General features: G+C 61.6%; 99 protein-coding genes (1 of these 99 cut by a window edge). 58 read left to right on the forward strand and 41 right to left on the reverse strand.

Annotated features, from left to right (window positions below; genetic code table 11):
- From ACWNZ3_RS21760 to ACWNZ3_RS21800, 9 genes are all read left to right on the forward strand, one after another.
- A protein-coding gene (locus ACWNZ3_RS21760) for an IclR family transcriptional regulator (protein WP_496902338.1) crosses the window boundary here: on the forward strand, positions 1-397 show its 3' portion. 383 nt of this gene lie to the left of the window's left edge; 397 of the gene's 780 nt are visible here — the last part of the coding sequence; its start codon lies beyond the left edge, outside the window; its stop codon occupies positions 395-397.
- Entirely contained in the window at positions 394-1,389 is a 996-nt protein-coding gene (locus ACWNZ3_RS21765; RefSeq protein ID WP_496902339.1) for a thiamine pyrophosphate-dependent dehydrogenase E1 component subunit alpha, read from the forward strand. Before ACWNZ3_RS21760 ends, ACWNZ3_RS21765 begins: the two co-directional genes overlap by 4 nt.
- A complete protein-coding gene (locus ACWNZ3_RS21770) occupies positions 1,389-2,363 on the forward strand; it encodes an alpha-ketoacid dehydrogenase subunit beta (RefSeq protein ID WP_496902340.1) in 975 nt (324 codons plus the stop codon). The genes ACWNZ3_RS21765 and ACWNZ3_RS21770 overlap by 1 nt, the downstream gene beginning before the upstream one ends.
- Positions 2,360-4,096: a thiamine pyrophosphate-binding protein gene (locus ACWNZ3_RS21775; RefSeq protein ID WP_496902341.1), complete on the forward strand. Its 1,737-nt coding sequence runs from the start codon at positions 2,360-2,362 to the stop codon at positions 4,094-4,096. The genes ACWNZ3_RS21770 and ACWNZ3_RS21775 overlap by 4 nt, the downstream gene beginning before the upstream one ends.
- A gap of 41 nt (positions 4,097-4,137) precedes the next feature.
- Entirely contained in the window at positions 4,138-5,184 is a 1,047-nt protein-coding gene (locus ACWNZ3_RS21780) for a TRAP transporter substrate-binding protein (protein ID WP_496902342.1), read from the forward strand.
- Between the two features lie 72 nt (positions 5,185-5,256).
- Positions 5,257-5,808: a TRAP transporter small permease subunit gene (locus ACWNZ3_RS21785; protein WP_114272962.1), complete on the forward strand. Its 552-nt coding sequence runs from the start codon at positions 5,257-5,259 to the stop codon at positions 5,806-5,808.
- Positions 5,796-7,163, forward strand: coding sequence for a TRAP transporter large permease (locus ACWNZ3_RS21790; RefSeq protein WP_496902343.1), 1,368 nt, complete (start codon positions 5,796-5,798; stop codon positions 7,161-7,163). The genes ACWNZ3_RS21785 and ACWNZ3_RS21790 overlap by 13 nt, the downstream gene beginning before the upstream one ends.
- Entirely contained in the window at positions 7,160-7,939 is a 780-nt protein-coding gene (locus ACWNZ3_RS21795) for an SDR family NAD(P)-dependent oxidoreductase (RefSeq protein WP_496902344.1), read from the forward strand. The genes ACWNZ3_RS21790 and ACWNZ3_RS21795 overlap by 4 nt, the downstream gene beginning before the upstream one ends.
- 245 nt (positions 7,940-8,184) lie before the next feature.
- Complete coding sequence (locus tag ACWNZ3_RS21800) at positions 8,185-8,571, forward strand: hypothetical protein (RefSeq protein WP_496902345.1); 387 nt, start codon at positions 8,185-8,187, stop codon at positions 8,569-8,571.
- A 56-nt stretch (positions 8,572-8,627) separates the two neighbouring features.
- Here the strand turns inward: ACWNZ3_RS21800 and ACWNZ3_RS21805 are convergent, their stop codons facing one another.
- A complete protein-coding gene (locus ACWNZ3_RS21805; RefSeq protein WP_496902346.1) occupies positions 8,628-9,584 on the reverse strand; it encodes a GlxA family transcriptional regulator in 957 nt (318 codons plus the stop codon).
- 83 nt (positions 9,585-9,667) lie between these two features.
- Here ACWNZ3_RS21805 and ACWNZ3_RS21810 point away from each other — a divergent pair, with 83 nt between their 5' ends.
- Both ACWNZ3_RS21810 and ACWNZ3_RS21815 read left to right on the forward strand, forming a co-directional pair.
- The gene (locus ACWNZ3_RS21810) at positions 9,668-10,858 is read left to right on the forward strand and encodes an MFS transporter (RefSeq protein WP_496902347.1); all 1,191 of its coding nucleotides are present in this window, start codon (positions 9,668-9,670) and stop codon (positions 10,856-10,858) included.
- An 81-nt stretch (positions 10,859-10,939) separates the two neighbouring features.
- Positions 10,940-11,554 (forward strand): pyridoxamine 5'-phosphate oxidase family protein, encoded by a 615-nt coding sequence (locus ACWNZ3_RS21815; RefSeq protein WP_269367209.1) that lies wholly within the window; start codon positions 10,940-10,942, stop codon positions 11,552-11,554.
- An 87-nt stretch (positions 11,555-11,641) separates the two neighbouring features.
- Here the strand turns inward: ACWNZ3_RS21815 and ACWNZ3_RS21820 are convergent, their stop codons facing one another.
- The 3 genes from ACWNZ3_RS21820 to ACWNZ3_RS21830 form a co-directional block, all read right to left on the reverse strand.
- Positions 11,642-12,637 carry an NAD(P)H-quinone oxidoreductase gene (locus tag ACWNZ3_RS21820; protein WP_496902348.1) on the reverse strand — a complete coding sequence of 332 codons (996 nt, stop codon included), beginning with the start codon at positions 12,635-12,637 and terminating at the stop codon, positions 11,642-11,644.
- Complete coding sequence (locus ACWNZ3_RS21825) at positions 12,637-14,358, reverse strand: FAD-dependent monooxygenase (protein WP_496902349.1); 1,722 nt, start codon at positions 14,356-14,358, stop codon at positions 12,637-12,639. Before ACWNZ3_RS21825 ends, ACWNZ3_RS21820 begins: the two co-directional genes overlap by 1 nt.
- Positions 14,359-14,509: 151 nt before the next feature.
- Positions 14,510-15,490, reverse strand: a complete 981-nt coding sequence (locus ACWNZ3_RS21830; protein WP_496902350.1) for a VOC family protein — start codon at positions 15,488-15,490, stop codon at positions 14,510-14,512.
- A 399-nt stretch (positions 15,491-15,889) separates the two neighbouring features.
- On the opposite strand from ACWNZ3_RS21830, the gene ACWNZ3_RS21835 reads away from it, so the two are divergent.
- From ACWNZ3_RS21835 to ACWNZ3_RS21885, 11 genes are all read left to right on the forward strand, one after another.
- Positions 15,890-16,630, forward strand: coding sequence for an IclR family transcriptional regulator domain-containing protein (locus tag ACWNZ3_RS21835; RefSeq protein WP_496902351.1), 741 nt, complete (start codon positions 15,890-15,892; stop codon positions 16,628-16,630).
- A 109-nt stretch (positions 16,631-16,739) separates the two neighbouring features.
- A complete protein-coding gene (locus ACWNZ3_RS21840; RefSeq protein ID WP_496902352.1) occupies positions 16,740-17,288 on the forward strand; it encodes a TRAP transporter small permease in 549 nt (182 codons plus the stop codon).
- Positions 17,289-17,299: 11 nt separating this feature from the next.
- Entirely contained in the window at positions 17,300-18,586 is a 1,287-nt protein-coding gene (locus ACWNZ3_RS21845) for a TRAP transporter large permease (RefSeq protein WP_496902353.1), read from the forward strand.
- Between the two features lie 258 nt (positions 18,587-18,844).
- Positions 18,845-19,873, forward strand: a complete 1,029-nt coding sequence (locus ACWNZ3_RS21850; protein WP_496902354.1) for a TRAP transporter substrate-binding protein — start codon at positions 18,845-18,847, stop codon at positions 19,871-19,873.
- Between the two features lie 281 nt (positions 19,874-20,154).
- The gene (locus ACWNZ3_RS21855; protein WP_496902355.1) at positions 20,155-21,033 is read left to right on the forward strand and encodes a beta-keto acid cleavage family enzyme; all 879 of its coding nucleotides are present in this window, start codon (positions 20,155-20,157) and stop codon (positions 21,031-21,033) included.
- A 9-nt stretch (positions 21,034-21,042) separates the two neighbouring features.
- On the forward strand, positions 21,043-21,669 hold the full coding sequence (locus ACWNZ3_RS21860; RefSeq protein WP_496902356.1) for a glutathione S-transferase family protein: 627 nt from the start codon (positions 21,043-21,045) through the stop codon (positions 21,667-21,669).
- 202 nt (positions 21,670-21,871) lie between these two features.
- Positions 21,872-23,485 (forward strand): bifunctional 3-(3-hydroxy-phenyl)propionate/3-hydroxycinnamic acid hydroxylase, encoded by a 1,614-nt coding sequence (locus ACWNZ3_RS21865; protein WP_496902357.1) that lies wholly within the window; start codon positions 21,872-21,874, stop codon positions 23,483-23,485.
- A 51-nt stretch (positions 23,486-23,536) separates the two neighbouring features.
- Entirely contained in the window at positions 23,537-24,070 is a 534-nt protein-coding gene (locus ACWNZ3_RS21870; protein WP_496902358.1) for a TRAP transporter small permease, read from the forward strand.
- A 27-nt stretch (positions 24,071-24,097) separates the two neighbouring features.
- Entirely contained in the window at positions 24,098-25,399 is a 1,302-nt protein-coding gene (locus tag ACWNZ3_RS21875; protein WP_496902359.1) for a TRAP transporter large permease, read from the forward strand.
- 90 nt (positions 25,400-25,489) lie between these two features.
- Positions 25,490-26,497: a TRAP transporter substrate-binding protein gene (locus tag ACWNZ3_RS21880; protein WP_496902360.1), complete on the forward strand. Its 1,008-nt coding sequence runs from the start codon at positions 25,490-25,492 to the stop codon at positions 26,495-26,497.
- A 65-nt stretch (positions 26,498-26,562) separates the two neighbouring features.
- A complete protein-coding gene (locus ACWNZ3_RS21885; protein WP_496902361.1) occupies positions 26,563-27,174 on the forward strand; it encodes a nuclear transport factor 2 family protein in 612 nt (203 codons plus the stop codon).
- On the opposite strand, the gene ACWNZ3_RS21890 is transcribed toward ACWNZ3_RS21885, so the two are convergent.
- Complete coding sequence (locus ACWNZ3_RS21890) at positions 27,171-27,911, reverse strand: helix-turn-helix domain-containing protein (RefSeq protein WP_496902362.1); 741 nt, start codon at positions 27,909-27,911, stop codon at positions 27,171-27,173. The two genes, ACWNZ3_RS21885 and ACWNZ3_RS21890, sit on opposite strands and share 4 nt — an antisense overlap.
- Before the next feature lie 239 nt (positions 27,912-28,150).
- Between ACWNZ3_RS21890 and ACWNZ3_RS21895 the strand changes: the two genes are divergently transcribed.
- The 4 genes from ACWNZ3_RS21895 to ACWNZ3_RS21910 all read left to right on the forward strand — a co-directional run bounded on the left by ACWNZ3_RS21895 (position 28,151) and on the right by ACWNZ3_RS21910 (position 31,877).
- Positions 28,151-29,131, forward strand: a complete 981-nt coding sequence (locus ACWNZ3_RS21895; protein ID WP_496902363.1) for a VOC family protein — start codon at positions 28,151-28,153, stop codon at positions 29,129-29,131.
- A 195-nt stretch (positions 29,132-29,326) separates the two neighbouring features.
- Positions 29,327-30,181 carry a fumarylacetoacetate hydrolase family protein gene (locus ACWNZ3_RS21900; RefSeq protein ID WP_496902364.1) on the forward strand — a complete coding sequence of 285 codons (855 nt, stop codon included), beginning with the start codon at positions 29,327-29,329 and terminating at the stop codon, positions 30,179-30,181.
- A gap of 82 nt (positions 30,182-30,263) precedes the next feature.
- A complete protein-coding gene (locus ACWNZ3_RS21905; protein WP_274574914.1) occupies positions 30,264-30,584 on the forward strand; it encodes a 2Fe-2S iron-sulfur cluster-binding protein in 321 nt (106 codons plus the stop codon).
- Between the two features lie 102 nt (positions 30,585-30,686).
- Positions 30,687-31,877, forward strand: coding sequence for a cytochrome P450 (locus ACWNZ3_RS21910; protein ID WP_496902365.1), 1,191 nt, complete (start codon positions 30,687-30,689; stop codon positions 31,875-31,877).
- A gap of 111 nt (positions 31,878-31,988) precedes the next feature.
- Here the strand turns inward: ACWNZ3_RS21910 and ACWNZ3_RS21915 are convergent, their stop codons facing one another.
- On the reverse strand, positions 31,989-32,849 hold the full coding sequence (locus ACWNZ3_RS21915) for a LysR substrate-binding domain-containing protein (RefSeq protein WP_269367190.1): 861 nt from the start codon (positions 32,847-32,849) through the stop codon (positions 31,989-31,991).
- A gap of 431 nt (positions 32,850-33,280) precedes the next feature.
- Here ACWNZ3_RS21915 and ACWNZ3_RS21920 point away from each other — a divergent pair, with 431 nt between their 5' ends.
- From ACWNZ3_RS21920 to ACWNZ3_RS21930, 3 genes are read left to right on the forward strand one after another with little or no spacing between them, the layout of a single operon-like run.
- Positions 33,281-34,405 carry a C4-dicarboxylate TRAP transporter substrate-binding protein gene (locus ACWNZ3_RS21920; RefSeq protein ID WP_496902366.1) on the forward strand — a complete coding sequence of 375 codons (1,125 nt, stop codon included), beginning with the start codon at positions 33,281-33,283 and terminating at the stop codon, positions 34,403-34,405.
- Between the two features lie 37 nt (positions 34,406-34,442).
- Positions 34,443-34,964: a TRAP transporter small permease subunit gene (locus tag ACWNZ3_RS21925; protein ID WP_269367188.1), complete on the forward strand. Its 522-nt coding sequence runs from the start codon at positions 34,443-34,445 to the stop codon at positions 34,962-34,964.
- 12 nt (positions 34,965-34,976) lie between these two features.
- Positions 34,977-36,284, forward strand: a complete 1,308-nt coding sequence (locus ACWNZ3_RS21930) for a TRAP transporter large permease (protein WP_496902367.1) — start codon at positions 34,977-34,979, stop codon at positions 36,282-36,284.
- Between the two features lie 25 nt (positions 36,285-36,309).
- Here ACWNZ3_RS21930 and ACWNZ3_RS21935 read toward each other — a convergent pair whose 3' ends face one another.
- The 3 genes from ACWNZ3_RS21935 to ACWNZ3_RS21945 are packed head-to-tail and all read right to left on the reverse strand — an operon-like array spanning position 36,310 to position 39,578.
- Positions 36,310-36,675: a cupin domain-containing protein gene (locus ACWNZ3_RS21935; protein WP_496902368.1), complete on the reverse strand. Its 366-nt coding sequence runs from the start codon at positions 36,673-36,675 to the stop codon at positions 36,310-36,312.
- A gap of 11 nt (positions 36,676-36,686) precedes the next feature.
- Positions 36,687-38,078 carry an NAD(P)/FAD-dependent oxidoreductase gene (locus tag ACWNZ3_RS21940; RefSeq protein WP_496902369.1) on the reverse strand — a complete coding sequence of 464 codons (1,392 nt, stop codon included), beginning with the start codon at positions 38,076-38,078 and terminating at the stop codon, positions 36,687-36,689.
- A 12-nt stretch (positions 38,079-38,090) separates the two neighbouring features.
- Complete coding sequence (locus ACWNZ3_RS21945) at positions 38,091-39,578, reverse strand: aldehyde dehydrogenase family protein (protein ID WP_496902370.1); 1,488 nt, start codon at positions 39,576-39,578, stop codon at positions 38,091-38,093.
- 509 nt (positions 39,579-40,087) lie between these two features.
- Here ACWNZ3_RS21945 and ACWNZ3_RS21950 point away from each other — a divergent pair.
- The 7 genes from ACWNZ3_RS21950 (at position 40,088) to ACWNZ3_RS21980 (ending at position 49,326) form a co-directional block, all read left to right on the forward strand.
- Positions 40,088-42,124, forward strand: a complete 2,037-nt coding sequence (locus ACWNZ3_RS21950) for a hydantoinase/oxoprolinase family protein (protein ID WP_496902371.1) — start codon at positions 40,088-40,090, stop codon at positions 42,122-42,124.
- A gap of 4 nt (positions 42,125-42,128) precedes the next feature.
- A complete protein-coding gene (locus ACWNZ3_RS21955) occupies positions 42,129-43,796 on the forward strand; it encodes a hydantoinase B/oxoprolinase family protein (RefSeq protein WP_496902372.1) in 1,668 nt (555 codons plus the stop codon).
- A gap of 71 nt (positions 43,797-43,867) precedes the next feature.
- A complete protein-coding gene (locus ACWNZ3_RS21960) occupies positions 43,868-44,971 on the forward strand; it encodes an ABC transporter ATP-binding protein (RefSeq protein WP_496902373.1) in 1,104 nt (367 codons plus the stop codon).
- A gap of 6 nt (positions 44,972-44,977) precedes the next feature.
- Positions 44,978-45,901, forward strand: coding sequence for an ABC transporter permease (locus tag ACWNZ3_RS21965; protein ID WP_496902374.1), 924 nt, complete (start codon positions 44,978-44,980; stop codon positions 45,899-45,901).
- Entirely contained in the window at positions 45,894-46,700 is an 807-nt protein-coding gene (locus ACWNZ3_RS21970) for an ABC transporter permease (RefSeq protein WP_269367175.1), read from the forward strand. The genes ACWNZ3_RS21965 and ACWNZ3_RS21970 overlap by 8 nt, the downstream gene beginning before the upstream one ends.
- Before the next feature lie 28 nt (positions 46,701-46,728).
- A complete protein-coding gene (locus ACWNZ3_RS21975) occupies positions 46,729-47,763 on the forward strand; it encodes an extracellular solute-binding protein (protein ID WP_496902375.1) in 1,035 nt (344 codons plus the stop codon).
- A gap of 207 nt (positions 47,764-47,970) precedes the next feature.
- A complete protein-coding gene (locus ACWNZ3_RS21980) occupies positions 47,971-49,326 on the forward strand; it encodes an aminotransferase class III-fold pyridoxal phosphate-dependent enzyme (protein WP_496902376.1) in 1,356 nt (451 codons plus the stop codon).
- 80 nt (positions 49,327-49,406) lie between these two features.
- Here the strand turns inward: ACWNZ3_RS21980 and ACWNZ3_RS21985 are convergent, their stop codons facing one another.
- The 6 genes from ACWNZ3_RS21985 to ACWNZ3_RS22010 all read right to left on the reverse strand — a co-directional run bounded on the left by ACWNZ3_RS21985 (position 49,407) and on the right by ACWNZ3_RS22010 (position 55,967).
- Entirely contained in the window at positions 49,407-50,807 is a 1,401-nt protein-coding gene (locus ACWNZ3_RS21985) for a tetratricopeptide repeat protein (RefSeq protein WP_496902377.1), read from the reverse strand.
- Between the two features lie 18 nt (positions 50,808-50,825).
- A complete protein-coding gene (gene acdA, locus ACWNZ3_RS21990; protein WP_496902378.1) occupies positions 50,826-52,058 on the reverse strand; it encodes a 3-sulfinopropanoyl-CoA desulfinase in 1,233 nt (410 codons plus the stop codon).
- Positions 52,059-52,065: 7 nt separating this feature from the next.
- Complete coding sequence (locus ACWNZ3_RS21995; protein WP_496902379.1) at positions 52,066-53,250, reverse strand: CaiB/BaiF CoA transferase family protein; 1,185 nt, start codon at positions 53,248-53,250, stop codon at positions 52,066-52,068.
- Between the two features lie 158 nt (positions 53,251-53,408).
- On the reverse strand, positions 53,409-54,323 hold the full coding sequence (locus ACWNZ3_RS22000) for a LysR family transcriptional regulator (protein WP_496902380.1): 915 nt from the start codon (positions 54,321-54,323) through the stop codon (positions 53,409-53,411).
- Between the two features lie 82 nt (positions 54,324-54,405).
- Positions 54,406-55,203 (reverse strand): IclR family transcriptional regulator, encoded by a 798-nt coding sequence (locus ACWNZ3_RS22005; RefSeq protein WP_496902381.1) that lies wholly within the window; start codon positions 55,201-55,203, stop codon positions 54,406-54,408.
- Positions 55,200-55,967: an IclR family transcriptional regulator gene (locus tag ACWNZ3_RS22010; RefSeq protein WP_496902382.1), complete on the reverse strand. Its 768-nt coding sequence runs from the start codon at positions 55,965-55,967 to the stop codon at positions 55,200-55,202. The genes ACWNZ3_RS22005 and ACWNZ3_RS22010 overlap by 4 nt, the downstream gene beginning before the upstream one ends.
- A gap of 377 nt (positions 55,968-56,344) precedes the next feature.
- Here ACWNZ3_RS22010 and ACWNZ3_RS22015 point away from each other — a divergent pair, with 377 nt between their 5' ends.
- The 3 genes from ACWNZ3_RS22015 (at position 56,345) to ACWNZ3_RS22025 (ending at position 60,559) form a co-directional block, all read left to right on the forward strand.
- The gene (locus tag ACWNZ3_RS22015) at positions 56,345-57,550 is read left to right on the forward strand and encodes a mandelate racemase/muconate lactonizing enzyme family protein (protein WP_496902383.1); all 1,206 of its coding nucleotides are present in this window, start codon (positions 56,345-56,347) and stop codon (positions 57,548-57,550) included.
- A 59-nt stretch (positions 57,551-57,609) separates the two neighbouring features.
- Entirely contained in the window at positions 57,610-59,925 is a 2,316-nt protein-coding gene (locus ACWNZ3_RS22020; RefSeq protein WP_496902384.1) for a molybdopterin-dependent oxidoreductase, read from the forward strand.
- A 64-nt stretch (positions 59,926-59,989) separates the two neighbouring features.
- The gene (locus ACWNZ3_RS22025) at positions 59,990-60,559 is read left to right on the forward strand and encodes a peroxidase-related enzyme (protein WP_274574937.1); all 570 of its coding nucleotides are present in this window, start codon (positions 59,990-59,992) and stop codon (positions 60,557-60,559) included.
- Positions 60,560-60,589: 30 nt separating this feature from the next.
- Here ACWNZ3_RS22025 and ACWNZ3_RS22030 read toward each other — a convergent pair whose 3' ends face one another.
- The 8 genes from ACWNZ3_RS22030 to ACWNZ3_RS22065 form a co-directional block, all read right to left on the reverse strand.
- Complete coding sequence (locus ACWNZ3_RS22030; RefSeq protein ID WP_496902385.1) at positions 60,590-62,299, reverse strand: hydantoinase B/oxoprolinase family protein; 1,710 nt, start codon at positions 62,297-62,299, stop codon at positions 60,590-60,592.
- A 3-nt stretch (positions 62,300-62,302) separates the two neighbouring features.
- Complete coding sequence (locus ACWNZ3_RS22035) at positions 62,303-64,384, reverse strand: hydantoinase/oxoprolinase family protein (RefSeq protein ID WP_496902386.1); 2,082 nt, start codon at positions 64,382-64,384, stop codon at positions 62,303-62,305.
- Between the two features lie 160 nt (positions 64,385-64,544).
- Positions 64,545-65,450 (reverse strand): LysR family transcriptional regulator, encoded by a 906-nt coding sequence (locus ACWNZ3_RS22040; protein ID WP_496902387.1) that lies wholly within the window; start codon positions 65,448-65,450, stop codon positions 64,545-64,547.
- 226 nt (positions 65,451-65,676) lie between these two features.
- Positions 65,677-68,778, reverse strand: coding sequence for an efflux RND transporter permease subunit (locus ACWNZ3_RS22045; RefSeq protein WP_496902388.1), 3,102 nt, complete (start codon positions 68,776-68,778; stop codon positions 65,677-65,679).
- A gap of 18 nt (positions 68,779-68,796) precedes the next feature.
- Positions 68,797-69,933, reverse strand: a complete 1,137-nt coding sequence (locus ACWNZ3_RS22050) for an efflux RND transporter periplasmic adaptor subunit (protein ID WP_496902607.1) — start codon at positions 69,931-69,933, stop codon at positions 68,797-68,799.
- Between the two features lie 134 nt (positions 69,934-70,067).
- Entirely contained in the window at positions 70,068-71,318 is a 1,251-nt protein-coding gene (locus ACWNZ3_RS22055; protein ID WP_496902389.1) for a multidrug effflux MFS transporter, read from the reverse strand.
- Positions 71,319-71,332: 14 nt separating this feature from the next.
- A complete protein-coding gene (locus ACWNZ3_RS22060) occupies positions 71,333-71,806 on the reverse strand; it encodes a MarR family winged helix-turn-helix transcriptional regulator (protein ID WP_496902390.1) in 474 nt (157 codons plus the stop codon).
- A gap of 107 nt (positions 71,807-71,913) precedes the next feature.
- Positions 71,914-73,005, reverse strand: a complete 1,092-nt coding sequence (locus ACWNZ3_RS22065) for a cupin domain-containing protein (RefSeq protein ID WP_496902391.1) — start codon at positions 73,003-73,005, stop codon at positions 71,914-71,916.
- A 166-nt stretch (positions 73,006-73,171) separates the two neighbouring features.
- Between ACWNZ3_RS22065 and ACWNZ3_RS22070 the strand changes: the two genes are divergently transcribed.
- Positions 73,172-73,837, forward strand: coding sequence for a GntR family transcriptional regulator (locus ACWNZ3_RS22070; protein ID WP_496902392.1), 666 nt, complete (start codon positions 73,172-73,174; stop codon positions 73,835-73,837).
- Positions 73,838-73,883: 46 nt separating this feature from the next.
- Here ACWNZ3_RS22070 and ACWNZ3_RS22075 read toward each other — a convergent pair whose 3' ends face one another.
- From ACWNZ3_RS22075 to ACWNZ3_RS22085, 3 genes are all read right to left on the reverse strand, one after another.
- Positions 73,884-74,537 (reverse strand): response regulator transcription factor, encoded by a 654-nt coding sequence (locus ACWNZ3_RS22075; protein WP_269365381.1) that lies wholly within the window; start codon positions 74,535-74,537, stop codon positions 73,884-73,886.
- A complete protein-coding gene (locus ACWNZ3_RS22080) occupies positions 74,534-76,654 on the reverse strand; it encodes a sensor histidine kinase (protein WP_496902393.1) in 2,121 nt (706 codons plus the stop codon). Before ACWNZ3_RS22080 ends, ACWNZ3_RS22075 begins: the two co-directional genes overlap by 4 nt.
- Positions 76,655-76,787: 133 nt before the next feature.
- Entirely contained in the window at positions 76,788-78,020 is a 1,233-nt protein-coding gene (locus ACWNZ3_RS22085; RefSeq protein ID WP_496902394.1) for a surface lipoprotein assembly modifier, read from the reverse strand.
- A 332-nt stretch (positions 78,021-78,352) separates the two neighbouring features.
- Here ACWNZ3_RS22085 and hemF point away from each other — a divergent pair, with 332 nt between their 5' ends.
- The gene (hemF, locus tag ACWNZ3_RS22090) at positions 78,353-79,234 is read left to right on the forward strand and encodes an oxygen-dependent coproporphyrinogen oxidase (protein WP_496902395.1); all 882 of its coding nucleotides are present in this window, start codon (positions 78,353-78,355) and stop codon (positions 79,232-79,234) included.
- Between the two features lie 18 nt (positions 79,235-79,252).
- Here hemF and ACWNZ3_RS22095 read toward each other — a convergent pair whose 3' ends face one another.
- The 7 genes from ACWNZ3_RS22095 to ACWNZ3_RS22125 all read right to left on the reverse strand — a co-directional run bounded on the left by ACWNZ3_RS22095 (position 79,253) and on the right by ACWNZ3_RS22125 (position 87,630).
- Entirely contained in the window at positions 79,253-80,215 is a 963-nt protein-coding gene (locus ACWNZ3_RS22095; protein WP_496902396.1) for an ABC transporter ATP-binding protein, read from the reverse strand.
- Positions 80,215-81,195, reverse strand: coding sequence for an ABC transporter ATP-binding protein (locus tag ACWNZ3_RS22100; RefSeq protein WP_496902397.1), 981 nt, complete (start codon positions 81,193-81,195; stop codon positions 80,215-80,217). The genes ACWNZ3_RS22095 and ACWNZ3_RS22100 overlap by 1 nt, the downstream gene beginning before the upstream one ends.
- The gene (locus ACWNZ3_RS22105; RefSeq protein ID WP_496902398.1) at positions 81,195-82,157 is read right to left on the reverse strand and encodes an ABC transporter permease; all 963 of its coding nucleotides are present in this window, start codon (positions 82,155-82,157) and stop codon (positions 81,195-81,197) included. Before ACWNZ3_RS22105 ends, ACWNZ3_RS22100 begins: the two co-directional genes overlap by 1 nt.
- A gap of 1 nt (position 82,158) precedes the next feature.
- Complete coding sequence (locus tag ACWNZ3_RS22110) at positions 82,159-83,139, reverse strand: ABC transporter permease (RefSeq protein WP_496902399.1); 981 nt, start codon at positions 83,137-83,139, stop codon at positions 82,159-82,161.
- Positions 83,140-83,256: 117 nt separating this feature from the next.
- On the reverse strand, positions 83,257-84,822 hold the full coding sequence (locus ACWNZ3_RS22115) for an ABC transporter substrate-binding protein (RefSeq protein WP_496902400.1): 1,566 nt from the start codon (positions 84,820-84,822) through the stop codon (positions 83,257-83,259).
- 208 nt (positions 84,823-85,030) lie between these two features.
- Positions 85,031-86,611: an ABC transporter substrate-binding protein gene (locus ACWNZ3_RS22120; protein ID WP_496902401.1), complete on the reverse strand. Its 1,581-nt coding sequence runs from the start codon at positions 86,609-86,611 to the stop codon at positions 85,031-85,033.
- A 131-nt stretch (positions 86,612-86,742) separates the two neighbouring features.
- Complete coding sequence (locus ACWNZ3_RS22125; RefSeq protein ID WP_496902402.1) at positions 86,743-87,630, reverse strand: helix-turn-helix domain-containing protein; 888 nt, start codon at positions 87,628-87,630, stop codon at positions 86,743-86,745.
- 166 nt (positions 87,631-87,796) lie between these two features.
- Between ACWNZ3_RS22125 and pobA the strand changes: the two genes are divergently transcribed.
- Positions 87,797-88,981, forward strand: a complete 1,185-nt coding sequence (gene pobA / locus ACWNZ3_RS22130) for a 4-hydroxybenzoate 3-monooxygenase (protein ID WP_496902404.1) — start codon at positions 87,797-87,799, stop codon at positions 88,979-88,981.
- Between the two features lie 205 nt (positions 88,982-89,186).
- Complete coding sequence (locus tag ACWNZ3_RS22135) at positions 89,187-90,284, forward strand: M24 family metallopeptidase (RefSeq protein WP_496902405.1); 1,098 nt, start codon at positions 89,187-89,189, stop codon at positions 90,282-90,284.
- Positions 90,285-90,287: 3 nt separating this feature from the next.
- Here the strand turns inward: ACWNZ3_RS22135 and ACWNZ3_RS22140 are convergent, their stop codons facing one another.
- Entirely contained in the window at positions 90,288-91,214 is a 927-nt protein-coding gene (locus ACWNZ3_RS22140) for a 3-hydroxyacyl-CoA dehydrogenase NAD-binding domain-containing protein (protein WP_496902406.1), read from the reverse strand.
- 200 nt (positions 91,215-91,414) lie between these two features.
- Between ACWNZ3_RS22140 and ACWNZ3_RS22145 the strand changes: the two genes are divergently transcribed.
- Positions 91,415-92,947, forward strand: a complete 1,533-nt coding sequence (locus ACWNZ3_RS22145; RefSeq protein ID WP_496902407.1) for a malonate--CoA ligase — start codon at positions 91,415-91,417, stop codon at positions 92,945-92,947.
- A 29-nt stretch (positions 92,948-92,976) separates the two neighbouring features.
- Here the strand turns inward: ACWNZ3_RS22145 and scpB are convergent, their stop codons facing one another.
- Together scpB and ACWNZ3_RS22155 are read right to left on the reverse strand one after the other, a co-directional pair.
- On the reverse strand, positions 92,977-93,570 hold the full coding sequence (gene scpB, locus ACWNZ3_RS22150) for an SMC-Scp complex subunit ScpB (RefSeq protein ID WP_269365360.1): 594 nt from the start codon (positions 93,568-93,570) through the stop codon (positions 92,977-92,979).
- A 2-nt stretch (positions 93,571-93,572) separates the two neighbouring features.
- Positions 93,573-94,475, reverse strand: coding sequence for a DUF1403 family protein (locus ACWNZ3_RS22155; protein ID WP_496902408.1), 903 nt, complete (start codon positions 94,473-94,475; stop codon positions 93,573-93,575).
- A gap of 348 nt (positions 94,476-94,823) precedes the next feature.
- Between ACWNZ3_RS22155 and ACWNZ3_RS22160 the strand changes: the two genes are divergently transcribed.
- The 8 genes from ACWNZ3_RS22160 to ACWNZ3_RS22195 are packed head-to-tail and all read left to right on the forward strand — an operon-like array spanning position 94,824 to position 103,132.
- Positions 94,824-95,768: a PDR/VanB family oxidoreductase gene (locus tag ACWNZ3_RS22160; RefSeq protein WP_496902409.1), complete on the forward strand. Its 945-nt coding sequence runs from the start codon at positions 94,824-94,826 to the stop codon at positions 95,766-95,768.
- An 18-nt stretch (positions 95,769-95,786) separates the two neighbouring features.
- Positions 95,787-97,127 carry an aromatic ring-hydroxylating dioxygenase subunit alpha gene (locus ACWNZ3_RS22165; protein ID WP_496902410.1) on the forward strand — a complete coding sequence of 447 codons (1,341 nt, stop codon included), beginning with the start codon at positions 95,787-95,789 and terminating at the stop codon, positions 97,125-97,127.
- Entirely contained in the window at positions 97,124-97,597 is a 474-nt protein-coding gene (locus tag ACWNZ3_RS22170; protein WP_496902411.1) for an aromatic-ring-hydroxylating dioxygenase subunit beta, read from the forward strand. Before ACWNZ3_RS22165 ends, ACWNZ3_RS22170 begins: the two co-directional genes overlap by 4 nt.
- Before the next feature lie 7 nt (positions 97,598-97,604).
- On the forward strand, positions 97,605-99,218 hold the full coding sequence (locus ACWNZ3_RS22175) for an AMP-binding protein (RefSeq protein ID WP_496902412.1): 1,614 nt from the start codon (positions 97,605-97,607) through the stop codon (positions 99,216-99,218).
- Complete coding sequence (locus tag ACWNZ3_RS22180; RefSeq protein WP_496902413.1) at positions 99,218-100,393, forward strand: thiolase family protein; 1,176 nt, start codon at positions 99,218-99,220, stop codon at positions 100,391-100,393. The genes ACWNZ3_RS22175 and ACWNZ3_RS22180 overlap by 1 nt, the downstream gene beginning before the upstream one ends.
- Complete coding sequence (locus ACWNZ3_RS22185; protein WP_496902414.1) at positions 100,390-101,628, forward strand: SDR family NAD(P)-dependent oxidoreductase; 1,239 nt, start codon at positions 100,390-100,392, stop codon at positions 101,626-101,628. Before ACWNZ3_RS22180 ends, ACWNZ3_RS22185 begins: the two co-directional genes overlap by 4 nt.
- Entirely contained in the window at positions 101,625-102,416 is a 792-nt protein-coding gene (locus ACWNZ3_RS22190) for a cyclase family protein (protein ID WP_496902415.1), read from the forward strand. The genes ACWNZ3_RS22185 and ACWNZ3_RS22190 overlap by 4 nt, the downstream gene beginning before the upstream one ends.
- Positions 102,413-103,132 carry an SDR family NAD(P)-dependent oxidoreductase gene (locus tag ACWNZ3_RS22195; RefSeq protein WP_496902416.1) on the forward strand — a complete coding sequence of 240 codons (720 nt, stop codon included), beginning with the start codon at positions 102,413-102,415 and terminating at the stop codon, positions 103,130-103,132. Before ACWNZ3_RS22190 ends, ACWNZ3_RS22195 begins: the two co-directional genes overlap by 4 nt.
- A gap of 69 nt (positions 103,133-103,201) precedes the next feature.
- On the opposite strand, the gene ACWNZ3_RS22200 is transcribed toward ACWNZ3_RS22195, so the two are convergent.
- Entirely contained in the window at positions 103,202-103,900 is a 699-nt protein-coding gene (locus ACWNZ3_RS22200; protein WP_496902417.1) for a YybH family protein, read from the reverse strand.
- Positions 103,901-104,034: 134 nt separating this feature from the next.
- Here ACWNZ3_RS22200 and ACWNZ3_RS22205 point away from each other — a divergent pair, with 134 nt between their 5' ends.
- The 6 genes from ACWNZ3_RS22205 to ACWNZ3_RS22230 all read left to right on the forward strand — a co-directional run bounded on the left by ACWNZ3_RS22205 (position 104,035) and on the right by ACWNZ3_RS22230 (position 110,589).
- A complete protein-coding gene (locus tag ACWNZ3_RS22205; protein ID WP_496902418.1) occupies positions 104,035-105,231 on the forward strand; it encodes a thiolase family protein in 1,197 nt (398 codons plus the stop codon).
- Positions 105,228-105,629: a Zn-ribbon domain-containing OB-fold protein gene (locus tag ACWNZ3_RS22210; RefSeq protein WP_496902419.1), complete on the forward strand. Its 402-nt coding sequence runs from the start codon at positions 105,228-105,230 to the stop codon at positions 105,627-105,629. The genes ACWNZ3_RS22205 and ACWNZ3_RS22210 overlap by 4 nt, the downstream gene beginning before the upstream one ends.
- A gap of 252 nt (positions 105,630-105,881) precedes the next feature.
- Positions 105,882-106,880, forward strand: a complete 999-nt coding sequence (dctP, locus tag ACWNZ3_RS22215; protein WP_269365338.1) for a TRAP transporter substrate-binding protein DctP — start codon at positions 105,882-105,884, stop codon at positions 106,878-106,880.
- An 81-nt stretch (positions 106,881-106,961) separates the two neighbouring features.
- Entirely contained in the window at positions 106,962-107,483 is a 522-nt protein-coding gene (locus tag ACWNZ3_RS22220; RefSeq protein ID WP_496902420.1) for a TRAP transporter small permease, read from the forward strand.
- A gap of 2 nt (positions 107,484-107,485) precedes the next feature.
- Complete coding sequence (locus ACWNZ3_RS22225; RefSeq protein ID WP_496902421.1) at positions 107,486-108,961, forward strand: TRAP transporter large permease; 1,476 nt, start codon at positions 107,486-107,488, stop codon at positions 108,959-108,961.
- Between the two features lie 11 nt (positions 108,962-108,972).
- On the forward strand, positions 108,973-110,589 hold the full coding sequence (locus tag ACWNZ3_RS22230) for an ATP-dependent acyl-CoA ligase (protein WP_496902422.1): 1,617 nt from the start codon (positions 108,973-108,975) through the stop codon (positions 110,587-110,589).
- Positions 110,590-110,683: 94 nt separating this feature from the next.
- On the opposite strand, the gene ACWNZ3_RS22235 is transcribed toward ACWNZ3_RS22230, so the two are convergent.
- The 4 genes from ACWNZ3_RS22235 to ACWNZ3_RS22250 are packed head-to-tail and all read right to left on the reverse strand — an operon-like array spanning position 110,684 to position 114,556.
- A complete protein-coding gene (locus ACWNZ3_RS22235; protein WP_274575016.1) occupies positions 110,684-111,439 on the reverse strand; it encodes a maleate cis-trans isomerase family protein in 756 nt (251 codons plus the stop codon).
- A 10-nt stretch (positions 111,440-111,449) separates the two neighbouring features.
- The gene (locus ACWNZ3_RS22240; protein ID WP_269365332.1) at positions 111,450-112,367 is read right to left on the reverse strand and encodes a fumarylacetoacetate hydrolase family protein; all 918 of its coding nucleotides are present in this window, start codon (positions 112,365-112,367) and stop codon (positions 111,450-111,452) included.
- A 15-nt stretch (positions 112,368-112,382) separates the two neighbouring features.
- Positions 112,383-113,501: a cupin domain-containing protein gene (locus ACWNZ3_RS22245; protein ID WP_496902423.1), complete on the reverse strand. Its 1,119-nt coding sequence runs from the start codon at positions 113,499-113,501 to the stop codon at positions 112,383-112,385.
- 23 nt (positions 113,502-113,524) lie between these two features.
- The gene (locus ACWNZ3_RS22250) at positions 113,525-114,556 is read right to left on the reverse strand and encodes a carbon-nitrogen hydrolase family protein (RefSeq protein WP_496902608.1); all 1,032 of its coding nucleotides are present in this window, start codon (positions 114,554-114,556) and stop codon (positions 113,525-113,527) included.
- Between the last annotated feature and the right edge of the window lie 280 nt (positions 114,557-114,836).

Genomic DNA, 114,836 nt, shown 5'->3' on the forward strand with positions numbered 1-114,836 from the left:
CCTTGATGCGGGCGACCGGCTGCCGCTGGGTGTCGGGGCCACCGGGCAGGCGATCTATGCGGTCACGGAGAAGTCCAAGCGCATGGCCGCGGCGCGCAGCAATCAGGCCTGGATGGCAGATTACAATTACACCCCCGAAAAGGCAGAGGAACTGGCAGCTGATTTCCTGCAACGGGGCTTTGCTTTCAACCCCTCCATTCCTGTCCCGGGGATGAGCGCCGTGGCCCTGCCGATCCAGACCGGCACCGGACGGATCGTTGCGGCAATCGGGATCGGGGCGATCAACGAACGGATGAAGATGGACCGGATCGAGGGCGAACTGCTGCCATTGCTCAGGGAGGAAGTGGCCACCTTGTCGGCAAAATTCAGCGAGCTTGAGCGGGAGAATTTGCTGTGACCCTGACCAACTTTGATCGTGAAAAGGGACTTGCGCGCCTTGCCACCATGGAACGCATCCGAGCCTTCGAGGAAGTCGCCCGGCGGGCAGCGGTGGATGAGGCGCTGGTGCTGGGTGCGATCCATCTGTCCATCGGACAGGAGGCGGTGGCGACTGCGGTGATCGAGCCGCTGAGGCGCGATGATTACATTCTCTCCACCCACCGGGGCCATGGTCACACGCTGGCAAAGGGGGCCGATGCCCAGGCGATGATGAAAGAGCTGCTGGGCCGGGAGGGCGGTTGTTGCGGTGGCAAGGGCGGGTCGATGCATATCGCCGATTTCGGGGTGCGCATGCTGGGGGCCAATGGTGTGGTGGGGGCCAATATCACCATCGCCGCCGGGGCCGCGCATGGGATCAAGCTGCTGGGCGGCGACCAGATTGTTGTCTGTTTCTTTGGTGACGGCGCGGCAAACCGTGGCCCCTTCCTGGAAGGGTTGAACTGGGCAGGGGTGTTTGATCTGCCGATCCTCTTTGTCTGCGAGGACAACCGCTATTCCGCCACTACGTTGACGTCTGACATGACCTCGGGGAACGTGGCCGACCGTGCCCGCGCACTGGGTCTGCCCACGACGGAAGCGGATGGAAATGATGTGACCTCGCTGGCTGCGACCGCGGCCGAGATCACGGCGCGGATCCGTCAGACCGGCAAGCCGGAATTCCTGCATGCCAGGACCTATCGCCTGTCGGGCCACACCTATTTCGATCCCGCAACCTATCGGCCCGAAGGGGAGGCGGATGAAATGCGCGCAACCCGCTGCCCGATCGCGAAACTGCGCGGTGAACTGGTTCAGGCGGGGGTGGCAAAGGGTGATCTGGACCAGGTGCGGCAAGCGGCGGAAGAAGAGATGGATGCCGCGCTGGACGCCGCGCGAGATGCGCCCTGGCCGGCTGCCGCGAGCGTTTTTGCCGATGTGCAGGACATCGGTTCCCCCACCGAGGAGGCGTTCTGATGGCGCGCATGACCTACGCCGATGCCGCGAAACTGGCCGTGGCCGAAGCCATGCGGGCAGATCCGACGGTCTGGTGTGTGGGCGAGGACCTGGGCCGGGGCGGGGTGTTCAAGCAATATACCGGGTTGGTGGAGGAATTCGGCCCCAGGCGGATCAGTGATGCGCCGATTTCCGAAGCTGCGATCATGGGTGCGGCCTTTGGTGCCGCGATGGCGGGCACAAGGCCCATTGTCGAGATGCGGTTTGCGGATTTTGCGCTTTGCGCCACGGACGAGCTGGTGAACCAGATTGCCAAGGCGCGGTTCATGTTCGGCGGACAAAGCCGCGCGCCCATGGTCATTCGCAAACCCATGGGCATGTGGCGGTCCTCGGCGGCGCAACACAGCCAGTCGCTGGAATCCTGGTATGTGCATATTCCCGGTCTGGTGGTCTGCTGCCCGGCCACACCTCAAGACAATTACGCGATGATGAAAGCGGCAATCGCCTGCGACGATCCGGTTGTCTATCTGGAGCACAAGGACATCTGGGCCACCGAAGGCGAGGTGGATACAAGCCTGCCGGGCCGGTTCGGCAAGGCCGGCATCCGGCGCGCGGGCACGGATGTGACTCTGGTCTCCTGGTCGAACACAGCCAACCTTTGTGTCCAGGCCGCAGACAGTCTGGCGGAGGACGGGATCAATGCGGAGGTCATCGATCTTGTCAGCCTCTGGCCCTGGGACAAGCAGGCGGTGCTGGCCAGCGTGAAAAAAACCGGCCGTCTGGTGGTGGCGCATGAGGCGGTCTGCGTTGCGGGGTTCGGGGCCGAGGTTGTGGCAACCGTGGCGCAGACCATGGTGCTGAAAGCACCACCCGTGCGGCTGGGCAGTCCACGGGGGCTGATCGCCTATGCCCCCAATCTTGAAGATCAGATGCGGGTGACGGCGGACATGATTGCCGCCGCCGCGAAAAAGACGATGGAGTTCGAAAAGGCATGACCCAATCCAACGAAATGACCGGCGGCGAGGCGCTGGTGCGGATGCTCTTGTCGCATGGGGCCGGGCCGATGTTCGGCATGGGTGGTTTCCAACTGCTGCCGTTTTATGATGCGGCGCGGCGGTTGGGGCTGAACCACAACCTGATCAATGACGAACGCTGTGCTGTTTTCGCAGCCGATGCCTATGCCAAGGTGTCGGGCCGGGTCGGGCTGGTCGATGCGACGCTGGGGCCGGGGGCCACCAACCTGGTGACCGGGCTGGTCGAGGCGCTGAATGCCGGCTCGCCGATGGTGGCGATCATCGGCGATGCGCAGCGCGATCACGCAGGCAAGAACATGACGCAGGAAACCGATCAGGTGTCGATCCTGCGGCCCGCCTGCAAGGCGCTGCTGCGGATCGAAACGATACAGCGTATCCCCGAGATCATGCGCCGGGCCTTTGCACTGGCCACTTCCGGGCGACCCGGCCCTGTCGTTGTCGATGTGCCCGAGGATATCGCCCATGGCCTGTGGGGGTTCGACGAGGGTGACTTCGATGTCGACGCGGCCCATGAGGCAGCACCCGCCATCCGTTGCCGTCCTGAGCGCGAGAGCCTGGAAAAGGCCGCCAACATGATCGCGGCGGCGGCGCGCCCGATCCTGCTCTGCGGTGGGGGCATTCACATCAGCCGGGCGACCGCCGCAGTGACACGATTTGCCGAGGCAAATGGCATACCCGTTGCCCACACCATGAGCGGCAAGGGGGCCATTGCCTGCACCTCGCCGCTGTCGGCGGGGCTGTTCGGGCGCTATGACCGGATCGCCAATGCGCTGATCGAGCAAAGCGATTGCATCATCGTCGCGGGCTGCAAGCTGGGTGAAATCGCGACCAAGCGTTTCACGATTCCCGCAAAGGGGCAGATTGTGATCCATCTCGACAACGTCGCCGAAGAGATGGGCCGCACCTATGACCCGACGATGAAACTTTGGGGTGACGCGCGCGAGGGGCTGGACGATCTGACGGCGGCACTTGCAACACGGGCGCAAAGCCAGCGCGAGATGCGCGCGGCCTATCTGGCAGAGATCCCCGCAAAGATGCAGACCTGGCATGACGAGGTCGCCGCCGACCGGCTTTATTCCGATGAAAGCCCGGTTCACATGGCGCGGCTTGTGACCGAATTGAACAACCACCTGCCTGCGGATGGCTACCTGATCGCCGATGGCGGCTTTGCCGCACATTGGGGCGGGCTGCTGTTCAACTCGAAAAAGGCGCGGCGCAGCTTTGTGCCGGACCGTGGCTTTGCCTCTATCGGCTATGGTCTGCCGGGTGCCATGGGCGCACAGCTGGCCGACCCGGAGGCGGTGGTTGTCGGTCTGACCGGCGATGGCGGTTTCAACATGGTTTTGGGAGAGCTTGAGACCGCTCGCCGGATGGGTCTTGGCGTCAATATCATTGTCGTGAACAACGCAGCCTCGGGATATGTGAAGGCGTTGCAGCACCTGATGTACGGCGAGGGGAATTATCAGAGTTCCGACCTGGCCGAGACCAATTATGCCGAGGTGGCCCGCGCGATGGGCTGCCACGGGGTCCGGGTGGAGGAGCCGGGCCAGTTGGAAGGCGCGCTGAAGGCGGCATTTGCCGAAAAGGACCGGCCCAGCGTGATCGACGTGATGGTGACACGCGATCCGTCGCGCATGTTGCCCGCCGTCGATAACCGTACCGTACAAGTCAAGAAAGGCGACCGCGTGGCCTGACCTCACGCGGGACATAACTGGAAGAAATTGGGAGGAGAACCATGAAGACCAGGACAGTTATAGGCACCTGCACGGCCGCGTTGATGGCCGGAAGCCTGATGTCGGGGGCGGCCATCGCCCGTGACATCGAAATGCAGGCGATTTTCCCGCAAACCCTGCCGCTGCTGGGCAAGCCGGGTTGGGACATCGCGGAAAAGGTCGACCTGTTGACCGCGGGCGGGATTCACTTCGATGTGAAAAACCCCGGTGAGATCGTTTCCACCGGTGAAGTCTGGGATGCGGTTTCGACCGGTGCGGTCGAAAGCGCGTGGTACTCCATCGGCTTTGCCGAGGGCGTGGTGCCCTCCGCGCCGCTGTTCACGACCTTTCCCTTTGGCCCGGATGTAAAGGAATACGCGGCCTGGTGGTATTACGGCGGCGGCAAGGAAATGTGGTCGGAGATCACCGAGGACACCTATAACATCAAGACGATCCACTGCGGCACGCTGGTGCCCGAAGCCTCCGGCTGGTTCCGCGAGGAGATCAACAGCGTCGAAGACCTGAAGGGCAAGAAGATGCGTTTCTTTGGGCTGGGCGCCAGTGTCATGGGTAAACTGGGTGTCGAAGCGCAATCGCTGGGGCTGGCTGACACGATGTCGGCGCTGAACACAGGCGCCATCGATTCCGCCGAACTGGGCTTCCCCTTCCTCGACAACATGATCGGCATGTACGAACACGCGGACCATTACTATCTGCCGGGTTGGCACCAGCAGACCAGCTTTCTCAGCGTGATCATGAACCTGGACACATGGAACGACCTGACCGACCAGGAACGTGCTGTCATCAACACCGCCTGCGAGGCACAGGTGCTGAGCACCATGGCCGAGGGTGAGGCGGTACAGCTTGAGGCGCTGCGCGAGTTGGAGGAAGAGCATGGCGTGAACATCCATCAATGGTCCGATGAGATGCTTGGCGCCTTCGAGAGCGCATGGAACGAGGTCGCGGCGGAGAAATCGGCCCAGGACGCGGATTTCAAACGCGCGTGGGAGAGCATTTCCCAGTTCCGGGACAGTTATTCCCAGTGGAAGGAAATCGGCTATCTGAAGTGATGGTCCAACCATCGCTGCCGGGGGCGCGGCGGGCGTGCCCCCGGTTTTCCTGAATTTTCGAGCGAGGGACAGATGCAGGCTGCATTGAAACTGGCCGACGGGCTGACGCGGGTCTGCGAATGGGCGGCGCGTCTGGCAGGTGTGGTGATGATCGCGCTGGTCTTTGTCATCATGTACGATGTGATCGGCCGCAAGCTCTTTGCCACAGGTTCCGTCATTTTGCAGGAACTGGAGTGGCATATGCATGGGCTGGTGGCCACATTTGCCTTTGGCTACGCCTATACCCGCAATGCCATCGTGCGGATCGACGTTCTGGCCGACAAGATGGGCGAGAGGTTCCGCCTCTGGATGGAATTCTGGGTCGTGGTGCTGCTGGTGATCCCGTTCTTCGCCTTCATCGTCTGGTATGGCTACGAATTCGCCGAACGCGCGTTTGAACGCGGGGAAGGGGCCAATGGCGGGCGCGGCTTGCCGCATCGCTGGATCGTGAAATCGCTGGTGCCAGTCTCTGCCCTGCTGACCATTGCGGGCTGTACCGCCGTGGCGCTGCGCATCCTTGCCGTGCTCAGGCGGCCCGATCTGATCTCTGATCCTTTTACCGGACGTGATCTATGGAAACGCTGACCGAATTCCTGCCTGCGATCATGTTCCTGAGCCTGATTGTCGGGCTCTTTTCCGCCTTGCCGGTGCCGATCGTGCTGTCCGGCATCACGCTGATCTTCGCCTTTATCGCGCTGGCCCTGGGCGAAATGCGGTTTGTACATATCTCACTTATCCCCACGCGGATCTACGGGGGCGTGATCGACAATGCGGTGCTGGTGGCAGCACCGATGTTCATCTTCATGGGCGTCATGATGGAGAAGACCCGGATCGCCGAGGACCTGCTGCTGACGCTGCAAAAGCTGCTGGCGCGGGTGCCGGGCGGGCTGTCGCTGGCGGTGGTGCTGATGGGCACGATCCTGGCCGCCGCAACCGGAATCATCGGGGCCTCGGTCGTGATGCTGACGGTGATGGCGCTGCCGACGATGATGCGCGCGGGATATGCCGCACCACTGGCGACGGGGACCATTGCCAGCGCGGGCACGCTGGGCATCCTGATCCCGCCATCGGTCATGCTGGTTTTCATGTCCGATCTTTTGTCTCTCAACCTGGCCAAGGTATTTGTCGCGGCCTTCCTGCCGGGGCTGTTCCTGGCCGCTGTCTATCTGGTCTATATCGTTGCACGATCTTTCCTGCGGCCAGGGGAAACACCCCCCGCCGCGAAGCTCAGCGCGGCAGACAGCAAGGGGTTGTGGCGCGAGGCGCTGGTGTCGGTTTCCTTTCCGCTTTTACTGATCATTGCGGTTCTGGGGTCGATCATCGGCGGCTTCGCCAGCCCGACCGAAGCCTCTGGCGTGGGCGCCTTTGCGGCGCTGGTGCTGGGTCTGGTCCGGGGCCGGCTGAACATGAAGGTGCTGGGCGAGGCGGTGGACGGGTCGCTGCGGACCATCGCACTGCTGTTCTTCATCTTTGCCGCCGCAACGGCCTTTGCCTATGTCTTTCGCAAGATCGGCGGGGATGATTTCATCATCGAACTGGCACGGTCGCTCAACCTCGGGGACTGGACGCTACTGTTCATGATGATGGCGATCGTCTTTGTCATGGGGTTCTTCTTTGACTGGATCGAGATCACGCTGATCCTGCTGCCGATCTTTGCGCCCATCGTCGACCTGATGGATCTTGGTGATCATGTCGCCAAGGCGGATCTGGTCTATTGGTTCACCATCCTGGTTGCGGTCAATCTGCAGACCTCATTCCTGACGCCGCCCTTTGGCTTTGCCCTGTTCTACATGAAGGGGGCGGCGGGTGATCTGGTGTCGATGGGCGATATCTATCGCGGCATCATTCCCTTTGTGCTGCTGCAGATCGCGGTGCTGTTCATCCTGATCTGGCAGCCCGAGATTGCGCTGTGGCTGCCCGCGCAGGTTCTGACGAAATGAACCGGCTTGAAGGAAAACGCGCCGCCATCATCGGGGCCGGTTCGGTCGGGGAAGGCTGGGGCAACGGCAAGGCCACCGCAGCGCTCTTTGCGCGCGAGGGGGCCAGCCTGCTGTGCGTGGACCGCAACCAAGATGCCGCCGAGGCTACCGCCGCACTGATCCGGTCAGATGGCGGCACGGCCGAAGTGCTGGCCGCCGATGTGACGGACCCTGAAGCCGGGGCGCAGGTGATGGCGCGGATGCAGGCGCTGTGGGGCGGTATCGACATTCTGGACTACAACGTCGGGATCAGCCAGGCGGGTGGCGTTCTGGACACCGATGATGAAGCCTGGGCGCGCGTGTTCGACATCAACCTGACCGGCGCGATGCGGATGGTGCGCGCGGTCCTGCCCGCGATGCGGGCGCAGAAAAGCGGGGCCATCGTGTTTGTCTCGTCACTGGCGGCGGTCTATTCCGCGCCCTATTCCTATGTCTCTTACGAAGTGTCCAAGATGGGGCTGGTGCGCTTGGCACGGTCCGTCGCGCGGGAGAATGCGCCCTATCAGATAAGGTCCAATGTTCTGTTGCCGGGCGTCATCGACACGCCGCATGTCACGGCCTTTGTCGATGGAGAGACAGACCCGGCCACGCTGGCGGCAAACCGGGCTGCGATGGTGCCGATGGGCCGACAGGGGACCGCCTGGGATGTCGCGCGGGCGGCATTGTTTCTGGCATCGGAAGAAGCCGCCTATATCACGGGGGTGGAACTGCGTGTGGACGGCGGACTGACGGCATAACAGAAGCGCGCCGAGCCATGGCTATTCGCTTTCCGTTGGTACTTGCATGGCCGCCCGGGCCAGCCTGCTGAACGGGTTCTCGAAATATGTGACCCTGTATTGGTAGGCAAAACGTCCGGCTTTGCAAAAGCAATGGCGCAGGGCGACCTCGGTGCGGGTTGGTTGACGAAACCGGCGGCTGCGCCATAGCCTTTGCATTGTTCGTGGCCCATGCCGTCGGGCCCGCGATGGAAGGAGAGCACCCGATGACAGAACTTATCGCAAGAATAGCCGGGCCATATCTGCTGCTGACCGGTCTGGGTTTTGCGGTCTCCCGCGACTTCTATCAGCGCATGGTCATAGGGAACGCACAGGCCGACCCGATCCTGCTGAATCTGTCCGGGGCCGTGCATTTCATTGTCGGGCTGATCGTGCTGAACAACCATTTCCGATGGTCGGGGTTTGCCGAGATTGTCGTCAGCTTGATCGGCATGGCTGCCGCTGCAAAAGGAGCGGCGCTGATCGCCGTGCCGGAGATGACACTACAGACCCCCAAGACAACCGGCTGGGTCCTAACCGCAAGTACGGTCGGCTTTATCCTGGCCGGGGTATATCTGTGTTGCGTCGGGTATCTGGCCCTTTTGGCGAGGTAACGCAGCCCTGCGCCTACTGCCTTGAGATCAGGAACAATTCTGACATCAGCGCAGGGTCAGGTGAACATATTGCGGTAGTCGCTCAACTGAACACCAAACTGCCGCTGAAACGCCCGTCTCAGGCGTTGCAGATCACCAAAACCGCAGTCGACCGCCACTTGCTTGAGCGGCAGCTTTCCCGAGAGCAGGCCGCGGGCGTGATCGACGCGCACCTTCTCCACAAATTGCGCCGGTGTTTCGCCGGTGTCGCGCTTGAAGCGGCGGGTCAACGTGCGCGCGTTCATGCCCGCAGCATCGGCCAGGGCATCAAGCGACCAGTCCAGATGCGGGGCCGCAACAACCTTTTCAATGAGTTCGGTCAGGGTTTCGCCCTTTGCGAACTGTCCGGCGAGATGAAAGGCATATTGGCTTTGCCCGCCGGTGCGGCGCAACTGGACAACAAGTTCGCGCGCGACCGAAAGCGCGACCTTTGGCCCGCAATCGGCCTGAATGATCGACAGCGCAAGGTCAATGCCGGTGGTCACGCCGGCAGAGGTAAAGACCTTGCCCTGGGTGATGTTGATGCGGTCCAGGTCCCAGAAAACTCCGGGGTAGTTCCGGGTGTCTTCCTCACGCGACCAATGGGTCGTTGCCTTCAGCCCGTCCAACACGCCCGCTGCGGCCAGGACCAATGCCCCGGAGCAGACAGAAATCAGGCGGCCTTCTGTCCCGGCCCGTTTTCGGATGATTTCAAGCAGGCCGGTGTTGGTGATCAGTGCATCCACCCCGGCACCGCCGGGGATCAGCAGGTCCGCGCCCCCGGCTGCGGCGGAAAGCCGGGCATCGGCAACGAGCCGCAACCCGCAGCCTGCGCGCACCGGTGCCCCGTCCAGCGAGACATAGCGGGTCTGGTAACTGATGCGATTATCCGTATTCGCGGCCTCGAACGCCTGCACCGGCCCTGCCGCGTCCAGCAGGTTTATGCCGTCAAACAGCAGGACATCAATGTTCCGGGCGTTGCGATGTTTGTCCATTTTCGACACCTGATTGTCATTTAAGACATATGTGATCTCTCCTATAGCTGACTGAGTCAAGCCAGCCGAACAGGAATATGCAGATGCCCGTTGCACGATTTGCCCGAAACGGAAACTTTATCGGCCTTCTGATGGCCAATACGATTCTGGGATTTGCAATGCCGATGCTGCTTATTCTGGGCGGCCTGACGGGATTGCACCTGTCCCCCAATGCGGCGCTTGTCACACTGCCCGCATCTGTCCAGACCCTGGCCGGGATGCTGGCGGCAGTACCCTTTTCACTGCTGATGGGGCGGTTTGGCCGAAGGATCGGCTTTGCGGCGGGCGGGGTCCTGGCCCTTGCCGGCACGGCACTTGGCGCGTCGGCGCTGGTCAGCGGCAACTTCGTTCTGTTGTGCCTGGCCCATTTCATTCTTGGCGCGGCGCTGTCTTCGTTTCAGTATTTTCGCTTTGCCGCCGCCGAGGTGGTCAGCCCCGAATGGCAACCCGTTGCGATATCGCTGATGCTGACCTCTGGGCTGGTGGCCGCGATAGGCGGACCGCAGGTCTTCATCATGGCCAAAGACGCCCTGGCACCCATTCCCCTGGCAGGTGCCTATGTGGCGCTGGCCGTTGTCATTCTGGTCGGCATGGTCCCGCTTGCCCTTGTCCGGGTACCAAGGACGCCAGCTGCAGGCCGCGTCGCGGGGGCCAAGCGCTTTGCCTCTCTCGCCGTGCTGCGGCGCGGGCCGGTGCGGCGGGCAATCGGCATCGCGGCCATTTCACAGGGCGTGATGATTTTCATGATGATCCCGACACCGTTGGCGATGCTGGGATGCGGATTTACCGAAGCGGTCGCAGGCGATGTTATTCGCTGGCACGTCGTTGCGATGTTCGCACCAAGCTTTGTGACCGGGTTTCTGATCAAGTGGTTCGGCAAGGAGCGTATTGCGGTGGCCGGTCTGGTGATCCTGGCAATCGCCGCGGTCGGTGCTGCAGCGGGCCTGTCCTCTGCCCATTTCTACGGCTCTTTGATCCTGCTTGGTGTCGGCTGGAACTTTGGCTTCATCGGGGCAACCAGCATGTTGGCGACCGCCGTGACAGACGGAGAGAAAGCCGCCGTGCAGGGGTTGAACGACACGCTGATCGCGCTTGTTTCGACAATCTGCGCATTCGCCGCCGGATTGGTCGTAACCGGGTTTGGCTGGGCCGTGGTCGCCATTGTCTCCATGCTGATCGTGCTGCCCGCGATTGCGGTGCTGATGCTGGGCAAGGCGGAACCCGCGACAGTTTAGGGCAGGTTGACCGGATTGACAGATAGGTGCGAGGTTTCATTTGCCCGGCTCGGGCGGCCTCAACGCCAAGGGAAGAGAACAATGGATTACATCACCTCCAAAGACCAGCTCAGAGCGGCGTTCGATGACGTTCACGACGTTGCCGTTCGAAAAGAGCTGCGTCTGATCGACGAACATGCCCGGCGGTTTATTGCACGCTCCCCCTTTGTCTTTGTCGGATCGCAAGATGGTAAAGGGGCTGCGGATGTGTCCCCCAAAGGCGATATGCCAGGGTTTGTCAAAGTGCTGGATGACACAACCCTGGCCCTGCCGGACCGGCCCGGCAACAACCGGCTCGATACCTGGGAAAACATCATCGAGAACCCTGCCGTCGGGTTGATCTTTGTGATCCCCGGCATGAACGAGACTCTGCGCATCAACGGGGAGGCGCGGCTGACCCTCGATCCTGAGCTTTGCGCCAAGCTACATGTCAACAACCGGCCCGCCCTGGCTGTGATGGTGGTCAAGGTCCGGCAGGTCTATATGCATTGCGCCAAGGCCTTTATCCGGTCCAGGCTCTGGGCACCGGACAGTTGGCCCGCACGGTCGGACATGCCGACGCTGGGCGAAATACTGAAGGACCATGCGGAACTATCTGCAACTGCGGAGGAATTCGACACGGTGCTTGACGCGGCTTACAAAAAGTCACTTTGGTAGATGCGGGTATGAAGCATCCGCAGCATCCATCGGGCGCTACGGTGGCTGTGTCAGCTGACGATCACCCGCCACCAGACCTGGGGAATCTCAGTCAGGCGTGAGACGCAGCATGATCTTACCGATGTGACTGCCGGTTTCCATCATCGCATGTGCGGCGGCGGCATCGGTCAGGGGGAAGGCCTGCGCAATCGACGGACGGACGCGGGTGCCAAGCAGCGGCCAGACGTCACGGCGGATCGCATCGGCCACCTGTGACTTGCGGTCAAGCGGCAGTGGCCGCAACAGCGAGCCGGTAATGCGGATGCGCTTTGCCATCAGATCGCGCACCGGCAGATCAAGTGTGCTGCCCCCGCCACCCGACAGATGGGCAATCATGCCGTCAGGGGCCATCATCGCCAGATCCTGCGCAAGATGCGCCCCGGCGGACACGTCAAGCAGGGTCGATATGCCGGCACCGCCGGTGGCCTCCATCACCTTGGTGGCAAGCTCCGGGTCATCATAGGAAAACGCAGCCATGGCACCGAAATCGCCGCAGGCGGCGACCTTTTGCGCGCTGCCGGCCGTCGCGATGACATTGTACCCCAACGCCGACATGGCTTGCAGGGCGATGTGGCCGACGCCGCTGGTGCCGCCGTGAAACAAGGCGAATTGATCCTTTTGCAGCGACATCAGGTGAAAGAAATTCCACCAGGTGGTGAAGACTGCTTCGGGGATTGCGGCCGCTTCGATATCTGAAAACCCGTCGGGAGCGGGCATGACAAGCGGGGCAGGCGCAATGACATATTGGCCGTAGCCGCCTCCCGGCACCAGCGCCATGACCCTGTCCCCCTGCGTCATGCCGGTGACCCCGGAGCCCAGGGCCGCGACCGTGCCGCAGACCTCCAGCCCGGGCACTGCACGCCCGTCGCTGTGCTTGCCGCTGGCGCGCTGGTGAATGTCGTGGCGGTTGATGCCCGCGGCGGCCACGCGGATCAGGATCTCTCCGGCACCGGGCGTTTCAACAGGTAGCTCCCTGGGAACCAGAACATCAGGTCCGCCGGGACCAGAGATGACGATGGCTGTCTGTGTCTTCGGTATGTGCATCATGTCGACCCTTTGAGATTTGTCGTTGGTGAAATGGCCTTGGCCGTGGTGCCGGCGGCCGTCAGGCAAGCTGCAATCAGCTCTGCCGGGTCACCGGCCCTGGCAGAGCGCCAAGCCACATGACCGTCCGGGCGGATCAGAACGGCCCCGGTTCTGGTCAGGCCATAGAGTTCGAGCCAGGCCGCTGTATCGGTCTGGACATCCCCTCCATCCCCGATACCAAAGCTGCGCAGCGGCACGGGCAGGTCCGCCGCAGTGACGGCATCGGCCCAGAATTGCCCGTCGCTGGCGTGCAACAGGGTGAAACGGTCCAGGGAAAAGAGATCAAGCAGCGAGGCGGCCTTGCCATCCAGCGTGACAGGCAGATGTGGCGCGCGGTTTCCGGGGCGCGCGGCGGGCGTGTAACTCCTGACCGAAAACGGCGGAGACGGTGTGCCATCCGATGTGATCAGATTGGACTCGTAAGAAAAACCAAAGGTCTGACCGGGATAATCGAAGTGTTCGCGCTGTTCCGGGATACCCTCCGCCAGTTTGGCGCGGTTGGCGGCGCCTTGCGCACCTTCGAGGCTGGACAGAAGTTCGCTGTCGTTCGCCAACATCCCCGACAGGCCGCGCTTTGCCATGGCCATGGCATTGCGTTCGCTCTGCGCGACGTTGAAGCTGGCTATGGGGCGGCGTTCTTCGGTGTAGGTCGCCAGCAGAGATGCGGTGGCAGCGCCATCCAGCACGAGGTTCAGTTTCCAGATCAGGTTGTGAATGTCTGCAATGCCGGTGTTCATGCCCTGGCCGCCGGTAGGGGGCAGCGGATGGGCGGCATCGCCCGCAATGAACACCCGCCCGGCGGAAAATGTGTCCGCGATGCGCGCCTGCATGCGCCAGGGCATGATGCTCTTGATGTCGATCTCGACGTCAGAGGCACCGATCACGGCGCGCAAAATGTTCAGGCACCTTTCTTTTGTGAAATCATCGCGTGATTCATGGGTGTGATAGCCGAAATTATAGGTCCAACGGTAGCGCCCATCGAGAGAGATCAGCACACCCGATGTCTGCGCGTTGAATATCCAGTACAGCAGGTAAGGCCGGTCAACGACATATTTCCAAAGGTCGGCATGGAAATAGAGGCCAATTTGCTGGCCGATGGATTTGCCGTCCATGCCGATGCCAACCGCCTCACGCGTTGGGCTGCGTGGCCCGTCGGCGGCGATCACATAGGCCGCCCGTGTCGCGCCGGTTGCGCCCTCGCCGTTTTCCCATGTCAGGGTCACGCCAGTGGCGTCCTGTGTGACGCCCGTTACCTTGTGGCTGAAATGCAGTGCAACGCTGTCGCGGCGCTGCGCATGTTCGCGCAGAACCGGTTCCAGTTTGTCCTGCGGGCAGGAGCGTTTGAAGACCGGGCTTTGGCTGGCCTCGATCCTTGCCCATTCGGGATCGCCACGGGTTTCGATGACGCCGATCGTGTCACCCGCAAGGCTGGTAACGAAGCCGATACCGGCGTGTCGTTCCAGTGGCAGGGCGACCGCATCGACGTCTTCGGCCAGCCCGCAGCTGCGAAAGATCTCCATGGTCCGCGTGTTCACGACGTGGCCACGCGGGTGGAAGGATGTTGTCGCGTTCTGTTCGAACAGGACCGTCCTGATGCCAAGCTGGCCCAGCAGGTTTGCCGCACACAGCCCTACAGGACCGCCGCCGATGATCGCGATATCGGTGTGTGACTTGCTCATCTGGTATTCCTTGTCGCGAACTGTCGTTTAGGTTTCGTCGGCCACCGGGCTTGAAAGCCTGCCGGTGGCGATGGTGCCACCCGGAGGAACCAAGGGGGAAATCTTCAAGGGTCAGGTTTCTTCGACCAAAGCTATGCCGCGCGGCGGCGCATTATTCATTGTGAACGATGCTGTCGAGCCAGGCGCAATTCGGTTTCGGGTCGGCGGCGCGAAAACCGTTTTGCGCGGTTGCGTGGCGCATCTCGCGCATCTTGATGCGCACCGGATCGTCTTCGGGCAGGTGCAGGCGTTCGTGGCCCCAGGTGGAGGGGCCTTCGTGCGTCTCGAACGGCTCCCAGGTCTGCGGATCTATGACCTGCGCACCCCAGCCGTATTCGACAAAGAACTGCGACGGCGTTTTGGTGTAAAAGCTCAACATGTGATCGTTGGAATGTCGGCCCAGCGAATAGGCAACGCCTTCGTCGCGGCCCTGAGCGATGTCATACCCCTGACCGACATCATCGAGCGACAGCAGCTCGACCATGAAGTGATGGATGCCCTTACGGCCCGATCCGACCATGGCAAAGCTGTGGTGCCGCCCGTTCACGTGAAAGAAGTAAAGCGGATAGGGGGTCTGTCCGTAATCCGTGACATTGAAGCCCAGTATGTCACGGTAAAAGTGCAGGATGCCCTGCACGTTGGCGACATGCAGCACCACATGACCCATGCCCAGCGAGCCTGTCTTGAAGCCAGAGATCGGACGCCCGGACAGAAACCCGTCGCTGGCGATTTCGGGGCCGCAGAAGGCTTCCAGCCGGTTGCCGTCAGGGTCGTGAAAAGAGATCAGCCGCGCGACGTGGCGCGCATCGGCAAGGCTGGAGCCGTGCCAGGTCACTGCGACGCCCGCGTTTTCCAGCCGTGAGGCAAGCGCATCCAGATCGGCAGGTGAATTGGTTTCCCACCCCATGAAAGCAAGGTTTTCTTCACCCTCACCGGTCACGATGAGTCGCTGCTTGCGGTCGTCCATGCGAAACAGGCGCATGCCACCGCCCTGGTCAACCTTCTGCATCCCAAGCAACTGGGTGGCAAAGCCATCCCAGTCGTCCAATTTGCTTGAGTTGACACCAATATAACCAAGCGATGCGATGGACATGTGCAATCCTTTTTCAGTCACGACACCCTGGCCGAAAGGTTCGGGCAGGTCTTTGCGGGTTGGTTGCAACCTGTCTAGCCAGGCCGCTTCAGGGGGTCGCCCGCAAATTGGAGAGTGTTCGGCTGCTGAACAACATCAACGAACCGGCTTTGAATACGGAGCAGTTCGAAGTTTTGTGTTCAAAAATATCAATGCTAGATCTGGATGGGTCACGATTCTCACGCCGGGGCCGCAGCCTTGCAATGCGACAGTTGCATTGACCCTTTGGGTACTCTCGATGCTGCGACAGGTGCGCAACCTGGCCATTTGCGAAGGTCGGAAAAGAGGAGAGAGCCGATTTCGGAATCGTCCATCAGGGCACTACAGCGGGGCATCTCCGTCCTGCAGGCGCTCAACCAGTTGAATGGTGCGCGACCGGCGGACATCGCTACGGTCACGGAGATTCCGCGTCCTTCGGTCTATCGGCTGCTCAAGACCCTGGAAGAGATGGGGCTGGTCTCGAAGGACCATTTCTCGAACCGGTGGCGGCCTACGCTTCATGTCAAATCGCTGTCGTCCGGTTACCGGGACGAAGACTGGGTCTGCCAGATCGCCGTGCCGCATATGGTCGAACTGGGGCGCGATGTCTTGTGGCCTGTCGATCTGGCAGCCTTTCGCAATCACCAGATGGAGGTTCGGGAATCCACGCATCAGATCAGCCCCTATTCCGTCAACCACGGCATGGTCGGACGGCAGATGCCTCTGCTGGAGACCGCAAGCGGGCGTGCGATGCTTGCCTTCATGCCCGAAGACCAGCGACGCGCCCTGCTGAGCCATGTGACAGAGGTGACCGGCATGCAGGAACCTTTCGTCATGAAGGATGGTGCCTTGCCGGTGATCCTGGCGCGTACACGCGAATTGGGGGTCGGCTATCGCAAGGGTGATTTCACCCCCGAGACCGCCAGCATCTCTGCCCCGATCTGGTATGAGGACCGGATCCTGGCATGTCTGACCCTGATCTGGTCCACCAGATCCATGTCCTTCGAGCGGAGCCTGGAACTGTATCGCGGCAAGTTGCTGCGCACGGCGGACGCGATCTCGCGCGATCTGGTCGATAAACTGTCATCGGAAGAAATAGCCGAGCTACACGCGTCCGGCTGAAGATCCGGCCACAACGTTCACCAGGCGAACACCCGGCAAATCAACCTCATGTCTGCCTGCAGTTCCCCGTAAGGTTCGCGGACGAGACAATGCCTTGGGGTGGGGTTCTTTGCACAGATTTGATGAATTGATGCGCCGGGGGGCCAGCTGGCTTGCCCTGATCGGATTTGCCGGGCTGGTCGTGCTGGCCAGCATGACGACATTGGATGCGCTGTTGCGATCCTTCTTTTCGGCGCCGATCCAGGGCGTCAACGATGTCTCTGCCGTGGTCATGGCGGTGGTGATCGCCAGCTGCATTCCCGCCAACCTCGCCGAGCGCAAGAACATCTCGGTCGAGGTTCTGGGTGGCGTCCTGGGAGTCCGGCCGAACCGCTGGCTGCGGCTGCTGTCCAGCCTGGTCGTGCTGATCTTCATCGCGGCGATGGCATGGCAATTTGTACCCTTCACCCAAGGCCTGCATGACAGCAATCGCAGGACATGGGTGTTGGCCTGGACGGTCTGGCCATGGTGGGGGGCCGCGACGATGTTCCTTGTCTATGCCACCGTCATCCAGTTTTCCAACGTCGTGCATGACGTGCTGGATCTGATCCGGGGCACTGACGCGGGCCTGCGCCCGTCGCCCAAGGTCTCGACATTGCCCGGCGAGGAACACCGTTGATGGATCCGACAATGATCGCCCTTTTCGGTGTCCTCGGCATGTTTGCCCTGATTGCGCTGCATGTGCCCATCGGCGTGTCGATGGCGCTTGTCGGGGTGGCCGGTTTTGCGTCAATCGCGGGATGGGGACCCGCGATCCAGTTGCTGGCATCGGAACCGGCCGCGACCATGGCGAACCTCGATCTTGCGGTCGTCCCTCTGTTCATGCTGATGGGCAGTCTTGCGGCGATTGGCGGGCTGGCGAAGGACATCTTCGCCACGGCAGAGGCGCTGGTCGGGCACCGACCGGGCGGATTGGCGGCGACCACCATCGTCGCGAGCGCAGGCTTCGGGGCGGTCTGCGGATCATCTGTCGCCACCACCGCCACTTTTGGCCGGGTCGCCTTGCCTGAGATGATCGACCGCGGTTATGGCAAGGGCATCTCGGCGGGAACCGTGGCGGCGGGCGGCACGCTTGGCATCATCGTGCCGCCGTCCAGCATCATGATCCTCTACGGCGTGCTGACCGAGGAATCGGTGCTTAAACTGTTCACCGCGGCGATCATTCCCGCGATCCTCTCGGTCTCGCTTTATCTGGTCGCCATTGCAATCGTGGCGCGGCGCAATCCCGACGCCATGCCGGGGTCGGCCCGCCTGCCATTGCGCGACAGGCTGCGCGCCATCGGGCGGTCCTGGGGCGCGATCACCCTGGCGGTGATCGTTCTGGGCGGCATCTATTCCGGTGTCTTCACGGTGAACGAAGCGGCGGCAGTCGGCGTGGTCTTTGCCCTGATGTTCGCATTGGGCCGCGGCACCCTGAACCGTGACAGCTTTGTCGCCGTGCTGTCAGAGGCAAGCGTGGCGACCGTGATGATCTATGTGATCGTCTTCGGCGCGATGATCTTTTCCTACTTTGTCAGCCTGAGCGGGGTCAGCGCGGAAATCATGGGCATCATCAACGGGCTTGGCCTGCCACCGTTGGGGGTGATTTTTCTGCTGGTGTTGATGTATCTGGTGCTGGGGGCATTCTTTGACGAAGTGGCGGCGGTGGTGGTTACCCTGCCATTCGTGCTGCCGATCATACTGTCGCTGGGTTACGATCCGATCTGGTGGGGCATCCTGAACGTGGCGCTGATCGGCGTGGGCATGCTGACACCGCCCATCGGGATCAACGTGATGTTGTTGAATTCCATGCGCGCTGACATCCCGCTGGCTGCGATCTATCGCGGTATCTTCGCCTTCTTTCTTGCCGATTGTCTGCGGATCGCGGTTCTGGTGCTGTTTCCGCAGGTTACATTGTGGTTGCCCAGCGTGATGTGACCGGAGCGGCAGGCCAGTGGCCCGCTGTTCGTCAAAACTGAACTGCTGCCGCGCCTTGGTGGCGGACGCAAGTTCACCTGCCCGGCAACACCCCATTATCAGCAGGCGAACAGTTTGGCTTTTGACATTGTTTGGACCCGTTCGGCCCATAGCCTGAAACCTGGAAATGGGGCCGGATCAGATTTGATGTCGGCCTTCCGCAGGGCGGTTCCTCTGATGGGGCCGCGACGGAGTTGTTTCCGGCATAGGGAGGACAATATGCTCAAGAAACTGAAGATGACAAAGACGCTGCTTGGATGCGGCGCGGCCTTTTTGATATCTCTTGCGGGGCAGGGGGCATCGGCGCAGGAAAATCTGCGGTTCACCACCAGCGTACCCGCGCAATCATTCATCTATGCCGATATTCTGTCGGTCTGGGCCGACCGGGTTGTTGCGGATTCCGAAGGAACGCTGACGATCCAGATGTTCCCGGCCGGGACGCTTGGCCGTGACCCTGCAACGCATCTGGACATGGTGCGTGGTGGCACTGCGGATATCGCCTATGTCGTACCAGGCTATACACCGGGTGCGATGAACGAAGCGACACTACTGGAGCTGCCAAACCTGGTGCCGGACGCGCTGCATGGCTCCCTCGCCGCGACGAAGATGGTCGAAGACGGTTTGTGGCAGGGCGAAGGGATGGAGCCGGTAAAGATTCTGGGCATGTTCTCGACCGCGCCGGGCCTGTTGTCCACGACCCGGAAAATCGAAACCCTGGAAGAGGTCAGGGATTTGAAACTGCGCGGTGCGGGTCCGACCTTGCTGGCCAGCATTACGGCGCTTGGTGCGACACCGATTGGCGGGATCACTGCGCCGCAGATCGCCGAAGGTCTTTCGCGGGGGCTGATTGACGGTTCGATCAATGAATGGGTCGCACTGACGATTTTCGGCATCGCGGAGGCCGCAAAGTTTCACCTGGATGTAAACCTTGGGTCCTCGCCGATCATGGTCGTGATCAATCGCGAAAAATATGACAGTCTGCCCGAAGCGGCGCGCGCCGCCATCGACAAGAACTCGGGCCCCGCCTTTGCAAAGCTGTTTGGCGAAGCATTCGATGCGTGGATCGAAAAGTTCCGGACAGCCGCGATGCAGGACGACAGCCGCGTGTTCACGCAACTGTCGGATGCGGAGCAGGCCAAGTGGGACGCGCAGCTTCAGACGGTGACTGATGGCTGGATTGCCGATCATCCGAATGGTCAGGCACTCTACGATGCCTATGTCGCGGCATTGAAAGACGTTCAGAACTGAAACCATTGGTCTGACAAAAGGGGCGGCGGTCGAAACTGCCGCCCCTTACAGGCGTGCTGCTGGTCGGCCCGGTTGCCAGCGCGAAGATGACCGCCAGAAATGGGCTGTTCCAGCAAGCGGAAGTTTCAACGCCAGGGCGCAACAACAGTTGAGCAGGGCTCTCGAAGGATAGCGCCTTCGCGCCATCCGCCGTCCGCCAGACGAACAGTCTCGGGCTTTTGCTGTCCTTGACCCATTTGTTGCCAGACAATCGCGATACCTGTTTTTCCGGAGGCACGCGATTGGCATCTCTCTTCCTGACATCAGCTTTGCTGGGTAACTTTTCATCGCGAGCGCAGAACGCAAATCTGCCCATCACGCCCGCTGAAATTGCACGAGATGCGCTGGCATCCGCAGAGGCGGGGGCCGCCATCGTGCATATTCACGTGCGCGACCCAGAGACTGAACTGCCCTCCATGGAAACGGCTCTTTACCGGGAAGTCGTTGACCGCATTCGTGACAAGAATGACGAATTGATCATTAACCTGACCACCGGCAATGGCGGGCGCTACGATCCGTCGGCCGAAAACCCCGCCATCGCCGGGCCCAAGACCAATCTGCTTTTGCCCGATGACAGGGTGCAGCATGTTCTGGCCATCAAGCCCGACATCGCCACACTGGACCTGAACACCATGGTTTTCGGCGAGGAGGTGGTGATCAACACCCTGTCGTCGATCCGGCGCATGGGCACACTGATTCAGCAGGCCGGCGTGCGGCCCGAGATCGAGCTGTTCGACAGCGGTGATGTGGCGATCCTGAACACGCTGATGGCCGAGCAGTTCTTCGAGAAACCGCCGCTGTGTTCCATCGTGATGGGGGTCAAGTTCGGCTTCGTGCCGCTGCCGGAAACGCTTTTGTACGCGCGCGGTCTTTTGCCGGGCAATGCGATCTGGACGGGGTTTGGCACCGGCGCGATGGCCTTTCCCATGGTGGCGCAGTCGGCCCTGATGGGTGGAAACATACGTATCGGAATGGAGGATGCCGTCTGGCTGGAGAAAGGTGTGAAGGCACCATCCAACCGCGCGATGGTAGAGAAAGCAGCAAGGATCGTGCGCGAACTGGGCTTTGAACTGGAAACACCAAAACAGGTCCGGGCGCGCCTGGGTCTATTGGGTCTATAGGGGCTGTTTATGCTGACATTCTATCATTCACCGCAAAGCTGCTCCAACGGTATCCTGCTCTTGCTGCACGAGGTCGGCGCCGCATTCGAGACCAGGATCATCGACCTGCGTGCCGGCGATCAGCGGCGTGCGGAATATCTGGCCCAGAACACCAAGGGCAAGGTTCCAGCCCTTGGGCTTCCGGACGGATCGGTTCTGACGGAATTTCCTGCAATCGCCATGTGGCTTGCCGACAGCTTTCCCGAAGCGGGCCTGGCCCCTGAGAGCGCGATCAAACGCGCGAGGATATCGGAGTTGCTGGATTACATCGTCGGAACTGTCCACATGCGCGGTTTCACCTTTGACAAGATGCCGCAGAAATTTCTCTCCGATCCGGCAGGGCAGGCGACGCTAAGGGCGCATGGCCGTGCGGAAGTTGCCAGGGGTCTTGGGTTTCTGTCCAACGCGCTTGGAAATTCGGCCTTTCTGCTTGGTGACTTCAGCGCAGCGGATGCGGCCCTTTTCTACGTGCTCGACTGGGCGGAGCAGGACGGTGGATATGACCTGCCTGCCAATCTTGAAAGGTGTCTGGCCCGGATCAGGGCACGCCCCGCCTGTCTTGCGGCGGCGCCTCTTTTGAGACGCCCGCAAGGTTGAAATGCCGATGAACATGATCAGGACCACTCAGCCGCCTCAGGGCGGCTTTTTGCGTGGCAGGGTAAAACTGGCGCGCAAATCCTGCGCGGACCCGGGGCTGTCCGCCCTGTGAACAGCCTGGGGCAAGTCATGGACGCCGCACGCACCCGCACGTCACAACAAGACAGATTGTGAAGCAAGTAAGACACCGAAAGGCCCGCCGATGCCCGCCTACCCCAAAGATATTCCGGTCGTCATTGTTGGCGCGGGCCCGACGGGCCTGACAGCGGCCAACCTGCTTTCCGTCTATGGGGTCGACTGTGTTGTTCTCGAAAAAACCGCAGGCCCGATGAACCTGCCGCGCGCTATCGTCATTGATGATGAGGGCGCGCGCACCATGCAGGTTTTCGGGCTGGACAAGACCTATCTCAAGGACACGATGGAAGGCGACGGCTCGCGGTACTATGACGATCTGGGCAATTGCTTTGCCGAGACAGGCAAAGGGCCGCGCAACCTCGGTTTTGCCAAGCGACAGTTCTTTTTCCAGCCCGAGCTTGAAGCGGCACTGCGCGATGTATCGGCGCAAACGGCCCCTGGCACGCTGCATTTCGGCGCCGAGGTGACAGATGTGCACACCGCCGCTGACCACGCGGTAGTGACCCTGCGCGACGCCAAGGGGAACAGCCATCAGATCCGCACCCAATGGGTGCTGGCCTGTGACGGCGGGCGCAGCCCGATCCGCGAGCGGTTGGGCATCGCGATGTCCGGCAACACCTATGAGGAAGACTGGATCGTCGTGGATACGGTGAACGATCCCGACACCACCTTGTACTCAAAGTTCTTTTGCAGCGGTTCGCGCCCGACGGTCAGTGTCCCTGCACCCCATGGCGGGCGGCGCTACGAATTCATGCTGCAACCCGGCGAGACCCGCGAGCAAGTGTTGCAGGACGGGTTCCTTGAAGGGCTGATGGCCCCCTACCGGCCTTTCAGGACCGAAGATATTCTGCGCAAGACCGTTTACACTTTCCATGCCCGCATGGCCGAGCAGTTCCAAGCGGGGCGCATTCTGTTGATGGGGGATGCGGCGCATCTGACACCGCCCTTTGCCGGTCAGGGCATGAACGCAGGCCTGCGTGACGCGCACAATGTGGCCTGGAAACTGGCCGCGATCCTGCGCGGCGGTGCCAGCGTAAAAATCTTGCAAAGCTACGAGGCCGAGCGGCGCAAGCCCGCCTGGGACATGATTCAGCTGGCCGTGGCGATGGGCAGCATCGTGATGCCGGCCGGGCGCGACCAGATCATGTTCCGCGACCTGATGATGCAGGCGCTTGAACCCTTTCCGGCTGTGAAAGACTGGCTGGTGCACATGCGGTTCAAACCCAAACCAAGGTATCTTGAAGGTTTGTTTCTGGATCTGGATGCCCCCCTGTTCGAGGGTTCGCTGGTGGGCGAGATGATCCCCCAGCCCGAGGTGCGGCAAGGCAATAAGGTTCAGTTGCTGGACGATGTCACCGGGCCGGGCTTTTGCCTGATCGCGCAATGCGCGGCTGGCACAAGGGCGCTGGCAGCGCTGAAGCAGGACAGGCTGCTGGGACTGCCGTTGACCAAGATCACACTGGACACATTGGGTGGCGGAGATCCGGCGGCTCTGTGCCCTGTCGATCCTCAGGCCATCCGCCCGTTTCTGACCCACCGCGACCAGATCATGCTGGTCCGGCCCGACCGGTATTGCGCCGCGGCATTCTTTCCCGAGGCGCTCAAGGGTGCGCTGGAACGCTACACCGCGCAGCTGACACGCACAGAGACGACAGTGCAGGCCGCCGACATGACGGCCTGAAGAACAGCGGCCATGTGCCGACACAGACATTGCGAGGGAGGAGGAGACCCAATGCAGATCATCTGGAAAAGGTCAAAGGCGCTGGCCCGCGTGCTGGCCCTGGTCGGTTTCACCGGCCTGCTGGTGCTGGCGTTGATGACAACCTCGGATGTGCTGATGCGCTGGTTGTTCAAGGCCCCGCTTCAGGGCGTGAACGATGTCAGTTCGGTTGTCATGGCGGTGGTCATCTCGGCCTGTATCCCCGCCAACCTGGCGATGAAACAGAACATCCGTGTCGAAGTTTTCGGCGCGGTGGCGGGGCGTCGCACGAAGGCTTTGCTCGAAGTGTTTTCAAGTGCACTGACCCTTGTTCTGATCGCCCTGATGGCCTGGCAATTCCTCGATTATGTCGGCTCGCTCAAGGTGAACGGCGACCGCACATGGGTGCTGGGCTGGCAGGTTTGGCCATGGTGGGCCGTCGCGACGGTGATGCTTTGGCTGGCGGCCTTCGTGCAGGCGATGGTTCTGATCATCGACCTTGCATCCCTGTTTGACGGCACCGACAGCGGCGCGGCTTTGCGCAACGACCCTTCTTCCCAGCTCTGACCGGACAAAGACCTAAAGGAAACGAATATGGATCCTCTTGTTATTGCCGTGATTGGCTGCGCCGCGATGATGGGGCTGATACTGCTCCATGTGCCGATTGGCATCTCCATGGCACTTGTCGGCGTTGTGGGCTTTGCCCAGGTCGCGGGCTGGGGGCCTGCGATTTCGCTGCTGGCCAGCGAACCGGCGTCGGCCATGGGCTCGCTGGATCTGGCGGTGATCCCGCTGTTCATGCTGATGGGCAGCCTTGCGGCGGCGGGCGGGCTGGCCTCTGATGTCTATGACATGGCCAATGCGCTGTTCGGCCACCGCCGGGGCGGGTTGGCAACAACCACCGTGGTGGCCAGCGCAGGCTTTGGCGCGATCTGCGGGTCGGGGGTGGCGACAACAGCCACCTTCGGGCGGGTTGCCATGCCCGAGATGCTGACACGCGGCTATGATCCGTCGCTGGCCTCGGGGGCCGTCGCTGCGGGGGGCACACTGGGTATTATCGTACCGCCCTCTGCGATGATGATCCTCTATTCGGTGCTGACCGAGCAATCGGTGCTGCAATTGTTCACCGCCGCGATCATCCCTGCGCTGCTGGCGGTTCTGTTTTATGCCGTTGCCGTTCAGGTGACCGTGATGCGCAGGTCCGAAAGCGCACCGCGATCGGACAAGCTGCCGTTCAAGGATCGTTTGGCTGCGATCGGGCGCGCCTGGGGTGTGATCCTGCTGGCAGTTGTTGTGCTGGGAGGCATCTATTCCGGCATCTTTACCGTGAACGAAGCCGCGGCCATCGGTGTTGTCATCGCTTTCCTCTTTGCGCTGCTGCGTCGCAGGCTGGACCGTGCCACATTCCTGCGCGTGATGGCCGAGGCCAGCGGGTCCACCGCGATGATCTACATCATGGTTTTCGGGGCAACGATCTTTTCCTATTTCATCTCGGTCACCGGGGGCGCGTCGTTTCTTGTCGGGGTAATCTCGGAGGCTTCGGTCCAGCCTTTGATGGTGATCTTCGGCATATTGCTGCTCTACATTTTCCTGGGTGCGTTCTTTGACGAGGTCGCAGCGATGGTCATCACGCTGCCTTTCGTTATCCCCGTGATCCAGGGGCTGGGCTACGATCTGGTCTGGTGGGGCATCATCAACGTGGTGGTGATCGGTATCGGCATGATCACCCCGCCCATCGGTATCAACGTAATGCTGCTGAACGTGATGTACCGCGATGTCAGAATAACCACGATCTACCGCGGCATCGTGCCGTTTCTTGTCGCTGATCTGTTGCGCCTGACCATTCTGGTGCTGTTTCCCGCGCTCACGCTCTGGCTGCCCGGCATCATGGGGTAATCATCCTGTCCGCCAAGCGGACAGCTTTGGCTGGACAGTCGAGCAAATGATCCTTCAGCGCCACAGTGAGTTCATAAAAGGGAGGATACCATGAAACTAAGAGATTTCCTGATCGCGACTGTTACAACCTTCGCATTCGGCACAACCGCCACCGCCGAGATCCTGCGGTTTTCCAGCTTTGAGCCGCCGGTCGCGCATGTCACCAAGAACATCCTGACGCCATGGGCGGAAAAGGTGAATGCCGCTTCGGAAGGCACGCTGGATATCCAGATGTTTCCAGGCGGCACATTGGGGCGCAACCCCGCGCAGCAGCTCAAGCTGGTGGAAGACGGCGTGGCAGACATCGCCTGGGTGATCCCCGGCTATACGCCCGGACGCTTTGACCAGGGCACCATCGGCGAGCTGCCGTTTCTGGTGCCAAATGGCACTGTCGGTTCTGAAGCGATGTGGTCGGTGTACGAACAGGGGCTGCTTACCGGCGACTATGAAAAGTTCAAGCTGATCGGGGTCATGACCTCCTTTCCCAATGCCGTGGCCAGCACGGTTGAAGTGCGCACGCCTGCCGACATGAAGGGCCTGAACTTTCGCGCGCCCGGGCCGACCATGCTGGGCGCAATCAACGCATTGGGCGCGGTGCCCGTGGGCGGGATCACCGGACCGGGTCTGGCAGAGGCGATCAGCCGTGGCCTGATCGCGGGGACATTCACCCAATATGGCGCGATCGAGACGTTCCGCGTGGGTGAGACGGTAAGCTATTATCTGGACATGCCCCTGGGGGCGACGCCAATGCTGATCGTGATGAACCAGGCCAAGTTCGACAGCCTTCCGGACAAGGCCAAGGCCGCCATCGACCAGTATTCGGGCAAGGTGTTCTCGGAAGAATTTGGCAAATCCTTCGACCAATACGTCGGCGAAGCCCGCGAACGGGTCCTGGCCGCAAACGACATCACGGAGATCGAACCGGATGAAGCCCTGACGCAGCAATGGAAAGACGCGCTGTCAGTTTCCACAACCGAATGGATTGCTGGCCACGAGAATGGTCAGGTCCTCTATGACGCGTTCGTTGCAGCCATCGACAAGGCCTCTGCCGCCAATTGATACCCTGTTCCGGCGCCGACAATGCCGTTGGCGCCGGATTGTTCTCTTAAACATGGCGTCGTGCAATGGATGAGACAAAGGACATCACCGAGATTGCCCAGCTGATCCAGAAGTGGGGTCTCTGCCGCGATCAGGGGCGCTGGGACGATCTGAAAGCAACCTTCACCCCGGGCGGCACGATCTTTGTCACATGGTTTCGGGGCTGGTTCGCGGATTTTGTCGAAGCCTCGCAAAAAATGCATGTGCCTGCCGCGCCACGGGTCAAACACCTGATCGCGCTGCCCGTCGTTCAGGTCCAGGGGAACCGGGCGGTGGCTGAAACCAATGTCCAGATCCTCGGGCGGTTCGCCGTTGCGCAGACCCAAGTGGACTATACCAGCCATGCGCGGTTTGTGGATCGGCTGGTGCGCACGGCCGATGGATGGCGCATTCACGCACGCGTCGCGATCTATGAGAAAGACCGGTTTGATCCGGTCGTCCCCGGTGCCGCATTCAACGATTTCATGAAGCGGACCGATTTTTCCAAAGTACCCGAACCCTATCGCTATCTGGGTTACCGTCTGCTGTCAGCGGGCCGGCCATTGCAGGACGGCATCATCTGCGACGGCACACCCGAAGCGGCGGCGTTGATCCGGAATGCGCAGCACTGGGTATTGAAAGGCGGCTGTGCGGATTAGTCCGGCACATCAAGCTGTTCAAGCGCATCGGTGATCCCCCTGGCGGTCGCCAAAAGCTTGTCGCGGTACTGATCCAGCGCCTTTTCAAAACTCAGCGCGCTGCTGGTCCAGATCACGGTCAGACAGGCCAGAACCCGCGGTCCGCTATAGATCGGGGCGGAGATGCTTTGGGTGCTCAGCCTGTAGCCTTCCTTGCGATAACCCACACCCAATGTACGGCACCTGTCCAGCACATGCATCAATGGCCCGTCTTGCAACATCACCGGATTTTGCAGGCCCAGCTTGGCCCGAAGACCCGCCAGGGTTTGCGCGCGTTCCTCTTCGCGCGAAAAGGCCAGATAGGCCCGTCCGCCCGCGGTATCCAGCACCGGCAATTGCACCCCGACCATGCCGTGATCAATGGAATAGGGGCTGATGTTATGTGTCGATTCCCGGATTTCCATCTGGTGATCGTTAAAGGTCACCAGATCGAGCGGCCAGAGGATCTCCCGCCCCAGCCGCACCATCTCGGGCACGGCGGCTTGCGTGACCCAATCCTCATGGCGGAACCCCGAACTCAGCGATTTTGCCTGCAGGGTCGGGCGCCATTTCTCTGACGAATGATCGCGGCTGACAAAACCCAGGCCCTCCAGGGTTTCCAGCAGCCTGTACACCGTGGGGCGCGGAATGGATGTGGCGGCTGCAACCTCTGCCGCTTTCAGGCCGTTGCGCCGGTTCAATGTCTGAAGGATGAGCAATCCCCGCTCAAGCGACCGGACAGATCCAAAATTTGAAATGTGCTTTCTCCCGATGATCCCGCCACGCCTTGGATGATCATTGCACCGGCACCGGCCATGTCAATAAACGGCGGCCTCTGGCAGGCAACGCCATCCGATCTGTCCGCCAAGCGGACAAACACGGGGCCACCGGTGCAGATGTCCGTGGTTGGTTTACCATGACCCGAAGCACATGATTATGCCCGAAAGGAACCCGTCCCTTGACCCTCAGCGCGCTTGGATACATCGGCATCCGATCTTCGAAGACCGAGGACTGGAGCAGTTTTGCCACCAAACTTCTGGGCATGCAGCAGGTGGATCGCGGCGGCAATGCGCGTGCCTTTCGCATGGACGATCGCAAGCAACGGCTTCTGGTCACCGATGACGGGCAAGAAGGCCTTGATTTCATGGGCTGGGAAGTGGACCACCCCGAGGATCTGGACCGTCTGGCCAGCCGGCTTGAAAACGCGGGTGTTGCGGTTCGGGTGGAAACTGCGGCTTTGGCTGATCAGCGACTGGTCAGCCAGCTGATCTCTTTCAACGATCCCGATGGCAATCACATCGAGGTGTTCTGGAAACCGCAGATTGCCAGCGATCCCTTTGTCCCTGCGCGGCCCATTTCAGGGTTCAAGACGGGCACGCTGGGCATGGGTCATGCGGTATTGCATGTCGAGGATGCCACCGCCCTTTTGCCATTCTACCGCGACCTTCTGGGGTTCAGCGTGACCGACTACGGGCTGACGCCCTTTCCACTGTATTTCTTCCACATCAACGGGCGGCATCACAGCTTTGCCATGGTGGGATCGGGGCGGAAGGGGCTGCATCATTTCATGGTCGAGCTGCAATCGCTGGACGATGTGGGGCAGGGCTATGACCTTGCGCAACAGGAAGAGGGGCGCCTGGCCTATACGCTGGGGCGGCATTCCAACGATCACATGATGAGCTTTTACGCCACCACACCCTCCGGCTTTTTTGTCGAATACGGCTGGGGCGCGCGGGTGATCGAGCCCGGGACCTGGCAGGCCCATGAAACCACCGACGGGCCGAGCTATTGGGGCCATGAGCGGGTACATCTGCCCGAAGGCGACCCGGCCCGCGAACGCATGCGCGACATGCGGCTGGACGCGGCCCGTCGCGGGATGCGCGCGGCGGACCCCGTGCCCAACTGTGCCTGGCTGGAATCGGTCGCCCGGCCGGAATGAGTGCGCGTAATGCCCGCTGACCCCGCCCGGGCCGGGCGCGTGTCGGGACGTGGACAAGCCCCCTCACATCGGCAAGATCATTTTGGCTGTTTCAGATCAGCGATGTCCGCAGAGCGGACATGACCCAAAGTGCTGCGGCCCAAGTCTGCCGCCCGGGTTAAAACCCGACCAACACCCAATCAACGGAGCGAACAGATGCGAATTTCCTCTTATGTCACCGCGGACGGAACCGCATCATATGGCATTGTACAGGACGGCAAGCTGCACGACGCAGGCAAGGCGCTGCGCGGCACCTTCCCCGACCTGCGGGCAGTGATGACGGCCGGTGCGCTGGATCAACTTGAGGCCGCCGCCAAAACCGGCGAAGTGCTGGACATGGCCTCGGTCACGCTGCTGTCTCCCCTGCCGAACCCGGACAAGATCATCTGCATCGGGTTGAACTACATGACCCACATCAAGGAAACCGGGCGCGACAAACCGGCCAAGCCGTCGATCTTTACGCGCTACCCGTCTTCGGTTGTCGGCCACGAGGTGCCGATGATCCGCCCGCAGGCATCGGATTGGTTCGATTTTGAAGGCGAGCTTGCGGTGATCATCGGCAAGGCGGGGCGCAACATTTCCGAGGCGGAGGCAATGGACCATGTGGGCGGCTACAGCTGTTTCAACGACGGTTCGGTCCGCGATTACCAGCGCCACACAACGCAGTTCTGGGCGGGCAAGAACTTTGTCGACAGCGGCGCGATGGGGCCTTGGATCGTGACGTCGGACGAGATGAAGGATCCGGCGGCGCAGACCATGGAAACACGTCTCAACGGCGAAGTCGTACAATCGACGCCGATTTCGGATCTGGCGTTCAATATCCCCGAACTGATCGCCTATCTGTCCATCGTGACCGAACTGCTGCCGGGCGATGTGATCGCCACGGGCACACCCAGCGGTGTTGGCCTGTTCCGCGATCCCAAGCTGTTCATGAAAGACGGCGACCGGATCGAAGTCGAGATTTCCGGCATCGGCACCCTGTCCAACCCCATCCGCGACGAGAGCCGCTGATCCAGACGACACCAGACATGACGCGCCAGCGCCGCGGGCCTTGAATCCGGCGTCGCTGGCGCGCGCGAAGCAAAGGAAAACCATGCCAAAACTGCACTTCACCCTGCCAAGCGGCGACAAGAAAACCGTTGAGGCACCGAGTGGCATTTCGGTCATGCAGGCCGCCCGGGACGCCGGTATTGAAGACATCCTGGCCGACTGCGGCGGCGCCATGGCCTGTGCCACCTGTCACGTGTTTGTGGACCCGGAGACCTTCCGGACGCTGGACGCCCATTCTGATGCGGAGGATGACATGCTGGATTTCGCAGCAACTGAACGCAGTGAAACCAGTCGGCTGAGCTGCCAGATCACGGTGACGCCCGAAATGGACGGCGCGCATTTCACGGTGCCTGTCGAGATCTGAAAGTATGCGCGCCTGCGCGTCCGCGTGACGGACATTCCCGGCATGTCAGAGGATTCACGGACAAGCGTTGTTATAGGCTTCAGTATGGAGGAGGAAAACCGAATGACAGAAATGATCCAGGCGACCCGTCCGAGCGTCGACACCGACCTCTATGCCGATGATGTCATCCGCGATCCTTACCCGGTTTACCAAAAGATCCGCGACACGGCACCGGCGGTCTGGCTTCCGGAAAACGATCTCTGGGCGATTGGCCGGTTTGACGATGCTGTCGCCGCCCTAGCTGCCAACGACATTCTGATCTCAAGCAAGGGCGTGGCGGCCAACCCGCGTCTGAATGCCATCACAACACCCAATATCCTTATGACGGATGCGCCAGAACACCGGCCCTTGCGAAAGGTCATTTCCCAACCCGTGATGCCGACCGGCCTTGCCGAGGTCAAACCACGCATCCAGGAAACCGCGCAGCAGATGATCGACACCCTCGTTCAGCGCAAGGAATTTGACGGCATGACCGATCTGGCACAGATCCTGCCTTTGACGATCGTGTCTGAACTGCTGGGCCTGCCGGAATTCGGCCGCCAGAACATGCTCAAATGGGCAGCGGCGACCTTTGACGCCCTGGGCGGTGACAATGCCCGCGCCGAGGATGCCTTTCCAACCATAATGGAGTTGCGGGCCTTTTGCGCCGATGATGTCAGACGCGATACTGTGCGTCCGGGAAGCTGGGTGGCACGCCTGTTCGAAGCGGTGGACGAAGGTTCGATTGATCCTGCGCTCGTGCCGATGTTCACGCGCGACTATATCGCACCCAGTCTCGATACGACGATCTTTGCAACCGGGCATCTGATGCATCAACTGGGCAAAGCGCCGGACCAATGGGAAAAGCTGCGCACCAATCCCGCGCTGATCCCGAACGCCATCAACGAGGCCGTGCGGCTGGAAAGTCCGATCCGTGGTTTTACCCGTTATGCCAAAGAAGACTACGACGTCGACGGGGTAACTATTCCGAAGGGCGAACGCGTGCTGATCCTCTATGCCTCTGCCAACCGCGACGAGCGGCGCTGGACGGAGCCCGACAGGTTTGATGTGGAACGCAAGGTGTCTGACCACGTCGGCTTTGGCCACGGCATTCACATGTGTATGGGTGCGCAGCTTGCCCGGTTGGAAATGCGGTCGATCCTGCAGGTCATGGTCGAAAAGGTTGCGCGCATCGAAGTAGGCGAACCAGAATTCGAACTGAACAATGTCCTGCGCGGGTTCCGAAGCCTGCCGATGAAATTCGTCCCGCTTTAATTGGGAGAGACGGTTGCTTCAGCAATCGTCTTGAGTTGCCCGAGCGCGATTACAGGCAACCGTTGAAATGCCAGGTCTTCCAAGGCGGGCCAGGGCGAGCATGTCGCCGCCCTAGGCTTTTTCGACTTCGGCCCAGAGGGTTTCGACAAATCGCTCGGCACTTTCTTTTTCGGACTGCCCGGGCTGGATCACGAAATAGGGGTTTGGCGCAGGGACTTCGATGTCCAACAGCTTCACCAGCGTGCCGCTGCGCAGATCGTCGGCGCAGAGGATCGAGGTGCCCACCGCGACACCACAGCCCCGCCGCGCTGCCTGTAACGAAACACCGGCGTTGGGAAAATAGATCTGCTGGGCGAACTGCAATGTCTTGGGTGACGCCATGGAAAGCAGCCGCATCCAGTCCGCCCCCTGATCGGCGTGGAGCGCAATACAATGGACCAGGTCGTCGGGACTGTTGATATTCCACTCGTATTTCAGCTCTGGCCGACAAACCGGAAAGTACATCTCGTCCCGCAGGATCGCCTCGCGCATGCCGGGCATTGGGCGTTCCCCATAGGAAATGACCACATCCATGCTGTCGTCGGCCATGCCGACGGGAAAGACCCGCACAGTCATCAGCGGATACTGCTGGCAATATGCCTTTATCACCGAAGGAAGCCGCGAGCCCGCAAAGGCAGGGGCGCAGGCGATGTTCAACTCGCCGTCCATGCCGGAGGTGGATGTCAGGGACTGGCAGGCCCGTTCCATGTCCTGAAAGGCATGATTCAGCCGTTCGAACAATGACAGACCCGCCGAGGTCAGCGTGAGCGTCCGTTTGCTGCGCACGATCAGAAGTTCGCCCAGATCCTCTTCCAGCCGTCTGATCTGGTAACGGATGGCACCGTCGGTGACATTGAGTTGCGAAGCCGCTCCGGCGATACCCCCGTTGCGGGCGACCTCGTGGAACGTGTTCAGTGCTGTCAAATTAAGCATAATCGCCCCTAAACCGACAATTGAACTAACATATTTCAGCAATTTTTTTATCTTGCGTGAATATGACTAATGAATAATCTTTTTTGCAAGTCAAGACCAATCGCTGGCTCGGGGGAGAGCCGGACAGGCAAATCCAAAAGCAGCGTTCCGCGGAAACGTCACGCCTGGGGAATGATCGTGCATCAATCGGTCCGGGTGCCGCGCATCCAGAGAAGGCCAGATGCAGATCCAGACTTTATTGACGCAGTGGCCTTTGGCAGGGCTGGCGACCGGTGAGGGCCGGGACGGTCCTGTCGTCGGGCGGCCCGGTGCAAGGCAACCAAATCCGGCCGGACCACGTCCGACGGGGCAACGAAAAAGAACCGCACGGTCGGGACAACACGACCGGTCTGACATGCGCGATGCGCGAATAACAGGGAAAGGAAAGAGATATGAAACACTTTGCAGGAGCCCTTTTTGCCGGGCTGTGCAGCGTCACGGCCCTGTCGGCCTCGGCGCAGGAGATCACCGCGAGCATCTGGTTCCCGGACACCTACCCACTGGTGACGGACGGCTATCAGGCCCTGGCCCGGACACTTGAGGAAAAATCGGGCGGGGAACTGAGCCTGAAAGTCTATACAGGCGATTCCGTGCTTCCGCCGGGTGCCCACCTGTCCGGCCTGCGCGACGGTATCGTCGACATGACCTATCACGCGGGCACCTATACGCCCTCTGACCTTCCGGCGGACAATGTGCTGGCGGCGCTGGGAATTTCGTTCAACGACAGCATGGTCCTGACGGCGGCTGTCGCGGACTTCTACCTCAACGATGACCAGATGCAGGAGATGTTCCGCCAGCAGGGTGTCGTCTTTCTGGGCAGCTATGCCTCGCCCTCCTATGCGCTGATGTGCACCTCTCCCGTGGTCACGCTGGATGACATCGCAGGCAAGAAGATCAGGATGCCCAGCCCGATTCATGCGGCCTGGGCGGCCTCGGTGGATGCGGCTGCGGTGAACGTGCCATCGTCGGAAATGTTCACGGGGCTGGAAAAGGGTCAGCTCGACTGTGCTGCCAATTCACCCAACGATCTCAAGTCACGCTCGCTTTGGGATGTGGCCAAGGAGGTGACGCTGCTGGACCTGGGGCAGTATTTCGCCGGGTGGCAATACGCGATGAACCAACCGGCCTGGTCGGGCCTGTCGGAAGCGAACCGGCAGCTGCTGGTCGACAGCATCTCCGACAACCTGGTCACCATGACCACCGCGTTTGAGCAATCCGTGGACGAGGCGCTTGCCGAGGCCGGGGATCACGGTGTGACTGTCCACGAACCGGGCGAAGATCTGCAGGCCTCTCTGGACAGTTTTGTCGCAGAGCAGGTGGCACCGATGGCGGCAGAAGTGGCGGGCAGGCTGAATGTCGAAGGCGCCGAAGACCTGATCGCGCGTTTCAACGCGGTCTATGACAAATGGGAGGGTCTTTTGGCAGATGTGGACCGCAGCGATACTGCCGCCCTGCAAAAGGTCTTCAAGGACGAGATCTATGGCAAGGTCGATGTGGCCAGCTACGGCGTGAACTGAGCAGCGGGAACAAGGGGCGGCCAGAGAGGAGAAGCGGATGTTTTTGCGCTGGATAAGACGTCTCGCCATCGTTCTGGCCGCCCTTGCGATCATGAGCCTGTTTCTCATGATGCTTCAGACGGTGATCGACGTGCTGGCCAGCAATCTGGCCGGTCGCCCGATCCCCGGTAATCTTGAGATCATCTCGGTCTATCACATGGTGCTGGTGGTGTTTCTGCCGCTGGCCTTCGTGGAGCTGAAGAAAGAGCCTATCGCGGTGGATCTGGTTTACCGAATGCTGCCGGAAATGTTGAAACGCTGTGTGCTCGTGGCCGGCTACCTGATCACGGCAACCTTCTTTGGTTTTCTGGCCTGGCAGACCGGCACGGATGCACTGCGGTCTTTCAACATGAACGAAATGATGATGGGGGCGGTCTTTGTGACCATCTGGCCGGCAAAGCTGGCCCTGCCCATCGGATTTGCCGCGGCGCTGCTGATGGTTGTCGCGAACGCGTGGCAGGCAGCGACGGACCCCGATTTCAACCCGTCGCCGGACACGCCCGAAGACGCCGAGACCTGAACTGGGACAGCAATGGAAAATTTGACAATCGGATTTCTGGGGCTGGGCGCGGGCCTGATCCTGCTGCTGCTGCGCGTGCAGATCGGGGTCGCGCTGGGTCTCGTGTCCTTCGTGGGGATCGGCGTGCTGCTGAACGCGCGCGCGGCCTGGGGCATGCTGACGGCGGTGCCCTTCAACTTTGTCGGCGACTGGAATCTGACGGCGATTCCGATGTTCCTGCTGATGGGGTTCGTCGCGTCCGAGACGGGGATTTCCGCGGGCCTTTTCCGGGCGATGCGCATCCTGCTGGCCTGGCTTCCCGGCGGGCTGGCTGTGGCAAGCGTCGGGGCTTGCGCGATGCTGGCGGCGGCCTCGGGGTCCAGCGTGGCCACGTCCTCCGCCTTTGCCCGGATCGCCACGCCGGAAATGCTGCGCTACAAATACGACCCCGGCCTTGCCACCGGCGTGATCGCGGCCTCTGGTACGCTTGGCTCGCTGATCCCGCCGAGCATCCTGATGGTGCTTTACGGCTACCTCGCCGAGGTTTCCATCGCCAAGCTCTTCATGGCGGGCTTCCTGCCGGGCCTCTTGTCGGCAACCATGTTCATCGGAATGATCATCATCCGCTGTTCGTTCAACCCGCGTCTGGCCCCCGCCGTTTCCGAAACCTTCACCCGGCGTGATTTCCTTGACGCGGCAAGGGAGATCTGGGCGCTGCCAGCCATCATCGTCGGGGTTCTGGTAGGTATTTTCATCGGCCTGTTCAGCCCGACCGAGGCCGGGGCCATCGGTGCGGCGCTGGCCATCGCGCTGGGTGCCGCGCGCGGGGCGCTGAGCTGGCAGTCGCTTTACCGCAGCGGTCTGGCGACGCTGACCAGCACCGCGGGCATCTTCATGGTGGTGATCGGAACAACCCTGCTGGGCAAGTTCATGACCCTGAGCGGCGTGCCGAGTTTCATCGCGGAATCGCTGCTGTCGCTCGGATCAACCGAGCTGATCGTGATCGCCATGGTCGCCGTGCTCTACCTGATCCTGGGCTGTTTTCTCGATTCCATCGGCATCCTGCTTTTGACCATGCCGATCATCCTGCCCGTGGCCCGCGAAGCCGGGATCGAGCCGATCTACTTCGGCATCATCCTGGTCAAACTGCTGGAAATCGGACTGGTTACGCCCCCGGTCGGCCTGAACGTCTATATCGTCAAGGGCGCGCTTGGTGAACGGGTGTCGCTGGTTTCGATCTTCCGCGGGGTAAGCTGGTTCATCGCGGTCGACCTGATCACGCTGGCGCTGCTGATTTCATTCCCGATCATCAGCCTGTACCTGCCGTCGCTCATGGGCTGACGGCAGGTGCGGCCTGCCTGTGGTCTCACCTTGGTTGCAGGATGAAAAAGACCTTGCGCACGGGTGTCAGGTTTTCCCAGGTACCACGGAATCCGGCAGCAACGACGAAACTGTCACCCGGGCCAAACTCTTGGGAGACGCCCTCCGCATCGGTCAGGCGCACCTTGCCTTCCAGCAAATGGCACAGCTCATCATAGTCGCAGTCAACGCGTTCCAGATGCGCCTCGGCCTCCCAGATGCCCGCCAGGGCCCCGCTTTCGGGACGCTGGAAATGACGCCAGCTGCGGGCGCCGTAGGGCTGGTCGACGATGGCGGGGTCAGAAACAGTGCTTTCCACCGCCGTGACAGAAGGATCGTTGAAGTCGAGAATGTGGCGGGGAGCCCGGGCCATGCGGTTTCCTTTCAGGAGTCAAAGCCGACGCCGAACCTGTCGAGCGTCCTGTTGAAGACGGACCGCCGCCCGGTGGCATCCTCGCGCGCCAGACCGTGCTGTGCCAGGCTGATACCAAGCCAGCGGAAGGGTTCGGGCGGGAAAGGGAAAGGCTTGCTACGCAGCATTTGCAGGGCTGTCCTTTCGGTCTCGCGCCCCTGCAGCAGGTCGAGCATCGTCAGGGCCGCGAACCGGCTGGCAGACACACCCTGTCCGGTGAAGCCCATCGCATAGGCCACGCGCCTGCCTTGCGCGGTTCCGGCAAAGAACGTGGTGCGCGCAGAGGTGTCGATGATCCCGCCCCAGGCATGGGTCAGCTCCACATCTGCCAACGGGGGCAGGGCGCGGGCGAAGTTTTCGGCAAGGCGGGCAAAGCTGCCGCTCTCGGTCAGAAAGGCATCGTCGCGGCGCGACCCGAAGTGATAGATCGCATCGAAACCACCCCAGAGGATGCGGTTGTCTGCGGTCTTGCGGAGGTAGTGGAACTGGTTCCCGCTATCGGCAATCCCGTAGCGATCAGTCCAGCCTATGGCGGCCAGCTCCGCGTCGACCAGCGGTCGGGTCACGATGGCATAGTCGAAAATCGGGATCAATGCGCTGCGCAACCGGCGCAGGAGCGGCGGCGCGGCATTGGTCGCCAGAACCACCTGCCGCGCTGCGATACGTCCGCCCGGTGTGATCAGCTCAACCTCGTCCTGCCGCTTTGCCATGCCGGTCACCGGGGTGGCCTCGTGGATATCGACCCCCCCGGCCAGCGCGACGCGCCGCAGCTCCGCCACCATCTTGCCGGGGTTCAGCAGGGCATAATTCGGCTCGAAAAGACCGGCATGATAGACGGGTGAGTCCAGCCGTTCCCGCAGGGCATCCCCTTCGAGGAAATGGGACTCGCTGCCAAAGCGGCGGCGAAGGGCCTGCTGCGCCTTCAACCCTTCGACCTGCCAGCGGGTCGCGGCGACGGTCAGCTTGCCCGAGCGTTCAAACTCAACCTCCATGCCATAGGTCGCAAGATCCGCTTCTAGATCGTCAAGGTTGGACATGCCAAGGCGGATCAGTGCCTCGGCCTCTTTCGGCCAGCGTTGCATCGCGTTGCCGATGCCGTGCGAGATTGACGGTGCGCAGAACCCGCCGTTGCGCCCCGAAGCGGCGTTGCCGCAGCGCCCGGCATCGACCAGCAGGATCCGCGCATCCGGCATGCGGCGGCGCGCCTCCAGCGCCGTCCAGAGGCCGGTGAAACCGCCCCCGACAATGGCAAGGTCACAGCGCGCGTCCGTTTCCAGCGGCGGGCAATCCGGTTGCGGCCCCGCCGTCTCGGCCCAATAGGGCGTGCGGGTCGCGGTGGCGAGGCTTTCAAGTGCTTTGGTCATTGGCCCACCGCCTCAATCCGACGCATCGAGGTACCAGCCCCAATGTTCCTTGTGGTCAAAGCGGGTGATCTGCTTGATCTCGAAACAGGCATCGAACCCTGCGCGACCCAACTCGCGGCCGATGCCCGATGTCTTGTAGCCGCCCCAGGGCACTTGCGTGAACGTCGGCTGCGAGCAGTTGATCCAGACGATCCCCGCACGCAGCCTTGCCGCGACGCGGTCGCAGCGGTCAAGGTCGTCCGACATGACCGCCCCGGCCAGCCCATAGGCACTGTCGTTGGCCAATGCGAGCGCCTGTTCTTCCGTGTCGAAGGGCTTGACGCAGACGACCGGGCCGAACACTTCTTCGCGCCAGATATCCGCATCGGTTGGCACATCGGCAAAGATGGTCGGCGTCAGGTAATAGCCGTGATCAAAGCCTGCCGGACGGTCTCCGCCCGTGACCAGGCGCGCCCCGGATTGCCGACCTGCATCAATGGCGGCACGCACCTTGTCATATTGCCCCCTGGACACCAGCGGCCCCAGCTTGACGCCCGGTTGATCCCCCGGCCCGATCCTGATCGCCTCCGCTGCGGTGCGCAGCCGGTCCAGCAGCCGGTCGAATATCCCGCGCTGGACCAGAACCCGCGAGGTGGCCGAACAGACCTCTCCCTTGTTCCAGAAGATGCCGAACATGATCCATTCGACGGCCTTGTCGATGTCGCAGTCGTCAAAGATGATGAAGGGCGATTTGCCCCCCAGTTCCAATGAGACGGTGCGTATCCCGGCGCTGGCAGCCTGCATGACCTTGCGGCCCGTGGCGACCGACCCGGTAAAGGCCAGCTTGTCCACCAGCGGATGATCGGCCAGCGGCTGCCCCGCGTCCGGTCCGGTGCCGGTCACAAGGTTGAAGACCCCCGGCGGCACCCCGGCGGCGTCGATCACCTGGGCCAGCACCTCGCAGGACAGCGAGCAAATCTCGGATGGTTTCAGAACGATGGTGCACCCTGCGGCGAGGGCGGGCGCGACCTTCCAGACCGCCATGAGCAGCGGGAAGTTCCACGGCGTGATGGCACCGATCACACCCAGCGGTTCGCGGTGGATCTTGCCTTCGAAACGCGGATCGCCCAGATCGACCGTCTCTGGCGGCTGGATCGCCTGTTGTTCGGCCAGCTCCGCGTAATAGTCGAAACAAAAGGCCGCATCTCCGATGTCCCATTCCGCTTCGGGCAGCGGCTTGCCGTTGTCGCGAACCTCCAACAGGGCAATCTCGGACAGCCGGGTGCGAATGCCCTCCGCGATCCGGCGCAGCACACCGGCGCGTTGTTTTCCGTCCATCCCGGGCCATGCCCCGGAATCGAAGGCACGGCGTGCCGCACGCACCGCGCGGTCGATGTCCGTGGCCTGACCCGCAGCAATCTCGGCAAAGGTCTCTTCCGTGGCGGGGTCGACCGCCGGGAAATGCCGGTTATCCCCGGGGGCTGTGAAGGTGCCGTCGATATAAAGTCTGGTTCTGTGCATCATCTTCTCCGTCTGACGACCCTGATGTGACCTGCCTGCGGCAGGTCGGGTCATTGCCGAGTCTGTGCGTCTGCGCCCGTCAGGCGTGTTGCGAGAAGGGTAGCGTCATGAATTTGGCTGACGCAAATCAATAAACTTCGCGAACTATGAGAGTTATTTTGACAAATTAACCGTGTCAGGCGGTCGCCGGTCGTGCCGGATGCTGTAATGAACCTTCAGTAATACGGCACTCAAAATTCGTCAAATCAGTTCACACATTCGGTTAATATTATTATCTTGCATCAATTGATTTAACCAATAATCATTTCAACACAGGGATCGGGCAGGGGACTTTCAAGGTCAACCTGCCGTCCGACCGGACAGGTGGCGCTTTGTGCGGTCGCCTGAACGGAGCGGAACATGCCGATCAAAGAACAATCACCGGCGTGCCCAGCACGCAGGGCGCGACGCAGCGTGTCGCGCCAAAGGAAAACTACATTCTGCCGGATGCGGCAAACAGGACGGAAAACATGGTAAAAATGGCAATCGAGGTTGGTGGCACCTTCACAGACCTTATCTGGATCGAAGGTGGCGTTGTACACAGCCACAAGGTTCCCTCCACGCCGCATGACGCCTCCATCGGCGTGCTGGACGGGCTGAACTCGGCGCTGGAAGGTGACCTTTCAGGGCTCGACCGCCTGTTTCACGGCTCGACCGTGGCGACCAATGCGGTCATCGAACGCAAGGGGTGCCGCACCGCACTGCTGACCACCGAAGGCTTCAAGGATCTGCTGCAGCTTCAACGGCAGCTGCGCCCGAACGTCTATGCCATTGCCTGTCACAAGCCCGAGCCGCTGGTGCCGCTGAACCTGAGCTTTGAGGCCCGCGAGCGGGTGGATGCCAAGGGCGAGATCGTCACCCCGCTGGATGAGGCAGCCCTGATCGAGACGCTGGATCTCTTGCTGGAAAAGGAGCAGCCGGAGGCGCTGGCCATCTGCCTGCTGCACGCCTACCGCAACCCGCAGCACGAACAGCGCGTGCGCGAGATCATCGCCGAGCGCGCGCCGGATCTGCCGGTTGTGCTGTCCTCCGACGTGTTGCCGACCTTCCGCGAATACGAACGCGCCTCGACCACCACCATGGCGGCCTATCTGGTGCCACTGGTCGGGCGCTATCTGGAACGGCTTGAGCAGCACCTCCACGCCGGTTCGCCCGGATGCAACCTGTTCATCATGCAGTCTTCGGGCGGTGTGCTGCCCAGCAGCGGCTCACACGGACGTGGGGTCGAGATGCTGAATTCCGGCCCGGCGGCCGGTGTCATCGGCGCGGTGCGGATGGCCGAGGCCATTGGCGATGACAATGTCATCACGCTGGACGTAGGTGGCACCAGCGCCGATATCTGCCTGATTGCCAACGGCGCGCCCGAGATCACCTCGGAAACCGAGGTGGATGGCCTGCCCGTAGGCCTGCCGAGCATCGACATCGCGAACATCGGCGCAGGTGGCGGCAGCCTGGGCTGGGTCGACGGGGGCGGCATGCTGCAGGTCGGGCCGCGCTCTGCCGGGGCGCGTCCGGGGCCCGCATGTTATGGCCACGGCGGCACCGACCCCGCGCTGACCGATGCGCTGGTGCAACTGGGCTGGATCCGCCCGCAGCGCTTCCTGGGCGGGCGTATGACGCTTCAGCCCGAACGCGCAACCGAGGCGCTTGCCGCCCTTGGCGCAAGCAATAACGAGACCGCCGACGCGATGGCGCAGGCGATGATCGACATCAGTGTCGCCAATGTCAGCCAGGGCATCCGCCTTGTGTCGGTGCAGCGCGGGCATGACCCCAAGGGCTATGCAATCTATGCCTATGGCGGCATGGGGCCGATGATCGGGGCGCTCGCCGCGACAGAGCTCAAGGCGCAACGTGTCGTTGTGCCGCCCTATCCGGGGCTGTTTTCAGCCCTTGGGCTTCTGGTCGCCGACCTCAAGCGTATCTACCGCGAAACCAACCTGATGCGCGTCACCGACAGCGTCGCGGATGACGTGCGCGCCGCCTTCGACCGCATCCGCAAGCAGGCTGAGGCCGAATTCGCCGAGTTTGGCGGCAAGCCCCAGGACATCGCCTTCGCATACGAACTTGAGATGCGCTTCAAGGGGCAGGGCTACGAGCTGCTGTCCGATGTCGATCCCGACCGGCTGGAGCGGGAGGGCAAGGACTATGTCCTGGGCCTCTTCAAATCGACACATGAGACACGCTATGGCGCCGTCGCATCCATGGGCGAGGTCGAGATCGTGACCTTCCGGCTGACAGCCTCTGTCGCGACCGAAAGCGACGTGATGTCCTCGCTCACCCGCCCCCTTGATCCGACCGCCGATGCGCAGCCTGCGGACACCGGGGAAATCACCTTTGCCGGCGCGCCGGTCCCCTGCAGCTACTACTGGCGCGGCGATCTGGTGCCGGGCACCGAGATCACGGGTGCTGCCGTCATCGAAGAGCCGACGGCGACAACGCTGGTGCCGCCCGGCTGGACCGCGACGGTCGACCGCACCGGCGCCCTTATCCTGACAAGCGAGGCGTAATCAGATGTCCGAGAAACTCACGCAAGCCACCTTCAACATCATCAGCAACGGGCTGCACGGCATCGCGCAGGAAATGGGCGAAAAGCTGGTCCGCTCCGCCTATTCGACGATCATCCGCGAGGCGCGGGATTGTTCGACCTCTTTCCTGGACCGCAATGGCCGGATCATCGCGCAGGCGCAGTTCTGCCCGATCCACATGAATTCTTTCGGCAAGGTCTTCGAGGCTTTTGCGAACAAGTTCGATCTGTCCACGATCCAGCCCGACGAAGGGTTGATGACCAACGACCCCTACAGCGGTGCGCAGCACCTGAACGACATCATCCTGTTCACGCCTGTGTTCTACCGCGACAAGCTGGTCGCTTTCAGTGCCTCGCTGGGTCACCATATCGACACCGGCGGCGGTGCTGCGGGGCCCAATGCTTCGGCCAATGACGTCTATTCCGAGGGGCTGCGGATTCCGCTGTCGCGCTTCAACGTGCATCGCGACATGGGCGATGGTCTGCTGGAGCAGTTCATCCGCATCAACGTGCGCCCGCCGAACGAGGTGATGGGCGATATCTATGCCCAGTTCGCCGCCAACCGGACCGGCGAGGGACGGTTCATCGAGATGCTTGAACGGTTCGGCGAAGAGACGGTTCTGGCCGGCGCGGCGGAACTGCAGGATTATTCCGAGCGTCTGGCCCGCGAGGCGATCAGCGCCATCCCCGATGGCATTTACCAGGCCGAGGATTTTGTCGATGACAACGGCTTTACCCCCGATCCGCTGCGCGTGGCGGTAAAGATCAAGGTGGACGGCGATGCGCTGGAGCTTGATTTCGAGGGCAGCGCGCCACAGACCAAGGGCATCATCAACTCGCCCCTGGCGGCGACCATTTCGGCGGCCTACGGCGCCATCGGCATCCTGCTGGGTGGTGGCCGCATCCCGGTCAATGACGGGCTTTATCGCCCGATCCGTGCGATCAATGTGCCTTACGGCAGCTTCCTGAACCCCAGCGAACCGCGTGCCGTGCGTGCCCGGAACAACGCCTGTCACCGGGTCTATAACGTCATCATGCTGGCCATGTCCGAGGTGGTACCGAACCAGGTTCTCGCCTCGGGCCACGACACGACCAACGCCATCGGCATGGGCCATATGTCGCCCGAAGGCTACCGCGTCTACATGGAGGTCGTCGGCGGCGGCTGGGGTGCTTCGGCGGGCGCGGACGGCGCTGATGTGGTGGACGGCTATGTCGGCAATTGCTCCAACGTGCCGGTTGAATCGCTGGAAACCGATTACCCCTTCATGCGGGTCGAGGAATATTCGCTGCGGCGCGGCTCTGCCGGGGCAGGGGAGCGGCGCGGGGGCCTTGGTGCCCGGCGGGTCTATCGCATTCTCGCGGACGATGTGACGTTCAATTCCTATTCCGACCGGTTCCAGGTCGCGCCCTGGGGCCTGTTCGACGGCGAAAGCGGACAGCATTCGCGGTTCACGGTCGAACGGGATGGCAAACGTCTCAGCCTGCCATCGAAAGGCAATACCGAACTGCTGAAGGGCGACAGGCTGATCATCGAGACCGCCGGTGGCGGCGGCTATGGCGATCCGAAAAAGCGGGATCGTGAGGTGCTGAAACGCGAGATCGCGCAGGGCCTGCTGACCGCGGAAGACGCTGCCGAAGTCTACGGTCTGTCATGAGCCAGTTGGTCCGGAAATCACCGTTTCCGGACCAGCCGGACGACATCCTCGGATCAGGAGAGGAATGAACGATGCCCCAACCAGCCAGTGACGAATTTGCCATCGAGGTACGCAACGTAAGCATGGTCTACGGGGCGGGTGCCAGTGCCTTCACCGCGCTCGACGATGTCGAGGTGGCGATCAGGGAGAACGAGTTCTTCACCCTGTTGGGGCCGTCGGGTTGTGGCAAGACCACGCTTTTGCGGCTGATCGCCGGCTTCAGCTATCCGACCGGAGGCGACATCAGGCTGCACGGTCAGAACATCGCCGCCCTGCCGCCGTTCAAGCGACCCGTCAACACGGTGTTCCAGAACTACGCCCTGTTCCCGCATATGACGGTAAGCGAGAACATCGCCTTCGGCCTCGCCATGTTGAAACGGTCCAGGACGGAGATTCGTGACAGCGTCGACAGGATGCTGAAGCTGGTGCAGCTTGAGGCGCTGAAGGATCGCAAGACTGCTCAGCTTTCGGGCGGCCAGCAGCAGCGTGTGGCGCTGGCCCGCGCGCTGGCCCCGCAGCCCAAGGTGTTGCTGCTGGACGAGCCGCTTTCCGCGCTCGATTTCAAGCTGCGCAAGGAAATGCAGATCGAACTGAAGCGCCTGCAGCATGAGACCGGCATCACCTTCATCTTTGTCACCCACGATCAGGAAGAGGCGCTGACCATGGCGGACCGCATTGCGGTCATGTCGGCCGGCCGGATCCTGCAGATCGGTTCCCCGCGCGAGATCTATGACCGCCCGGCAGAGCGTTTTGTGGCGGACTTCATCGGCGAGACCAACTTCATGCAGGCCGATGTGCTGTCCTCGGCCGATGGCATGGCGGAGGTCGCGCTGCCGGGCGGCAAGCGCATTCCCGCGCTTGTGGCCGAAGGCTTCCGGCCCTCGGGGCAGGTCAGCATCGTCGTGCGCCCCGAACATGCGCAGATCGTCGAAGCGGGGCCGGAGGCCCATCTGACCGGCACGTTGGAGAACACTGTCTATTTCGGAACCGACACGCATTTTCACATCAGGCTCGACGGGGGCAGGCAGTTCATCCTGCGCCGCCAGAACAGCCGCAGCGCGGCTGCCGCACCACAAAACGGCACGGTCGTCGGCATCAGGATCGACGATGGCGCGGCACAGATACTGAAAGATTGAGGCATCATGGCAACCGCCGCTGACATCGCCAGACAGGCCGAGACCCGCGAGATCCGGGGCAGGTGGCTTCTGTCCGCACCCGCGCTTGTCATCATCGCGCTGGCCTCCATCGGGCCACTTGCCATCGTGTTGGTCTATTCCTTTCTCGCCCCCGGTTCCTATGGCGACGTGATCTGGGAATTCTCGCCCGACGCCTGGCTTTCCGTCTTTCTCAAGCGTGACATCTTCGACAACACGCTGTCCTTTGCGGATGCACATCTGTCGATCTTCTGGCGGTCGCTGCGGCTGTCGTTCCTGACCACGCTGATCGCCCTGCTGCTTGGCTTTCCGACCGCCTATTTCATCGCCACACGTTCCGCTCGCACACGGGAGATATGGCTGTTCCTGATCACGATCCCCTTCTGGACCAACCTGCTGATCCGGACCTTCGCCATCCAGGAGCTGATCCGTAACGAAGGCATCGTGAACAACCTGCTGATCAAGATCGGCGTGATCGGTGAGCCCATCCAGATGATGTTCACCGATTTCGCGATTCTGCTGGGCATGGCCTATGTCTACTTCCCGCTGATGGTGCTGCCGCTTTACGCCAGCATGGAAAAGATCGACTTCCGCCTCGTCGAAGCAGGCTATGACCTTTACGCCACCCGCTGGCACGTGCTGCGGCATGTCATCGTGCCGCTGACCAGGCCGGGTATCATCGCCGGATCGATCCTGGTCTTCATCCCCACCCTGGGCGCCTATGTGACGCCGCGCGTGCTGGGCGGCGGGCGCAACCTGATGCTGGGGAACCTGATCGAACTGCAATTCGGGCAGGGGCGGAACTGGCCGCTGGGTGCGGCACTCTCCATGACAATGCTGGCCATCGTCCTGCTGGCGCTGATGGTCTATGTCCGCGTCGCCACCCGCAGTGGAGGGCAGAACCATGGCTGACAAAGGGTCTTTCGACGTCAGGCATCAGTCCGGCTTTCCGATTGTCGCGCTGATCTGCTTCTTCCTGCTCTATCTGCCCATCGGCGCGCTTGTCGTCTATGCATTCAATGCCGGGGCGTCGGTGGCCATCTGGGAAGGTTTCTCGCTGCGCTGGTTCACTATTGCCTGGAACAACGAACAGGTGCTGGAAGCCGCGTGGCGCTCTCTTCGGATCGCGACCTGCGCGGCCTTTATCGCCACCGCCGCGGCCACCATGGCGGCGCTGGCCACCACGCGCACGCGGCCCTATCGCGGGCTGAATGCCAAATATGCCTTCCTCAACATGCCGCTGATGGTGCCCGAAATCGTGGTCTCCGTCGCGCTGCTGATCTTCTTTTCGCGCATCAAGCTTGCCACCGGCTACACCGGCCTTGGTTATCTGGTCGCCGCCCATGCCGCCTTTTGCATCCCCTTTGCCTATCTGCCGATCCGGGCACGGCTGGAGATGACGGACCTCTCGCTCGAAACGGCGGCGGCGGACCTGTACGCCACGAAGTGGCAGGCGTTCCGCTGGATCACGCTGCCGCTGCTCTGGCCCGGCATCCTCGCGGGACTGATGCTCGCCTTTGTCATCTCGCTGGATGACGTGGTCATTACCGAATTCGTGAAATCGGCCGGTCAGGACACGCTCCCGACGTACATGCTTGGCCAGCTCAGGCGCAACGTGACGCCTGAAATGAATGCGATATCGACGGTCTTCCTGCTGATCTCTGTCGGTATCGTCACCCTCTTCTTCATCGTCAGCAGGAAACGGAACTAACACGACAACAACAACAGGGAACTATAAAATGAACTGGAAATCCGGAACAATCGCAACGGGCCTCGCGCTGATCGCCTTCAGCGGCGCGGCGCAGGCCGAAGGCACCCTCAACATCTTCAACTGGGGCAATTACACCAACCCCGAACTGATCGAGAAATTCGAAGAGCAATATGACGTCAAGGTCACGCTCACGGATTTCGATTCAAACGACACGGCGCTGGCAAAGGTCCGCCAGGGCGGTCACGGGCTGGACATGGTGGTCACCTCCTCCAGCGTCCTGAACATCTGGATCGAAGAAGATCTGCTGCTTGAGACGCGACCCGACCAGATGGAGAATTTCGAGCATGTGGCGGAGCGCTGGGTCGACGTGCCCTTCGATCCGGGCCGACATTACTCTGTCCCATGGCAATGGGGATCGACCGGTGTTTTCGTGAACACATCCGTCTATTCGGGCGACCCGAACACTTCCGCCATCTTCCTCGATCCGCCGCAGGAACTGATCGACAAGGTCACGGTCATCCCGGAGCTGTCCGACGTCATGCATATGGCAGTGTCCTATGCCGGCGGCGAGCCCTGCACCGGCGATCTGGAGGTGCTCAAGAAGGTCCGCGACACACTGCAGGCCGCCAAGCCGAAGTGGATCTCGATCGAATATGATTCCATCGAGCAGGTCGTCAAAGGCGATGTGTCCGGCGGCACCGGGTGGAGCGGTGCGACCATGCGCGCGCGCCTGCAGAACCCGGATATCGTCTATGGCTATCCGAAGGAGGGTTACCCTCTGTGGATGGACAATGTCGCCGTCCTGAAAGAGGCCCAGAACGTCGAGAACGCCAAGCTTTTCCAGAACTTCATCATGGCGCCCGAGAATGCCGCGCTGATTTCGGCCTTTGCGCGCTATGCCAATGGCATCGAAGGGTCCGCAGCCTTTATGCCCGAAGACATGCAGGATGCGCCGGAAATCGTCATCCCCGAGGAGCATCTCGATGCGGGGTCATTCATGCTGACCTGCCCGGCCGATGTTCAGGCACTTTATACCAAGATCTGGACCGAGCTGCTGAAGTAGGCGGACCGGAACGGGGCGCGCCGTCGGACATGGGCGCGCCCCAACCCTGCCGTATCACGCGGTCGGCATCGCATATCTTACGTTAATTTCCCGGCGATCCCCGTCCGGGCAGGCAAGGCGCGTCCAGCCGACCCGGCAATGCGGGCTGGCTGACGGTTCCTGCCGCAGAATATCGACCTGTTTCGCAGGCCCACCAGGAGGTTTGAAATGGCAACCCGGAGCAACAGCAGGCTGGCAGACAGCATCCTGTATCCTTTCGCGAACATCGGTCACCTGACCGAGAATCCGCCGGTCGTCGTCGAAAGCGGCGAGGGCGTGTACATCACAGATTCCACCGGCAAACGCTACATCGACGGCCAGGCCGGTTTGTGGAACGTCAATGTCGGCCACGGGCGGGAGGAGATCAAGGAAGCCATCAAGGCCCAGCTCGACCGCATCAGCTATTACACGATCTTTGGCGGCACGACGAACATGCCGTCAGTCGAACTTGCGGAACGTCTGTGCCAGTTGACCAGGCCGGAGGGGATGGTGCGTGCCTTCTTTTCCTCGGGCGGCTCCGAAGCTGTGGAAGCCGCGTTCAAACTGGTGCGCCAGTACTGGCGTCTGCGCGGCGAGGCTGCGAAGACCAAGATCATCTCTCTCAAGCGCGGCTATCACGGCGTCACGCTTGGTGCCCTGTCCGCGAACGGCATCACGTCAAATCGCGAATATTTCGAACCGCTTCTGCCCGGTTTCATACAGGTCGAAACACCCCATCTTTATGGCAACCCCTACACGCAAGATCACGAAGAACTGGGTCGGATCTGCGCCGATATGCTGGAACGCGAGATTCAGTATCAGGGTCCGGGCACCGTTGCCGCCTTCATCGCCGAGCCGGTACAGGGTGCCGGCGGGGTGATCGTGCCGCCCGCCAACTACTGGCCGCGCCTGCGCGAGATCTGCGACAAGTATGACATCCTGCTCATCGCGGACGAGGTTGTCACCGGGTTTGGCCGACTGGGTACAATGATGGGCAGCCGCCACTGGGGCGTCAAACCCGACATCATGACGTTCGCCAAAGGCATCAACAGCGGCTACATTCCCCTGGGCGCCACGATGATGAATGCAAAAGTGGCCGAAGCCTTTGACACGGGGGACAAGGCGCAATTCAGCCCGAAGGCCTTTGCGCACGGCAATACATACGCCGGGCATCCGCTGGCCTGTGCCGCGGCGCTGGCCAGCCTCAGGATCGTGGAAGACGAAAACCTGCCCGAGAACGCGGGCCGGGTCGGGGCCTATTTCCTGAAACGCCTGAAAGAGGTTCAAAGCCGCCACCACATGATCGGCGATGTGCGCGGTCAGGGTCTCATGATCGGGGTGGAGCTTGCCAATCCGGAGACGGGGCGGCCCTTCGATCTGTCTCTGAACGTGGGCGGCCGAATTTCGGACCACTGCAGGGAAAAGGGTGTGATCATTCGAAACCTTGCCGACACCTTCATCATCTCGCCGCCCTTTGTTCTTGAGACGGGCCATGTGGATGAGATGGTCGACACCTTCGAAGAGGCTGTGGCCAGCGCGGGCTGAATGCACTTTCATCGCGAACAGGCCAGAGCCTTCCGCGCCACTTGATCAGGCTTTGCTGCACGGGGGGCCGGAGCGTCAGTTCAGCTTACGCGGATCTCCTGCGCCTTGCCGGCGGCGAATGCCGCTTCCTCGGACTTGCCGCTGGATTCCAGGATCGTGCTGTAGTTCTTCCAGGTCCAGCTGGAATGCACTTTTTCGCCCAGGCGTTCCGAGAACAGGGCGCGCGCGACCAGTGCGTCGTTGCTGGCCTTGGCCGCATCCAGCATGATCATGATGAAGACGTCCCGTTGTGCCTTGCTGCCACCCACAAGGTCCAGATCGTAGCGCACGGGTTTGATTGCCGCGACCGCCTCTGCATATTTGCCGTCACGCGACAATTGCAGCCCTTTGGCCACGGCCAGGCCGACGGTGGCGCAGATCCGTGCCTGTGTTTCATCCAGCTGGGCCCATTCGCGCATGCTCTCGATCATCTGATCCGCCGCCTTGCGGTCCCCGTTGGCGACCAATGCCATGAGATAGTGCAGCGACACAAAGATCAGATCGCGGTCATGCAGGTGCTTGCGCGCCACGTCCGTCAGGGCGCGCCAGCGGTCGCCCACATTGACGCCGAACATCTCAAGCCGCCAGAGCAGCGAGGAGCAATTGCAGATGTCGAGGTAGAAATCCGATTCAATATCCGAGGAAATCTGTTCGTCATAGAGTTTCAGGACCTGATCGAATTCGCCCCGTTCCAGATGGAACAGGCACTTGTGCCAGTAGAGATGAAAGCGGAAGTTGTTGACCGTCGACCAGTCGCTTTCGAGCCCGGCAATCCATGCGATGCCTTCTTCCTGGCGCTCGGTCATTTCCATCACATGGGCAATGGAGTGGACGGACCAGGCGTCTTTCGGGTTCCGTTCGACAGCGGCCCGTCCGTAACGTTCCGCCTTTTCGAACTGGCCGGATTCCTCCAGCCCGAAGGCATACATGCCCAGCAGGAAACCGTAGTTCGGGTGGTCCTTCGGCCAGAGCGGCAGGTGCCGCGCCATGGAGTCGCGCATTTTCCGGCCGTCTCCCGAATAGAAATGCGTGAAATGCGCCAGCCGAAGCGCCAGACCATCCATCGGATGATCCAGAAGAATTTCCTCCCAGATCGAAGTTGTCTTGTCCAGGTCTCCACGGCACCAGGCTGCCAGGGCGGCAGCATGCAGTTTCTCGCGGTCGTTCGCACCCACCTTTTCGAGATGCGCATCCAGATCTTCCGAGATCGAGACCGCGCGGGCCGAGTGGTTGGAACTGCCCATCAGCTTTGCAAGATAACCTTTGGCACAGCGCGCCATGGGCATATCCGGATCGCTCTCTGTCAAATCCTTCAGGATGGCGCCCGTCTCCCGGCGGAACCCCATATAGGACGTGGTGAACCTGGAAATCGTCTCCACGCTGTCGGGAGCGCTCGCCGTGAATGCGAAGCCGTAGGGGTCAGAGTATTGTTTCATCGACATTCTGTTGTCCTCCCCGCGTCAGAATTTGTTCTGCGCATAGCCACTGCGGCTTTGCGGAGTCTTGATCCCCAGCACAGCACCTGCCACCTGTGTCTTGAGGATCTGCGCCGTACCGCCGCCGATGGTGAACATGCGCACGTCCCGGTACATTCTTTCAAGCGGTTCCTGATCACCGTATCCGCGTGCGCCGAACATCTGCAACGCATCGCTCACGACCTTGATCGCGCTTTCGGATGCAAATGCCTTCGCACGGGCGGCCATCATCATGTCGGGAAAGCGGTTGCCGTCCCATTCCGCCGATTGCGCCGCTTCGAACAACATCAGCCGGGAGGCGTGGACCTGCGCATCCATATCGGCAATCATCCATTGCAGACCCTGGAATTCGGCCAACGGCCGACCAAACTGCTTGCGCTCGCCCAGATAGCGTTTTGCATGGTCCAGCGCGCCAGCCGCGACGCCCATCGCGATGGTGCCGGCGCCCACGCGCTGGCTGTTGTAGGCGGTCATGAGGTCGGCAAATCCCCGGCCAAACCCGGAAGGCGTGCTGAGCCGCATCTCCTCGGAAACCTCAAGATCAGAGAACCGCAATTCGGCTTCGGGCATCCCGCAAAGCCCCATGGTGCGTTCGCGGCGGGTAACCTCGAAACCCTTTGGGTCGATACTCTGCTCCGGGTCAACATGGACCAGGAATCCGCCGATCCCCAGCTCCGCGCCGCCCTCGTCGAAGCATCGGGCAAAGATCAGATGGAGTTTTGAGACACCGCCGCCGGTGATCCAGTGCTTGCAGCCGTTCAGGACCCAGCGATCCCCCTTCCTGTCGGCGCGGGTCTGCATCTCGCTTGCGGCGCTTCCGGCATCCGGCTCCGTGATGCAGATCGCCGGTTTGTCCCCGGCCAGCACGATCGGCGCGCAGAACTCTCGCTGCTGGTCGGTACCATAGGCCATGACGGCGCTGATGCCGCCCATGTTGGCTTCCACAAGGATGCGGGCGGTCAGCGTGCAGCTGCGCGCGGCTTCCTCGACCACCTGCGCAACCTGTAGAAAGCTGGCCCCGCCGCCGCCGAACCGCTGGGGGATGGACATCCCCATCAGCCCCGCCTTGGCCAGATCCCTGACCACGGGCCAGCAGTAGCTGCGGGTCTGATCCCATTCGGCAGCGCGGCTGGCAATATCCTTTGACAGGGCCTGCATTTTGCTCAGCCAGGGATTATCCGGCAGCCTGTAGGTGCTGAATGCGGTGTGAGTGTTCATCTGGTCCTCAAATCTTGCTGGGTTGCGCATCCGCCCAGAACGCCAGGGGCGTATCCGTGCCGAGTTTCGGCGGGGCGAACCTGTAGGTGACGGGGGTTCTGGACATTCGGATCGGATTGCCGATCAGGCTGACCGAACCGGATTGGGCGTATTCCTGCGCCATTTCGATCTTCATGCCGCGGGCACGGGCCTGGTCGCTTTCAAGCGCTTCCCCGACCGTGTTGATCGGCCCTCCGGGGATGCCCCGGTCTTCCATCCCCTTCAGCAGGTCGTCACGGGTGATATCCCGCAGCGTCTTGGCAATCAGCGAGACGATCTCCTGGCGGTTTTCGATCCGCAGGGGGTTGGTGATGAAGCGCGGATCTTCGGCCAGGTCAGGCCGCCCGATCAAACCGCAGAACCGCTTGTACTGCTCATCATTCCCGACAGCGACAATCACATGGCCGTCGCGGACCTCGAAAACCTGATAGGGCACGATGTTCGGATGCTGGTTGCCCGCGCGTGTGGGCGAGGTGCCGGAGGTGAGGTAATTGGTGCCCTGGTTGGCCAGCATCGCCATTTGCACATCCGCCAGCGCCAGATCAATCAACTGTCCCTCGCCGGTCGCATCGCGGTGGCGCAGCGCCGCCAGGATCGCAACGGAGGCGTGCAGGCCGGTGCAGAGGTCGGTGATGCCGACCCCGACCTTCATCGGCTCGCCGCCAGCCTCGCCGGTGATGCTCATCAACCCGCCAAACCCCTGCGCCAGCAGATCGTACCCCGGACGATGCGCATTTGGCCCGGTCTGCCCGAAGCCCGTGATCGAACACCATACCAGACGCGGCAGGCGTTCTGCCAGCTGGGAATAATCCAGCCCGTATTTCTTCAGCGCCCCGGTCTTGAAGTTCTCGACAACGACATCGGCGGTTTCCATCAGCGCGAGAAGCCGCGCCAGATCCGCCGGGTCGTTGAAATCAATTTCGACGGACCGCTTGTTGCGGTTGGCGGCAAGATAATAGGCGCTTTCCGTCGCGCGGCCTTCCTTCGGGGTGACAAAGGGAGGTCCCCAGGTGCGGGTGTCGTCACCGACACCCTTGCGTTCGATCTTGATGATATCCGCGCCAAGATCGCCAAGCATCTGGGTACAGGAGGGTCCGGCCAGAATTCGGCTGAGATCCAGAATCCGGAGATTGCCCAGGGATGCGTTGCTCATCAGGTTTTTCCTTTGACCATCTTTCGCTGATCATAGGGCCGTTAGATATTCATACGTTAGGTTGAAATTCTTTAATCTAATGTTGAAAAAACTTTCGTTGCAGCTGGCAATCACCAGAGCCCGGATCAAGATGCACAGCATCGCCCTGTGTGGTGAGGTTACACCAGTGGTGTGTCGGTTTCCGTACCGCCATCTGCGTCCGCCGATTGCCCTTCAATCAGTGACAGCAGCACCTCATGTATCCGTTGCACAAGCTGTTTGCGCGGAGAGTTCCTTCGGCTCGCCAGAACGACTTCGCGGTTCAGCTCCCCGCCCTCCAGATCAATGGCCCGTATCCCGCGCGGAGGCGGTGCAAGCGCCCGCTTGGGCAGGATCGAAATGCCCAGATTGTGACGGACCAGCGCTTCGACACCTTCAAAGGAGTTCACATCCATTTTGGACAGGACATTGATCCTGTTCCTTTGCAGGTAAGCCTCCGCGCGACGGGACAGGGCGGTGCTGCGGGTGAACCATATGAAGGGCCGGGTGCGCAGGATCGTATGATAATCGTCCGATGTCTCCAGATCCGACACCCACAGCTGAAACGGTTCGCTGCAGACCGGCAAGGTGGCAAGGTTTGGATAAGATGCGCCCGGATCGGTCACCAGCGCCACATGGATCGACCCGTCCAGAACCATGTTGATCAGGTCATGGGACAGCCCGGCGATCAGTTCGATCTCAAGGTCCGCGTGTTCGACGCTGAGCCTGGCGAGTGTCGGCGCCACCAGCGTCTGGATGGTGGAGGGGGCAGCACCCACAGAGACCCTGCCGAAAAACCGGTTGGTGTCCGCCAGCGCCTGAATGTCGCTCACGACATCCTCCATCCGGCGCGCTTGTTCGACAAGGGCCAGCCCTTGCGGCGTCAGGATGGGCGGGCGCTTGGACCGATCAAGTATGGCGAACTGGAGTTCGTCCTCCAGCGCCTTGATCTGCAGGCTCACCGCCGAATGGCTGAGGTTGAGTTTCTTGGCGGCGGCGTTCAACGACGGGCTTTGCGCCAGTTCGACGACGGTCCGGAGGAAGCGCAGGTTCATGATCTCACGTTGCCGGTTTCATTGACGATACAGGTTCCGTATTCCGGCAGGTAACCGGAGAATTTGATTGCACCACCCGCCTTCATCCGGCGCTCAATGCATGAGAGACCGAGACGACGGGCTGCAACACTTTGGCGACAAAAGCCTCCTCGTCGTTGCCTGCCAGGGGGACATGCGCCGAAATCCCGGCGATGGCGGTTTTACCCCGCATCGCCGGGCAGGCGATGGTCATCAGCCCCGGGGAGGTCTCCCGTTTGACAAGGGCATAGCCCCGCACGCGGCAGAGGTCGATTTCGGCCAGGATCTTCTCGGGATCGGTCAGAGAGAAGGGGGTGAGGGCCGGTATGGTGACCTGCGCGAGGTAGCGTTCCACGACCTGCCGGGGCTGCTGCGACAGGACACAGCGGCCTGCGGCGGACAGGCACAGCGGGATCTTTTTCCCCGGTAGCGTGTTTTCGAAATCGCCCGCATATGCCGCGAGGCGGTGGACATAGATCATCGAATCCTGAAGCGGGATCGACATCGAAATGCTGACGCCCAGGGTTTCCCTGAGGTGCACAAGATGCGGCCAGGCGCGTTCGGCGAACTGGTTGCGGGAGAGGTAACTGAACAGCAGGTCGACGGTCTTGACCGTCAGACAGTAGCGTTTGGAACTCGGCTCCTTTTCAACGTAGCCGGCTTCGACAAGGGTTGCCGTCAAGCGCTGAAGCGTGGGTACGGTCAGATCGGTCTTGCGCGACAGCTCGGTCAGCGACATCGCACCGTAGTGCGCCGACAGGGCCTCCAGCACCCGGAACCCGCGCGCCACCGAGGTCAGAAACCTCGGGTCCTGCTTTTCGCCGTCCCGCTGCGCGGTGTCCAGAGCTTCGACCATTCTCATGACAGGTTGCATGCCCCGATTGAACAGGTGGCCTGCACTACCGCCTCGCCCAACCTATGCCTGTCTTCGGGATCCTGGAACCTGGCCACGGGGCCGCTCAGAATGACCGCGCCGTACACCTGGCCATTTGTTCCGACAACAGCCGAACTGACAGAGGCGACGCCGGGCAGAACCTCCTCGCGCTGGTAAGCGTAGCCGTCAGCCTTCGCTTTCTGGATGGCCTCGGAGATAGAGGGCAGATCGACAAGCGTCTGGGATGTGATCTTTTTCAACCGTGATGCCGTGATAATGCGCTCCCGTTCCTCTGCGGGCAGGGCCGCCAGAATCGCCCGGCCGGAACTGGCATTGACCGCAGGCCAGCGTTTTCCCAGCGGCGAGAGGGTCAGCCGCTCTTCCTGCGACGGAATACGGGACAGGTAGATGATATCGGTCCCTTCCAGCACGGAAAGGTGCGCCCGCATGCCGACTTTTTCGGAGAGGTCCAGCAGGAAGGGCGTCGCGGCCTCCAGCAACCGGTTGTTCTGCAGAAACCCATAAGCCGGACCCAGGCAGGATCGCCCCGGCACATAGCGGGCACCGTCGTCGTAGCGTTCCAGATACCCCAGCTTTTCAAGCGTATAGACGCTGCGTTGGGCGGAACTTTTGGTTTGCCGGGTCTGATCGGCCATATCCTGAACCGTGAGCGCGCCATTGTCGTTCTGAAAGGTCTCAAGCACCTGCAACGCCTTGAGAAGCGCGTTCGACCCCATCGCCAGGTTCCCCATTCTCTTCGGAAAGTTGAGGGGCATTAAAGCCGAACGGGCATCCCAGGTCAAAAATTATTATTGACCGCACAGTTTTGAGGATACTAGGTTGATATACAAAATACAAAATCGCTATCCGATAAAAGCTGGGAAATTGTGAAACACTTGCTGAAGACGGCTCATGAGGCCCTGACCGGGTTCGCGCCGGTTCCGTGGTTCTGCCCGATCCCGAATTTCGTGACAGCAGTCAATTGCCAGCCAGAGATATCCTCGCGCGTCATTCCCCGCCCGGGCGTGAGCCGCCGCGCTTCGGCAGACGAAATGCGGCGGGCGACCACAGGGCGTAAGGTTGCCCCGAAGGTGGCAACAACAGACACATTCAAACTTGGAGCACGGACTTGAAGATCGTATCGGCAGAAATCTACAGCGCAACCATCCGTCTTTCGGAGCGTCACAACACCAAGACCGGCTGGCGGCCGATCATCCTGAAACTGACGACCGACGAGGGGCTGACCGGCATCGGCGAGGTGGGTCTTGCCTATGGGGCCGCGCATCATGGCGGGGTCGGTGCCCTGCGCGATTTCGTCGAAGGCTTCGTCATCGGGATGGACCCGTTTGAACGGGAAAAGATCTTTGACACCCTGACCCGGCAGACCTTCTGGGGCGGTGCCTGCGGCCCGATCGTCAACGGCGCAATGAGCGCCATCGACATCGCCTGCTGGGACATCATCGGCAAGGCGCTGGACATGCCGGTCTGGAAACTGCTGGGCGGCAAGGTCAACGACAACCTGCGCACCTATGCCAGCCAGACCCAGTTCGGCTGGAATGACGGGATGGACCCCTGCGGCTCGGTCGAGGAATATGCGGCAGCGGCAATGCGCGCGGTCGATGAAGGCTATGATGCCATCAAGGTCGATCCGGTGATGATCGACACGGAAAAGAAAATCCAGCCGCCGCTTTCTCTGAAAGGCGCGCTGACCCGAGAGATCGTGGACCGCACGGTCGACCGGATGACTGCCATCCGCGAAGCCATCGGCCCGGATATCGACATTATCCTTGAACTGCATTCGCTGACCTCGATCACCGGCGGCCAGCGGCTGGTGGAGGCGCTGGAGCATCTCGATCTCTTCATGGTCGAAGAGGCCGTGAACTATAACAGCGCCCTCCCGGCCCGGGTACTCAAGCAACGCATGCCCTCGACCCGCATGACCGGGGGAGAACGCATATTTACCCGCTGGCAGTTCCGGGAATATCTGGAGGATGGCGCCTTCGACATGGTGCAGCCGGACTTCTGCCTTGTCGGGGGCATCACCGAAGGCAAGAAAGTCTGCGACATGGCGCATATCTATGAGGTGACGGTGCAGGGGCATGTCTGCGGCACGCCGATCTCCACCGCCGCTGCCCTGCATGTGGAGGCCTCCATCCCGAATTTCGAGATCCACGAGCATCACATCTATGCGACGCTGGAAGGCAACCGGAACATCTGTCTGCAGGATCTTCAGCCGGTAAAGGGTCGCTTTGCCGTGCCGGACGGGCCGGGGCTCGGCGTGGAACTGAACGAAGAGTTCATGCGCAAGCATTCAAACGTTATTACTCTGTCCTGAAAAGAACCCGCGGGCCACGCCGCGGTCCCGGCCCGCGAACCCCGATAAAGGAAATCCCGATGGCACAACGGATCCCGCATTGCACTCACTGGGGTGCATTCACCTGCCTGGTCGAAAACGGCCGCCTTGTCGGCACGGAGCCGTTCAAGGGCGATCCGGACCCGTCCCCGATCATTCCTTCGGTGACGGAATGGACCAAGACGGACCGTCGCATCCTGCAACCGATGGTGCGGGAGGGCTGGCAACCCGGCGGTGCCGCGGGCAATCGCGCCCGCAACGGGAATGACAGGTTCATCCCGGTAAGCTGGGAGGAGGCGCTTTCGCTGGTGGCCGGGGAAATAGGGCGCGTCAGCCGGGATCACGGAAACGCCTCGATCTTTGCCGGCTCCTACGGCTGGACAAGCTGCGGGCGGTTCCACCATGCGGCGACCCTGCTCAAGCGGATGCTGAACCTCGTGGGCGGCTATACCGGCCATGTCGATACCTATTCGATTGCCGCGGGCCCTGTGATCCTGCGGCATGTTCTGGGCAGTGCCGACGCCTGCTCTGGCCGGGCGACAACCATGGATACGCTGCCCGGCAACACGGAGACCCTGGTGGTGTTTGGCGCTCTCACCCCCCGCACAGCCCAATCCGAAGCCGGGGGTCTGGCCACGCATCTGCTGCCCGAGATGCTGAGAAAGCTGCGCGATGCCGGGGTCAGGATCGTCCACGTCTCGCCTTGCAAGGACGATCTGCCGGACTGGATGGAGGCCGATTGGTGGCCGATCAGACCAAACACCGATGCGGCCCTGATGCTGGGGCTGGCGGGTGAAATCCTGCGCGATGGCCGCCACGATCAGGACTTTCTGGAACGCCATACCAGCGGGGCCGGGCAGTTTCTCGATTACCTTTCGGGAAAGACGGATGGTGTCGAGAAGAACGCGGAATGGGCCGAAGCGATCACCGGTATTCCGGCCGCGCACATTCGGGACCTGTCCAGGAGCCTGACCGCCACCCGCAGTTTCCTGACGCTGAGCTGGGCCTTGCAGCGGGCGCATCATGGCGAGCATGTCTATTGGTCGGCGCTGGGGCTTGCCGCGCTGATCGGGCAGATCGGGCTGAAGGGCGGCGGCGTCGCCTATGGCTTTGGGTCGCTCAACGGGGTCGGCGGCCCGTTCGGGGAAGGAGTCTCACCCGGTATGTCACAGGGTCCGAAGCCCATCGACAGTTTCATTCCGGTGGCCCGCATCAGCGACCTGCTGTTGTCGCCGGGGGCGCCCTTCACCTATCAGGGTGAGACCCACAGCTATCCGGACATCCTGCTGGTCTATTGGGCGGGCGGCAACCCCTATCACCATCATCAGGACCTCAACCGCCTGCAAGAGGCCTGGCAGCGCCCCGAAACCATCATCGTGCAGGATCCGATGATGACGGCGACGGCGCGCCGTGCCGATATCATATTGCCCGCCACCACGTCGCTGGAGCGCAACGATATCGCCGGGTCACGGCGCTCTGAACATTATGTGGCAATGCACAAGGTGATCGAGCCGATGGGCGAGGCCCGTTCCGACTACGAAATTTTCAGCGCCCTCGCGCGCCATCTGGGGGTCGAGGCGGGTTTTACCGAAGGGCGGGACGAAATGGGCTGGATCCGCCATCTCTACCAGCAAAGCGCGGACTACATCCGCACCGCCACCGATACCCGGCTGCCCGATTTCGATGACTTCTGGGAACAGGGCTGGGTGCAGGTGCCGATGACAAGGGACAACACCTATCTGGCCGCATTCAGGGACGACCCGGCGGCCAACCCCCTGCGAACGGAAAGCGGGAAGATCGTGCTTGGCAGCAAAAAGCTGGCCGAGCTGGACCTGCCCGGATTTCCCAGCCATCCCGCCTGGCAGGAGCCTGCGGAATGGTTGGGAATGGCACAGGCAGATGAGATGCTTCACCTCATCTCCAGCCAACCGCCGGGCCGCCTGCACAGCCAGCTCGAAACCGGCCCTTCCAGCCTTGAGCAAAAGCGCAAGGGCCGCGAACAGGTGCGGATGCATCCGGCAGACGCCCGGACGCGTCAGATCGGGCAGGGGGATACCGTACGGCTGTGGAACGCGCGCGGCCAATGCATCGCAACGGCCCATCTGACCGAGACCCTGCGTCAGGGCGTTCTGGTGCTGCCGGTCGGGGCCTGGCTGACGCGGGATCCGGAGAGCGGGCTGGACCTGTCGGGCAATCCCAATGTCCTGACCCTCGACATTCCGACCTCGGCCTTCGGGCAGGGGCCATCGGCGCAAACCTGCATGGTCAATGTGGAGGTCGTCGCGGCGAACACCCGCGACAGCACCGAAGTCTACCAGCAAGAGATCGACGCGCTGGTCCGCCAGGGCAGCGGCTGATTTTCCCGCAGGCCCGGAAGGTTGAACGCGCAATGACTGAAATCACTCTCCCAAAGGACAATACATGACAGACAAACCCATCAGCCGCTATCCGACACCGGCGCTTGAGGACATGCCCGAAGACATCCGCGAAACGATCCTTGGCGTGCAGGAGAAAGCAGGCTTCATCCCCAACGTGTTCCTGACCCTGGCACACCGCCCGGAAGAGTTTCGCGCCTTCATGGCCTACCATGACACGTTGATGGAAAAGGACAGTGGGCTGACCAAGGCGGACCGCGAGATGATCATCGTCGCCACCTCCAACGACAATGGCTGTCAGTATTGCGTGGTTGCCCATGGCGCGATCCTGCGTATCCGGGCAAAGGATCCGCTGATTGCCGATCAGGTGGCCATCAACTACCGCAAGGCCGACATCACGCCGCGCCAGATGGCGATGCTGGATTTTGCCATGAAGGTCTCGAACAATGCCCAGGCGATCTGCACGCAGGATTTCGAAGACCTGCGCGCGCATGGTTTCACCGATGAGGATATCTGGGACATCGCCGGTGTGACCTCCTTCTTCGGCCTGTCGAACCGGATGGCGAATTTCACGTCAATGCGGCCGAACGCGGAATTCTACACCATGGGAAGATAGACGCCCCGGCGGCGGGGCGCCTGTGTGTTTTCACAGGTCCTCGCCTTTTCGTATCGCAGCTTCGATTTCCCTGATCTCCTCTGCGCCCAGCCCGTAGTCGCGGGCAGCGGTCTCGGCAGAGATATAGCCACGCGCAAGATCGCGCCGGACCAGAGCCTTGTCGCGGCTCTTGGGGTCGCCGTAGCCGGCCCCGCCGGGGAAGGCCATGACGACCTTCCGTCCATGGGGAACAAACTGCTTGCCCTTCACGCGCATTTCCGTGCCATCGTCCAGCGCGATGGTGGTGGGCGCGCCGTTCAGGCCGCCGCGACTGCCCCGTGCCGGATGCTGGCCCCGGTCGAACATGGCCTGAATGTCGAATTCATGCCCTTCCATCGCGCCCACTTCCATGAACTGACCCAGCCCGCCACGCGTCCGTCCCGCGCCGCCGCTGTCGGGGCGCAACTCCTTGCGCCAGATGATGACCGGGCCTGCGTGTTCCGTCGCCTCGATCGGCATGGTCATCACACCGGAGGGGAAGGCGGTTGCGTTCAGCCCGTCAAACTCGGGCCGCGCCCCTGAACCGCCGGAGTTGAAGGTCAGCACCTCGGACCGGCGGGCATCGGCGGGGGCGGGGCCATCGGACCGGGGCCGGAGCGAGACCTGAAAGTTGCACAGACAGCCCGCGCCCTCCGCCGGGACAAGGCCGGGCACGATCTTGTCAAAGGCGTTGAACACCGTGTCCGGCACGAAATGGCCCACGATATGTCGCAGCGCGACAGGCGCGGGATGCACCGCGTTGACGATGGTGTTCTCCGGCGCTTCGATCTCGAAGGGGGCCAGAGAGGCATGGTTGTTCGGAATCTCCGGCGCAATCGCCACTTTCAGCGCATAGCAGGCATAGGCCTTGGTATAGACCAGCGGGCAGTTGATGCCCTTCTTGTCCAGCCCGCTTGTCCCGGTGAAATCAGACACGATCCGGTCTTCATGCACCGTGACCTTTACCTTCAGCGTGATCGGCACATCGAAGCCGTCAACGGTCATCTCACCCTCCGCCGAGGTGCGGGGCAGGGCGGCAATGCGCTCCAGCGTGGCGCGGCGGGAGTTGTCGAGGATGAAGGTCGCGATCCCCTCCAGATCCGCCAGATCGAATTCCGTCATCATCTCGATCAGCCGGCGATGGCCGATCCCGTTGCAGGTCGCCAGCGCGTACATGTCGCCGATCAGCTGGTCGGGTTCGCGCACGTTGCCACGCACAATCCGGATCAGGGTTTCGTCCACCGCACCGCGTTCGGCGAACTTCATGATCGGCAGATAGAGACCCTCCTCATAGACGCTGGCCGCATCTGCACCAAAACCGCGACCACCGATGTCGACGATATGGGCAGTACAGGCAAAGAAGCCGACGAGGACACCCTTGTGAAAGGAGGGCGTGACCATGGTGATGTCGTGCAGGTGGCCGGTGCCTTCCCAGGGATCGTTGGTGAGGTAGACGTCGCCCTCAAACATGTTCTGGCGGCCGATCCGCCGGATGAAATGCGCAACCGCGTCTGCCATGGCATTGACGTGCCCCGGCGTCCCCGTCACCGCCTGCGCCAGCATCCGGCCATGGGTGTCATAGACGCCCGCCGACAAATCGCCCGCCTCGCGGACGCTGGTGGAAAAGGCCGTGCGGACAAGCGCCTGTGCCTGTTCCTCGACCACCGAGATCAGACGGTTCCACATCACCTGGAACGAGACATTGGAATGTTTGGTTGCCATCGTTCAGGCTCCTTTCAGGACAATGTCGATACAGCCATCGGGCCGTTGAATGGCAGCGCGGCTGTCGGGAATGATGATCGTGGTTTCGTCTTCGGTCAGCGCGGCGGGACCCTGCACGGTATGGCCGGATTTCAGATTGCTCCGCTCCACCACCTGCGCCGAGGCAAATGCCCCAAGGCCCGCGTCAAAAAGCTGCCTTGTGCCGCTGGCTTCCGCAACAGCGCGGCTTTCGGTAGCCTCCACGGGTGCCACCTTTTCCGGCGGCGTCGTGGCGTTGACCGACCAGACCGTGATCTCGATGTCCATGCCGGACACCGTGCGCCCGAAGAGTTTGGCATATTCCTCTTCGAACCGCGCGAGGAATGTGGCGGCGTCGGGGTTCATCGCCTGGGCTTCGGTCAGGCCGATGGGAATCTCCCAGCCCTGTCCTGCGTACCGCATGTAGACCTTGAACTCCGCCAGGATCGGGCTGACCTCATCGCAGGTCCGCACGAAACCGGTGGCCTCGTCCCGCAGCTCGGTCAGCAGATCACGGATCAGGCTCTCGTCAAAGTCGCTCAGCCGCATGTAGACGGAGCGGTTGGCCTCAAAGCTGAAAGGCGCGCGCAGAAAGCCGATGGCCGAACCGACACCGGCACCGGGCGGCACGATCAGACGGTTCACGCCCAGTTTCTCACAGAGCCGACCGGCGTGCAGGGGGGCGGCGCCCCCGAAGGCGATCATCGTGTATTCGGACAGGTCTTCGCCATTCTCCACCGCATGAACCCTTGCGGCATTGGCCATGTTCTCATCCACCATTTCGGCGACGCCAAAGGCAGCCTCCACCGCATCCATATCCAGCTTGCTGCCGATGTAGGCATTCAAAGCATCATGCGAATTCGCGGTATCCAGCCTGATCGTCCCGCCCGCGAAATTGTCGGGGTCGAGCTTGCCCAGAACCAGATCGGCATCGGTCACCGCGGGGCGTTCACCGCCGCGCCCATAGCAGGCAGGGCCGGGTTCGGACCCGGCGCTTTCCGGTCCGACGCGGATCTGGCGCATCGTATCCACATGCGCCAGTGATCCGCCGCCCGCGCCGATCTCGACCATGTCGATCACCGGGATCGAAATCGGCATGCCCGAGCCCTTCTTGAACCGATAAGTCCGCGCAACCTCGAACACCCGGCTGGTCTTGGGTGTCTGGTGCTTGATGAGGCAGATTTTGGCGGTGGTGCCCCCCATGTCAAAACTCAGCACTTTGTCCAGCCCGTAGCGCGCCGCGATATGCGCGGCAAAGACAGCACCCCCGGCGGGGCCGCTTTCAACCAGACGCACTGGGAATTCGGCTGCGTTCTGAATGGAAATGATGCCACCCCCCGAATGCATCAGGAAAATGCGGCAATCAACACCCTCGTCGCGCAGACGGTTTTCGAGCCGACCGAGATAGGAAGCCATCAACGGCTTGATGAAGGCGTTAGCCACCACCGTGTTGAAGCGTTCGTATTCGCGCATCTGGGGCGAAACTTCGGAAGAAATCGACACCGCCACATCGGGAAGACGTTCTGCCAACACATCGCGGATCAGGCGCTCGTGATCGGGGTTGAGATAGGAATGGATCAGACCGACCGCGACGCTTTCGACGTTTGCTTCCGCAATCTGGTCGGCAACAGCCTCGACCGCCGCGCGGTCAAGCGGGATCATGACCTCGCCGCGCGCATTGACCCGCTCAGACACCGTGAAACGCATCTGACGCGGCAGCAATGGTTCGGGAAGTGTCAGGTTCAGGTCATATTGCTCGAACCGGCTTTCCGTCCGCATTTCGATCACATCGCGGAACCCTTCCGTCGTGATCAGCGCCGTCTTTGCACCGCGCCGTTCAATCAGCGCATTGGTCGCCAGGGTGGTGCCATGGATGATCTGCCCGATATCGCCCGGTGCAATCCCCGCCTTGGCGCAGACCTGGTGCATGCCGTCGATGATCGCATTCTCAGGGGCCGCATATGTGGTCAGCACCTTGGTAGAGTAGGGCACGCCGCCTTTTTCCAACACGACATCGGTAAAGGTGCCGCCAATGTCGACGCCAAGACGATTTGTTGCTGACTTCATTCTATCTCTCTTTCACGATCGGGCAAAAAGATGGTCTCTGACCCGGCGCAGCTGCGTGTCATTTCGGGCGCTGCGGCGGGGGTGAACTTGCCCCGAGGTTGCACAGACCTCAGATCAAGACAAATTCTTATATCTTCTAAGGGTGATAAATTTTCTTGATCTATTCATCCCAGGCATCTGCAGTCTCAATTGCATATCCGGCGGCCACCGAAACAAACCTCGGCACGCGGCTGTCATCGAAGCGTGCGTGAAACTCAAGCGCGGTTGGCAGCCAGTCCGTCGCGACTTCGACCAGGTTTCCCGCCTTCAGCTGGTCGCGGACCAGTGCGGCGGGCAAGAGGGCAAAGCCCACGCCGTCAATCGCCATCTGGACGCAAGAGGCAAGGCTGCTGGAATAGACGATCTGATCCGTCGCCAGGTTTCCAGCCTCGGCAAATTTTGCCAGTTCCCGCGTGGCCAGCGTGTGCCTGCCGTGGGTAAGAACAGGAGATTTCAGCAAAGCCGTCATCGGCCTGTGCCCGGCGTTGTCTCCGGCCAGTTCCGGCGCTGCAATCCAGGCGTAGCGGTAGGTCCGCAGCGGCAGCGCGCTGCCGATATCGTAGTCGAAGGGCCCGATCTGCAAAGCCAGGTCGATCTGACCCGTAGCAAGTTTCTTTTCAATCTCGGAGGAGAGGCCGACCTCCAGTTCGACCCCAACCGAGGGATAGACCTCTCTGAACCGGCGCAGAAAGGCATGCAGCCAGGTACAGGCGATCAACTCCGTAACCCCAAGCCGCAGCCGGTCCTCCACAAGATCCCGCCGCTCAGCCGCTTCGAGGAAGGCTTCGGCATTCCATAGCACCTGTCTTGCTGAAACCAACAGCGCCTTGCCTTTTTCGGTCAGCCTGACGGAACCCGCGTCGCGATGCATGAGGATGACACCAAGATTTTCCTCCAGTGAGGAAATCCGGCTGGAGATATTCGGCTGTGTCGTGCCGAGAATGGCAGCGGCCTTGCGAAAGGACCCCATGTCAACGACGCCGACAAAGGCTTCCAATTGCTTCAGGGTGATGCGGCTTTTTATCATTTACCCAGATTCGATCACCTTTCTGGATCATTCGTCAAGGTCGAACAGATGCGCTTTTGATGGCAAACTCGGAGAGACCAAAGGCGCGCGCAGCAGGCAACGAAATAAATTACATAACTATGCTTATCGGGAATAGATCACATCTTGTCTCGATGTGAGCCTGCCGCATTTTTCAGCCCGGCGATTTTTCAGGCCACCGGACTGAAAAATCTTGATCCCGTCGGCGCTACGCGGCTTTCCTGCCGCGAGTCAGGCGCGCGATGATCACAAAGAAGAACGGCACGAAAAGCACACCGAATATCGTCGCCGCGATGGTCCCTGCCAGAACCCCGCTGCCGATCGCCGTGCGCCCGCCGGATCCGGCGCCGCTGCTCAGCACCAGCGGCAAGACCCCCAGCGAGAAGGCCATTGATGTCATGATGATCGGTCTGAACCGCTGCCTTGCCGCATCCAGCGCGGCTTCGATGATGCTCTCGCCTTCCTGGCGCAGGTCGCGGGCGAATTCCACAATCAGAATGGCGTTCTTGCCGGTCAGGCCGATCACTGTCAGCAGGCCGACCTGAAAGAACACGCCGTTTTCGAAACCGCCCAGCCAGGCACCGGTCAGCGCCCCCAGAACCCCGATTGGCATGGCCAGCATCACGGCAAACGGGATCGACCAACTTTCGTAAAGCGCCGCCAGCGCAAGGAAGATCGCCGCCAGCGAAAGCGCATAGAGCAACGGTGCCTGATTTCCGGATTCCTGTTCTTCAAGCGACAGGCCCGTGGGCGCGATGGCAAAGCCGGGAGGAAGCTGGCTTGCCAGCCGCTCCAGCTCTGCCAGCCCTTCCCCGGTGCTGGCGCCAGCTGCGGGCGATCCCTGCATCTGCATCGCCGGGACCCCGTTGTAGCGGCTTACACCCTGCGGGCCGAAGCTCCAGCTTGCATCGGTGAAATTCGCGAAAGGAACCAGACCACCGCTGGAATTGCGCACGCGCCATTTCTTCAGGTCCGATGGCAGCGCCCGCGCGTCGGCTTCGCCCTGCACATAGACCCGTTTGATGCGGCCTTCGTCGATGAAATCGTTCACATAGCGTCCCGCCCAGGCGATGGTCAGCAGGTTCCCGACGTCACTTGCCGTCACACCCATTGCCCCGGCACGCCGCCAGTCGATGTCCAGATTGAACTGTGCCGCATCTTCCAGCCCGCTTGGGCGCAGCGAGGCGATCAACGGGCTTTGAGCGGCCATGCCCAGCAATTGGTTGCGCGCATCCAGAAGCTGCTCATGGGTCTGTCCGCCCCGCGCCTGCAGGTAGAAATCGAAACCAGACACGTTCCCCAATTCGATAACCGAAGGCGGCACGACCGGAAAGACCATCGCATCCCTGATCTGGCTGAACGCGCCAAAGGCGCGCCCTGCAAGGGCTTGCGCGCTGAGGTTCGGCGTGGTGCGTTCGTCCCAGTCCTTGAGCCGGACAAAAACAAGGCCCATGTTCTGCCCCTGCCCGCCAAAGCTGAAGCCGACAACGCCAAAGACCGATTCAACCATCTCGGTTTCCTGCGTGAGATAGTAATCCTCGACCTGTTTGATCACGTCGAGCGTGCGGTCTGCCGTAGCCCCGGTGGGCGCCTGTACAAGCGTAAAGAGAATGCCCTGATCCTCATCCGGCAAAAAGCCCTGTGGCGTCCGCAGGAACAGCGCGCCCATCGCCGCAATAATTGCCAGATAGAATATCCCGCTGAGGAACGGATGCCGGACGATGCCCCCGACAAGCCCGGTATATCCGCCGCGCAAGCGGTCAAAGCCGCTGTTGAACCATTTGAAGGGACCCCGCTTTTTACCGTGGCCATTGGATTTGAGCAGCGTCGCGCAGAGCGCAGGCGTCAGCGTGAGTGCCACAACGACAGAGAGCGACATGGCCGAAATGATGGTCGCCGCAAACTGTTTGTAGATCACACCGGTTGAGCCGGGAAAGAAGGCCACGGGGACAAAAACCGCTGACAATACCACCGCGATGCCCACCAGCGCGCCGGTGATCTGATCCATCGACTTGCGGGTCGCCTCGACCGGGCTCAGGCCCTCCTGCTCCATGATCCGCTCGACGTTCTCGACCACGACAATCGCGTCATCCACCAGCAAACCGATGGCCAGCACCATCGCGAGCATGGTCAATGTGTTGATCGAGAAACCCAGCACCGCCATCACGCCGAAAGTGCCCAGCAGCACCACCGGGACGGCCAGTGTCGGGATCAGCGTTGCGCGGAAGTTCTGCAGGAACAGGTACATGACCAGGAAAACCAGCACGATGGCTTCCACCAGCGTCTTGATCACCTCTTCGATGGAGATGGTGACAAAGGGCGTGGTGTCGAAGGGCACGACATAGGTGACCCCTTCGGGGAAGAACGCTGCCAGTTCCTCCATGCGGGCTTCCACCGCATTCGCCGTTTCAAGCGCATTGGCCCCGGGTGCCAGGCTCAGCGCCATGCCGGTAGAGGGGTTGCGGTTGTAGCGCGAGATGGTGGCATAGCTTTCCGCGCCGATTTCGACCCGTGCCACGTCATTGACCAGCACCAGCCCGCCGTCGGTTTCTGCGCGCAGCACGATCTGGCGAAAGTCCTCGGGTGTGCGCAACAGCGATTGCGCCGTGATTGTCGCGTTCAGTTGCTGTCCCTCAACCGACGGCAGTGAACCAAAGGCCCCTGCGGAAATCTGCGCGTTCTCGGCAGAGACGGCGGCAACAACATCGCCGGGGGTCAGTTCGAATGCCGCCAGTTTGGCGGGATCCAGCCAGATGCGCATGGCATATTGGGCACCAAATACCTGGACACTGCCCACCCCCTCGACCCGGCTGAGTTCATTGACCAGGTTGGTGGTCAGATAATCACCAAGATCGGTGGCGTCGAGCTTTCCATCTTCGGAAATCAACCCGATCACCATCAGGAAGCCGGAGGAGGACTTCTGCACCGTCACGCCTTGCCGTTGCACGACCTCCGGCAGCAGTGCGGTGGCCTGGGCCAGCTTGTTCTGGACCTGAACCTGCGCGATATCCGGATCGGTCCCGGTCTCGAAGGTCAGGGTCACGCTGGAGCTGCCGGAAGATGTCGAATTGGACGAGATGTATCGCAGCCCGTCCAGCCCGGTCATCTGCTGTTCAACCACCTGGGTGACGGTATTGGCCACCGTATCGGCAGAGGCACCCGGATAGGCCGCATTGACCGACACCGTAGGCGGCGCGATCTGCGGATATTGCGCAACTGGCAGGGTCAGGATGGACAGGATGCCCACGCCCATGATGAAAATCGCGATGACCCAGGCAAAAATCGGTCGGTCGATGAAAAAACGTGCCATGGGTTTCCCGGCTCTTGATTATTCGGTTTGTGTTGCCGCGGGTGCGGCGGGCGCATCCCCGGATGCGGCTGGCGCAGCGGCGTCAGGCTCCTCCGGTGTGACGGTGGCACCCGGGCTGGCCATCTGCAGCCCGACCGTCACGATCCTGTCACCCGCATTCAGCCCGTCCGAGACCACCCAGTCACCGCCCATGTCCTGCACAACGGTCAGCTGCCGCGCCTCCACCACGTTTTCTGCCCCCACCACCATGGCAACGGGCTGCCCGCGCCGGTTGCGGCTCACGGCCTCTTGCGGCACCAGGAAAACCGCCTTTGCGATGCGTGTCGGCATTTCCACCTGGACATACATGCCCGGCAACAACAGCTTGTCGGGGTTGTCGAAAGACATGCGCAGAACCACGACGCCCGTCTGTTCGTTCACATCCGGCTCTGCCGCAGTCAGCCTGCCCTTCTGGTCATAGACACTGCCGTCAGCCAGGGTCAGGCTGACCTCGGCCATGCTGTCTCCCATCCGCGCCCCGGCATTGCCACGCCGCCATTCGATGATTTCTGCGGCGGATTGGGTCACATCGACATAGACGGTATCTATGTTGCGGATCACAGCCAGCGGGCTGGCCTGACTGGCCGTCACCAATGCGCCCTGACTGGTCAGCGACCGGCCGATCTCTCCCGACAGGCGGGCCTTGATCTTTGTCCTGTCCAATTCGATCTGCGTCGCATTCAGCTGCGCGCGGGCGGCCTGCAACCCGGCCAGGGCGGAATCCCGCGCCGCAATTGCCGCATCAAGCGCTGCGGTGCTGGACACATTGCGCGAGGCGAGCTCCTGCTGGCGGACTTCTTCCTTTTGCGCCGCGTTCAGCTGCGCCTGGGCCTGTGCAACGGCGGCCTCAGCCTGTACCACTGCCGCCTGATAGCTTGCCGGGTCGATGGTATAAAGCACATCACCCGCTTCGACGCGTCCGCCTTCCTGGAACAGCCGGTCCGTCACAATCCCGGCGACTTGCGGGCGCACCTCCGCCATGCCGGAGGCCACGACACGCCCCGGCAATGTGGTGGTCAGGGTCAGGTCCTGTGGCTGAACGGTCTGCACCGTGACGGTGGGGGGCGGCCTGCCCTGCTGTTGCGCGGCCAGGGGAAAACCGGCCAGGGCCAGCATCACGAACAGGGGCGTCAACAGCCGAAGAATATGGATCGAAGGCATGGTATCAGGTCCAGTCGGGTACTTTATGGATGTGTTATGATTTAATTGGCGCGCTGCTTCAATGCAGCAAAGCATGATGGATCCAGAGCCTAGCGGTCCGGCCCGGTGACCGGGGCCGTTCTGGGGCCCATCGGTCCGGCACCGCCGGGCGGGGGCGTGGATCTGTCATGCATGATCACATTGGTACGCCGATGCAGGAAATAGGCAAAGCAGGCCGTTGCCCCCATCGCCGGGATCAGCAGCCCCATCGCAAGTACCGCATTCCCAAGGAGCGCCCCCAACGTTCCCACAAAGAGGCCAGAGCCCATCTGGATAAAGCCCAGCATCGCTGCCGCCGCGCCCGCCTCGCGCCGGAACGGGGCCAGCGCGACGGTCGACATGTCGGGCATCACGAATGCGATGCCAAAGGCATAGATTGCAACCGGGATCATCACATGCAGGAAACTGGGTGGCCAGATCAGCAGGCTCATGGTCCCCAGGCTGCCAAGGGCAATCAGGGCAAGGCCAATCGGGACCAGCCGTTTGGCGCTGAATCTGTTCATCAGGGCGCGCATGATCAGTGATGCTGTAAAGAAGCTGCCCGATTGGGCCAGCATCGCCAGGCCGAACTGCTGTGGTGTCAACCCGACCTTGTCGATCAGGATGAAGGGCAGGAAGGTCGCCTGCGCATAGATTGCTCCCAATGCGCCACCGATCACCCCGGCGGCGGTCAGGAACTGACGGTTGCCAAGCAGCATCCGGTAACTGCGCCCCAATGCGCGGAGGTTCAGGCGCGACAGATCCCGTTCAACGGTTTCCTTCATCCACAAGAGCACCGCCATGATCGCGCCCAGGCCGATCAGGGTCATGACCACGAACAAGGACCGCCAGCCAAACACCAGCAGCATCAGCCCGCCAAGGGTCGGGGCCAGCGCGGGCCCAAGTGCCAGGATAATCCCGATCAGATTCATGATCCGCGAGGATTTTTCATCCGTGAACAGATCGCGTACCAGAGCACGCGATATCGCGACACCCACCGACGCACCGACGCCCTGTGCGAACCGGGCAAGGATCAGCATCTCGACCGTGGGTGCCAGCATCGCCAGCACGCTGGCGGCACAATAAAGCAGCAGAAACGCAATTGTGACCGGCCTGCGCCCCAGCGCATCGGACAAGGGCCCTGCAACCAGCTGCGCACAGGCAAACCCCCCGAAATAGAGTGTCAGCGTCAGCTTGATCACGGATTCGGACGTTCCGAAAGCGGCCACCAGTTCGGTCATTGCCGGCGTGTACAGCGCCATCGAAACCGGTCCGATGGCCACCAGGCAGGCCCCGATGAAGCTGACGCGCCTCTCACTCATGATCGGCGCGGCGGTCATTCCGACACCATCTCTGAATCGCGCACACTGCGCGGCTCTTCCAGGTTGCCGCGCACTTGCAGGCACACAGATTTGAAGGCCGCGAAATCCTCCGCCTTCACCCCGGCAAAGGCGATCGTCCGCGACCGTTCCCCGGCGATCTGTATCTGTTCCAGTATCTGCCCCGCCTCCGGTGTCAGACGGGCAATCTTGGCGCGCCGGTCCTTGGGGTCCGCGCAGCGTTCGATCAGGCCCGCGCGTTCCAGCCGGTCCAGAAAAGCGGTGACACTCATCGGGGCGCATCCCAACCTCTCGGCCAGGTGATGCTGGCGCATGCCGCCGCAGACCGACATATGCGCCAGAACCCGCGCCTCTGCGGCCGTCACACCGATCTGCGCGCGTTCGATCTCACGCTCGAATGCAAGCCGCATCAGGCGGGCAGTGGTGCTGACCAGGAATCCCGGTGAATCGGGGTCAATTTTCGGAGCCATGGAGGCAGTCGCCATATACTAAGGTTAGCTTATTATATGGCGAACATATTTTCTGCACCGCAGAAGTCAACGGTGCCGGCGATGTTTTTCTTGCCCCACCCCGCCGTTCAAAGCAGCGTGGTGTTGAAATCACCGCGCAGCGCAACTTCGAGCAGCTCCAGATCTTCCGAACACTCGCGGTATTGCGACACCATGCCCGGCGGGATCACAAAGGCATCTCCGGGCTGCAGGTCGCGGTCTTCCTGGCCTTCGGCGCTCAGCGTCATGCTGCCTTCCATGACAAAGGTGAAATGGATGTCGGCGTCATGTTTTGCGGGCACTGTCGTGCCACCGTCAGAGCGCACCACCTGAATGCCCGCGACACCCCTGGTTCCTTCGGCGATCCCGGTGTCACGCATCGTGAACCCCGGAATGCGGAAGGGATGCCAGCGCGCGCCTTCCTTGACGTGGTGCACAAACCGCTGCCCGTCCCATTCGCGTGCCGGGTCGCCCTTGCCATTGGGCAGGGTAAAGTCGTGGTCGATGGTGGTGACATGTTCCGCTGGCACGCCGATCTCGATCACTTCGATCTCGGCAGAGGCATGCATGACCCGGTGCCGGATGCCCGGCGGCTGTGTCACGCAATCGCCTGCGTGCAGGCGGATCACGTCCCCCTGATGCTCATAGAGCACATCAACCCACCCCTTGTAGCAAAAGATCAGCTGAAACCCGACGGTGTGGTAATGCACCATGTCCGGCACCGGACCGCCGTCGGGGATGCGGATGTGGCTGGCGATGATCGACCCACCCAACCGCGTCGGGATCAGGTCGCGGTAATGCATCCCGGCGCGGCCGATGACCCAGGGGGCCTCGTCCCGCAGGCGGCGCACGGCGAATTCATGCTGCGTTACGGGTCGCTCGACCACAGGTGACAGGGGCACCACGTCGATCACCGTGCCATTTGGCGCGGTCAGCTGGCGCTGTCCTTCGGCGAAATCCTCCGGCGCGTCGGTCAGGATGCGCAACCGCCCCGGCGGCACATCGGCCCCCTTTTCAATCCGCACCCGCAGACCATGACCCGAAAAGCTGGCGACGGAAGGATCGTCTGCGGGAAAGATGTTCTCAAGCCTCATCCCCAGTGTCTTGGTGAAAAAAGGCAGATCGTCGCGCAGTTCCTGCGTGGGCAAAAGCACTTCGGCCAGGATTTCGGAATTCGGCATTTAGCGTCCTTTGCTCTGTCCACGCTTGGACCTTAGAAATTGTCGGCTGCCATCCCTGGCCGCTGACATGGTGGTTTCAATATTCAGAATACTGTATTCACTTTTAACTTTCCTGCAACCTCTATTTGCGCCATGTTCGGGACAACACCACCATCAGGAACCGCAGATGCCGACACCCCAATTCGACCGCCCGCTGGCCCTCAAGGATCAGGTCTACCGGATTCTGCGCGACCGCGTGCGCCAGGGAGATCTGACGCCACAGGACCGGCTGGTCGACGCGACACTGGCGCGCGACATGAACATCTCACGCACCCCGGTCCGCGAAGCGCTGCAACTGATGGTCCATGAAGGGCTGCTGGACACGACCACCCGCGGTTTCAAACTGTCTGAACTCGACCAGACAGAGGTTGGTCACCTGTTCGAACTGCGCCTGCTGCTGGAACCAACGGTCGCGGCCAAATCCGCGATGACAAGCGACCGAAAAGGCGCCGACCGGCTGGTCGCCTGTATCGCACAGGCCAGCGAAACGGCGGATGATGCAACGCCTCACCGCTTCAACGCGGCGATCTACCGGTTCTTCGAAATCCTCACATCACTCTGCGACAACCGGGTGATGGCGCAATCGGTACTGCTCTATCACGACAGGCTCGCGCAACTGCGGGCCCACATGATGGCCGACCCGAAGCATCGCGCGCTGGCAGCCGAAGGGTACATGTCGGTCGCAAATGCCATTGCTGCAGGTGACGCCGCCACAGCGCAGGAGGCATCTGAAAAACATATCCGCATCGGCATCGCAACCTGTCGCACCCTGGGCCTGATGTCGAAGATATGAGATTATTTATCGAGGGATTGGCAGCCACGCGGTATGAAATACCTGACTATCGTGGCCTGTCCCCGGTCAGCAGACCCAGGCGGGCCGCCTGATAGGCGGCTTCGGCCCGGCTTGAAATGTTGAGCTTGCGATAGATCGACTTGATGTGGCTCGACACCGTACTGGGCGCCAGTTCAAGCGCGCCTGCCACGTCCGAAACCCGCAACCCGCGGCCGACCAGCGAAAGCACTTCCGCTTCGCGCCGGGTCAGCGTCGCATTGTCATCCACGCTCGGCCCTGTCTGGCGAAAATGATCCATGACGCGCCGGGCAATCGCTGGTGAAAGAGGCGGTGTGCCGTCAGGTATCTGCCGCAGATGGCTTGCGATCAGGTCGGGCGGATCGCTTTTCAGAAGATAACCGTCGGCCCCCGCTGACAAGGCCGCCACGATCGCGCTGTCGCTGCCCATGGCAGTTGTCACGATGGCCGTCACATCATCCTGCGTTTGATCCAGCTTGCGCAACACGCCATAGCCGTCACCGTCCGGCAGCTGCAAATCCACCAGCGCGAGGTTGAACTGATGCCGTTCACACAGAAAGAAGGCCGTGCGCATGTCGGCCGCTTCCAGTATCTCCGCATCGGTAAAAATTCCCGACAGGATGGCTGTCATGAATGCCCGGCTTTGTGCCACATCTTCGACGATCAGTATCTTTTCTATCACATTGCAGCCTGTGCCATTTCCGAGCGGGTATAAACATCGAGCGGCAGGCTGACATTGATGCGCATACCCTTTGGCAGGCGCCGGAACTGGATCGTGCCACCAATGGTCCTGACCCGTTCTTCCATGTTGTCCAGCCCTGCCCCGCGATCAACGTCCTCCGTCTCAAATCCGTGCCCATTATCGAGAAATTCCAGGCGCAACATATCCTCTGATAAGGTGAGATTTACCGTCACTTCCGTTGCGCTGGCATGTTTGATGATGTTGCTGGTGATCTCACGGGTCAGCGACCGCAGGGTATTGACCATCAGGAACGGCACCTGCGTTTCCGAAACCTGGGACAAATCCTCAAGAGAGGCGGCCGGCCAGTTCAGGGTGATGCCATGCACCTCCAGCCTGTCAGCCATCTCTGCCCTGACGTCGGCAGTGGTATCGGACAATTTGTAGTTCGACCGGAAACCGTCGCTGATGATCTGGCGCAAATCGGTCAGCGTATCGCGCAGCAGCCCGTCCTTGCGCGACCCTTCGGCGGCATGCAGCGCGCTGAGCAACTGCGCGCCAATATTGTCATGCACATCGCGGCTGATCCGGTCCCGTTCGACGCTGACACCACGTTCATAGGCAAGGTGACTTTCGCGCACCACGCCATGCATGCGGACAAGCGTCGCCGCGGCCGCCACATCCGCGGAGCTGAACAACCGCCTGCCCCCGGACGCATAGCGCATTCTGCGCCCGGCAACACCCGTCAGCGCAGGCAGAAGCAGCGCCACGCCATTCTCGGCGATACACACGGTCTCCGGCGCATTCTCCAGCACTTCGATCTGTGCGGCGGGGGAAAAGGTCTCCTGCAAGAGCGCGTCCCAGCGTTCGTTCTGCAACCGCTGGGTGGGTGCCAGCGCCACATCAATCACCTCCGGGATCATGCCGGAGGCCTGTGGCACCTTTGTTCCGAAAAGCCGCACCAGCAGCAACTGGCGTAGCGGGAAATAGAGGAACCCCCCGATCAGCAGCGCCAGCGAGAGCGACGCCCAGGGCTGTTCGCGCAGCCACAGCAGCAGCACCAGGTCAGTGGCAAAAATCAGCACCGCACCGGCAAGCCAGACCCAGACGTAATAGGCATAACGATCCAGCTCGAAGACCCGCCAGCGGATGATGCCCAGGGCCAGCCCAATATGCATCAGGTTGAAAAAGCCAAAGGCATAGGCTTGCGGGATGAAACCCGAGTCCGCGATGCCAAGCGCGGGCGGCAACACCGACAGCGACACGAACAGCGAAACGCCCACCAGCGAAAACAGGAAGAACCAGCGCAGCCCTGCCCGGCTGAGCGGATCGCGCCGCGCGCGCCACCATTGCACCACGCCAAGAACAAGTGCCACCAGGGTCTGGGCTGGCACCACCAGGTTCAGCCAGATGTCGGTGCCGACATACATCAGATCCAGCAGGATCCCGGTGCCAAAGACCACCAGGGGCAGCAACAGCCAGCGTGGATGGAACAGCGGCTTTGGGTACATCAGGAACAGCCCGACCAGCGCGATACCAAAGGATCCCGCCCCGAAATGGTTGGTTTGCGACAGCAACTTGAAGACGTCACCCGGCAAGGCGATCTGACGGGTCGAATAGACCGATGCCGCAATGGCGAATACCGGCACGAAAAGCCCGGTCAGGGCAAACATCCTTGCACCCCAGTCCTCGCGCCGCAGCGACATCACCCAGCCCGCCACCAACAGCGCCAGAATGCCGACCCCTTGCTGGAACCAGAAAGGAAACGGCAGATCGCCGATCTGTCGCGGACGCGGGGTGAATACCCCGGTTTCCGTCACGCCATCGGAAAGCATGTAGGTGACGGATACGTCCGGCTTGGTCAGCTGCGCCGCGATCAGGTCCTGCCTGGCGAAAAATGCCGTCATCCGGGGGTAGGTGCCGAGGAAATCCGGCTCGCTGATCAGATCTGTTTCCTCCAGCACCACATCGCCCACGACTGTCGGCGTCGCCCCCTGCGGAAGGTCAAGGTAGGGTCGGTCGATGGACAACAGCACCGCAGAGCTGGTCAGGATCAGGGCAATCATCGCTGCTGTCAGCATGATTGCGGTGGGGGACAGACGATACAGGAACCTGGACATGTTTTGTGCTCACACGCTAAGGGGCATTGCAAAGACGAGTTCGGTTTTTCCCGGTCTGGTAGAATGGGCGGAACGGGGGCGATTTCGAACTATCGTTATGTTAATTAAATAAAAAAACAACATCTTTGTGACCCTAGAAACGACGGGTCAGGCCAAGCGAAAGATACCGGTTGGTGTAATCCGCCAGCGGGATGTTCGAGCGGTTCCTCTCGATCCCGAACTGAACCTCGGGGGCAAATCTGCCAATGCGAAAATCCCTGTGATAGACCCGCAGGTCGACCGCAATCTTGCGATCGCTGCGCGCGGCACCGAACAGCCGGCTGACGCCGGTGCGGTCATCGGTTTCCCCGCGCAGGGTCAGGCTGGTCATCAACCCGCCGTCAAAGGCATAAAGCCCGCTTACGCTCAGCCCACGCCGCAGGCCGTCGGTGGTCAGCTGGTCGGAATCGTTGTTTTCGACAAAGCCGGTGAAGGACAGTTGCGCGTTGCCCCCGATGGCATGGGCATATCCGACCGACAGGAACGTCCGGTCGATATCCGCCAGCCCGCGCTTGCGAAAGGACCGCGACAGCTCGCCCCCCAGCCGCAATGTTCCCGCGTTTCCGATCCGCCGCGCGTGGTTGAGATAAAGTCCAAATGTCTCGGAATAGGGCCGGTCCGCAGAACGCCGCGTGCCCATCAGGATACCGCCATCCCAATAGCGTCCTTGCGGCGTGGTGAAGGCCAGACCCGCCCGCCCGGTCACCTGATAATCCCGCAAGGCGACTTCCGGATTGTACTTGAGATAGGCATCCAGCGAAAACCGCGCCTTCAACCCCTCGCCGATTGTCGGCCCATAGCTGAACCCCGTGGTCACGATGGTGCTGACCGTGGCCTTGCCGATTGCTGTATCGTCCAGGGTCAGCGGCAGACCCCCGATCACAAGCACACGGTCCTCCGTCTGCTTGGTCCCGTTCGATTCCGGCCGCAGGTTGAAACTGAAATACCCCGACCAGACCTGCCTCGCCTCAATCGCGCCGATCATCCGCGTGACGATCTGCCTTTCCTGCGGCGTCAGGTTCGCACCACGCAATTGTTCAAGGTGGAACTTTGCCCGCCCGTCGCGACCCAGCCGGAACAGCGCCAGCGCCAGTTCAAAGCGGTATTTCTTGTTGCGCGGCTGTGCCGAGACCAGCCGTTCCACCAGCGGCAACGCCTGCGCGTGCTGACCCGCCTGCACAAGGCGCACCGCTGCCAGCCAGGTTTCATCCTGCGATTGCTGGGCGCGGACCGGCGCACCGCAAAGCACAAGGCAAAAGGCACAAAGGACCCCTGCCCGGCTCAGGATCCGGGTCAATGCTGCTAAAGTCATGACCGGCAAGCGCATGACGTTCCGGGAAAGCTCAATGTCAAACCATGAAAGAAATTCACACCCAATCCCCCGACGGCGTGCCGCTGTTGGCCCCCGCATCCAAGAAGCCACGCGAAATCCTGCGGCCTTGTCCGTTTTTGGCCAATTCCCCGCCTCATTCACTCCCCTCAACAGGGGAGACGCCTGCGCTAAGCGTTTGAAATGCCGTGTTTGAGGATCAGGCAGGGAAAGCTGCGACAAGATGCCAGCCCCTGCAGGCCCTTTCGCGCCCTGGTGCAGGGTGGTAATGGTTTTATCCGCCATCGCACCGATGTTACGTTGGCGCAAACAGTTCAGGTGCCACATTCATGACAGAGAATTTTCAGGCGGAGAAAACCCAGGCCGCAGCCTGGTTTCGCCAGTTGCGCGATGACATCGTGACCGCCTTCAACGGATTGGAAGCGCGGCAGCCCGGCCCGACCCCTGCCGGACAATTCGAAGTCCGCGCCACCACCCGCACTGCCGATGACGGATCGGACGCAGGCGGCGGTGAAATGAGCGTGATGCGCGGGGGCCGCGTGTTCGAAAAGGTTGGTGTCAACATTTCGACCGTCTTCGGCACCCTGGGCGAGCGGGCGCAGACAGCGATGGCGGCCCGCAAGGGCCTGCCGGGGATGAAGGAGGATCCACGCTTCTGGGCCTCTGGCATCAGCCTGGTGGCGCATATGCAAAACCCACATGCCCCCGCCGTCCACATGAACACCCGCATGTTCTGGACCCCGCATGCCTGGTGGTTCGGCGGCGGCGCCGACCTGAACCCCTGTATCGAATATGCCGAGGACACCGCCCATTTCCACGCCGAGATGAAGCGCGCCTGCGACCCGCATGGCTCCGCGCTTTATGACGAGCTGAAAGCCTGGGCGGATGAATATTTCTATATCCCGCACCGAAAACGCGCGCGCGGAGTTGGCGGCATCTTCTATGATGATCGCAACACCGGTAACTGGGACGCGGATTTCAAGCTGACACAGGACGTGGGCGCCGCTTTCCTGCCCGCCTTCCTGCCGCTGGCGGACAAGCGGCGCGAAACCCCGTGGGACGACGCGGATAAGGACATGCAGCTGCGCCACCGGGGGCTCTATGCGGAATATAACCTTGTCTATGACCGCGGCACGAAGTTCGGGCTGGAAACCGGGCACGACCCTGACGCCGTGCTGATGAGCCTGCCGCCGATGGCGAAATGGTACTGACCCCTTAGGGACAGGCCCCTACTCGGCCATGTGGCAGGCAACCCGCGCGCCGCGCAGGGCGCGCATTTCGGGCCGTTCCTTGCGGCAGATGTCCTCTGCCAACGGGCAGCGCGGGTGATAGGCGCAGCCCGGCGGCGGGTTGATCGGATCGGGGATTTCACCCTTAGGCGGATCAACCTCGCATCCGAATTCACCCAGTTTGGGCGCGGCCTCCAGCAGCATCTGGGTATAGGGATGCTTGGGGTCGTCGAACAGTTCGTCCGGTGCCGCCTCTTCCACCAATCGGCCCAGATAGAGCACCCCGACCTTGTCGGAAATATGCTGCACTACGGTCAGGTCGTGACTGATGAACAGGTAGGTCAGCCCCAGATCGTCCTTGAGGTCGCTCATCAGGTTCAACACCTGCGCCTGCACCGACACGTCGAGCGCCGAGGTCGGCTCATCACAGACAATCAGCCTGGGCTCTGACGCCAGCGCCCGGGCGATACAGATGCGCTGACGCTGCCCGCCGGAAAACTCATGCGGAAACTTGCCCGCGTCCCGGGCCGAAAGCCCCACCTGCTCCAGCAGCTTTTCCGCCATGCCCTTGGTCTCGCCCCCGCGCGCCGCGACGGGTTCCACGATGATGTCGCGCACCCGCCAGCGCGGATTGAGCGAGGCATATGGGTCCTGAAAGATCATCTGGATATCGGCGCGCACCGCATCCACGCGGGCGGCATCGCGTTCGCGGGCCAGGTCCACATCGCGGATCTTGACCGACCCTTCGGTGGGCGGCAGCAACCCCACGAGGATCTTGCCGATGGTCGATTTCCCCGAGCCGCTTTCGCCCACCAGCGCATAGACGCTGCGTTCCTCGATGTCGAAGCTGACATCGCTGACGGCCGTCAGAAACGCCTTCTTTCGACGCTCCACCACCCGGTTGAGCCAGGGTTTGGATACGTCGAAGATACGGGTCAGATTTGCAACCGATACCAGTGCCATCATGCCACCTTTGCGTCATGGGGCAGCGGAAACCAGCATGCGGCGCCATTGCCGTCGGCCAGATCCGGGCCAGGATCGGCGCTGCATTTGTCCTGTGCATAGGGGCAGCGGGGATGAAAGGCGCAGCCCGACGGCAGCGCATCCAGCCGGGGCATCGCACCGGGGATCTGGTGCAACCGTGCCTTCCCACGCGAGGCCAGCGGCGTCGACCCCATCAGCCCGTCGGTATAGGGGTGGCGCGGCGTGGTCAGCACGTCGCGCACCGGGCCAAGCTCGGCCAGTTTGCCCGCGTACATCACCGCCACGCGGTCCGCCGCCTCGGCTATGACACCCATGTCGTGGGTGATCAGCATGACAGCAGTGCCCCGTTCGCGGCAAAGCGATTTCAACAGCGCGATGATCTGCGCCTGCACCGACACATCCAGCGCGGTTGTCGGCTCATCCGCGATGATCAGCGACGGCTCTGCGCACAGAGCGAGCGCGATGACCACGCGCTGGCGCATCCCTCCGGAGAATTCATGGGGATAGGAATTGATCCGCTCCCGCGCGCCGGGAATGCCGACTTCGTCCAGTGCCGCGACGGCGCGTTTTTCCGCTTCGCTGCGCGACACGTCTAGGTGGGCCAGGATGGTTTCCGTCAACTGGTCGCCGATGCGCAAGAGCGGGTTGAGCGAGGTCAGCGGGTCCTGAAACACCATCCCGATCTCCTTGCCCCGCAGGCGGCGCATGGCGTCCCCCTTGAGGTGGTCGATGCGGGTGCCGCCCACGTGGATCTCCCCTTTGGCGATGCGCGCGGGCGGCGACAGCAGGCCGATCACCGCGTTGCCCGCCATGGATTTCCCCGCGCCGGATTCACCGACGATGCCCAACACCTCGCCCCGGCCGATGTCATAGCTGATCCCGTCCACGGGCCTCAGGATCCCGTGGCGGGTGGGAATTTCGACCGTGAGGTCGCGGATCGAAAGAATGGGTTCGCTCATCACCGCAACCTCGGGTTCAGCGCGTCGCGCAGCCAGTCGCCCAGCAGGTTCACCGACAGCGCCAGCGCCAGCAATGTGACCGCCGGGAACAACAGGATCCACCATTCACCGGAGAACAGGAAGCCTTGTCCGATGCGAATGAGCGTGCCGAGCGAAGGTTGCGTGGGCGGCGCGCCGACGCCCAGAAAGCTGAGCGTCGCTTCGGCGATGATCGCCAGCGCCAATGAGATCGTGGCGATCACCAGCACCGGCGAGAGCACGTTCGGCAGGATGTGACGCACCATGATCGCGGGCGACCGCCGCCCGATCAGCCGGGCGGCCTGCACGTATTCCTTGTTCTTCTCCACCAGCGTGGCGCCCCGCACCACGCGGGCAAACTGCACCCAATCGGACAGGCCGATGGCGATGATCAGCACCCAGATCGCCATCTGGTCGCGGTGCTCTACCGGGGTGACCCCCTTGGCGATGCCAAAGATCAGCATCGCGACCAGGATCGCCGGAAAGGTCAGCTGCACATCCGCAATGCGCATGATGATTGTCTCTGTCCAGCCGCCGACATAACCCGCCAGCAGGCCAAGCGTGATGCCGAGGATCATGGCAAACAGCACCGCTGCGGCCCCGACAAAAAGCGAAATGCGCATCCCGTAAAGGATCGTCGAAAACACGTCGCGGCCCTGATCATCCGTGCCCAGCCAGAATGTATCGCCGGTAAAGGCATTCGGTGTCATCGGCCGGGAAAAGCCGTTCATCAGGTTCAGCGATGCCGGATCGAATGGATTGTAAGGTGCCACCAGCGGGGCAAAGATGGCGGCAAGCACCATGATCACCACCACGGCAAAGCTGATGATCGCCACGGGTGAGCGTTTGAACGTGTAGAAAAAATCGCTTTGCAGGGCGATGCTCAGCCGCGACGGGTCTTTGACCGCGAGGGGCATATCGGGGGGTACTTGCCTGTCCGTCATCTCAATGCCCCTTTGTCCGGTCCGCCCGCAGGCGGGGATCAATGGAGAAATACAGCAGGTCCACAATCAGGTTGATGCCCACAAACATGACGGAAATCAGCATCAGATATGCGGCCATCACCGGGATATCGACGAACTGGATCGCGTTGATGAACAGCAGGCCGACGCCCGGCCACTGGAAAACGGTCTCGGTGATGATGGCAAAGGCGATGATGCTGCCCAGCTGCAGGCCGGTGACCGTGATCACCGGCACCAACGTGTTCTTCAGCGCGTGGCGAAAGTTCACCGCCCGCTCCCGCAGCCCCCGCGCACGGGCAAAACGGATATAGTCCTGGCGCAGCACCTCCAGCATCTCGGACCGCACCAGGCGCATGATCAGAGTCATCTGGTAAAGGCCCAGCGTGATCGAGGGCAGGATCAGCGCCTTGAGCCCGGATTCGGTGAGGAACCCGGTGGTCCAGCCACCCACCCGCACCGTTTCGCCGCGCCCGAAGCTGGGCAGCCAGCCCAGTTCGACGGAGAACAGGTAGATCAGCAATATCCCGATCAGGAAGGTCGGCAGGGAGACCCCGATCAGCGACAGCGACATGATCGCATTGGCGGCAAACCCCTCTCTGCGGATGGCGGTGAAGACACCCAGCCCGATGCCCATGAAAATGGCGAGAAAGCCCGAGACTGCCGCCAGTTCCAGCGTGGCCGGGGCGCGTTCAAGCAGGATGTCGGCCACGGGCCGCCCCTGCCGGTAGCTGATGCCAAAGTTGCCTTGCACGGCGTTGCCGAGAAACTTGACGTATTGCACCGGGAACGGCTGGTCGAGACCCAGCTGGCCGCGCAAACGGTCGATGTCGGCCTGGGTGCGCTCCTGACCCAGCATGTTGTCGATGGGGTCCCCGACGAAGCTGAACATCGAAAAGGCCACCAGCCCCACGACCAGCAGGACGAGGGCAGATTGCGCGATACGTTGGATGATGAAAGCAAGCATTGATCGAGTGGACTATCTGTGAAGCCGGAGGTCAAGGATTACACGGCGGAAGCCGGGAATTTGCCGGAATACGCAACCCCGCTCTGTCTGGCAAGACGACATTCCGGCCCTGCCTGTTCAGTTCACTGTCACCCAGCGCAGGATAAAGAAGTTGTCCGGCCGCTGGGTCAGCTCGACATTCGCCTGCGCACCCCAGATCAGCGGCTGAACATATAGCGGCACATAGGCCATTTCTTCCTGCAGGATCCCCGCGACCTCGTCCAGCATCGCCTGCCGTTTCGGCTCGTCAATCTCGGACTGGATCAGCGGCAGCAATGCGTCCACCCGCGCGCTGGAATAGCCGCCAAAGTTCCATGACCCCAGTTTGGCTTCTTCGTCCGGCGTGGCAACCAGGAACCGGATCGGATGCTCGGCGTCGAAGGTGCCCGGGGACCAGCCCAGCAGGAACATGTCATAATTGTCGGCACGCAATTCGGGCCAGTAGTTCTGTACCGGCATCGCATCCAATGTTGCCCGCAACCCCACCTGCGCCAGCATCCCGGTGACCGCCTGGCAGACGGATTCGTCGTTCAGGTAGCGGTCGTTGGTGCATTTCAGCCCAAAGGAAAAACCGTCGGGGTAGCCAGCCTCGGACAGCAGGGCGCGGGCCTGATCGGGGTTGTAGACCGGCCGGGGCGCCAGTTCATCGCTATAGCCGCGCATCGCCGCGCTGACCAATTGGCTGGCCTCCTCGGCATTGCCGCGCATGATGGTTTGCAGGATGGCCGGCACGTTGATGGCATGGGCCACCGCCTGACGCACCCGCACATCGCCAAAGGGGTTCTTATCCGTCGTTTCGGTCGAGAATTTCAGCCTGTCGGCCTCATGCGGGAAGCCCAGCATCATGACCCGCGCCTCGATCCCCTGGATCACTTTCACATCCGGGTTCTGCTTCAGCCTTTCAGTATCCTGGATCGGCACCGGGTTGATAAAGTCGATGTCCCCCGACAAAAGCGCCGCCACGGCGGTTGCCGGGTTCTGGATCGGCGTCAGTTCCGCCCGGGTGATGTTATGCGCAGCCTCGTCCCACCAGCCGGCGAAGGGTTCCAGCACGGTACGCAGACCCGGTTCGCGCGCGGTGACGCGGAAGGCACCGGTGCCGTTGGTGTTCAGCGTCGCGAAGTTGCCGTTTTCCTTGTCGGGGCGGCCCGTATCATGCGCCGCTGCCCAGCCGCTGTCTAGGATCATCCAGTTGGCGATGCTGTCGGGAAAGATCGGATTGGGCGAGGTGGTCATGATGTCGACGGTATAATCATCGACAACCCTGACCTCGGACACCGGCGCGAACCAGCTTGAGGTATCAGCCTGTTCGGAACTGGCGCGTTCGTAGGAAAACAAAACGTCCTCAGCCGTGAAATCACTGCCATCGTGAAACTTGACACCCTCCCGCAGGTGAAAGCGCCAGCCATCGCCCGCGCCGATGGGCTCCCATGAGGTGGCCAGCGCAGGCTCGATCTCCATCTCCTTGTTGCGGCGCACAAGGCCCTCATAGACGTTGTTGAGAAAGCCCAGCACCGCAGCGGAATTGACCGCATGGGGGTCCATCGTCTGCGGATCGGTGGTTTCGGCCCAGGTGAATTCCTTGGCCATGGCGGGGGCAGTCATGCCCAGGCAAAGCGCAAGCGCCGTGGTCAGTCTCAGCATGGCGGGTTCCTTTCGGGCATGGATGGCAACAGTCAGGCTAGCGACTGCGACGACAGAAGCAATCGGAACCTGCCGGGCTCACAAAGGTGTCATGGGACAAGTCCCGCCCGCCCGGTGTCAAAAGACTGGAACATAAAAAAAAGGGGCGGCACCCCGGCACCGCCCCCTTGTCGTTTGTCACGCTATAGCGTTTCGAGAAACGCTAGATTCAGTTCATCGTGAAATACTTGACCTTGGGCTGGTCCTCGGGATCGACCTCGATCCCGACGCCGTCCGTCATGCCCCAGTTCAACACCTGGTGGTGGATCGGGATATAGAGCGTCTCGTCCTGCACAACCCGCCAGATCTCGGCGATGTCGGCATTCCGGGCTTCCAGATCGGTGTTGGAGGCCAGGCTCTTGATCTTGGCATCCAGATCGTCGTTGTCATAGCCGGTGCCGTTCCAGGTGCCGATATCCCCTTCACGCCCGTGCACCAGGAAGTTGAAGATATATTCGGAATCGTAGGTCGGCACACCCCAGCCCAACATGTAAAAGTCGGTCTTGCCGTCGGTGATCAGCGGGAAGTGCTGCGCCTTGGGCTTGGCATCCAGATTAACGCGCACGCCGATCTGGCCCAGCATGCCGACAGCAGCCTGGCAAATCGCCTCGTCGTTGACATAGCGGTCATTCGGGCAATCGAGACGGATCGAGAAACCGTCGGCATAGCCGGCCTCTTCCATCAATGCCTTGGCACCTTCGATGTCGGTCTTGGATTCCGCGTCCATTTCCTCGGTCCAGCCGTTGACGAAGGGCGGTGCGATCATGCCGGCGGGCTGGGATTGCCCGCGCATCACCACCTGCTGGATGGCGTCGCGGTTGATCGCCATCGACATCGCCTTGCGCACGCGCACGTCGGCCAGCGGGTTCTTGCCTTCGACGTTGTCGGCCTCGATATCGTCCGCGCCCATGTTCATGCCAAAGAAGATCACCCGGTTCTGCGGAGCCTGCTTGACCACGAGGCCGTCAGCGCTGTTGACGCGCTCAAGATCCTGCACCGGCATGTCCTGAAGGAAATCCACCTCACCCGACAACAGGGCGGCAACGCGGGTCGCGGCGTTCTGGATCGGCGTATAGACAATTTCCGTCACTTCCAGCGGGAACTGGTCCTTGCCCCAGTAGTCCTCGTTCAGCGACATGACCGTCTTTACGTCCTGCTCCCGGCTTACCAGCTTGTAGGGGCCGGTGCCGTTGGTGTTGGTGGTGGCATAGGTCAGTTCGCCGCCCTCGAAGTCCTGCACATCAACGGTGTTGTTCGCCTCGGTCCAGTCCTTGTCCATGACGAACAGGTTGGTCAGGTTGGACGGCAGGATCGGGTTCGGCCCGTCCGTGACCATCTCGACCGTGTAATCGTCCACTGCGCGGACCTCGGTGATGGAGTTGATCAGCTCTTTCATGTCCGAATTCTCGGTCATGGCGCGATTAAAGCTGAACACGACATCCTCAGCCGTGAAATCAGCGCCGTCATGAAACTTGACCCCTTCGCGCAGCTTGAAGACCCAGACGTTCGGATCGTCCTCCTTGGGCGCCCATTCGGTGGCCAGGGCAGGCTCGAACGCGCCGGTGGTGTCGCGGATGAGCAGCGGCTCGTAAATCTGGTGCCGGATCGTATGTGTCGGCCCTTCGTTCTGGGCATGCGGGTCGAGGGTCAGCGCATCGCCGGACCGCGCCCATCTCAGCGTCTCGGCCTGGGCCAGCGCGGTTGTGGACAAAAGCAATGCCGTGGACATCAGTGTAAGCGTCTTGGTCATTATGAACTCCCGATATTTTTCTATTCCGACAGTGTTTTCCAGTCAGGTCTGATTGGCAACCCCGAACTGCGGCGGGCGCGCGGCGGCCGTCATCTGCCGCCCCCGCACAGCGCTTGGCAGTGGCACTCCGGCTATCCGTTGTCCTGTTGCCTCCGGTACATGCCCGGCGTCAGCCCGGTGTCCGACTTGAAGGTGCGGCTGAAATAGCCGGCATCGGCAAAGCCTGCACGCGCGGCGATGTCAGCCATGGAATGACGGGTGAATTCCAGCAGATGCTTTGCCTCGACCAGACGGCGCTGGCGGATCACTGAATTGGGGGTAGCGCCAAGGATGCGGCGGCACAGGCGATTGAGATGTGCGGTCGAGACTCCGATTTCGCGGGCATAGGCGCCAAGCGTCATCGCACTCGCAAAATGTTCCTCGACCGCCGCACAAAATGCCTGCGCCTGCTTTTCATGCAATGTCTGTTCCTGCCGCGCAGGCAATGTCCCTAAAGGACGCGCCTCGCTCCGGTCGCTCTCAAGATAGATCAGCATCAGACGGATCAGTGTTTCAAGCAGAACCGCGCGCCCGGTCCCGAAGTTGCGCAGGGCCTCGCGCAACTGGCCCATCAGCATGTCTATCACCGCGAAATGGGGGGCATCCGGTTCGGGCAGCACCGCGCCACCGGTATCGGCAAACCGCCGGATCCGCGCGATATTGTCGTCATCCAACAGGGCCAGTCGCAGGCTGATCACATCACCTTCGATCTCGGGGGGAAACCGGAAACCATGCGCCAGACCCGGCGGGACCACCAGGATCACCGGCCCGGCGCTGCGAAAATCCATATCGCCAAGGCGCGTGAACACACCCGGTGTCTGAAACAGGAAAACCTGCGCAAGCCTAGAGTGGCGGTGCAGCCGGATGTTCCAGTCATGTTTCATACTGCGTTCTACGATGGTCTCATGATGCACCGGATCCGCGCGGGTACCCGCCAGATATTCACCATAAAGTTCATATGTCGGAACGGTATCTGGCAAGGAAACTACCTTTTCCGGAGCTTTTCCGCCCCAATCAGCGCCACTTTGATCGGATAGTACAAAAATTGGTTGCTGCTGTCCATTCGGCGCCCTGCAATTTGCGTTATGATTGGCCGGATAAGGCCGCGCCTGATCGGCTTTTTGATGAAACAACAAAGGCCGCGCGATGACCCGTACCATCAAAACATCCGTCTGTATCATTGGCTCCGGTCCCGCCGGATTGTTGTTGTCGCAGCTGCTGGCCAATGCCGGGATCGACACTGTCGTGCTCGACCGAAAGGACCGCGCCTATATCGAAGGGCGCATCCGCGCCGGCGTGCTCGAACAAGGGACAGTCCAGGCACTGGAAGAAGCCGGTGCCGCCGAGCGCCTGCACCGCGAAGGGCTGCCGCACGACGGGTTTGAGCTGGCCTTTGACGGCGACCGGCACCGGATTGACCTTGCCGGGCTGACGGGCAAGACGGTGATGGTCTATGGCCAGACCGAAATGACCAAGGACCTGTTCGACAAACGCACGGCCGAAGGGCAACAGTTCTTTTTCAATGTCGATGACGTAGTGCCGACCGACCTCAAGTCTGACCGGCCTTCCGTCCATTTCACCCATGACGGCGCAAAAATTGTTGTCGAATGTGACTATATCGCAGGCTGTGACGGATTTCATGGTGTCTCCCGCCAGGCGATCCCGGCTGACGTGCTGAAAACGTTCGAGCGGGTCTATCCCTTTGGCTGGCTCGGCATCCTGGTGGAAAAGCCGCCCCTCGCGCATGAACTGATCTATGCCAACCACGAACGCGGCTTTGCGCTGGCCTCCATGCGGTCCAACACCCGGAGCCGGTACTACATTCAATGCGATGTGAACGACGATGTGGCGCAATGGTCCGATGACCGCTTCTGGGAGGAATTCGCCACGCGCCTTGGCCCGGAAACTGCAGCCAACCTGCAAACCGGCCCGTCATTCGAGAAAAGCATCGCGCCGCTGCGGTCTTTCGTGGCCGAACCGATGCGCTATGGCAATCTGTTCCTGGCTGGCGATTCCGCCCATATCGTGCCGCCGACCGGGGCCAAGGGCCTGAACCTTGCCGCTGCCGATGTACGCATCCTGCACCGCGCGCTGGTGGCACATTACAAGGACAACAACGACAGTCTCATCGACAGCTACTCCGAAACCGTGCTGCGGCGGGTCTGGAAGGTCGAACGGTTCTCCTGGCAGCTGTCCACGCTGATGCACCAGTTCCCCGAGAATTCGGAATTCGAAAAACGCATGCAGCGGGCCGAGTTCGACTATCTGCGCAGCTCAGAGGCCGCATCACGCGCCATTGCAGAAAATTACGTCGGCCTGCCGCTCGACTGATCCACCGGGGCGGACCGCCACAAGCGCCCCGCCCGGCCTGGCATCTCACATCAAACAGACCCCATGCCGGACCTCCGCCGCGCTGTCCCTGAACCCCCGCGTTCGGGCGCGACGCAAGCAATCCCGTTGCAGGGCTTGGCATCCGTTTCAAGATACGCGAGGTTCGGGCGCATCGCACCGAACATCCTGATCCACGGAAGCACCAATGAACTTTGACGCCCGGATTCACAAACTCGCCGCCATTTTGCAACGCCATGACTGTCCGGCCATTGCGATGGTGCCGGGTCCGAACTTTTTCTACCTGACCGGCGTGCGGCTGGGCCTGATGGAACGGCCCACGATCCTGATCGTCACGGCGGCAGGCGAGGTTCATGCCGCAATTCCCGCGCTGGAAAAGGACATGTGGACCGCCCGGATGCCGCAGGCCCGGACCGTCTTCTGGCAGGATGCCGACGGCTATGCCGATGCGCTGGCCCGGCTTGCGCGGCAAACAGGGCTGACCCGCCTCGCGGTAGAGGGCGGCCGCATGCGCCATTTCGAGGCGGCGGCCCTTGCCCGCGCCTTTGGCACGGCACCGGAAGACGGGACAGACATGTTGCTGCCGCTGCGGCTGAACAAGGACGCCTCGGAAATCGCCGCCATCGAAAAGGCGGTGCAGATCAGTGAAGATGCGCTGGCCGCGACCCTCAAGCAGATCGGTGCGGGGCTGACAGAGACGGAAATCCGCTCCAGGCTGCTGATCAACATGCTGGAAAGAGGGGCAGATGGGGCCGCATTCGACCTGATCGTGCTGGCCGGTCCGGCGGCGGCGGATTGCCATGGTGTGCCGTCATCCGACCGCCGGCTGAAACGCGGTGACACCTTGCTTTTCGACTTCGGCGCAACCCTGAACGGTTACAGCGCGGACATCACCCGCACCTATTTCTGCGAGGAAGTCCCGCAGGAACACCGCGCATTCTATGAGGCCGTGCAAGAAGCAAACCGCCTGGGCCGCCACATGACAGCACCCGGCGTGACCCCGCATGAGTTGGACACAGCCGTGCAACGGGCGCTGAGCGACGCGGGTTTTGCGACGGATATCCGGCACAAGCTTGGCCACGGACTGGGGCTCGACATCCACGAAGCGCCGCAGCTGATGCGGGGCAACCATGCACCGCTGGAGGCGGGTATGGTCATCACCATCGAACCGGGCCTTTATCGCCCCGGCGTGCTGGGTGTCCGTATCGAGGATGACGTACTGGTCACCGAAGACGGCGCCCGGTCCCTCACCCAGTTGCCGCGTGATCCGCAGGTGATCGGCTGACCCTCAGTCCTTCATTGCCCTGGCGCGCAGAAGGGCGATCAGCGCCGCATCGCGGTCCTGCTCCAGCTCGGCAATGCTGCGCCCCGCTGCAGCAGTTTCCACGCCCTCGATCAGTGCCGCGCAGACCTCAGGGCTGAGAACCGGTGCCCCCAGCGCGGCCCAGCGGCGCTCCTGGCTGGGTCCGAGATGCGCCAGATATCCGGCCATGCCCTGCGCACCGCCACCAAGATGATACGCCATATGTGCGCCCAGCACGGACCAGCGCAGGCCGGGTCCGTTGACAAGCGCCGCATCTATGGCTTCGACATCCGCGATACCTTCCTGCACCATGAAGACAGCCTCGCGCCACAGGGCAGAGGCGAGCCTGTTGGCAATATGTCCGGTGGCATCCTTCCGCAGCCTGACCGGCATGCGGTCGGCAGCACGGTAAATCGCCTCGGCCCTGTCAAGTCGCGCGTCATCGGCACCAAAGAGTTCAACCAGCGGGATCAGGTGCGGCGGGTTGAACGGATGCGCCGTAATCAGCCGCGCCGGGTCACGCAAACCTGGTGCAAGTTCCGACCAGGTCAAGGCCGAGGTCGAGGAGGCGATGATGGCCTCCACCGCCATGGCCTCTTCGATCTCGGCCAGAAGCGCGTGCTTCAGCGGAATGTCCTCTGACGCGTTCTCCTGGATCAGCGTCGCACCTGCAACTGCATCATGAAGTCTGTCGCAGCGGGTGATCCTTTCGGCCCCCCCTTTCGCTTCCGCGATCTGCGCAAGCTGCGCCAACAACCCGGGGATCTGACCCACGGCCTTGTCCAGCGCCGCCGCATGAGGATCCCAAAGCCGCACCCTGAACCCATGATGTGCAAACAACGCGGCCCATGCTGTCCCGATCAGACCGGCACCGATGATGGCAATGTCACGGGTATTGGCGTCAGCTGTCATGGTTGTCCTTCAAAGCGTCGCCGCAATCTTGATCATTCGCCCTTGGCGCGCAAGGCAAAGCGCTCAACGGGACTGAGGCAAGCAGCGGGTTGCCGCGACGGGCACGGATAGTGTAACCACCCGCCAGCCATCGCCACAAACAGAACGCCCGATCCATGGTGAGGCAAACCGCGTTTCCAACCAAAGGAAAAGGTAACCTGATGGCCAACCCACTCTATGATCGTCTCTTTGGCATCCATGCGGGAAAGGTGACGCCGTTCCTGCATCTTCCGGACGGGCAGACAATCAGTCATCAGCAGTTCCTCGAAACCAGTTCCCGCATTGCACATGTGACCAGGGAAATCGGGCTGAAGCCCGGCGACCGCGTCGCCGCCCAGATCGAGAAATCGCCGGAAGCTCTGGCGCTCTATGCCGCCTGCGCACAGGCGGGGCTGATCTTTCTGCCGCTGAACACGGCATATACTGTCGACGAATTGCAGTATTTCATCGAAAACAGCGGCGCGTCGCTGATTGTCTGTGACGGCAGCAATGCGGAAAACCTCGCCCCGATCGCCACCACGCTGGGATCAAGGATCGAAACCCTGAACGGCGATGGCAGCGGCAGTCTGATGGATCGCGCGCGCAAGATGGATACAAGCTTTGCCACGGTGGCGCGGCAGGGCGACGACCTCGCGGCATTCCTTTATACCTCGGGGACAACCGGGCGTTCCAAGGGCGCAATGCTGACCCAGAACAACCTGCTGTCGAACACCTGGACCCTCATGGAAGAATGGCGGTTCACGGCAAGCGACGTTCTGCTGCATGCCCTGCCGATCTTTCACACCCATGGATTGTTTGTTGCCACCAACATCACGCTGGCCGCTGGCGGCAGCATGATCTTTCTGCCGAAATTCGATCTGGACCAGATGATTGCCTGGATGCCCCGCGCAACCACCATGATGGGTGTTCCGACCTTTTATACCCGCCTGCTGGGGGACGCCCGTTTCAGCCATGATCTGGCCGCGCATATGCGCCTGTTCATCTCGGGTTCGGCCCCCCTGCTGGCCGAGACGCATGCAAGGTTCGAAGCCCTCACCGGCCATCGCATCCTTGAACGCTATGGCATGACAGAAACCAACATGAACACATCGAACCCTTACGAAGGCGAACGTCGTGCCGGAACGGTGGGGCATCCATTGCCGGGGATCGAACTGAAGATCACCGCCCCCCAGACCGGCACGACCCTGCCCGAAGGTGAAATCGGACAGATCGAAGTGCGCGGCCCCAACGTCTTCAAGGGGTATTGGCAGATGCCGGAAAAAACGGCAGAGGAACTGCGCGCGGATGGCTTCTTTATCACCGGTGATCTGGGCAAGGTCGACCAGGACGGATATGTCCATATCGTCGGCCGCAACAAGGACCTGATCATTTCCGGCGGATTCAACGTCTATCCAAAGGAAATCGAGCAGCTGCTCGATGATCAGCCCGGCGTGCTGGAAAGCGCAGTAATCGGCGTGCCGCATCCCGATTTCGGCGAAACCGTACTTGGCGTGATTGTTCCCGCCCCGGGTGCCGCGCCGGACAGGCAGGCCATCATGGAAAGCCTTCGCCGGGCTCTTGCCCGTTTCAAGCACGCCCGCGAACTGGTCATCATGGACGAACTGCCGCGCAACACGATGGGCAAGGTTCAAAAGAACATCCTGCGCGATCAATTCAGAGAGATGTTCACATCCGGGGATCTCGGCCAGACGTAGCGATCAGCCGCGACATACCACCGCCGCTTTCACCCCTGCGTCAGGCCCGCATCCTGCAATTCCTCCCGGTCCGGCAGATCGCGCAGGCTTTCCAGCCCGAAGGCCAGCAGGAAGTGTTCCGTGGTGACAAAGGTAAAGGGCGCGCCCCGGCTGGGGCTGCGCGGCCCGGTCCCGATCAGCCCCCGCGCATGCAGCCGCCCGATCAGATCGCGGCTGATCTCCTTGCCGAAAATGTCTTTCAGCATGTCGCGCGTGGCGGGCTGGTAATAGGCGATGGCGGCCAGCACCGCGATATCGAATTCGCTGAGGTCCAGCAGCTGATCGTCCAGATCGGCCGCAGCCCGGATCGCCGGGGCAAAGGCCGTCCGCGACCGCAGCACCCAGCCATCGGCTACCTGCGCCAGTTCGAAGGCGCGCCCCTCAAGGTCCGCGGCAAGGTCCCCGATCAGCAGATCGACGGAGGCATCCTGCCCGACCACCCGCGCCAGATCCTGCCTTGGCACCGGGGTGGCACTGGCAAACAGCACGGCCTCGATCCGCAGCATCCATTCCCGCCAGCGCAGCTCCGGCGGCAGGTCGGCCAATTCGCGGTCAAGCTCTGGTTCAGGTCGGACACCGGCCACGCCTACACCCCGTAAAGGCGAAAGGTGTCGCGCCCGGTCAGCTCGCGCACCGCACCCAGATCGACGAGCCTGTCGCAGAGGCGGCGGGCGGCCCGGTCCGGCATCGGCAAGGCCGAGGGTGCAACGGCATCCTGGCTCAGAAAGACCTCGACCGCGGCAGGCGCTGTCTTGGCCCGCAATTTAGGCGCAACCGTCTTCAACCGCGCCGCCCGTCGCGACAGATCTGCTGCCATGCGCAGGGCCTGCGGGGTCGCGGTGGTCACCGCGCCGTGGCAGGCCAGCCGCAATGCATCGCCACGTCTGGTCAGGTCAACACGCGCCAGACCCGACGCGAACAGGGGCAGGATGTGATCCCATCCCAGCGCCTGCGCCAGGGCCGCATCTGCCAGGATCAATGCAGCCACCTCAGTCCGCGGCATTTCCGTCAGAACGGCTTCCAGAACCTTTGCCACGCGCGTGATGGGCCCCGCCTGCCCTGCGCCGCGTTCCTTTCCGGCATTCAGCCAGGCCGCGATTCGTGTGGCCTCCACCTCGGGCAAGGCACGGTGCAGCGCCTTGACGGAAAGGGGCCGTTCCGCCGCACGCCGCCAGGCAAGATAGGTTTCTCCTGCGGGGCCCGGCAGGTCACCGGGACGCAGCAGGTGGATGGCATCCCGCAGCTCCCCTGCCCGTTCGGGCCGTCCGGAAAACAGGATACAGGCCTCCGCCGCCTGCAACGCCAGGCGATCCCGCAACAACGCCTGCGGCACATCACTCTGCTTGATGACCTGATGCAGACAGCTCAGCGCGCTGCCGGACAAGAACGCCATATCCTCAAGCGATTCACTGCGGCGGGACGTCACCCAGGACGGCAACAGAAGTTGCTTGGCAGGGTCGTCCTGGATGTTCGATAGGGTGAATGTCATGTCCAGAGCTTATCCGACCACCGCAGGCTTCGCTACAAGATGTCTGAGTGCCGCGTAGATTTTAGGATTGAAACATGCGAGGGTTTCAGGATCGACCCTGAATGCAACCCTCATCCGTTAATCGCAGATCGACGACGCATTTTCTCCTTGTGGTGCCGGACATCCCGATGTGGAATGCAGGCATCGTGTGGTATTTGATGGTGATGAACAGATGGCGACCAAGGGGGTTGGCCCGGCCGCATGCCACCGCGACGCATCCCGTGCCCTGTTCAACAATCAACCCCTTGACGGATTTTTATTTTATATATAAAACTATGCAAAAGCATAGAGTGGGATTAAGGGGGCGTCATGCCGTCCATAGGCTACGAAGTCATCGCCGTTTCGAGCGAGACCAAAGATGTTAAACGGATCGAAGTGAAGCCGTCGGCGCCGATCCCCATGGTGTGGACCGCGGGCGCACATGTTCGCGTCAGCCTGCGCGACGGCGGTGACCGTTCATACTCCCTGCTGCGGCTGCCGGGCCTGCAACCCGGACATCTGGCGCTTGGCGTGCTGCGCGAGGCGCAAAGCACGGGCGGGTCGATCTTCATGCATGAGCTCAAGCCCGGTGACAGGATTCAGATCTCGAACCCGACCAATCATTTTGAACTGGGCGACCATGCCGAACCGGCCGTACTGATCGCGGGCGGCATCGGCATCACGCCGATCCTGTCCATGGCGGCGGAACTCGCCGCGAAAGGGCGCGCATTCGAGGCCCATTATGCCGGGCGTTCCGAAGGGATGCTCGCCTTTGTGAATGAAATGCAGGAAATCTGCGGCGACCGGCTGCATCTGCATTACGACGATCAGCCCAGCAAGATGGATCTGAACGAAATTCTCGGGCAGGCCCCCGATGGTGCCCATGTCTACTTCTGCGGACCGGCTGGCATGATCGAGGCGGTCAAATCCGTCGCCTCCGATCTGGGCTGGCCCGTCGAGCGGGTGCATTACGAGCTGTTTTCGGCTGCAGCCAATACGGCGGAGGATACGGCATTCGACGTCGAAATCCACAGCACCGGCCAGATCGTGCATGTCCCGTCCGACAAGACGATCATCGAGGCGCTGGAAGATGCGGGTCTCGACCCGCTTTACGACTGCCAGCGCGGCGACTGCGGGATCTGCCAATGTGATGTGATCGACGGAATCCCCGACCACCGGGATGTCATCCTGACCGACAGCGAAAAGGCGGCGAACAACGTCATGCAGATCTGCGTATCGCGGTCGAAAACGCCCAAACTTGTCATTGATATCTGATCTTTACTGGAGACTGCCATGGACCGTTATCGAGGAAATTCCCAAGCCATCGCCGATTTGGTCAAAGGCCACGCCGTTCACCGCGACGTCTACGTGAACGCGGAAATCTTCGAGTTGGAAATGGAGCAGCTTTTTCCCAATTCCTGGATCTACATCGGGCATGAAAGCCAGCTGAAGAACACCGGCGACTTCATCACCTCCAAGATCGGAAACCAGCCGGTTCTGGCATCCCGGCACCGGGACGGGCAGGTCTATGTGCTGCACAACCGCTGCCCGCACAAGGGCGTCAAGATTGCCTCAGAGCCTTGCGGGAACACCGGCAAATTCTTTCGCTGCCCTTACCATGCCTGGTCGTTCAAGACCGATGGTTCACTTTTGGCGATCCCGCTGAAGAAGGGCTACGAAGGCACCGGATTTGACGCGGATCAGGCGGCCAAGGGCCTGACGCGGATCGAGAACGTGAAAATCTACCGCGGCCTGATCTTCGTGCGGCTGGCGAAAGAAGGCCTCAGCTTCGAAGAGTTCTTTGGCGAATCCCTGTCCACGATCGACAACATGGCCGACCGCTCGCCCGAGGGTGAGCTTGAGGTGATCAGCCAGCCGATCCGCTACATGCACACCTGCAACTGGAAGATGCTGGTCGAGAACCAGACCGACACCTGCCATCCGATGGTCGCGCATGAAAGCTCTGCCGGGACGGCGGTCAGCGTCTGGGAGCGCGAGAAGGACAACTTCACCGAAACCCCCATGGCCGTGCAGCTTTATGCACCTTTCATGAGCCCTTATGAGTTCTATGAAGGGGCGGGCATTCGCGTCTGGCCAAATGGCCACGGCCACACCGGCGTGTCAGGCTCGATCCACCAGGACTACGAGGATGTGGGCGGCTATCAGGACATGATGGTTGAGGCCTATGGCAAGGAACGCGCCCAGGAGATCCTGGGCGATATCCGTCACAACACGATCTATTTTCCCAACATCATGGTGAAGGGGCCGGTCGGCATCCTGCGCAACTTCATCCCGCTCGGGGTCGACAAGACCCTGGTGGAAAGCTGGGTGTTCAAGCTGAAGGGTGCCCCCGACAAACTCTATGAACGCGGCCTGATGTATAACCGCTTCATCAACGCGCCGACGTCGATTGTTGGTCATGACGATCTGGAGATGTACGAACGCGCGCAGGAAGGTCTGCACTCCAACGGCAACGAATGGGTCAACCTGCGGCGGCTGTGGGAAGATGACGAGCCAGAAGAGACGACCGAAGTCGTCAACGGCACATCCGAACGCCAGATGCGCAACCAGTTCTACGCCTGGCGCAAGTTCATGGTGCAGAACATGGACCAAGCCGTGGAGGCCGCAGAATGAACCGCGATGACCTGATCGATTTTGTCTATGACGAGGCCGCCACGATTGACCAGATGCGCTGGGACGACTGGCTGGCGCTGTTTCACAAGGATGGACGCTACTGGATGCCACTTGAATGGCAGCAGGAAGATCCGATCCTTCAGCCCTCGCTGATGTATGAGGACCGGTTACTGCTGACCGTCCGGGTTGAGCGTCTGGCAGGTGAGCGCACCTTCAGCCAGAAACCCAAAAGCCGCTGCCATCACCTGATGGAACGGTCGCGCATCCTCTCGATGGGCGAAGACGGCGGCGTGCATAGACTGCGCACATCATTCATATATACCGAAACGCGGGGTGACCTGCTGGAACGCTATTCCGGCTGGGTCAGTCACGAGTTGGTCGAGGTGGAAGGGGCATTGCAGATCAAGCTCAAGCGCATTGATCTGATCAACTTCGATGCGCCATTCAGCAACATCCAGCTCTTTATCTGAGGCAGGCATGAACACCGAAACAGTTTACACCCGATTCAAGAGCACCGCTGCGATGCAGGGCGATGCCCCCTTTCTGCATGTGCTGGAGGAAACGGCACAGGTCTATGGCATCCCGCAGGGCGACATCAGCTATGACGAGATGGCGCAAAGAGTGGAGGACTGGCGCAACCGTTTCATGGATGCCGGATATGGCGCGGGCCATCGCGTCGGGCTGCTGTTGGAAAACCGTCCCGTGTTTCTGGAGATCTGGCTGGCGCTGAACGCGATTGGTGCCTCTGTCGTGCCGATCAACCCGGACCTGCGGCTGGCGGAACTGGAATACCTGGCTGAACACTCCGAAATGATCCTGGCGATCGTCCTGTCCGACCGGCTGGAAGAGATGAAGACCGCCGTGGAAAACGCCGGCATTCCCACCCTTGTCACACCGCCCGAAGGCGCGTTGCCAAAGGCCATCCGGCCCGCCGCGGCAGAGGCGGCGCCGAACACGGCGACGGAATGTGCCTTGCTCTATACCTCCGGGACCACGGGCAAGCCCAAGGGCTGCATCCTGTCCAACGAATATTACCTCTATTCCGGTGACTGGTACGCCGGCGCCGGTGGCCACATCAGCCTGCGTCAGGGCGAGGAGCGGATGCTGACCCCCCTGCCCGTTTTCCACATGAACGCGATGGCCGTTTCGGTGATGGCCATGATCACGGTGGGCGGCTGCCTGATCATGCTGGACCGTTTCCATCCGCGCAGCTGGTGGGCTTCGGTCCGCAAAAGCGTCGCGACGGTGGTGCATTACCTGGGCGTCATGCCGCCCATGCTGATGCGCGCCGACCCTTCCGAAGAGGACCGCAATCACAATGTCCGTTTCGGATTTGGCGCGGGCGTGGACGCCAAGCTGCATGACCCTTTCGAAGAACGCTACGGTTTCCCCCTGATCGAGGCCTGGGCCTGTACCGAGACCGGATCGGGTGGGGTCATCTGCGCCAATGAGGAACCGCGCAAGACGGGAACCGCCTGCTTCGGGCGACCCGCCAAGGAGGTTGAAGTTCGCGTCGTTGACGATGCGGGCAAGGACGTGCCCCCCGGCGAACGTGGTGAAATGCTCGTGCGCCGCGCCGGTGACAATCCGCGCTACGGCTTCTTCTCGGGCTATCTGAAAAACCGCGAAGCAACCAACGAGCTTTGGCAAGGCGGCTGGCTCCATACCGGTGACGTGGTGCAGCAGGACAAAGACGGATCGCTGCACTTTGTCGACCGCAAGAAGAACGTGATCCGCCGCTCGGGCGAGAACATCTCGGCAGTGGAAGTGGAATCGATCCTGAACCGTCACCCCGAGATCGCCTCCTGCGCCGCCGCTGCTGCCCCGGACGATGTACGCGGCGACGAAGTGGCCGTGTTCATCATTCTGGACGGCGCCGAAGGCAACAGCGCCAAGGCCGAAGAGATCGTGACCTGGGCGCTGGATCAGATGGCATACTACAAGGCCCCCGGCTGGATCGCCTTTGTCGAGGATCTGCCGCTGACCGCCACGCAGAAAATCCTCCGGGGTCAGTTGAAAGACCTGCTGGTGAAGACCTTTGAAACAGACGGGTTCATCGACACCAGACACCTGAAGAAACGCACAAGCTGATGGCCCGGCAAAAGCCCTATGACGGCGTTGTCGTCTGTGCGCCGGTCACCGTTCCCTATGCACGGTATTCCGACAAGACCGCGCACTGGTGGACCGGCAGTGCCCTGGCCGCCCTGTCGCGGCAGAGCGGGCTGGGGCCAGCCGATTTCGACGGTTTCTGTTTTGCCAGTTTCTCTGCCGGGCCGGACACGGTTGTCGGCATGGTGCAGCATCTGGGGCTCAGCCCGCGCTGGATGGATCACATCCCCACCGGCGGGGCCAGCGGCATCATGGCCCTGCGGCGCGCGGCCCGTGCGGTTCAGATGGGCGATGCCGACATCGTGGCCTGTGTCGCCGCCGACACCAACCAGATCGACAGCTTCCGCCAGACCTTGCAGGGCTTTTCGCGCTTTTCGCAGGATGCCACCTATCCCTATGGCTTCGGCGGACCCAACGCGACCTTTGCGCTGATCGCCGATAATTTCATGCGGGAATACGGCGTCTCGCGCGATGATTTTGCCAAGCTCTGCGTCGCGCAAAGGGACAATGCGCTGTCCAACCCCTTCGCGCTGATGAAAAAGCCCCTGACCCACGACCAATACATGCAGGCGCGGCCCATCTCCGACCCGATCCATCTGTTCGATTGTGTCATGCCCTGCGCCGGGGCCGAGGCCTTTATCGTGACAACCCCCGAAAAGGCGGAACAGCTGGGCCTGTCCACCGCGCGGCTGGCCGCGACGATCGAGCGGCACAATGCCTTTCCCGAAGACCCGGTGCAGACCCGCGGCGGCTGGGCGCGCGACATTGACGATCTGTGGTCGGCGGCGGGTTGTGGGCCACAGGATATGGATATGGTCCAGCTTTATGACGATTATCCGGTGATCGTGGCCATGCAACTGGCCGATCTGGGGTTTTGCGAAAAGCCGGAGCTTTCCCGGTTCATCGCAGACAACGATTTCACGATTTCTGGCTCTCTGCCGCTCAATACCAACGGCGGGCAGCTGTCTGCGGGTCAGGCCGGCGCCGCCGGCGGATTTCAGAACGTCACCGAAGGGTTGCGACAGATCCTGCAGACGCCCCTGGGCGATCAGGTGCCCGACGCCAGACGCGCGCTGATCTCTGGCTTTGGTCTGGTGAATTATGACCGCGGCATCTGCACCGGTGCCGCCGTTCTTGAGCAGGAGGTGCTGCGATGAGTGATCCGCTGACACCGCCAAAACGCAAGGACCCGCTGGTCGTCACCCGTGCGGGCCATGTCCCTCCTGCCCTGCGCAGCCGCGCGGCCACGGCGATGGCGGCGCGCGCCGGTCTGGGGCGCTTTGTGCTGCAGGTCTGTGACGATTGCGCGCGGGCAACCTATCCGCAGCGTGACCGCTGCCCGTTCTGCTGGGGCGAATTGCGCTGGCAGGATCAGCCCGACGGCGCAGTGATCGAGGCGGAGACCACGATACGCAGCTCCATCGACCTCTTCTTCAAGGACCATCTTCCCTGGCGCATAGGTTCCGCCCGGCTGGATGCGGGGCCGATGGCAACCGTGCATCTGCATGGGGATGTGGGTCAGGGTGACCGCGTCAAAATAGAACTGAAGCTTGACAGATCAGGCAATCCGGCACTCTTTGCCATGCCGGAAAAGGAGACGCCACATATGGCTGACGATCCCCAATTGCGGGTCTTTACCGCCGACCCGAAATATCGGCGCGTTCTGGTGACCGATGGCCGGACGGAAACCGGACAGGCGGTGGCCGAAGCCCTGCTCAAGGCGGGCGCAAAGACGGTCTTCCTCGGCAACGCCGACCCCCTGATGCGTTATCCCGGACAAGACCGGATCGAGGCCACCCCCGGGATCGAACCTGTCCGGCTGAGCCTGACCGATACCCGCAGCATCGAGGCGCTGGCCGGGCAGTTGGGCGGACGCGTGGACATCGTGGTGAATACGGCGCAGTTCGCCCGGCAAGGCGGCGTCGGGTTCGGGGGAAACCTGAACGATCTGCAATCCGGGCTGGATCTGGAAGTGACGGGCCTGATGCGGCTGGCGCAGGGGTTTGCCCCTGCCCTTTCCGGGCGCTCGGACGATGGCGATCGCTCCGCCGCGGCCTTTGTCGATATCGCCTCCATCCACGGGCTGACCGGACGGGCAGGCTTTGCCGGGTCCTCCGCCGCAGCCGCCGCGCGGCTTTCCCTTCTCGCAAGCCTTCGGGGTGAGATGGCCCGGACCGGCATTCGTGTCATCTCTGTCCTGACAGGCCCGGTGGATGACGGCTGGCATCAGAACGTGCCGCCCCCCAAAACCGCACCCGCCCAGATCGCACGCGCCGTCGTGACCGCCCTTCAGCAGGGGCAGGAAACCATCTGTGCCGACGAGGTCGCAAAGGACGTGCTGACCCGCTGGCAGGACGATCCGCTTCTGACAATTCGTGAGGAAAACAAATGAGCAAAACCGTACTTGCGGATCTTGCGGTGGCCCTGGCATCTGGCCAGGTGCGCGTCATCGACCTGACCAACACGCTCAGCCCGGATTTCCCGGTCATCGTGCTGCCGGCCGAGTTCGGCCAATGCGCCCCGTTCCGCATGGAAAAACTCTCACGCTACGACGCGGACGGGCCGGCCTGGTACTGGAACAACATTTCAATGAACGAACACACCGGCACCCATTTCGATGCCCCCGCGCATTGGGTGACGGGCAAGGATCTGCCATCGAACACGGTTGACGCCATCCCGGCGCAGGAATTTGTTGCACCTGCCGTGGTGATCGACATCTCGGCGGAATCCGCGGCAGACGCGGATTTTGTCCTGACACGCGATTTCCTCGAAAACTGGGAAACGGAACACGGCACCATCCCGCCGGACCACTGGATCGCCTTGCGCACGGACTGGTACAAACGGGTCGGCACGCCGGAGTACCTGAACCTGCTCGAAGACGGCGCGCATTCGCCCGGGCCGGATGCAGGCGCTGTCGAGTTTCTGGTTCACGACCGCAAATGCGTCGGCCTGGCGGTCGAGACGGTCGGCACCGATGCCGGACAGGCAAGCACATTCAATCCGCCCCTGCCCGCCCATTCGATCCTGCACGGCAACGGCAGGTTCGGCCTGCAATGCCTGACCAACCTGGACAAGCTGCCGACCTTCGGCGCGATCATTGTGGCATGCCCGCTCAAGATCGAGGGCGGTTCGGGCAGCCCCTTGCGCGTGGTCGCCCTCGTCGAAGGAGAAGCCGCGTGAAGACAACTCTGATCACCGGGGGAAACTCCGGCATTGGCGCCGCAATCGGCGATCTGCTGCGCGCGCGGGGCGAAAGTGTCGTGTCGCTGGGGTTGGAAATGCCCGCTGCCGGGCAGGAAAATCTGTATGGCTATACGGTCGATCTGACCGATGCGGCGGCCACCGCCAAGGTGGCAGCAGAGATTGCCGCCGATCATGCGATTGATGCCGTGGTCCACAACGCAGGCGCGATCCTGCCCGCCCTGTTGTCCGATGCAAACCCGAATGACGTTCTGACATTGGCGCAATTGCATCTGGCCGCCCCCATGGCGCTGACACAGGCTGTCCTGCCGGGCATGACGGAACGTGGGTTCGGGCGCATCCTGTTCATCACTTCCCGCGCCTCGATGGGGATGCCGACCCGCTCCGCCTATGCCGCGACAAAGGCCGGTGTGCATGGTTTGATGCGCACCTGGGCGCTTGAACTGGCCCCCAGCGGGATCACGGTCAACGCCATCGCCCCCGGCCCGGTCCTGACCGAGAATTTCTGGGGCATCGTGCCCAGGGACGGCGAGTTGCAGGAAAAAATCGCCAATGGCGTGCCGGTCCGGCGCATCGGCACACCCGAGGACATCGCCAACGCGGCCGGGTTCTTTCTGGATAGAAATGCCAGCTTTGTCACCGGTCAGGTGCTGTATGTCTGTGGCGGCGCAAGTCTTGGCGGGCAGCCCTCCTGACCTGGCCTGTGCGCTTGGCAGGCATTCCGGCCAGCCCTGACGCCTGAAGCAGCGATGACCGGGCGAGATTTATGAGGCCGACCGCGACGCATCGTCAATGATGAACTGCCATCCGGCAGCGCCGTAATCACGCAGCACTTCGATGCCGCCGCCGGTCAGGTTCTGCACTTTCCCTTCCGGATCGGTAAGCTCAAGCTTCCAGTGATTGGTTGACAGCGCGATGTCCTGATGGAGGACATGGATGCGGTTGCCGATCTCGATCCTGGGTTTCAGCGCAAGAAGCCCCTCGTAATCACCCCTTGTGGCCGCCTTGCCGTGAAGCGTTGCACCGTCCGGATTGATATAGGTGACATCCTCAGCATAAAGCGCAACCAGACCTTCAAGGTCGCCTGCGTTGAACCTTTCCTGCCAGGCGTCATAGACTTTTTCCAGCTCGGTGACCGGCGCAGTATCGCCCTTGGTCTGTGCAAAGAGGTCATTTGCAGACAGCCCCGCACCACTGGTCAGAAACCCTGTACCTAGGAGGCGGAGAAAGCGGGCACGGGTCACGCCCTCTGCTGCGGCCTCATCTGTTGCGCAGGGTCCAGGGGCGTCGGAGGGTACTTCGCGGTATCCATTTCTGATCGAATTCAACATCTGTATGGCCTTTCCCAAAGCATATGTAGTCAAAAGGCTAATGATGCAAAAAATGGCGGTCCATTTCGGATCAGGTTGATTATTGTGCGCTTTCGGCCAGCGTTGATGCCACCGGCCCCCTGCCAGGTTCAATCAGATCACCCCTCCGGCACGTTGACAGCAATTTATTTTATATATAAAATAAATTCAGCCGGTATCTTCGGAAATCCGGCAAGACGCCTTATTGGAGATCCTTCCGGACCGGGCGACGATCCGCAAAGAGAGATATGACCAACCGTATGGGAAAGTTCAGTATCGACCGTCGCGCCTATGACGACGTGGTGATCACGACGCCCGTCAGTCTTCCCTACGTCAGGTTCAGCGAACAATCCGCGCATTGGTGGATCGGACGGGCCTTGCGGGGCCTGGTGGACGGATCGGGCATTGAAGCGCGCGACATCGACGGTTTCTGCCTGTCCAGTTTCACCACAGCGCCCGACACCGCGATTGGCCTGGCCGAACATCTGGGGCTCAGCGTCCGGTGGCTGGACCATGTACCCCTTGGCGGTGCCAGCGGGATCACCGGGGTCCGACGTGCCGCACGCGCCGTCCAATCCGGTGACTGCGATGTCGTGGCCTGCATCGGTGCCGACACCAACCAGCGCGGGTCATTCGGCAATACCTTGGCCAATTTTTCACGGTTCTCGCAGGATGCGGTCTATCCCTATGGCGCGGGTGGCACCAATGCCAGCTTTGCCCTGATCGCCCGCAATTACATGGAACAATTCAATGTAAGCCGCGCGGATCTGGGACGCATTGCCGTGGCGCAGCGGTCCAATGCCCTGAAGAACCCCCATGCTTTGATGAAAGAGCCACTGACGCTCGATCAATACATGAACGCACGGCCGATCGCCGATCCGATCCATCTGTTCGACTGCGTGATGCCCTGCGCCGGGGCCGAGGCTGTGCTGGTCATGCGGCAAGACACGGCCCGGGCCTGCGGCATTGCCGGTGCCAGACTGCGCAGCAGCATCGAACGCCACAACGCACGGTCGATTGATCCCATGCAGACCTCCGGCGGCTGGGTGGAGGACGTGGGCGAACTCTACAGCATGGCCGGTGTCGGACCCGATGACATCGACGTGGTGCAGACCTATGACGATTATCCGGTGATCTGCATGATGCAGATGGAAGATCTGGGCTTTTGCAGGAAGGGTGAAGGAGCGGAATTTGTCCGCAGCCATGATCTGCGGATCGAAGGCGACTTCCCCCACAATACCTCCGGCGGCCAGCTGTCCTGCGGACAGGCCGGCGCAGGGGGGTCCTATGTCGGGTTGACCGAAGCGGTGCGCCAGGTTCTGGGAACGGCAGGCGACACACAGGTCAAGGGCGCAAACCTTGCCCTGGCGTCCGGCTTCGGGATGATGACCTATACCAGGGGTCTGTCTTCCTGCGCGGTCATTCTGTCGGGGGAGGGCGCATGACCGACCGCCCCTCAGATCAGAACCTGCCGCCCTACCCGCCATCCGCCAGCGGCGCATTCTATGATGCGATTGCCGCAGAAGGGCGGTTCGCATTGCAAAGATGCACGGATTGCGCGCAGTTCCTCTATCCCGCACATGATGTCTGTCCGTCCTGCCTGTCGACCGATCTGCCGCTGGTTGATGCCCCGCCGCAGGGTCGGATCGCCAGCGAAACAACGATCCGGGCCACCACCAATCCCTATTTTCAGGACCGCCTGCCGATCAGGATCGGCCTGGTGATCCTCGACTGCGGACCCTCGATGATCGCCTTTCTCGACGATGGCGCGGGAATGGGCGACCGCATCGGCGTGTCTTTCCGTCCGGATGCCTTCGGCCGGGCGATGGCCTGGGCGAAGTGACCCGGAAATCGCCCGCGCAAATTGCAGGTAAATGGCCACCTCGCCCGGGTCTGTCAGGATAATTCCCGCCGCCATATAATATGCTGAGAAATATTTTTACTTGTAAAATACTTTGATGCCGTCATTATCGGTTAACAAGGATTCGCCCGAAGAATGCAAAAAAGCCGGGTCCGGACAGCATGATTTCATGTTGAAGACCGCAGGGCAGCGCAGACGGCATTTCAATTTCATCACTCAAGGGGAGAAAAAATGATGAAGACCAAGACAGTATTTCTGAAAGGCCTCGCCGCGATCATCGCGACGGGTACAATTCTTGCCACGCCACTGGCCGCCGAGGAGGTTACTCTGCGCGGTGTGAGCTGCTTTCCAATCGGCGCCCCTCCTGGTGTGCCCTTCGAAAATCTCGTGACCGAGATCAACGAAAAGGGCAAAGGGATCGTTCAGATCGACCTTCTGGGCGGCGCGCCCGCCATCGGCAGCCCGTTCCAGGTTGTCGAACGCATGGCCCAGGGGGCCTATGACATTGCCGGCTGTCCCGAGGCCTTCTTTGGCAATATCATTCCCGAAGCGCCCGCGCTCCGGCTTCAGGAGAAGACCTTTGCCGAACTGCGCGAGAACGGCGCGATCGACTATTTCCAGGAGATTTCGAACAAGAAGAACGTCCAGTTCGTCGGCCGCCACCACGATGACGGCGCGTTCAACCTGTTCCTCGCCGAGGGCAAGGCCATCGACAAGGCCGACCTGACCGGTCTGAATCTGCGGGTGTCGCCTGTCTACACGGCCTTCTTCAAGGCACTGGGTGCCTCGGTACAGCGGTCCTCAATGCCCGAGGTTTATACCCTGATGGAAAGCGGCGCGGTTGACGGCTACGGCTGGTCGGTGCGCGGCATCTCTCCGTCCTGGTATCCGGTCACGAAATATCGTGTCGAACCCGGCGTCTACCGCGCGTCCATCCATACGGTTGCTAACATGACCAAATGGAATGCGCTCAGCGACGAGGCCCGCGCCGTCATCAACGACGTGGTGATCGGCTGGGAGAACAAGATGGAAGGCACCAGCGACTATGCCAAGCAGCTGGATGCGGAGATGCTCAAGGTGTTCGAGGAAAACGGCATCGAAACCATCACACTTGAGGGCGAAGAAGCCGACAAATGGGTCAGCATGGCGCGTGAAACCGCCTGGGACGAATTCATCGAGCAGAACCCCGAGACCGGGCCAAAGCTGAAAGAGCTTTTCACAGCAGCCCAATAAACCAACCAACGCAAATTCCGGCAGACCGTCGCCTGATGGTCTGCCGGGCTTGCCTGCCTGCAACACGAGCCGGAGAACGTCATGCCTTCGCTTATCGACAGATTCGAAACCGTCTTTGAGAAATTCAACCTGTTTGTCGCCATCTGCGTGGCCGGGTCGATCGGCGTTTTCGCAATCCTCGTCCCCTTCGATTTTTTCTTGCGCAAACTGGGCCTGCGCGGTCTGGAATGGTTGAACGAAGGCGCTGAATACGGGCTTTACGCAGGGGTGTTCCTGTCGTCGGCCTGGGTGCTCTACAAAGGGGCCCACGTGCGCGTCGACATCATCCTGACCGCAATTCCAGCCTGGCTCGGCGCCAGGGTGGAACGTGCAATTGACCTCTTCGGCTCGCTGCTATGCCTCTGCATGGCCTATTTCGGGGCCAACGGCACGCTCAGCAGCTATGCCTTCGGCTCCCTGCCGGACAAGGACCTGCAAATCCCCAACTGGATTGTTCTTGCCGTCTTCACGCTGTCATTCCTCATGCTCGCCATCGAATTCCTGTTCCGGTTTCGACGTGCGGGAATGTCCGACCATAAAATCTCTACAGACATAGGATTCTGATGATGGAATGGTATTCTGCCCTTGTCCTGCTGCTCGGGATCGTCTGCTTCTTTCTGTTCCTCGGCCTGCCGGTTGCCTTTGCCTTCATGGCCGCGAACATCATCGGCACCGCCCTGTTCATCGGTGGCCTTGCGACAATGGGGGACTGGACGATTGCCTCCCTGTCGCTTCAGAGCATGCCGATGGAATTTCACGAGGCGATATCCTATTCCCTCGCGACCATCGCCCTGTTCCTGCTGATGGGGGAAATCCTGCTTGAGACAGGGGTCGCCTTCAAGGCCATCGGCGCAATCGAGCGCATGATCTCGCGGGTGCCGGGCCGGCTGGCCATCGTGTCCATCGTCGGCGGAACAGTATTTTCCTCCCTCTCCGGATCGACCGTGGCGAACACCGCAATCCTGGGCAAGGTCCTTTTGCCGGACATGCTCAGGCGCGGCTACAAACCTGCCATCGCGATGGGCCCGATCATGGCGGTGGGGGGCATCGCCATGTTGATCCCGCCCTCGTCGCTGGCGGTGCTGCTGGCAAGTATCTCGCAGAAATCCGTGGCCCTGCTTCTGGTCGCCGGTATCATCCCCGGCTTTCTGATGGCGATGAGCTTCTTTGCCTATGTGATCATCCGGTGCACCATCAATCCTGATCTGGCACCCCCCTTCGAAACCGATACCAGCTATCTGGACAAGCCGCTGACCATCACGGTCAACAGCCGGCGCCGCACCCTGTGGTCCTGGACATACCAGGGCCGCTCGCTGCGCATGGTGAACCGTCTCTTGCCGACGATCATCTACATCCTCCCGCTGTTCAGTATCTTCATTGTTGTGGTCGGCAGCATCCTGACGAACTTTGCTTCGCCGACAGAAGCCGCCGCAATGGGCTGCCTCGCTGCATTCGGTGCCTGCCTGTTCTTCCGGCTGTTCAAGAGCACGATCACGATCACCGGCATTGAAGGCGCCGATTTCGGCTGGGCCGAGGTAGGCAAGGCGCTGATGGAAACGGCCAAAGTCAACACCATGATCATCTTCATCATTGCCGGGTCGCTGGTGTTTACCCAGGCGATGGCCGTCTCGGGCGCCACCCAGGGGCTGCTCCAGGCCATGACCGCACTCGATCTTTCGGCGCTCTCGGTGGTGCTGTTCATGATCCTCATCCTGCTCTTTCTCGGGGCCTTCATGGATCAGGTCAGCATGTTGCTGCTCACCCTGCCGTTCTTCCTGCTGGGGCAAACCTCGCTTCAGGCGATCTATGACATTGGTCCGATCTGGCTCATGGTCCTGATCCTGATCACGATGGAGATCGGGCTGCTGACGCCACCCTTCGGCCTGCTGCTCTTCGTCATGCGGGGCGTCGCGCCGGAAGGGATCACGATCGGCCAGATCATCAACTCGGCACTGCCCTTCATCCTGATCGAACTGGCGGTACTTGCGCTTCTGATCTTCGTGCCGTCGGTCGCCACATGGCTTCCCAACCTGATCAAGTAGGACTGCAATCCATGTCTGCAGACACACCGCCCGTCACGCATCCCGCCTGCCCTGATCGTTACGACGACGTCGTGGACGGATTTGCGCCACAGGACCGGACACTGCGGACAATGCTGCAACGTCAGGCCGACCGCTACGGCGACCGGCCTTTCGTGACCTGCGGTGGCGTCAGTTGGACGTTTTCCCGCGCCGCCGAGGTCGCCCGCGACTGGGGCGCGCGGCTGGGTGCGGCGGGGATCAGCGCGGGCGACCGCGTGCTGATCCACTGCAACAACCGCGCCGAATTCCTGCAGGCCTACCTGGGGGCCACCTGGATCGGGGCCATCGCCACCCCGGTCAACACCGCCTTTCGCGGCGCACAGCTTGCCCATGTTCTGGCAAACGCCGGGCCCAAGCTGCTGATCGTGGAAGAGCAGTTTCAGCACGCCTACGACGATCTGGGCGCGGATGCGCAGCTGCCACCGCTGCTCTGGCCCGTCACGGCGGAGGGCATTCAGACCAGCGGTTCAACGGCGCAAGCGGCGGACATTCTTGCCGTGCAGCCGGGCGATACCGCCGCAATCCTCTACACCTCGGGCACCACCGGCCCGTCAAAGGGCGTCTGCTGCCCGCAGGCGCAATTCTTCTGGTGGGGCATCTATTCGGCCCGCGCACTGGGCGTGCGCGAAGGCGATGTGCTGATGACCGCGCTTCCGGTGTTCCACACCAATGCGCTCAACGCCTTTTACCAGGCGCTGCTGATGGGTTGCGAATATGTGCTGCTGCCGAAATTCTCGGCCTCCGGCTATTGGACATCCGCGGTGGAATGCCGTGCCACCGTGACCTATCTTCTGGGGGCAATGGCCGCGATCCTGATGGCCCAGCCTGAGCGGCCCGGGGACCGCAAACATGTCATTCGCACCGCCCTGGGTGGCGGTGTTCCCGCCCGCGATCAAGAGAAGTTCTTTCACCGTTTCGGCATTCCGCTGGTCGATGGCTATGCCTCCACCGAAAGCAATTTCCTCTTCTACAACCCCTACCCCTCTCCCCGTCCCGGCAGCATGGGCAAGCTCGCCAAGGGGGCCCATGCCATGGTGGCCGACGAACACGACATGCCGGTCCCCGACGGCACGGCGGGCGAACTGCTGCTGCGCCCGACAGAGCCGCATTCCTTTGCTTCGGGATATTTCGGCATGCCGGAAAAGACGGTCGAGGCCTGGGCCAACCTGTGGTTCCACACCGGTGACCGGGTGGTCCGCAACCCCGACGGGTATTTCAGCTTCATCGACCGGATGAAGGACGCGATCCGCCGCCGGGGCGAGAATGTATCGTCATGGGAGGTTGAACAAGCCATCATGACCCATGACGCGATTGAGGCCTGCGCGGTCTATCCGGTGCCATCGGAACTGGGCGAAGACGAAGTTGCAACGGCAATCCAGCTGAAGGAAGGGCAAACCCTGCCCCCGCTGGATCTGATCCAATACCTGGAAACACGCCTGGCCCATTTCGCGGTGCCGCGCTATGTCCGGCAGATGCAGGCCATGCCCCTGACCGAGAACGGCAAGATCAAGAAGGTCGTGCTGCGCGAGGAAGGAATTGTGCCGGACATGTGGGATCTGGAAACCACGGGCTACAAGGTCAAACGCTGACCCCTGCCCGCTTGCGGCCCCTCTCGACCAATATTGTCAATGTGGAACGCGGCCTGGCCCGGGTACAGGCCAGGCCCCGTTCGATCCTGTCAGTTTACAGGTATTTGCCTGACAACAACGCCCCACAACCCGGCACATGCGGCTTGAGGTTCAGCTTTGTCAGCATCTGATGGGTTGTCGCCACGGCGGCCGACACCACGGGAATCCCGCATTCATCCTCGACCTTCTGGATCGCGGCAAGCGAGGGCATCTGCACGCAGGCCGACAGCACCAGCGCGTCGATGTTCTTGAGGTTCGCACGTTTGTAGATCTCGGTCAGGTTCATCGGATCCTGCGCGGCGACCTCAAGGTTGTCGGGAATCTCAAGCGCGATACTGTCGGTCACCTCGATCCCCTCAGCCGTGATGTAATCCGCGACCATATCGGTCAAGGGGCGCATGTAGGGCGTCACGATCGAAACCCGCTTGGCCCCCATCAGGTGCAGCCCGTCGACCAGCGCTCCGGCAGAGCTGACAACCGGCGCGGGATGGCCGTTGTCCACGGTCACCTGATGCAGGCGCTTCTGGCTTTCGCGGTGATATCCCCGCCCCATCGACATGATCGCAACCAGACAGGCATAGCCCATCACATCGACCGCCGCATCGCTCAGCTCCAGCGCGCAGCGGTCGCTGTCCTTGTCCATCGCGGCCAGCTCTTCCTTGGTGACCTTCTTCATCCGCATCCGGCTGGAGTGGAAGGAAAACCGCTCAGGATAGAGCGTTTCACGCGACCGCAGCATCGCCGGGATCTCACGTTCCATCGTCAGGTTCGATGACGGAACGATCTGCCCGATCTTCAGGGTCTGATGCATGTTTTCCATGTCAGTCCCCGATCTTCACAACCGGATTGCGCAGCACGCCGATGCCATCGACACCGCATTCGATCACGTCACCGGGCCACATCCATTCCTGCGGATCGCGCCCCGCACCCACGCCTGCCGGGGTGCCGGTGGCGATGATGTCGCCGGGCTCCAGCGTGATGCCGGAGGAGATATCGGCAATCAGCGTCGGGATATCGAACAACAGATGCTTGGTGTTCGACCGCTGCTTTTCCTCGCCGTTCTTTTTCAGCCAGAGCGTCAGGTCATGCGGGTCTGCAATATCCTCCGCAGTCACGATCGCGGGGCCAAAGGGGCAATAGCTGTCCTGCCCTTTCGAGAAAATCCACTGCCCCGCGCGCCGGTTGTCGCGGGCCGAAACATCGTTGATCACCGAATAGCCAAAGACATGGCTCATTGCGTCATCCTTGGAAATCCGCGTCGCGCGCTTGCCGATGATCACGGCCAGCTCCACCTCCCAGTCCAGCATCTGCGTCATCGACGCATTGTGCTGGATCGGCTCACCGGTTGCGATCACGCTGGTTGGCGGCTTGGAAAAGACCACCGGTTCCTTGGGCAGGTCCTTGGAGGTGTCCAGCGACTTGGCGCTTTCCGCGACATGTTCGACATAGTTCAGACCGATGCCAAAGATGTTCTTGCGCGGACGCGGGATCGGCGCCAGCAGGCGCACGTTTTCCTCCGGCACCGCAATCCCTGCGGGCCGCGCATCTGCCGTATCCGACAGGGCCTGCTTGATCGCCCGAAGCGCATCGGGACCGAGGTCGATCAAGGTCAGCATGTCAGCGGGCAGCGCCGCGCCAACCGCCTCGCCCAGATATTCAACGTCGATGACAAGGCCGTCCTGCACGACGCCAAGACGCCCTTCGCCTGCGACACCGTCGCGATAGGTAACTAGTTTCATTTTGGTATCCTGTATTTATCCGTTGACGACCTGATGGCCGCCGTTGTCTTCCAAAGCCTGTTCCGCGTAGAAGCCGAGCTTTCGCATGGTCGGCAGGTCGTGGAACGAGAACAGGCAGGCATCCTCGCCGCTTTGCGTGTTGCAATGCTCGTGCCACATCCAGGGCGGCACGCAGAAGATGTCCTTTTCCTTCCAGTCGAACCGCTTTCCGTTGATCACGGAATAGCCTTCGCCCTTGGCCACCTGATAGATGATGTTGCCGGTATGGCGGTGCGCCTTGGTGTGCTCGGACGGGCGCAACAGTTGCATGTTCGCGCCCATGGTCAGCATCGGATCCGCCCCGGTCTTGGGGTTGATATAGCGCATGATCACCCCGTCATAGGGCGACCCGTCAGTCACCTTGGCGTAGTTCTGCAACGCCTCATAGGTCTGGTCCCAGCGGAATTTCAGCAGCGGCGAATAGGGCTGGTCCCATTTGTCCAGCTCGGGCATCAGCGCGGGGGAACCATAGGTCGCCGGACTGTCGTCCAGCGGCAGGTTGCTGGCCTGATAATCCTCCGGATGCACCTCGTAGAAGTTCGCCTCAAGCGCGTTGGTCAGCGGAATGTCCAGCCCGTCCTGCCACAGGCAGGTGCTGCCGTCTTCCTCGATCCCGTGCTCATGCCATGTGCCGTTGGGCGTCAGCACGAAATCCTTCGCGCCAAGGCTCATCTTGTGGCCCTCGACAATCGTATAGGCGCCGGTGCCTTCCATGATGAACCGCAAGGCCGAGGCCGCGTGGCGGTGGGCGCCTGCGCGTTCGCCCGCTTTCATCGTCTGGATGCCCGAGAACAGCCAGCCGCAGGCGGCGCTGACCTCGCGCCGCTTGGGGTTGCGCAGATAGACAACACGCCGGCCCGCATCCTCGGGGCGCACCAGATCAATCGCGCGCAGAACCTGCGGACGCAGGTCGTCCCAGCGCCACAACACGGGATCGGACGTCGGCGTCGGCTCCCAGGGCTCGATCGAGTTGGCAACGGTCCAGAGCGCGCCGGTGTCCTGCTTTGCCAGATCCTCGTAATAGGCCTCCAGTTCCGGCGTGTCGCGCACCCGTGCGCGGCCCAGAACGTCGTCTTTATCGGCAGTATCAGTCATGGTTTCCTCCAGTCTTGATTAGATTAGGATTCTTCGCTGTCGTCCGGCATCGGCACAGCGTTCAGGTCCGGCGCGGGGGCCGGGCCGGTTTTCAGATTGACGGCAGCCTGCGGCACCTGATTGACCCGCAGGTCGAAAATATCGAACCGGTTATAATGGCCGGTGATGTCATGCATCTGCTTGGGCTGGATGCATTTGCCCAGGTCGATCTCGGCATAGACGATGCCTTCGTCGTCGATCAGGCCGGGGACAACCTCGCGCCCGTCGGGGCCGATGATCCCGGAATAGGCGCTGGATTTGCGCTCCAGCATATCGCGGGCATCCGGGCGGATCTCTTCCATCGCCGTGATGATCTCGTCCGAGACCGTCGAGGTGGCAGTCACCGTAAAGACCTTGCCTTCAAAGCTGTGCGACATGCTGCGCAGCTTGATTGCCTCGGCCATGTCGTAATCCTTCGGTGCCACCGGCAGCGAGATATAGCTGGCGGTGTGTACAAGCTCGCCCTGCGCCAGCAGAGTGAACCGCGCCAGCGTATTGGTGTTCTCGCCACAGGCGAGCCCGCCCAACGGGCCAATTTCCGTGTCATAGACCCTGAGGCTGGACCCGTCGCCCCCCGTCCAGGTCAGTTTCTCCGCCCAGGTGGGCACCAGCTTGCGATGCTTGCCCAGGATCGCGCCATCCGGCCCGATGAACAGCAAGGTATTGTAAAGCGCGCCCAGCGACACGGGGCTGCGCTCGTTCAGCCCCATCACGACATAGCAATTGTTCGCCCTGGCGGCGGCCTGAACCTTCGCCACTTCGGGACCATCGGCAAAGACCGAGGCCCGCACAAGTTTCTCGAACCACGCGCTGCCCGTCACCGGATCGGTGATCCAGTTCCAATAGGAGTATCCGGGGATGAACACCTCCGGAAACACCACAAGCCGCGCGCCGTTTCCGGCCGCCTCGCCAATCAGGCTTACGGCCTTTTCCACGGTCTTGCCCGCATCCAGAAACACAGGGCTCGCCTGAACCGCCGCAGCCGTGAACTTCGGAAAGTCATTCAATGGCAACATTTCGTCTTCACCTTCCAGATTGGATTGCGCCGACATGCGCAAGGGCGCGGGAATCGGCATCAAGGATGTTCGTGTCCGGGCCCGTCCGCCTGCGCGCCGCCCCACTGAGCGGGCAAGTGGCACGACTCACCTGACCCCGTGAATCGATCATGAAGGACAACGCCGCAGCTGACGAGGTCATCTTGGCACCTCTGGCGTTATCCACATGATTCTGAATTGTTTTTTTCCTCATATTCGATTTATTCGCTCGAAGTAGAAAACTGATCGTTGACTTATTTTA

This window comes from Sulfitobacter sp. IGS-18, from assembly GCF_059628195.1.

What these genes read in the sequence shown, in the direction of transcription:
- ACWNZ3_RS21770 (WP_496902340.1), top strand. Translation starts at nt 1,389, where the DNA reads ATGGCGCGCATGACCTACGCCGATGCCGCGAAACTGGCCGTGGCCGAA.
- ACWNZ3_RS21775 (WP_496902341.1), top strand. Translation starts at nt 2,360, where the DNA reads ATGACCCAATCCAACGAAATGACCGGCGGCGAGGCGCTGGTGCGGATG.
- ACWNZ3_RS21780 (WP_496902342.1), top strand. Translation starts at nt 4,138, where the DNA reads ATGAAGACCAGGACAGTTATAGGCACCTGCACGGCCGCGTTGATGGCC.
- ACWNZ3_RS21785 (WP_114272962.1), top strand. Translation starts at nt 5,257, where the DNA reads ATGCAGGCTGCATTGAAACTGGCCGACGGGCTGACGCGGGTCTGCGAA.
- ACWNZ3_RS21790 (WP_496902343.1), top strand. Translation starts at nt 5,796, where the DNA reads ATGGAAACGCTGACCGAATTCCTGCCTGCGATCATGTTCCTGAGCCTG.
- ACWNZ3_RS21795 (WP_496902344.1), top strand. Translation starts at nt 7,160, where the DNA reads ATGAACCGGCTTGAAGGAAAACGCGCCGCCATCATCGGGGCCGGTTCG.
- ACWNZ3_RS21800 (WP_496902345.1), top strand. Translation starts at nt 8,185, where the DNA reads ATGACAGAACTTATCGCAAGAATAGCCGGGCCATATCTGCTGCTGACC.
- ACWNZ3_RS21805 (WP_496902346.1), bottom strand. Translation starts at nt 9,584, where the DNA reads ATGGACAAACATCGCAACGCCCGGAACATTGATGTCCTGCTGTTTGAC.
- ACWNZ3_RS21810 (WP_496902347.1), top strand. Translation starts at nt 9,668, where the DNA reads ATGCCCGTTGCACGATTTGCCCGAAACGGAAACTTTATCGGCCTTCTG.
- ACWNZ3_RS21815 (WP_269367209.1), top strand. Translation starts at nt 10,940, where the DNA reads ATGGATTACATCACCTCCAAAGACCAGCTCAGAGCGGCGTTCGATGAC.
- ACWNZ3_RS21820 (WP_496902348.1), bottom strand. Translation starts at nt 12,637, where the DNA reads ATGCACATACCGAAGACACAGACAGCCATCGTCATCTCTGGTCCCGGC.
- ACWNZ3_RS21825 (WP_496902349.1), bottom strand. Translation starts at nt 14,358, where the DNA reads ATGAGCAAGTCACACACCGATATCGCGATCATCGGCGGCGGTCCTGTA.
- ACWNZ3_RS21830 (WP_496902350.1), bottom strand. Translation starts at nt 15,490, where the DNA reads ATGTCCATCGCATCGCTTGGTTATATTGGTGTCAACTCAAGCAAATTG.
- ACWNZ3_RS21845 (WP_496902353.1), top strand. Translation starts at nt 17,300, where the DNA reads ATGATCGCCCTTTTCGGTGTCCTCGGCATGTTTGCCCTGATTGCGCTG.
- ACWNZ3_RS21850 (WP_496902354.1), top strand. Translation starts at nt 18,845, where the DNA reads ATGCTCAAGAAACTGAAGATGACAAAGACGCTGCTTGGATGCGGCGCG.
- ACWNZ3_RS21860 (WP_496902356.1), top strand. Translation starts at nt 21,043, where the DNA reads ATGCTGACATTCTATCATTCACCGCAAAGCTGCTCCAACGGTATCCTG.
- ACWNZ3_RS21865 (WP_496902357.1), top strand. Translation starts at nt 21,872, where the DNA reads ATGCCCGCCTACCCCAAAGATATTCCGGTCGTCATTGTTGGCGCGGGC.
- ACWNZ3_RS21870 (WP_496902358.1), top strand. Translation starts at nt 23,537, where the DNA reads ATGCAGATCATCTGGAAAAGGTCAAAGGCGCTGGCCCGCGTGCTGGCC.
- ACWNZ3_RS21875 (WP_496902359.1), top strand. Translation starts at nt 24,098, where the DNA reads ATGGATCCTCTTGTTATTGCCGTGATTGGCTGCGCCGCGATGATGGGG.
- ACWNZ3_RS21880 (WP_496902360.1), top strand. Translation starts at nt 25,490, where the DNA reads ATGAAACTAAGAGATTTCCTGATCGCGACTGTTACAACCTTCGCATTC.
- ACWNZ3_RS21885 (WP_496902361.1), top strand. Translation starts at nt 26,563, where the DNA reads ATGGATGAGACAAAGGACATCACCGAGATTGCCCAGCTGATCCAGAAG.
- ACWNZ3_RS21900 (WP_496902364.1), top strand. Translation starts at nt 29,327, where the DNA reads ATGCGAATTTCCTCTTATGTCACCGCGGACGGAACCGCATCATATGGC.
- ACWNZ3_RS21905 (WP_274574914.1), top strand. Translation starts at nt 30,264, where the DNA reads ATGCCAAAACTGCACTTCACCCTGCCAAGCGGCGACAAGAAAACCGTT.
- ACWNZ3_RS21910 (WP_496902365.1), top strand. Translation starts at nt 30,687, where the DNA reads ATGACAGAAATGATCCAGGCGACCCGTCCGAGCGTCGACACCGACCTC.
- ACWNZ3_RS21915 (WP_269367190.1), bottom strand. Translation starts at nt 32,849, where the DNA reads ATGCTTAATTTGACAGCACTGAACACGTTCCACGAGGTCGCCCGCAAC.
- ACWNZ3_RS21920 (WP_496902366.1), top strand. Translation starts at nt 33,281, where the DNA reads ATGAAACACTTTGCAGGAGCCCTTTTTGCCGGGCTGTGCAGCGTCACG.
- ACWNZ3_RS21925 (WP_269367188.1), top strand. Translation starts at nt 34,443, where the DNA reads ATGTTTTTGCGCTGGATAAGACGTCTCGCCATCGTTCTGGCCGCCCTT.
- ACWNZ3_RS21930 (WP_496902367.1), top strand. Translation starts at nt 34,977, where the DNA reads ATGGAAAATTTGACAATCGGATTTCTGGGGCTGGGCGCGGGCCTGATC.
- ACWNZ3_RS21935 (WP_496902368.1), bottom strand. Translation starts at nt 36,675, where the DNA reads ATGGCCCGGGCTCCCCGCCACATTCTCGACTTCAACGATCCTTCTGTC.
- ACWNZ3_RS21940 (WP_496902369.1), bottom strand. Translation starts at nt 38,078, where the DNA reads ATGACCAAAGCACTTGAAAGCCTCGCCACCGCGACCCGCACGCCCTAT.
- ACWNZ3_RS21945 (WP_496902370.1), bottom strand. Translation starts at nt 39,578, where the DNA reads ATGCACAGAACCAGACTTTATATCGACGGCACCTTCACAGCCCCCGGG.
- ACWNZ3_RS21950 (WP_496902371.1), top strand. Translation starts at nt 40,088, where the DNA reads ATGGTAAAAATGGCAATCGAGGTTGGTGGCACCTTCACAGACCTTATC.
- ACWNZ3_RS21955 (WP_496902372.1), top strand. Translation starts at nt 42,129, where the DNA reads ATGTCCGAGAAACTCACGCAAGCCACCTTCAACATCATCAGCAACGGG.
- ACWNZ3_RS21960 (WP_496902373.1), top strand. Translation starts at nt 43,868, where the DNA reads ATGCCCCAACCAGCCAGTGACGAATTTGCCATCGAGGTACGCAACGTA.
- ACWNZ3_RS21965 (WP_496902374.1), top strand. Translation starts at nt 44,978, where the DNA reads ATGGCAACCGCCGCTGACATCGCCAGACAGGCCGAGACCCGCGAGATC.
- ACWNZ3_RS21970 (WP_269367175.1), top strand. Translation starts at nt 45,894, where the DNA reads ATGGCTGACAAAGGGTCTTTCGACGTCAGGCATCAGTCCGGCTTTCCG.
- ACWNZ3_RS21975 (WP_496902375.1), top strand. Translation starts at nt 46,729, where the DNA reads ATGAACTGGAAATCCGGAACAATCGCAACGGGCCTCGCGCTGATCGCC.
- ACWNZ3_RS21980 (WP_496902376.1), top strand. Translation starts at nt 47,971, where the DNA reads ATGGCAACCCGGAGCAACAGCAGGCTGGCAGACAGCATCCTGTATCCT.
- ACWNZ3_RS21985 (WP_496902377.1), bottom strand. Translation starts at nt 50,807, where the DNA reads ATGTCGATGAAACAATACTCTGACCCCTACGGCTTCGCATTCACGGCG.
- acdA (WP_496902378.1), bottom strand. Translation starts at nt 52,058, where the DNA reads ATGAACACTCACACCGCATTCAGCACCTACAGGCTGCCGGATAATCCC.
- ACWNZ3_RS21995 (WP_496902379.1), bottom strand. Translation starts at nt 53,250, where the DNA reads ATGAGCAACGCATCCCTGGGCAATCTCCGGATTCTGGATCTCAGCCGA.
- ACWNZ3_RS22000 (WP_496902380.1), bottom strand. Translation starts at nt 54,323, where the DNA reads ATGAACCTGCGCTTCCTCCGGACCGTCGTCGAACTGGCGCAAAGCCCG.
- ACWNZ3_RS22005 (WP_496902381.1), bottom strand. Translation starts at nt 55,203, where the DNA reads ATGAGAATGGTCGAAGCTCTGGACACCGCGCAGCGGGACGGCGAAAAG.
- ACWNZ3_RS22010 (WP_496902382.1), bottom strand. Translation starts at nt 55,967, where the DNA reads ATGGGGAACCTGGCGATGGGGTCGAACGCGCTTCTCAAGGCGTTGCAG.
- ACWNZ3_RS22020 (WP_496902384.1), top strand. Translation starts at nt 57,610, where the DNA reads ATGGCACAACGGATCCCGCATTGCACTCACTGGGGTGCATTCACCTGC.
- ACWNZ3_RS22025 (WP_274574937.1), top strand. Translation starts at nt 59,990, where the DNA reads ATGACAGACAAACCCATCAGCCGCTATCCGACACCGGCGCTTGAGGAC.
- ACWNZ3_RS22030 (WP_496902385.1), bottom strand. Translation starts at nt 62,299, where the DNA reads ATGGCAACCAAACATTCCAATGTCTCGTTCCAGGTGATGTGGAACCGT.
- ACWNZ3_RS22035 (WP_496902386.1), bottom strand. Translation starts at nt 64,384, where the DNA reads ATGAAGTCAGCAACAAATCGTCTTGGCGTCGACATTGGCGGCACCTTT.
- ACWNZ3_RS22040 (WP_496902387.1), bottom strand. Translation starts at nt 65,450, where the DNA reads ATGATAAAAAGCCGCATCACCCTGAAGCAATTGGAAGCCTTTGTCGGC.
- ACWNZ3_RS22045 (WP_496902388.1), bottom strand. Translation starts at nt 68,778, where the DNA reads ATGGCACGTTTTTTCATCGACCGACCGATTTTTGCCTGGGTCATCGCG.
- ACWNZ3_RS22050 (WP_496902607.1), bottom strand. Translation starts at nt 69,933, where the DNA reads ATGCTGGCCCTGGCCGGTTTTCCCCTGGCCGCGCAACAGCAGGGCAGG.
- ACWNZ3_RS22055 (WP_496902389.1), bottom strand. Translation starts at nt 71,318, where the DNA reads ATGAGTGAGAGGCGCGTCAGCTTCATCGGGGCCTGCCTGGTGGCCATC.
- ACWNZ3_RS22060 (WP_496902390.1), bottom strand. Translation starts at nt 71,806, where the DNA reads ATGGCTCCGAAAATTGACCCCGATTCACCGGGATTCCTGGTCAGCACC.
- ACWNZ3_RS22065 (WP_496902391.1), bottom strand. Translation starts at nt 73,005, where the DNA reads ATGCCGAATTCCGAAATCCTGGCCGAAGTGCTTTTGCCCACGCAGGAA.
- ACWNZ3_RS22070 (WP_496902392.1), top strand. Translation starts at nt 73,172, where the DNA reads ATGCCGACACCCCAATTCGACCGCCCGCTGGCCCTCAAGGATCAGGTC.
- ACWNZ3_RS22080 (WP_496902393.1), bottom strand. Translation starts at nt 76,654, where the DNA reads ATGTCCAGGTTCCTGTATCGTCTGTCCCCCACCGCAATCATGCTGACA.
- ACWNZ3_RS22085 (WP_496902394.1), bottom strand. Translation starts at nt 78,020, where the DNA reads ATGCGCTTGCCGGTCATGACTTTAGCAGCATTGACCCGGATCCTGAGC.
- hemF (WP_496902395.1), top strand. Translation starts at nt 78,353, where the DNA reads ATGACAGAGAATTTTCAGGCGGAGAAAACCCAGGCCGCAGCCTGGTTT.
- ACWNZ3_RS22095 (WP_496902396.1), bottom strand. Translation starts at nt 80,215, where the DNA reads ATGGCACTGGTATCGGTTGCAAATCTGACCCGTATCTTCGACGTATCC.
- ACWNZ3_RS22100 (WP_496902397.1), bottom strand. Translation starts at nt 81,195, where the DNA reads ATGAGCGAACCCATTCTTTCGATCCGCGACCTCACGGTCGAAATTCCC.
- ACWNZ3_RS22105 (WP_496902398.1), bottom strand. Translation starts at nt 82,157, where the DNA reads ATGACGGACAGGCAAGTACCCCCCGATATGCCCCTCGCGGTCAAAGAC.
- ACWNZ3_RS22110 (WP_496902399.1), bottom strand. Translation starts at nt 83,139, where the DNA reads ATGCTTGCTTTCATCATCCAACGTATCGCGCAATCTGCCCTCGTCCTG.
- ACWNZ3_RS22115 (WP_496902400.1), bottom strand. Translation starts at nt 84,822, where the DNA reads ATGCTGAGACTGACCACGGCGCTTGCGCTTTGCCTGGGCATGACTGCC.
- ACWNZ3_RS22120 (WP_496902401.1), bottom strand. Translation starts at nt 86,611, where the DNA reads ATGACCAAGACGCTTACACTGATGTCCACGGCATTGCTTTTGTCCACA.
- pobA (WP_496902404.1), top strand. Translation starts at nt 87,797, where the DNA reads ATGACCCGTACCATCAAAACATCCGTCTGTATCATTGGCTCCGGTCCC.
- ACWNZ3_RS22135 (WP_496902405.1), top strand. Translation starts at nt 89,187, where the DNA reads ATGAACTTTGACGCCCGGATTCACAAACTCGCCGCCATTTTGCAACGC.
- ACWNZ3_RS22140 (WP_496902406.1), bottom strand. Translation starts at nt 91,214, where the DNA reads ATGACAGCTGACGCCAATACCCGTGACATTGCCATCATCGGTGCCGGT.
- ACWNZ3_RS22145 (WP_496902407.1), top strand. Translation starts at nt 91,415, where the DNA reads ATGGCCAACCCACTCTATGATCGTCTCTTTGGCATCCATGCGGGAAAG.
- ACWNZ3_RS22155 (WP_496902408.1), bottom strand. Translation starts at nt 94,475, where the DNA reads ATGACATTCACCCTATCGAACATCCAGGACGACCCTGCCAAGCAACTT.
- ACWNZ3_RS22160 (WP_496902409.1), top strand. Translation starts at nt 94,824, where the DNA reads ATGCCGTCCATAGGCTACGAAGTCATCGCCGTTTCGAGCGAGACCAAA.
- ACWNZ3_RS22165 (WP_496902410.1), top strand. Translation starts at nt 95,787, where the DNA reads ATGGACCGTTATCGAGGAAATTCCCAAGCCATCGCCGATTTGGTCAAA.
- ACWNZ3_RS22170 (WP_496902411.1), top strand. Translation starts at nt 97,124, where the DNA reads ATGAACCGCGATGACCTGATCGATTTTGTCTATGACGAGGCCGCCACG.
- ACWNZ3_RS22175 (WP_496902412.1), top strand. Translation starts at nt 97,605, where the DNA reads ATGAACACCGAAACAGTTTACACCCGATTCAAGAGCACCGCTGCGATG.
- ACWNZ3_RS22180 (WP_496902413.1), top strand. Translation starts at nt 99,218, where the DNA reads ATGGCCCGGCAAAAGCCCTATGACGGCGTTGTCGTCTGTGCGCCGGTC.
- ACWNZ3_RS22185 (WP_496902414.1), top strand. Translation starts at nt 100,390, where the DNA reads ATGAGTGATCCGCTGACACCGCCAAAACGCAAGGACCCGCTGGTCGTC.
- ACWNZ3_RS22190 (WP_496902415.1), top strand. Translation starts at nt 101,625, where the DNA reads ATGAGCAAAACCGTACTTGCGGATCTTGCGGTGGCCCTGGCATCTGGC.
- ACWNZ3_RS22205 (WP_496902418.1), top strand. Translation starts at nt 104,035, where the DNA reads ATGACCAACCGTATGGGAAAGTTCAGTATCGACCGTCGCGCCTATGAC.
- ACWNZ3_RS22210 (WP_496902419.1), top strand. Translation starts at nt 105,228, where the DNA reads ATGACCGACCGCCCCTCAGATCAGAACCTGCCGCCCTACCCGCCATCC.
- dctP (WP_269365338.1), top strand. Translation starts at nt 105,882, where the DNA reads ATGAAGACCAAGACAGTATTTCTGAAAGGCCTCGCCGCGATCATCGCG.
- ACWNZ3_RS22220 (WP_496902420.1), top strand. Translation starts at nt 106,962, where the DNA reads ATGCCTTCGCTTATCGACAGATTCGAAACCGTCTTTGAGAAATTCAAC.
- ACWNZ3_RS22225 (WP_496902421.1), top strand. Translation starts at nt 107,486, where the DNA reads ATGGAATGGTATTCTGCCCTTGTCCTGCTGCTCGGGATCGTCTGCTTC.
- ACWNZ3_RS22230 (WP_496902422.1), top strand. Translation starts at nt 108,973, where the DNA reads ATGTCTGCAGACACACCGCCCGTCACGCATCCCGCCTGCCCTGATCGT.
- ACWNZ3_RS22235 (WP_274575016.1), bottom strand. Translation starts at nt 111,439, where the DNA reads ATGCATCAGACCCTGAAGATCGGGCAGATCGTTCCGTCATCGAACCTG.
- ACWNZ3_RS22240 (WP_269365332.1), bottom strand. Translation starts at nt 112,367, where the DNA reads ATGAAACTAGTTACCTATCGCGACGGTGTCGCAGGCGAAGGGCGTCTT.
- ACWNZ3_RS22245 (WP_496902423.1), bottom strand. Translation starts at nt 113,501, where the DNA reads ATGACTGATACTGCCGATAAAGACGACGTTCTGGGCCGCGCACGGGTG.
- ACWNZ3_RS22250 (WP_496902608.1), bottom strand. Translation starts at nt 114,556, where the DNA reads ATGTTGCCATTGAATGACTTTCCGAAGTTCACGGCTGCGGCGGTTCAG.